This is a genomic window from Hymenobacter defluvii (assembly GCF_017589435.1).
In the GTDB taxonomy this organism is placed as follows: Bacteria; Bacteroidota; Bacteroidia; order Cytophagales; family Hymenobacteraceae; genus Hymenobacter; species Hymenobacter profundi.
The window spans coordinates 285,499-400,841 of the sequence record NZ_JAGETX010000003.1 but is presented as its reverse complement, the minus strand read 5'-3'; the positions used below and the strand labels follow the sequence as shown (position 1 = coordinate 400,841).

Here is a 115,343-nt window from a genome sequence, read left to right as displayed (position 1 = left end):
CGGCCAACGAAAACGGCAAAGAGTCGTTGTTTGAGGTGCAGTACATCAACGGCCGCAATGAGTACGACCGCAACAACGTGGGCTCGGCGCTGAACGAGTTTTTGGGGCCACGTGGTCAGAACCAGACGCCGGGTAGCGGTTACGGGTTTGATATTCCAGAACCGGATTTCGTGAACGGCTACCTAGCCGGTGACACGCGCAAGCCCGTCACCATCTGGATGCCCGGCGACACCTACCCCGATGGTACCAAGAACCCTGCTACGCTAGGCGGCTCTCCGTTTGGGTACAGCTGCAGGAAGTGGTTTGTAGGTAAGGTGAATACCAACATCTGGGACTCGCCTCTCAACGTGCCGGTACTACGCCTAGCTGAAATGTACCTGATTCTGGCTGAGGCAGTAGGGCCCACGCCGGAAGGCTTTGAGGCTATCAACAAAGTACGCCGTCGTGCACTTGGGGTAGACTATAACACGGCCAATGCTACCGCCGATCTGAATGCTAGTAATACACCTGATTTCACCGCTGCTGTTTTGCGCGAGCGTAAGTACGAGCTAGCGTTTGAGTTTGATCGGTGGTTTGATCTGAAGCGTTACGGCGGTACCCCATACGGCCTGGTAGCGGTAATGACCGCGCAGAGTGCCTACCTCAAAACACTGGGTATCAACAGAGGGGTGCCCACGGCCAACAACCTAGTGCTGCCCATCCCGCAGTCGGAGCGCGATGTGAACCCCAACCTGACCCAGAACCCCGGCTACTAAGCCGCTTTTACGGACGCTTTCAGCCTATTTGATATGAAAATTACCAGGAACAAAGCAGTGTGGGCGCTACTGGCGAGCCCACTGTTCTTCACGGCCTGCGACAAAAACGATGAAGGGCAACTGGAAGGCGCATTGCCGTCGCCCAGCTTCACCAGCACCGTCAACTCGACGCAATTTCCCGTGAAGGTTACGTTTAATAACACCAGCGAAAACGGTTTCATCAACGAGTGGGAATACGGCGACGGCACTACCGGAACCGGTTCACCTTCCACGCATACTTACAACACGCCTGGCACTTATAAAGTACGCCTGCTAGTATCGGGAAAGGGTGGTTTTGCCCAGACATCGCAAACCGATGTGGTAGTGCCTTCGGCCTGCGGCAACACCGGCTTTTCGGCGCTGGTAGCCTGCAACGGCAGCGCACCCTCAGCGCGCGTATGGACATTTTCTAGTGCAGCCGGCGCCATTAAACGGCTGGATGCCAACGACAACGTTACGTCTTCATCGGCTGCCAACGCCCTGGCTTCTTGCCAGGCCGATGACCAGTTCAGCTTTAGTGGTAGCTCTTTCACCTACACGTACACAGCGAATAATAAGTGTGGGAATGCTGAAGCCAACGCCTCGACCAGCTTCGTGTATAAGCCGGGTAGCAATGGGCTAGGCCAGCTGACTCTGGGTAGCAGCAAAGCCTTCATTGGTGAGCAAGTGGCCCTGAGAGACAGCACCTATACCATCGTAGAAGCCAGCAGCACGGTTCTACGCTTGCGTGGTACACTGGCAAATGGCACCAAAACAGAGGTAACGCTGGTACCCTTCGATGCCGTAACCCGCGTGAAGCAGTTGCTGACGGGTGGTACCCAGAAAACCTGGATGCTCGACAACTCGGTGGAAAAGACCATTACGGTAGGTACGGAGGCCAAGCCAACTGACTACTACGCGGGTGGTGCGGCTGGGGCTTTGCCCGCCTGCCAGGCCGATGACGAGTTTACGTTCTCTGCTACCGATGCGTATACCTACAATGCCAAGGACGAAACCTTTGTGGCTGGGAAAGATGGTGTGCCTGGTAGCTGCCAGGCCGCTCGCTCGGGTACTTCAGCCTACACCTTTGGCCCGGCCGATGGTGCAGGATTAGCCCAACTGGTATTTGCCAAGGCGGGTACGTTCATAGGTATCACCGATGCGCCGGATCTGACGTACCGCATCCTGTCTATTACGGATAAGAACATGGTAATACGCGCCGGTACGGGCAAAAACAACGGCACCGTATTCGACATCAAGTTGATTGCCAAATAGCTTCTTGTGCCGGATGAACTGGTTCATCCGGCATTTGCTTTTCTCTTCGTATGAAAAACCACCTGATTCCCACCCGCTCTTTCCATTTCTGCAAAGCCGGGGCCAGCGCACTGCTGGCCCTGAGCTTACTGGCCTGTACGGAAGAAAAAAAACCGGATATTCCGGCGCCTACCCCTGATCCAACCAGCACCACGGCCAATGCGGAGGCCAAGGACTACACGCAATACACCGAGTTGATTTGGAGTGATGAGTTTGACGGTGGCGGCGCCGTGGACCAGACCAAATGGACCCAAGAAACCGGTGGTAATGGTTGGGGCAACAACGAGCTACAGTATTACACCAACTCTACGGAGAACTCCTACGTGTCGAGTGGTAACCTGATCATTGAAACCAAGAAGCAGGCGATGAGTGGCCGCGACTATACCTCGGCCCGACTCATCACCAAAGGCAAGCAGAGCTTCACTTTCGGCCGCATTGATGTGCGGGCGAAGCTGCCCAAAGGGCAAGGCATCTGGCCCGCCATCTGGATGCTGGGTAGCGACATCGACCAGAACAACTGGCCGGCGTGTGGCGAGATTGACATTATGGAGCTGCGGGGGCACGAGCCAAACAAGGTACTCTCTACCATGCACTATGGTAGCAACACCGCTACCCATCAATACAAAGGTTCGGAAACCACACTCGCCAGTAGCGATTTCGCCAACGATTTCCACATTTTCAGTGTGGTGCGTAGCAGGGATAAAATCCGTTCTTACGTGGATGGACGTGAGTTCTATTCCTTTACGGCTAGCGATATTTCGCCTTATGCATATCCGTTCAATAATCCATTTTTCGTGATTCTGAACGTAGCGGTAGGAGGCAATTTCTTGGGCAATCCTACCCCAGAGACTATCAATACAACCTCTTTCCCTCAGCAGATGCTAGTGGATTACGTGCGCTTCTATCAATACAAATAAGGTGTAGGGTAGCCCACTTGATAGTAGAGGTAGGAGCGAGGTTTATTATTCTATAAAAATGTTTAGCCTGCATTGTCATATGCCATCATTAATAAACAGATTAGTAGTGACTTATGAGGTTGTGTCTGCTTGTTTAGCCTTGAAGCAGGGTGACTGTAGCAAAAATAGGCACCGTTACTACATGTAGAAATATCCGTGGTGTGGCATGTCTACACTGGGTTTCCGGGAGCCGGTTCCGCTTGTTGTTAGGGTAGCGGGCCGGCTCTTTTGAAGCTGGCTTTCCGCGTTATTCAGCGGAAATGTTGGAAAAAACCGGGTAATTGCGTCATTCTTCCAATTATTCTTTCATTCATGGCTGGTCTTCCACAATCCAATTCACCAACCCTTGCTGTTGACAACCTCCCTGATGGAGGTAAAAGTTACACCTCAGCACTAGCTTCTCTAACGGTCCTGTTTTTCATGTGGGGATTTATCACCTGCCTGAACGACATCCTGATTCCCTTTCTCAAAGTCATCTTCGGACTCAGCTACGCGCAGGCCAACCTGATCAATTTATGCTTCTTCGGGGCATACTTTCTGGTGAGCATTCCAGCCGGTAAGCTGGTAGCACGGGTAGGCTACAAAAACGGCCTATTGATTGGGCTGGTGATAGCAGCCATAGGTTGCTTCTTGTTTTATCCCGCAGCCGGCAGCAGAGCCTACGCATTGTTCTTAGGGGCCTTGTTTATTCTGGCTTCTGGCATCACTGTCTTGCAGGTAGCCGCAAATCCGTACGTAGCCATTCTGGGCAAGCCGTCGTTGGCTTCGGCCCGCCTCACGCTCACGCAGGCATTCAACTCGCTGGGCGTGTTCATCGCTCCGTACATCGGCTCCATCCTCATCCTATCGCATTTGCCCGAGCTGGACAACGTAGCCCCCGAAACGATTGACATTGGAGCGTTGCAGATTCCCTATCTGGTATTCGGTGGTATTTTGCTGTTCGTGAGTATCTTACTGAGCCGGCTTAAACTACCGGTTATCGCACACACTACGCCCGATGGCTTCTCTGCTGCCGACATGGGCCGGGCATGGCACCGCCGTCACCTAGTGCTCGGGGTGATTGGTATTTTCACCTACGTGGGTGCCGAGGTAGCCATTGGCTCGCACATCGTCAACTACCTCAACCTGCCCGATGTGATGAATATGACGCCGAAAGAGGCGGGCATTATGCTGATGTTCTACGGCGGTACGGCCATGGTAGGACGTTTCCTAGGCGCGTATCTGTTAGGTCGCTTCCCTACGGGTCGGTTGCTGGCCATCAATGCAGTAGGAGCAGTACTATTGATATTGCTCTCCGTAAGCTCGACCGGCGAGGTAGCCATGTGGACACTACTAGCTGTAGGCTTTATGAACTCCCTGATGTTCTCGGCTATTTTCACGTTGGCAGTGGCCGACTTGGGCTCACTCACAGAAGAGGCTTCGGGCTTATTGTGCACCGCCATTGTCGGTGGCGCGCTCATTCCGCCGTTGTTTGGTCTAATAGCTGACTACCAGAGCCTGCGCTTAGCTTTTATCCTACCTGCATTGTGCTACGCCTACATTGGATGGTATGGTTTGAGCGGCCACAAGCAAAAAACTGCTTAACGCTTTGCTAAAACGAATTAGCTGTACCCAAAAGAAAATCCCCGGTGCCATTGGCACCGGGGATTTTCTTTTGGGAGAAACAGCGTTACTCCGCGCTGGTAGGAGCTGGAGCCGGGGTAGACGCAGCCGAAGCATCCGGGGCCTGACCTTCTGGCCGTGGCCCACGGCCGCCGCGGTTGCGGCCGCCACGCTTCCGGCGGCGTTGTCCCTCGCGTGCCGCCTCATTAGTGCCGGTAGCGTCTGTAGTAGCTCCTTCCGGGCGGGGTGCGCGGGAAGGGCGGCTACTGGTGGCTTGTGTCGGCGTGGTGCCATCAGCAGCCGGGGTAGGGTTGGCCTGATCTTCCCGGCGCGGGCCACGGCCGCTACGGTTGCGCCGCTCTGCACCTTCGCCGCGGGGCCGGTCGCCTTCACGACGAGGACGGCCACCGTCGCGGCCGGAGCCGCCACGTCCATCGCGCCCACCTAGTTTGCCGCGCAAGCCGCTGAAGCGCTTGGGGTCAAACTCGGGCGCTTCGCCCAGGCCCAGCTCTTCCGTGATGTTCTGTTTCTCTACCTCGCGCTCCAGCAGCTTCTCAATCTTCACTACACGGTCCTGGTCTTGGTCGGAGATGAAGGTAATGGCCGTGCCAGTGGTAGCGGCGCGGGCCGTGCGGCCAATGCGGTGCACGTAGTCCTCGGCAGCGCGCGGGATGTCGTAGTTCACCACGTGGCTCAGCGAGTCGATGTCGATGCCGCGGCTGAGCACGTCGGTGGCTACCAAGATAGGGAATTGCTTGTTCTTGAACTCGCGCATGATTTGCTCGCGCTCTTCCTGCGTACAGTTCGAGGAAATGCCTTGCGCCACGTAGCCCAGCTTATTGATGCTGCGCACAATGCCGCTCACGGCCGCCTTCTGCGATGTAAACAGCACCATGCTCTGCACTTGCTGGTTCTTCAGGATATGCTCCAGCAGGTAGATCTTCTGGCGGTCGAACGCCATGTAGAACTGCTGATTGATGCCCTCCGCCGGCTTCGATACGGCCAACCGGATTTCTTCCGGCTCTTGCAGCAACTGCTTCGAGAATTCCTTGATTTTGTTGGGCATGGTGGCCGAGAACAGCAGCGTCTGCCGCTCCTTGGGCAAGTGCCGCACAATGCTCAGAATGTCATCAGAGAAACCCATGTCCATCATCTTATCGGCCTCGTCGAGCACCAGATAATTGAGCTGGTCGAACTTCACGTAGCCCATTTGCATGTGGGCAATCAGGCGGCCGGGGGTAGCAATAATGATGTCGGCGCCGCCCGTGAGGGCGCGCTTCTGCTGCTCCCAACCCTCGCTTTTGCCACCGCCGTAGATGGCAATGCTGCTGGCCTCCACAAAGTAGCCGAAGCCCGTCACCTGCTCATCAATCTGAGTAGCCAGCTCGCGGGTAGGCACCAGAATGAGGGTGCTGGTGTGCGTGTGCTTGGCGTGCGAAATCTTGTCGAGCAGCGGAATGAGGTAGGCGGCAGTTTTGCCGGTACCTGTCTGAGCGCAAGCAATCAGGTCTTTGCCTTCAATAATTTTGGGAATGGCCTGTTCCTGAATGGGCGTGGCCTGTAGGTAATTCATGGCATCCACGCCGGCCAGCAGGTCTTCGTGGAGATTGAAATCGTGAAACGTCAAGGGACAGCAAATATGAAGTGAAAAACAGGCTGACCTTGCGTTTCCGGTCAGCAAACAGCGGGTATTGTGGTAAAGGTACGGCATTTGTGCGGTTGGGCGCGTACACAAAACCAGGATGCTACGCTTGTGAAACGCGGATAGCTCCGCAGAAATTCCTCCTATTCAATACCATCGTATGGCGCCGCTCGACCGTTTCTCCGCACAAGCTGCTCAGTACGCGCAGTACCGTATCGACTACCCTCAGGAACTATATACCGAGCTGCTGGCTGGCCTGCCGTCCCGGCAGCGCGCCTGGGACTGCGCCACCGGCAACGGCCAGGTAGCCACCGAGCTTGCCGGGTATTTTGCGCACGTAGATGCCACCGATAGCAGCGCAGCTCAACTAGAAAATGCTACCCTGCGCCCCAACATTACCTACCAAGTAGCCGCCGCCGAAGCAACGCCCTTCGCCGACAATACCTTCGACCTGATAACCGTTGGGCAGGCTGTGCATTGGTTTGATTTTGAAGAGTTTAATGCCGAAGTGCAACGCGTGGCCCGGCCGGGTGCTATCCTTGCAGAGTGGGGCTACCAGCTGGCTCAACTACAGGCTGATCTGAACCCTGTACTAACGCATTTCTACGCCGATACCATGCGCCCGTATTGGGACGACAACCGCTGGCACATCGACGACCAGTACGCCCGCATTCCCTTTCCGTTTGGGCAGGTGCAGCACCGCACCTACCACGTGCGCCGGCACTGGACGGCCGCTTGGTTTTTGCAGTACTTGCGCACGTGGTCAAGCGTGGTGAAGTACGAGCAGCAACACGGCACCGACCCCGTGCTATTGATCGAAGAAGAAGTGGGGCGGCGCTGGGGCCAAGGGGAGCGAGAAGTGGTTTTTCCGGTGTTTCTGCGGCAGGGAGTGGTAGAGAAATAGAGGTGGAGAAAGGAAGAATTTACCGAGGCTTATACAGAACCGGTGCGCATAGATTGGCTTGATTTTGTATACTAGCAACTCGTGCCTACCTGTTTTTTTACCGCTGTGCGGTATTTTTCATCCTAACGCGTCGTTCGGTCGGCGCTTTCTCTTATGGACGATACGCCCCGCTCTACCCCGCCTGCTGCCTTTAGCCCCGAGCAACTGCCTACCCCTGCTGTCACCGAAAGCGCCACTGCGCCTACCCCCAACACAACGGCCGCAACGGAAGAAGAAACGCCCGACCGCCTGGGTCAGATTTTTGACGGCCTCAAGCAGAAATCCTCAGCCAAGCAGCTCATCTACCGCAATACCATTGCTACATTTGATCTGCTGCGGCAGGTATCGCAGGAGCTGGTGGTGGAGCTGAGCCGCAAGATTTCGCCCCTCGATTCGAGCGTGGTGGTGGAGTACCGGCCCATCAACGACATGGAGTTCCATATCAAGTTTTCGGGCGATTTGCTGGTGTTTGTGCTCCACTCCAACATCGTCACCTTCCCCGACGACTACGGCCCGATGAACACGGCCTACGTGGAGGCCGATTTCCGGCGGCGCTTTTTTGGGCACATCATGGCCTACAACTTCATGGCCGACAGCGTGAAGTACCAGCGCATGAACGACCCCGGCTACCTCGTTGGGCGCCTACTCGTCAACATCGACAATCATTACTTCCTGGAAGGTGTGCAGCAGCTGGAGCTACCCGACCACGACATGGCTGCGTCGCCCATCACCCCAGAAATGCTGCGCCTGTTCGTGGAAAGCGCCATGATTGCGGCCGTCAACAACGACCTCATCGCGCCTCCCATGAATGAAATCAAGAAGATTACCGTCAAGCAGAAGATTGAAAATCAACAAGTAAGCCGTGGTAGTAAAGTCGGCTTTAGCTTTTCCCACCAGCAACACCTCGGTGAGGGATTAGTGTACTAAGTAGTGAGAGAGCGAAATAGTGAAGTGGTGAAGTAGGAAAACGTCTGCATCCTGAGCACAGCGAAGGACCTTATCAAGTAAGCACGACCATTGTATTAATGACTCGTTCTAGCGTGATAAGGTCCTTCGCTGTGCTCAGGATGACAGGCGTTTTCCTACTTCACAAACTCTACACTTCACTATCTCACCTGATATCCTACCTTCTCGCGCACTTTGTTGAGGATGGTGCTGCCGTAGGCCTGCGCTTTGCGGGCGCCTTCGGCGAGGCGGGCGTCTATTTCGGGAAGGTTGTTCATGAAGTAGGTGAACTGCTCGCGCTCGGTGGCGAATCGCTCCCAAATTAGCTCGTACAGAGCCGTTTTGGCGTGGCCGTAGCCGTAGCCACCGTTCAGGTAGTTGGCGCGCATGTCGGCAACTTGCTCTGGGGTGGCCAGCAAGGAGTAGAGCTTGAAGGTGGTGTCGTTGTCGGGGTCTTTGGGGGCCTCCAGGGGCGTGCTGTCCGATACGATGCTGCGGATGGTTTTAAGCAGCGCTTTGTCATCCACAAAAATGTCGATGATGTTGCCGTAGCTCTTGCTCATCTTTTGGCCGTCGATGCCGGGAATAGTCATCAACTGCTGATCCACGCGGGCCTGGGGTAGCACGAAGGTTTCGCCGTAGCGGTTGTTGAAAGCGCTGGCAATGTCGCGGGTGATTTCCAAGTGTTGAATCTGGTCTTTGCCCACGGGTACTACTTCCGCATCGTAGAGCAGAATATCGGCCGCCATCAACACGGGGTAGGTAAACAAGCCCGCATTCACATCCGAGAGGCGGTCCGATTTGTCCTTGAAAGAGTGCGCATTGGCCAGCATAGGGTAGGGAGCAAAGCACGATAGGTACCACGTCAGCTCCGTTACCTGTGGCACGTCGGACTGCCGGTAGAACAGGTTTTTCTCCGTATCGAAGCCGCAGGCCAGCCACGCGGCCGCCACAGCGTAGGTGTTCTGGCGTAGCGTGTCGGCGTCGCGCACGGTAGTAAGCGAGTGCAGATCAGCAATAAACAGCAACGACTCGTTGGTGCTGGTTTTCGACAGCTCGACGGCCGGAAGAATGGCGCCCAGCAGGTTGCCCAAGTGCGGGCGGCCGGTGCTCTGGATGCCAGTGAGAATACGGGACATAGAGTTTAGCTATTAGCTACTAGCTGTTGGCTGTTAGCTTTTTCAGGATGATGGATGTGTTAGCTAACAGCCAACAGCTAGTAGCTAACAGCTCAAAAATTACACGCTCACGTCTGCCGCGGCTTCTTCTTGTAGCTCCTCGGTTTTTTCCTGGCCCAGGTAGCGGTCAATGAGGCCGTGGGCCAAGTAGAGCACCGGCGTGAGCAGAATGGCTGCTGCAAATTTATACCAGTAGTTGGTGTTGGCAACGCGTAGCACCTGCGCAAAGCTCCAATTACCGAACAGGTAGAACGCCACATACAGCACCACAAACGAGTCAACGAGCTGCGAAACGAGCGTGGAACCCGTAGCGCGCAGCCACACGTAGCGCCCCTTAGTAAGTCGCCGTAGCCACGCAAAAATGGTGGCGTCCAGCACCTGCCCAATTCCGAAAGCCACTATAGAGCCCGTGATGATGCCCAGGCCCTGCCGGAAAATACTCTGATAGGCAAAGTCGATATCAAATGGCCTACCCTGGGCGTCGGTGCCGTTCACCTCCAGCCAGAACTTAGCCGGTGGCAGGTAGGTGGTAGCCAGAATGATGAAGAACGCGTACAGAATCAGCCCCATCGTGAGGAAGCTCACGCGAAGCACGCCCGCCTTGCCGAAGTACTCGTTGATGATATCGGTGGTGATGAAGACCACCGGCCAGATGAGTACGCCGGCCGTGAGGTCGCCGGGCAGGGTAGGGGGTAGACCGAGTAGGGCATTGGCAGAAAATATCTTGACGCCAATAATTTCTGCCAGCAGAGCATTCACAATGAAAATGCCGCTGAGAACCAGGTAAAGCTGTTGTTTCTTCTTCGCCATAAAGGCGGGCAATAAGGTAGAAATCAGTACGGGAATTCTGTAGCGAGACTATTCGCCCGGCTACTTCGACAAAAATATCGTTTTGCCTTCTTTGGCTGATTGCCGGGCCGCATCCAGAATCTCTACCACGATGAGGTTGGTATCCAGCGACGATAATTTATCTTCCTGAATATCGCCCCGCACCACGGCGGCCAGGTAGGCAAACGGCTCATCGTACGGGGCCTTCGGGGCTGCAATAGTCAGCTCCTGCGGTGCGGCTTTTTCGGTAGGGCGCACGCGTAGCTGGCGACTGTCGAGCGCGAAGACGGCGCCGGTCTGCCCGTAAATTTCCATGTCTTTGCGGGAGTAGGGCCAGTTCCAGGATGCCTGAATGATGCCTTGCGCGTGCGGGTAGGTAACCACAATCGTGGCCTCGTCATCCACGCGCGGATATACCTGCGGCTGCAAGTGCTGGGTCACGGCCGTCACCGACTGGGGCCGCTGGCCCTGCATCAGCCAAGTCATCAAATCGGCGCCATAGCAGCCAAAGTCGATCAGCGCGCCGCCGCCGTTCTGCACTGGGTCGGTCAGCCACTCCAGAAACTCTGGGTTCACGTTGATGGCTTTTGGGCCCTGGTGGCCGTCGTGCACCACCATTTTGCGGATGTCGCCGATGGTTTTTTGCTGCGTCACTAGCTCGTAGGCCCGGTGGTTGGTGCCGTACCAGCTGGTTTCGTAGTTGGTGAGCAGGTGAATGTGGTGCTTGTTCGCCAGGGCGGCCATCTGGCGGGCGTGGTCTACGCTTACGGCCAGGGGCTTTTCTACCATCACATGCACGCCACGGGGCGCACAGGCCTGCACCACGGCTAGGTGGTCGTAGATGCTGGTGAAAGCAGTGACAGCCTGAGGCTTGGTCTTCACCAGCATCTCTTCCAGGGTAGGGTAGACCAGCTTCATACTCAAGCCATACTGCTTGGTGAGGCGCTGGGCTAAGTCGCGGTTGGGCTCCGCAATACCTACTATCTCCACATCGCCGCGTTGGGCGCGGCCCAGCAACACGTGCACGTGGGCGTGTGTGAGGCCCGCAATGCCTACGCGTACGGGTGCAGGGGCAGAGATAGTGGCATTAGCGGCGGCAATGGAGCCGAGCATCAGCAACACAACTAAAAGAATGGTTCTGGGCATGGGTGGGATAGAAAGAAGGTGCTTATGAATACATTAGAACGTCATGCTGAGCGGAGTCGAAGCATGACGTTCTTGTTCGCTTTTCAAATTTTATAAGCTCACTGTTTTGCCTTCTACACCCAATTCCGTATTCGGGAACACCGCCTGAGCCTCAGCAAGTAAAGGCGCCAAATCGCGGTAGCGCGACGAAAAGTGCCCGATAAGCAGCTGTTTTACTTGTGCCTGTTTGGCTAGCAAAGCGGCCTGATGGGCGGTAGAGTGGTAGGTAATGGCCGCTCGCTCCCGCATCTCATCCGAAAAGGTAGCCTCATGATAGAGTAAGTTCACGCCGTGCAGCAGCGGCGCCAGGCCCGGCAGGTAGAGCGTGTCGGAGCAGAAGGCGTAGCTGCGCGAGGGGGTAGGGTCGGTGGTGACGTCGGCGTTGCGGACGAGCTGAGCGTTCGTGTCCGGGTCGTACACGTCTTCGCCCTGCGTGAGGGCGGTAAGCTGAGTCGGCGTGAGGCCAGCAGGCAATTGCTCCTTGATAAGGTGGCGGCGCTTCGGCTTCTCCCGAAACAAATAGCCGCAGCACGGAATGCGGTGCTGCATGGGCAGCGTGTGCACCGTCAGTTGCTTGTCCTCAAAAATCTGCTGGTGCTGGGTGGTATCTACCGCCGTAAATAACAACTCAAAATTAAGCCGCGTGTGTGAGTAGCGAAACTGTGTGGTCAGAATCTCATCGAGGCCGGGCGGGCCGAAGAGTTGCAGCGGCTCGGTACGTCCGTGCAGGTGCATGGTGCCCAGCAGCCCGAACAATCCGAAAAAATGGTCGCCGTGCAGGTGGGAGATGAAAATCGTGTGAATGCGCGGGTGCCGGATCTTATACTCCAACAAGCGGCGCTGCGTGCCCTCACCGCAATCGATCAGGTATTGGCTAGCGCCTACCGTCAGGAGTTGCGCCGTGTGGTGGCGGTCCATCACGGGGGTGGCCGAAGCACTACCGAGTATTTTTAGTTCGAACTCCAAGGAATAGCTGGTAGCTGATAGCCGCGTTGGCAGATAGCTGCGGCCAGAGAGTTAAAAATACGAAAGCTGCTGGCCGTTAGCTGTCAGCGGAAAACTAACAGCTAGCAGCCAACAGCTATCAGCTAAAAAACGCGCTATTCTTTGTTGGTCAGGTCGCGCTCGATGGCGTGCAGGAAAATGCGGTCGATGCCTTCCTCTACCGTGGGCAGAATATGTAGTACCGATTCCAGCTTGGAAATGGTGATAAGCTTCATTACGTGGTCTTGCAGGCCGGTAAGCACCAGCAGGCCGCCCGTAGAGTTGCACAAGCGGTTGGCAATCAGAATAGAGCTGAGGCCCGACGAATCGGTGTATTTTACGTTGCTCAGGTCCAGAATCAGGTTGTTGGTGCCTTCGGCATTCAGCTTCACAAATTCCGACTTCAGATCGGGCGCAACAGTAGTGTCGAGCTTCTTCTCGTCAATCGTAATTATGGTGTAGGTGTCCTTTTTATCAATCGAGTACTTCATACCGCGTGTTTCGGTGGTTAAGGGAGTTGCGAAGGTAGGAAAAAAATGTTCGAGACGGAGAGAAGAAAGATACGGGAAAGATAGCAGAATTTTAATAACCAGTTGGACCTGCCGTACCAAATGTGAGCGAAGCCCAGGTGCTGTGCCAGTCGGCGCGGGTGTGGTCGGGGAGGGCGGCCATACGCACCGTGCTCAGCAGATAGCTGCCGGGAGTGGATAAGCGTAACAAAATCCGGCCGCTAAGGTTGCTGTAAAGACGCGAAGCTTTGGGTTTTTGTCCGGGCGGGCGCTGCCACACCTGCACCAACGCGCCGGTTACGGGCTGCCCATCTTGCACCACGCGTACCGTGAGCACGGCGCCTGGCCGCAGCAGGTAGGGGTTTTGCTCGGGTATCAGCTCCAGCGGCAAGCCCATGGGGCGGGCATAGGCGCGAGCCGTATCGCGGGAATTTACTTTGCCTACCTGTACCAATGTTTTGGCGCACCGCCGGTAAGCCTCCCGAGCGGGTTTCGTTAACTCGTTGTGTTGCTGGCGCAGTACCAACACATTATCGAGGCCTTCTTCTTTGAGGTAGGTATTGAACTGCTCGGCCGTTTGCTCCAAGTAGGCGTCGTTGGTAGCCAGCGCCACTACGTGCGTGCCGGGTTGGGCGAATGTGAGGGCCGTTTGCAGCGTGTCGGCCTGGGTGGCGCTGGTAGTAAGATCTTCGGTACCGGCCGGACCGGCGTGGATGAAACGCGTAATGCGGCTGCTTTTGCCTGCCCAGCGCTGGCCAGTGAAATTTTCGCCTACCCAGGTTTGCAGGTTGATTTTCTGACCAGCTGCCACAAAATAGTTCGGCGGCGCTAACCAAAATTCATGCGCAGCCGCCAGAAGTGCCGGCGTGCCGATAACTATAGTAAGAAAGATGCTTTTCAGCGAAGGCCGCATACGGGCAAATAGAGAGAAGTGAACACTACCGCCTAGGCAGCGCTCCGAAGAACGTGTGCCACCTAGGCGGTAGTGCATCTAAGTTTGTAAAAAATGATGTGCAGGAGATGAAGCTACCCTACTTGTTCTTTAAAGCGTCATTTCTCTCGCTGGTTGAAATGACGCTTTAGCAGTCGAAAGGACTACTCGCCTAAAACCGCTCCAAGGCCAGCGCGTAGGCGCGGTCATAATACACCCGCAGGTTTTTCCAATCGAACAGCTCCGAGGAGTTTTCTACCCGGTTGCGCTGGGCAATTCGCTCGCGGCGGTTTTGCAGCACGAAGTTCCAGAGCATATCCGTCAACTCTTCGGCGGCTTCGTGGAAAGAGCGCTCTTGGCGGTGCACCACATAGATGCCCTTGTCTTCGTGGTCGGATACGTGCTGCATCACGTAGTCGCCGAAGCCGGAGAGGTCGGAGGTAATGGCCGGCACGCCGCGCGCAATGCACTCCAGCGGCGTGTAGCCCCAGGGCTCGTAGTAGCTTGGGAACACGCCCAAGTGGCAGCCGCGCACAAACTGCCCGTACTCCATGCCAAATAATGGTGAGGTAGGCGACACAAAATCGGGGTGATACACCATCTTCACGCGGTCGTGCTGGTAGTTGAGCAGGTTGGCGCGGCGCATGAAATTCAGGATATCATCATTCTGGTCATCAATCAGGTTGTGGGTGATGATGGAGGGTAGGGCGTTGGTTTTCCAGCTTTGCAGGGTGCGGCGGTAGCGCAGACGCCAGTAGTCGTCTACCATAGCGCTGAGGTCGGGGAGGCGGTGGTCGGAGCCGGCGGCAGCGGCGTAGAACAGTCGCTCGCCTACCTGCTCCTGAATGGCCTCGCAGGTTTCGCGCACCTCGTCCAGAATAGCGCGGTTTTGCAGCACCAGCGGGTTGATGCTGGTGAAAGGTCGCTTCGTGATAAAGAACATCACCACGTTGCCCTCCAGGCCACTCTGTTGCAGGCGGTAATTAAGCCGCGCCAGCGCTTCCAGCGTCAGGTCGAAACCCTTGTTGTGGTACTCGTAGCGGCCCGAGGTGAACAGGTACAGCGTGTTGTCCAGATCAAAAGAATAGCTCTGGAAAAAGTGCGCCATCACAAACTCGTTGATCTTGTCCTTGTACTGCTTGTGCAGGTTCTGGAACTCGTGCAGGGCCACAAACCGCTCAATGTTGAGGCCGTTGGGCAGCACCGCATCGGGGAACCGGTCGAGCAAGTAGATGCACTCGCGCACCGTCAACTCGCTCACGGTGGTAAACACATGCGAGCCGTGCGCGGCGGCGCGCTCGATGCTCACAGCCGTTTCAATGTTGAAATGCCGCGCCTCGGCCAGCCAGTCTACCTGCATCAGGTGCTCGTAGAAGTTGGGGTCGTTCATGGCCAGGTAGCGGCCCAGCAGGGTAGCGTGCGTGGTAAACACGATGTGCACCGGCACCTGATCGCGGCGCAGATCGGGAATGGCCACGCCGGTCATCCACTCGTGGAAGTGCGCAATCACGCGGCGTGGCGGCACCACTTCAGCGGTCAGAATTTCAATGAAAATCTTCGCCAGATGCCCAAACGCCTCTACCTGGTGCAGGAGGTCGTCGTTGTCGGGGGTAGGGATGCCGTGGTGGTGCCACAGGTCGCTTTTGATGTTGCCCAGGTGGCCGTACACCTGAAATGGGTTGATGAGCACCGTGCGGGGCCTACCCGTCACCAGCCACACGCCGTACTGCACATCGTAGCCCCGCTGCCGCATCTGGCGCACGGCCCCGGCAAAGGGGTCGGAAAGGAGCGTCAGCTGCATATCATCGAAGGGCTCAAACTCGCTCTGGGCCTGTTGCGGAAAGTAGGGCCCCAGCAGGCAGTACCGGTCGCCCCATCCCTGCACGGCGGCGGGTACCTTGGAGCGAATTACGGTGTAGATGCCACCTACCTGGTTACAAACTTCCCAAGCAGATTCGACAAGCAGGGCGTCTAGGGCAATGGCATTGGAATTGGTACGGGTGGGGTATTGCATAAAAGGAAAGAGTAGCAGGGAGGTGTATGGTAGGAGTACGGGCAATATAGCGGGGAGAGTTGGCAGAAGCGGCAACAATTTCCCAATTCCGAACAGATTATCTACTCATTAGCAACCATTGGCGCGTTGGATTGTGGCATTCGACAGAATGTAAGCGACTCCAGTACAGGTAGAGCTACACAGGAAAAGTAGCCTGACTTTCTATCTACTTACAAAACGCAACGCAAAACGCCTACCCCAACATTGAAGCAGAGTAGGCGTGTTGCGTTGCAGAAATAAGGCTGCTGTTACTGCGGATTCTGCGAGATAATCAGCACGGAATAGGGTGCTAGGCCAAAGGTGCCGTAGTAGGGTTGGTCGTCGTAGATTCCTTCCTCTGCGTGCGTGCCAGTGCTCTGGAAGTTGCCGAATTCCTCGTCATACCCTTCCCAGTCAGAGTTGAAGCGCACGTGCCATTCGCCGTTGCGAGGTAGGCCGATGGCGTAGGCATCGTAGGCTTGGTTGGCAAAATTGGCAATGACGATGGTTGTATCGCCGGGGCCGCCTTGGTCGCGGCGTGCAAAGGCAATGACTTTGTTCTCGTTGTTGAGGTGGAACACATCCACGTACTGCCCCATCAGGCCGCGCGTGTTGCCGTGGAAGTTGCGGCGCAGCGCTGCCATGTCGCGGTAGAGCTGCACCAGGCCGCTGTGCTGCTCGGCGTGTTCCCAGTTCAGGGGGGCATCGTCGGAGAAGAAGCCGTCGGCCAGCATGGCCTGCCCCTGAAATACCATGGGAATGCCCGGCGACGTGAAAACCAGCGCGGCGCCCAGGGTAGCCCGTTTCTTCGGAAACCACGTGTGGGCGTTGCCCGGCATAATCTCCTCGGTCACGCGCGATTTGCCGTTGGCTACCTCGTCGTGCGACTCGGTGTAAATAACGCGCTGAAAAGCGTCGCCATTATACACTTTGGTAATGGCCGCGGCCACGGCGTGCATGTCGCGCTCCTCATCGGAGTAGGCCGTGATGGCGTGGCGAATGGGATACACAAAGGCCGAATCCCACTGCGTGGAGAAGCCCTGGCCGCCGTCCTCGGGCATGCGTGTGATGTAGTCGTTGCCTAGCAAGTCCTCGGCAATGGTAATCTTCCAGGGCATGCGCTGGCGGATTTCCTCGTTGATCCACTTCATCAACGACCAGCCATCGGGTAGGTCGCGGGAGGGGTCCTCGGAGCCGTCTACGTTGCGAATGTGGGAGATGGAGTCGGCCCGCAGCCCGTCTACGCGGTAGTCTTCCAGCCACATCAAAGCGTTGTCGCGGATGTAGTAGCGCACGGCGTCGCGGCCGTAGTCGGGGCGGTTGTGGCCCCAGGGCGTTTGAGCGCGCCAGTCGTTGTAGAAGTAGATGCCGCCGCCGTTGTCTTCCGACCAGCCATCAAACTGCCACAAATCCAGGTCGCCGGGGCCAAAGTGGTTGTACACCACGTCCAGAATCACGGCAATGCCGTGGCGGTGGGCCTGCTTTACCAGCTCTTTGAAGGCTTGCGGTCCGCCGTAGTCGGTTTCCAGGGCAAAGGGATGCGCGGGGTTGTAGCCCCAGGAGCGGCCGCCGGGAAACTCGGTGGCCGGCATCACCTCAATGGCGTTGATGCCCATCTCGCGCAGGTAGTCCAGCTTGTCAATCACGTCGTAGAACGTGCCTGGCTTCTCAGGGTCGGGGGCGTTGAAGGTGCCCACGTGCAACTCGTATACAATCAGCTCGTTCCAGGCGGGCATCTGGAAATTATCATCTTCCCAATCGAAATTCGGGTCGAGCACCACCGAGTTGCCGGCCGAGTGCGTTACCTGGCGGGCGTAGGGGTCGTTGCGCTGTAGCTGGCCGGTAGGCGTATCCAGCCAGAATTTGTACTCTGTGCCGGGGCCAAGGTCAGCAAAATCGGCGGCCCAATAACCGTCAGTTTCGTGGCTAAGCGGGTGCGACTCGTGGTTCCAGTCGTTGAAGGGGCCTACCAACGCAACGGCCTCCGCCGAAGGTGCCCATACGCGGAAGGTGGTGCCGTGCTCGTGCGGAATGGCGCCCATGCCGGGCTGGAGGGGGGTAGGAGTAGAGGTTGGAGCGGGAGAAAGGTCAGTTTCAGGCATAATGGTTCGAGAGAAATCCCAAAGGAAATGTGAGCCTTTAACTGTCCAATTTTCGTTTAGGTTGTGCTGACGAGGTTGGCGGCCCAGCGCGTGCGTCAGAAATGCTGCTTGCAGCCTAATAGGCGAGGGTTTGGGGCGATTCCCAAGCGCGTGCATTGTTTGAGCGACGCAGGTTTGAACGGCTGCTTTAGGAAGGGTAGGCGTGCCCGTTCTTTCCACAAAATTGGCCGGGAATGAACAAGGCCGTTTTGGTGTTGGTTTACTTTTGCCAGATCAACCCACCCGCTGCGACGTCTATCTTTGCGGCTTCACTACCTGCTTTTCTGTGCCCCGACCAAAACCTGTTGTATACGGCCTCTATGGCTGGACGCCCGCTTACGGCTACCGCTACATTCACCCCGCCAACCGTCGCACCTTTGAGTGGCTAGAACCGGTAGGCAAGCTGTTCGAGAAGATTGACGAAACCGACGAGTGGCTGCTGCTGCGCTACGACGAGCAGCAGTTCAAAGTCAGCCCCGAGCTGTTCAAGGAACTTTACAACCGCCCTACCTTCAGCTTTGGCGACTTGGTGGAGGAGGTAGACCCGCCCGCTGGCCGGGCCGCTCACCGTGGCCTCATCTCCGACGTGTTTTGGGACGAAGCCACCGACCGCGCCACCTACCAGTTGGTAGAGCGCAAGCGCAAAGTGCGGCAGGTGTTTGAAGGCGATGAACTGCGGCTGGTATAGGTATTCTGCTGTTTTTCAGTTTTGTAGCGAAGGGTGGTTTCTGTTTGACGCGCTTCGGTAGGGCGCCTTGCTGGATTCTCTTGTGGTCTATTTCTGTTCAGAATGACGATTATATACCGTGAAAGAGAGAGATTTGCCCACCGCGGCGGTGCAACTTCGCAAACGCAACCGTAGTAAATAGACAACTTGACCGTATAGTCTGATTAGCGCCGCCTCTATCACAGGGTATTAAGTATGATAAATCCGTCGGCTTTTCTACAGACTATGGTAGAGGAGATGCCGCACTTCTTCTTCATTTATCAGGTGAATACCAAGCAGGTGGTATACGCTACTCCCGCCTGCGAGCAGTTGTTGGGGGTAGTGCCCGCACAAGCCACCGAGCAACTGCCGGAGTTGCTGAGTCGCCTGCACCCCGACGACCAACCCTACCTGGCCCGGTGCTGGAACCTGTGGGTGCGCGGCCATTTGCACGACGAGCTGGAATTCCGGGCGCGCCGCACCGAGGCCCCTGACCAGTGGATGTCTCTAGTATTAAGCCCTCATCAACAGCGGCTTGCAGACGGGGAGGTGCTGATTGGTGGCTTCCTGCGCGATGTCACCACGGAGCGCGATAACCTGGAAAATGCGAATAGGTTCAATGCCAAAAAGAACGCCACACTGGAAATCCTCTCGCACGATTTGGCGGGGCCTTTGGCGCTGGTGCAGCAAATCAGCGCAGCCATGCAGGCGCAAGTGCTACCCCTGGGCAATGCTAAACTCACGGAGGCCCTGGGCATTATGCAAACCATCTGCCACGACAGCGTGAACCTGATTCGTGACTTCGTGGACAACGAGTTCATGACATCGGCCAACGTGGAGTTGAAGCTGGACCGGGTAGACTTGGTGTGGCGGGTGAACCTGACCATGGAGGAATACCAACGCGCGGCGCCGCAACTCAACAAGCAGTTTCTCTTCCTGCCTGCTTCGGCTCCCATCTACGTCAACCTCGACGAAAATAAGTTCTTGCAGGTGCTCAATAACCTGATCAGCAACTCCATTAAGTTTACGCACGAAGGCGGCCACATCACCGTGCGGATAGAACAGCAGCCGGGCCAAGTGCTCCTGACGGTGCAGGACGATGGCATTGGCATTGCGCCGGAGTTGCAGCCGGGACTGTTTGAGCGCTTTACGAAGGCACGCCGCCCTGGTCTGCGGGGCGAGAAAACCACGGGTCTGGGCATGTCCATCATCAAAACGATTGTGGAGTTGCACCGCGGGCAGATATGGCTGGAGAGTGCCGAAAACCAGGGAACTACGTTCTACATCACCCTACCCTCGCTCGATTCCTGATGGCGTAGGCTGCGCTGTTTTTGGGTCTGAATGCTGCGTTGCCACAACCGAAAACCGGGCAGCGTAGGGTGGTAGTAGGCGCGGGTTAGTAAGCTGCGCACTAGCAACTCTAGGGCTTGGGAAGCCGTTTTGAAGGTTGAATTGCGGCGTAAACCGTCGCTACTGACCTTAACAACCAAACCCTGATGGAAAACAAACCAACCTCCCTACCCCCGCAGGCCCAGGACCAACAGCCCGGCCTGGAAACCGAAATGACCCCGCAGCCAGAATACATCCGGGCCAACTACAAGGGCAGCGAAAAGCTACAAGATAAAGTGGCCCTGATTACAGGCGGCGACTCCGGCATTGGCCGGGCCGTGGCCATCCATTTTGCTCGCGAGGGTGCCGACGTAGCCATCACCTACAAGCCCGAGGAAGAGCAGGACGCCTACGACACGCGCCAGTTGGTAGAAGCCGAAGGCCGCCGCTGCCTCACGCTGGCTGGCGACCTGCGCGACAAGCAGTTCTGCGAAGACATTGTGCAGCGCACTATAGATGAGCTGGGCAAGCTGAACATTGTGATAAGCAACGCCGCCGAGCAATTCGTGAGTACAGATGTGTCGGAGTTGCCCAACGAGCAATTCGAGGATACCTTCAAAGTGAATTTCTTCCCGATGGTATATGTGGTGAAAGCCGCCTTGCCGCACTTGCACGAAGGCGATTCTATCATTGCTACCTCCTCGATCAACGCCTACAAAGGCAACGAGCAATTGGTAGACTACACCTCTACTAAAGGTGCCATCACGGCCTATATTCGCTCTATATCGCAGCAGTTGGCCGATAAGAAAATCCGCGCTAACACGGTAGCCCCCGGCCCCATCTGGACTCCGCTGATTCCGGCTAGCTTCTCACCCGATAAAGTGGCCAAGTTTGGCCAGGACACCACCATGAAGCGTCCTGGACAGCCTTCGGAAGTAGCCCCGGCCTACGTATTCCTGGCGTCGGAAGACTCCTCGTATATCACTGGTCAGGCCATTCACCCCAACGGCGGCTCAGTGCTGAATACGTAAGCCATAGCATTTATTCGACGGTAACTGGGTGCAATCAGGTAGCAGTACGCTACCTGATTGCACCCAGTTGTTTTTAGCCCAGTCCCACGGCAATGCCCACTACCACCGCCACTGTCCCTAGTGCCAGCAGCAGCAGGTAGAGCGGGAAGGCAAACCGCCACCACGCGTCAAACCGCACGCCGCAGGCAGCTACAATGGCCATTAGGGCGCCGTTGGTAGGCGTTATCAGTTCGCATAGGCCGGCGCCGTATTGGTAGGCCAGCACTGTTACCTGCCGGGGTAGACCCAGCAAATCGGAGAGGGGAGTGAGGATAGGCATGGTGAGCACCGCCTGTCCACTCACCGAGGGAACTGGCAAGTGCAGAGCGGTATGCACCCCCATCATACCCAGCGCGGAAAGCGTAACCGGCAAGTGCGCCAGCGGCGCCGACAGGCTATTGACGATGGTATCGACTACCTGCCCCTGCTCCAGCACCACGAAAATGGCTCGCGCAAACCCAATCAAGAGCGCCGAGAAAGCGAGGTCGCGGAAACCAGCGATGAACGCCTCGGCGGTGCCGTTGAGACCCAGCCCACCGATCAGCCCAGCTGCTACCCCCAGCCCAAAAAATAAGGCGCCCATTTGCTCAAACTCCCAGCCCAACCGGAGTACCCCGTAGGTGAACACGCCAAACGCTACCAGCAGCAGCGCCAGCACCAGCCCGTGTCGGCCGTGGCTGGTTTCGGCTAGGGCGGCTTCCTCGGCGGCCACTTCCACCACCGGCTCCTGGCGGTGGCGCCGGGCAAAGCGCATGGTGCCGCCAATCCAAATCAGCAGCGCGCCAGCCAGAAACGCCAACCGAAACCCTGCCCCGGAGAGCAGCGGCAGTTGCGCCAGTTTCTGCGCAATACCTACCTGAAACGGGTTCAACGGGCTGAACGCGGCCCCCACGGCGGCGGCGCCCAAACTCACCGCCGCGGCCGTAATGGTAGGGTAGCCCAGCCGGCGCATCAGCACCAGCAATACTGGCACCAGCGGAATGATTTCTTCCTGCATATTTTCCAGAGCGCCCATAGTGGCAAACAGCAGCGACACGATGGGAATAACCAGCGCTTCGCGCCCGCGCAGGCGCACCAGCAGCCAGTCTACCCCGTGGCGCAACGCCCCCGTCTGATCCACTACGGTGAAGGCGCCGCCCGTCAGGAACACAAAGAAAATAACGCTGGCCGCGTCGGCCATTCCCTTCGGAATGTCCACAATTGCGGCCAGCGGATTTACTGGTGTGGGCGGCACGTGGTGGTAGGAGCCCGGCACCACTACGTCCCGGCCGGTAGCCGGGTCGGGCAGCCGGTTGAAGACGCCAGCCGGCAACAGATAGCTTAACAATAGCGCCAAGAGAATGAAGCCAAGCAGCAGCACCAGCGGATGCGGAAAACGAAGAGTTTTTTTCATGCCTAACGGCGGTGTGGGTAAGATAAAATTCAGAAAATCAAAGGATAGTGTACTGGTAGAAGAGCCGCTATCTTGCAAGGAATTCGCTTTTCAATGCTGCTGCCTACATACGGTATGGTTTGCCGCCTACGTTGGTTGGGAACCTGTTCTGGTAGTGTCGTAGTTGCTGCTATCATCGTCCTGCTTATGCAATTTACCGCTTTCAAGCTCCTGCCTCTTCCTCAGCAAACCACCTACTTGGTGCAGCACGGTCGTTTTTTGGCTGGGCAGCAGCAGGATAGTTTTGAGCTGCAACTATTTGCCTGTCACGACTTCTACGCGGAGATGTGGCGGGTGCAAGGGGAGGAGCGAGTTCTGTTTATTCATATTTTCCAGAATCCGGATTGTCTTTTCCATTATCTGGAAAAAATCATACTGCCGGGCATATAAAATCCGAAACAACTTAGGTAGCTTTGCTCAGAAGGAAAACGAAAGGATACGATGTCAACTATAAATGAGGCGGAATACTGGAAAACGCGCAAGCAAGTGCGGGAGGATATCCTGACCATTCGCAACGAATTACTGGACATAGTAGCTAGAAAGAGCGTTATAGAGCGTCGGTTGGAGCAGATGCAGAACGAGCTGGCAGTGCTCAACAGCGCCCTGCTCAACGAAGCGTACTACCTGCGCCTTGGCTACGCAGACTACGCGCTGGATGCCCCTAATATCTACGATACGCCCCTGATTGTGCATACCGTGCCCGTGCCGTTTGGCTCATATCGGGACGCCAGTATGGAAGGTGAGCAGCCGGTTCAACTATTCGGCCACGAGCGCACCGTGGAAGGCTTCCAACGGATAGCTATGCCCGAGACAGTGCCCGAACTGACGCACCACACCGGCCGCTACATCACCGACGCCCTCGGCAAAACCCGTTACCTGCTCGACGACCGCGTGCTGGCGGCCTTGCTTCAGCAAGATCCGGAGTCCTTCCGTCGCATCACCCGCAAAGATGCCGAAGGACAAATTTTGATTCAGGGTGAGTTCGGAATAGTACCATCCTACCAGGAAGCAGCGCCCGGCCGTATCTACGCCGATGAGGCGGAATATTATGGCGCCCTGGCCCGCTATTACACCGATATGTCGAAGCTGGCCGGCCTGAAAGGCCGCGAGCAGCACACCGCCGCGTAAGCAGCAGCCGGACAACTTGTAGGTCATTCATTTCCACTTACATAAAGCCTTTAACATAACACGCCCTCCACGGCTCAGGCCTGGGGGGCGTTTTGTTTTTGCTCTATCTTCCGGCGCTGGTGTTGACAGAAGACTGGGGCTATCAACTGCTACAACCGTTACCATAGTATACCACTGGCGCAGCGCTTCAATGGCGGCTCCTTGTTCTGGTTGCCGCAGTAGCTTTCGGGGTAGCAATACGTCATCAATATCAACGACGAACCGGACGACTTAACGGCATACTTTACGAGTTACCAGCGGGTAGGGGAAGTGCTGAATCCGTACGCCCGCGAGCAGGGCACTACCATTATGGTAGGCTCTAGCCCCACAACGGCCTTGCTAACGCGGGTGAGGCAGTAGCATCAGGCGGCACTCGAAGTGTGGGAGGGCGCTTCTGCCAAATAAGGAAGTAGCCAACGGTGCGGGTAGCATGTAGTTTTAGATAAAAAGCAAACTTGTTTCAGCAGTTAGACATTGTATTTTGCTTATTTATTATTGATTGAAAGTCAAAGCAATAGCTTTTTTATTCTCTGATTTAGAAATAGTAGCGCCTCGCCTGCTCAGATTTTCGGGTGGCAGTAGAGCCTGTTAGTTTTGAGACAGTGAAGGGCAGCAACCAGCTTGCCGGCTTCGCTGCAAATTCTACTGTTGTCTCCGTCAGTTGCTCTTAATTATGTGCGTCGTTCTGGTCATTATTCAAAGCCTGTGGGGCTGCTAGAAACCGCTACTTATTGCTGCGCATAAGAAGCCTTTCTAAGCCCCGCTCAGAAAGGCTTTTTGTTGACGAACTTCTCTCTTACCCTCTGCCTGCTTATGTACTTCACCAACCAAACGCTCGTTTTTCACGACGGTCAGTTTATATCAGCCGAGCAGGCGCAGTGCAGCCTGTATTCGCCTAGCCTACACTACGGCCACGCCGTCTTTGAAGGCATTCGCGCCTACGATACCGCCAACGGTACGCGCGTTTTCAAGATAAAAGAGCACTACGAGCGTCTGGCGTATTCCTGCCGCGCCACCAGCATCCCGCTGGCCTACTCGGTGCAGGAGCTGACGGACATCACCTACCAGCTGCTCGAAAAAAACAACCTTTCCAATGCCTACGTCCGGCCGCTGGTGTACGCCCCCGACCCCATGATGAGCATCAAGGCGCCTACTGCCAGCAGCCTATTTATGGCGGCGTGGGAGTGGGGCAATTACTTTAGCAATCAGCTCACGCGGCTCACCATTTCGCCCTACCAGCGGCCCAACCCTAAGTCGGTGCCCATTGAGGCGAAGGTGAGCAGCCACTACGCCAACTCCATCATTGCCAGCCACGAAGCCAAGCAGCGCGGCTACGATGAAGCCCTACTTCTAGACATCAACGGCTACGTGGCCGAGGGTCCCGGTGCCAACTTCTTCTATGAGTGGGACGGGGCGCTGTATACTGCGCCGGCCGGCAACATCCTGCAAGGCATCACCCGCAACACCATCATCGACTTGGCCCGCAGCCTGGATATTCCGGTGTTCGAGGAGTTCTTCACGCCCGAAACCCTACACCACGCCACCGGTGCTTTCCTCACCGGCACCGCCGCCGAGGTAGTCGGCGTAGCCTCCATTGACGACCACGTGTTTACGACGCCCTACGAGGAGACGATTGGCGCCAAGCTGGCTACTGCCTATTCGGCGCTGGTGCGGGAGGAGGTAGGGGCGCGTCGCACGCGCCCAGCCGTTGAACAGTCTGCTTAAGTATTCCAACCACGAACACGGGCGCGTGCAACGCGCCCCTACCTGCAACCGGTAACAACAACCATGATTCTCAATAAATACAGCCGCATCTACACCCAAGACGACGGCCTGCCGGCCTCCCAGGCCATGCTCATCGGGGCAGGCCTTTCGGATGCGGATTTGCGCAAGCCTTTCGTGGGCATCTGCTCCACGGGTTTCGAGGGCAACACCTGCAACATGCACCTCAACGGCCTAGCCGACGAGGTGAAGCGCGGCGTGGCGGCGCAGGGTCTGGTTGGGCTGCGCTTCAACACCATTGGAGTGAGCGACGGTATTACGAACGGCAATCCGGGAATGCGCTACTCTCTGGTTTCCAGGGAGATTATTGCCGACTCGATTGAGGCCATGGCGGGCGCGCACTACTACGACGCGCTGGCTACGGTGGTAGGCTGTGATAAGAACATGCCCGGCGCGATGATAGCCATGGCGCGGCTCAACCGGCCTTCGCTGATGGTGTACGGCGGCAGCATCCGGGGCGGCGAGTTCAAGGGGCAGCAGCTCAACATCGTGTCGTGCTTCGAGGCGTACGGGAAGAAGGTAAACGGGCAGATTTCGGAGGAGGACTACCAGGGCATCATTCATAATGCCTGCCCCGGCCCCGGCGCTTGCGGCGGTATGTACACGGCCAATACCCTGGCCGCAGCCATCGAAACCCTGGGCATGTCGGTGCCCGCGTCGTCGTCGCTGCCTGCTGAGAGTCCCGCCAAGGTGCAGGAGTGCCTCGATACGGGCGCCTACCTGCGCCGCTTACTAGAGCTGGATCTGAAGCCCCGCGACATCCTGACCCGCGAGGCGTTTGAGAATGCGCTGGTAGTCGTCACGGTGCTGGGCGGCTCTACCAACGCGGTGTTGCACCTCATTGCCATTGCCCACGCGGCCGGCGTGCACCTCACCATGGACGACTTCCAGGCTGTGAGCAACCGCGTGCCGGTGCTGGCCGACCTCAAGCCCAGCGGCAAATACTTGATGGAAGATTTGTCGAAGATTGGAGGCGTGCCGGCTGTGCAGCGCACCCTGCTCGACCACGGCCTACTCAACGGCGACCTGATGACGGTAACCGGCCGCACGCTGGCCGAAAACCTGGCCGACGTGCAGCCGCTCGGCGCCGAGCAAGACTTGCTGCGTCCGTTTGACAATCCCATCAAAGCCGATGGGCACATTCAGATGCTCTACGGCAACCTCGCCACCAAGGGTAGCGTGGCCAAAATCAGCGGCAAGGAAGGACTGCGCTTTGAAGGTCCGGCCATCGTGTTCAACTCAGAAGAAGAACTAAACCAGGGTATTACGGACCACAAAATCAAAGCTGGTCAGGTGGTGGTGATTCGCTACGTGGGGCCAAAGGGCGGACCCGGCATGCCGGAAATGCTGAAGCCTACCTCCGCCATCATGGGCGCCGGCCTGGGCGACAAGGTAGCGCTGATAACCGACGGCCGCTTCTCGGGTGGTACGCACGGCTTCGTTATCGGCCACGTCTGCCCCGAAGCCTACGACGGCGGCGGCCTGGCCCTGGTGCAAGACGGCGACTGGATCATCCTCGACGCCACCGAAAACACCATCAACGTGCAGCTCTCCGACGAGGAGCTGGCCCAGCGCCGCGCCGCCTGGCAGCGCCCGCCGCTACCCGTGCGCCAGGGTGTGCTGCTCAAGTACATCCGCACCGTGAGCGACGCCAGCCACGGCTGTATCACCGATCTACTCGAAGAAGACTATGTCAACGAACCAGTCCTTAGCCCAGCCAGTCGCTAGCCCGGCCGTTGCGACGGTAGCCCCCGAAACCACGCCTACTTCCGGCGCGGTAGCCACGCTGCAAGCGTTGATAGCCGAGGGCGTGGACACGATTTTCGGCTACCCCGGCGGTGCTATCATTCCTATTTACGATGCGCTCTACGACTTCAAGGAGCAGCTGCACCACGTGCTGGTACGCCACGAGCAAGGCGGTATTCACGCGGCTCAGGGTTATGCGCGGTCGTCGGGTAGGGTAGGGGTGGTGTTTGCCACCAGCGGCCCCGGTGCTACCAATCTGGTGACGGGATTGGCTGATGCCCAGATTGATAGCACGCCGCTGGTGTGCATCACGGGACAGGTGTTTGCTAGCTTGCTGGGTACCGATGCGTTTCAGGAAACCGACATCATCAACATCACCACGCCCGTTACGAAGTGGAACTACCAGGTGACGGATGCCAACGAAATTCCGGAGGTGCTGGCCAAGGCGTTCTACATTGCTCGCAGTGGCCGGCCCGGCCCGGTGCTCATCGACATCACCAAGAACGCCCAGATTCAGCAGTTCGATTTCGCCGGGTACACGCCCTGCCAGCACATCCGCAGCTACCGGCCCAAGCCCATTGTGCGCCATGAGTACGTGGAGCAGGCGGCCGCGCTGATCAACAAGGCCAAAAAGCCGTTCATCATCTGGGGCCAGGGCGTGATGCTGGGCGGAGCCGAGCAGGAATTCAAAACGTTTGTGGAGAAAAGCGGCATTCCGGCCGCCTGGACCATCCTGGGCGTGGATGCCCTACCCACCGACCACCCGCTGAACGTGGGCATGCTGGGCATGCACGGCAACTACGGCCCAAACGTCCTCACCAACGAGTGCGACGTGCTGATTGCCATTGGGATGCGCTTTGATGACCGCGTGACCGGCCGCCTCGACAAGTACGCCAAGCAGGCCCAGATCATCCACCTCGACATCGACCCCACCGAAATCGGCAAGAACGTGCCCACGGCCGTGCCCGTGTGGGGCGACTGCAAGGAAACCCTACCCCTGCTCACGGCCTTGGTAGAAGAGAAGCAGCACACCGCCTGGCGCCAGCACTTCGACGAATTTCGGGACAAAGAAGTGGCGGCCGTTATCCAAAACGAGCTGTTTCCTACCTCCGAGGAGCTGACGATGGGCGAGGTGATTCAGCAACTGAACGAGCTGACCGGCGGCGACGCCATTGTGGTAACCGACGTGGGCCAGCACCAGATGGTGGCCTGCCGCTACACCAAGTTCAACCAGAGCCGCAGCAACATCACCTCGGGCGGTCTGGGCACCATGGGTTTCTCCCTACCCGCCGCCATCGGCGCCAAGTTTGGGGCACCCAATCGCACCGTGGTAGCCATCATCGGTGACGGCGGCGTGCAGATGACGATTCAGGAGCTGGGCACCATCATGCAAACCGGCGTCAACGTCAAAATCATCATCCTCAACAACCAGTTTTTGGGCATGGTGCGGCAGTGGCAGGAGCTGTTCAACGACCGGCGCTACTCCTTCGTCGACATTGCCAGCCCCGACTACGTGCAGGTAGCCAAGGGCTACTACATTGCTGGTCAGCGCGTTTCGGAGCGCTCAGCCCTGCGTAACGCCCTGCGCACCATGTTGGAACACGACGGTTCCTACCTCTTGGAAGTGATGGTGACCAAGGAAAACAACATCTTCCCGATGGTGCCGCAGGGGTGCAGCGTGGCGGAAATCAGACTTAAATGAAGCTGCTAGCTGCTAGCTATTAGCTGTTAGCTCTCGTGCAACAAAACGTTTCCACTCAGCTAGCGAATCGCTACTTAACTCAACGTCAACGGGCGGCTTTCCTACAACAGAATCTGTCAGAACGTCAAAGCTAACAGCTAATAGCCACCAGCTAACAGCTTAAAATTATGCGTCAAGAATATAATATCACAGCCTACACCGAAAACCAGATTGGCCTGCTCAACCGCATCGCCATCATCTTTTCGCGCCGCAAAATCAACATCGAGAGCCTGAATACCTCGCCTTCGGAGATTGAGGGCATCCACCGCTTCAACATCGTGATTGTGGAAACGGAGGAGGTAGTGCGCAAGATTGCGGGGCAGATTGAGAAACAGGTAGAGGTGCTGAAGGTGTACTACAACACCAACGAGGACGTGATTTGGCAGGAAATGGCCCTCTACAAAGTGCCTACCGATGTCATTGCCGAAAAAGCTTTGGTAGAGCGCCTGCTGCGCGAAAACGGCGCCCGTGCCGTGGTGATTCGCAAGGATTATACGGTATTCGAAACCACTGGACACCGCGAGGAAACTGACAACCTCATCAAGGTTTTGCAGCCTTATGGCTTGATCGAATTCGTGCGCTCGGCCCGCATTGCCATCATCAAGGATAGCGAAGGTTTCAACAAGAAACTGCGCGAGTTTGAGCAGCGCGAACCCGGCTCGGAAGTAGTCGAAAACGAGTACCTGAACAGCCGGGAAAAGGTCTTCACGATGTAGCGGCACAACATCTTGTGTTACTACCCCGCACCAATTGAAATTCACTAGAAATCAACACTCAACCTTTAAACACTCAACCCTTCATTATGGCAACCATCAACTTTGGCGGCGTCGACGAAACTGTAATCACCCGAGACGAATTTCCGCTGTTTAAGGCGCAGGAGTTTCTCAAAGATGAAACGATTGCCGTACTCGGCTACGGCGTGCAGGGTCCCGGCCAGGCCCTGAACCTGCGCGACAACGGTTTCAACGTCATTGTGGGCCAGCGCGAAGATTCGGCGTCGTGGCAGAAGGCGGTGGAGGACGGCTGGGTGCCCAGCGAAACGCTGTTTGGGCTGGAAGAAGCCGCCGAGCGCGGTACCATTGTGTGCTATCTGCTCTCCGATGCCGGCCAGATTGCGCTGTGGCCCACTATTAAGGAAAAGCTGACGCCCGGCAAAACGCTCTACTTCTCGCACGGTTTCGGTGTGACCTTCAACGACCAAACCGGCATCGTGCCGCCCAAGGACATCGACGTGATTCTGGTAGCGCCCAAGGGTAGCGGCACCAGCCTGCGCCGCCTGTTTGTGGCCGGCGGCGGGTTGAACTCGTCGTTTGCTATCTTCCAGGATGCCAGCGGCGAAGCTTTCACCAAAGCCACTGCCCTGGGCATTGGGGTAGGCTCGGGCTACCTGTTCCAAACTGACTTTAAGAAGGAAGTGTACTCCGATCTTACCGGCGAGCGGGGCGTGCTGATGGGTGCTTTGGCTGGCATCATCGAGGCTCAATACCAGGTGCTGCGCCAGCGCGGCCACTCGCCCTCTGAGGCCTTCAACGAAACTGTAGAAGAACTGACCCAGAGCCTAGTGCCGCTGGTAGGCGAAAACGGCATGGACTGGATGTTTGCCAACTGCTCGGTAACGGCCCAGCGCGGCGCCCTCGACTGGAAAGGCAAATTCCGCGAAGCCACCCTCCCCGTGCTCAACGACCTGTACGACAGCGTGGCCTCGGGCGCCGAAGCCAAACGCACCATCGAGCGTGGCTCCACCCCCGACTACCGTGAGAAGCTGCAAGAAGAGCTGAAGGAAGTACGCGAGTCGGAGCTGTGGCAGACCGGCGCCAAAGTGCGCGAGCTGCGCTCTAATACGACCAACGTAGAGGCGTAAGACAGGACCCCACCCCCCGGCCCCCTCCCCTCCGGGAGAGGGGGAGCCAAATGATTTAGCTGTTAGCGGATAGCTGTTGGCTGATAGCTCTTGTTCAACGAAAAGCTAACAGCTAACAGCCATCAGCTAGTAGCTCCTGTCACGGCTCCCCCTCTCCCAGAGGGGAGGGGGCTGGGGGGGCGGGGTTAAAGTCAGAACTCATGCAGTGGAACGCCGATACCTACACCCAAAAGCACGCCTTCGTCTTCCAATATGGTGCGGGGCTGATTGACTTGCTGGCCCCGCAGCCGGGCGAGTTGATCTTGGATTTGGGTTGCGGTTCCGGCGAGCTGACGCAGCAACTAGCTAATGCCGGTGCCGAAGTCGTTGGCATAGATGCCTCGGCGGAAATGATCGATAAAGCCCGCGGGCAGTTCCCTACCCTCGATTTCCGGGTAGGCGATGGAGCTAGCTTCGAGCTGCCGGAGCGTTTCGACGCTGTTTTCTCCAATGCCGCGCTGCACTGGATGCCCAACGCGGCGGCGGTAGTGCAACGCATGTACCAGCACCTACAGCCCGGCGGCCGTTTGGTAGCAGAGTTTGGTGGTCAGGGCAACGTGGGACAGATCGTACGTGCGCTGTTGCGCCACTTGCACCAGCGTGGCCACATGCATATTCAAGCCGAGTGGTGGTATTTTCCCTCACCCGGTGAATACGCAACGCTGCTGGAGCAACAGGGCTTCCGGGTGCAGCTGGTGCAGCACTACGACCGGCCTACCCCGCTTGCCGACCCTGAAACCGGCCTAACGGATTGGATTCAGCAATTCGGTGCCAACTTCTTTGCAGAGGTAGGAGCTGAAGAGCAAGCCGATATCCTGGCGGCGGTGAATGCTGAATTATGCCCCGTACTGTTTCAGGACGGGAAATGGGTAGCCGATTACAAGCGGTTGCGCGTGGTAGCTCAAGCGTAAGTGTATGATGGCGCGGGGCTGTGCCCCGTGTCAACTATTGGCAGGCCTCTGGCCTGCATCGCCAGAACAACTTGGCTCAAATACCGCTAACGGTCCGCACGGCAGCAGGCCAGAGGCCTGCTAATAGTTGACACGGGGCACAGCCCCGCGCCAGTACCACTGAATGAACTGCCGCCTTTTACATTAATTCTCCATGCAAGAACCTGCTACTTCCGTCCCTGCGGTGGCCGTCACCCTAGACCACGTACAACAAGCGGCGCGCACGCTGGAAGGCGTGATTCTGAAGACGCCGCTGCTACAAAATCTGTGGTTGTCGCGCACCTACGAGGCCGCCGTGTATCTCAAGCGGGAGGATTTGCAGATAGTGCGCTCCTACAAGATTCGGGGGGCATACAACAAGATGGCCACGCTGCCGCCCGCGCCGGGGGGTAGGGAAGTGGTGTGCGCTTCGGCGGGCAATCATGCGCAGGGTGTGGCCCACGCTTGCCAGCTGCTGGGCGTGCGTGGCTATATTTTCATGCCTGCCCAAACGCCCGCCCAGAAGGTAGATAAGGTGCGCCTGTTCGGGAAAGAGCAGGTAGAGGTAGTGCTGGTAGGCGCTACGTTTGATGATACCTACCACGAAGCCAAGGCCTTCTGCGACGCCCACGACTACACCTTCGTGCACCCGTTCGATGACCCGGCCATTGTGGCGGGCCAGGCGACGGTAGGGCTGGAGGCGCTGCAACAGGCTACCTTCAACATCGATTATTGCTTTATGCCCATTGGCGGCGGTGGACTGGCCTCCGGGGTAGGGAGCGTGTTTCGGCAACTGAGTCCGCACACCAAGCTGATTGGCGTGCAGCCGGCCGGCGCCCCTTCTATGCACAATTCCATTAAAGTGCACCAGGAGCGGCGGGCCTTGGAAACCATTGAGAGCTTTGTGGATGGCGCAGCCGTGAAGTGCCCCGGCGAGCTGACCTACCAGCTCTGCCGCGAACTGCTCGACGACGTGGTGCTGGTGCCCGAAGGCCAGGTGTGCGCCGATTTGCTGAAGATGTACAACGAGGAAGGCATTGTGCTGGAACTGGCCGGTACGCTCAGCATCTCGGCCCTACGCCAGTACGCCGATGAAATCAAAGGCAAAAACGTGGTGTGCGTCATCAGTGGCTCCAACAACGACATCACCCGCATGGAGGACATCAAGGAGCGCGCCTTGCGTTTCCAGGGCCTCAAGCACTACTTCATGGTGACGTTCAACCAGCAGCCCGGCGCCCTGCGTACTTTCGTCAACAACGTGCTGCAACCCGAGCAGGACATCATTCACTTCCAGTACATCAAGAAAAACAACAAGGAAAAAGGTCCGGTCTTCGTGGGTATTGAAGTACAGCAATCCGGTGACGAAGAACTGATTAAGGCCCGAATGGTGGAAGAAGGCTTCAGCTACGAATACCTCAACGGCAAGCCCGATTTCTTGGCCTTGCTGGTGTAGGGGCGCGTTGCACGCGCCCATCGTCAGAAGGTAGGTAACCATTTATCATAGCTGTCATCCTGAACGCAGTGAAGGACCTTCTCCCCTTAGAACGACCATCGTACCAACGACTCGTTCTAGGGGAGAAGGTCCTTCGCTCCGCTCAGGATGACAGTATGTTTGTCTACCCTAACGTCACTCTTCACCAGCCTTCCCGTACTTTCGGCGGAAACAACGCCCGCTATGCTCTCCGCGAAACACCTGCTGCTACTGCTCCCCATTTTCCCTACCCTCAGCCACGCGCAAGGGCCGGCCGTTACTACCGGTGTCTCGCATGAACTGGCGCAGCACCGGGCGCAGGTGTTGCGGCAGGTGGCGTATCGGCTGCATTTCAATGTTCCACCGCAGGTGACGGAGCCGATTCCGGCCACGGAGGAAATCACGTTCCGGCTGCTCGACAACGCGGCGCCGCTGCAACTCGATTTCAAGGAGAAGCCCGACCATGTGGGCCGCATCACCGTGAACGGTCAGCCGCAGCCGCTAACGGTGCAGCAGGAGCACTTGGTCATTCCCGCATCGGCGTTGCGGGTAGGGGAGAACCGCGTGGCCATCGATTTCACGGCCGGTGACTTGTCGCTGAACCGCAACCCGGAATACCTCTACACGCTGCTCGTGCCCGACCGCGCCCGCACGGTGTTTCCCTGCTTCGATCAGCCCGACGTGAAGGCCGTGTTTCACCTCACGCTCACGGTGCCCGCTGATTGGCAGGCCGTGGCCAACGGTCCGGTGGCCGATTCGAGTAGGGTAGGGGCACGGCAGACCTACCGCTATCAGCCCTCCGATACCATCAGTACCTACCTGTTTGCCTTCGTGGCGGGCAAGTTCCGGCGCACGGCGCGCCAGCCGGAGGGGCGGCCCATGCACCTGTACTACCGCGAAACCGATGAGGACAAAATCAGCCGCAGCCTGGGGCCGATTTTCGATATTCAGGCTGGGGCACTGCGGTTTCTGACTGAGTACACCCAGATTCCCTACCCCTTCCGCAAGTTCGACTTCGCGGCGCTGCCCGACTTTCAGTACGGCGGCATGGAGCACGCGGGCGCCATCGACTACAAAGCCAGCACGCTGTTTCTGGACGAGGGCGCGACTCGCGACCAACTCAACGCCCGCGCCAACCTGCTGGCCCACGAAACGGCCCACATGTGGTTTGGCGATTTGGTGACCATGCGGTGGTTCAATGATGTGTGGACCAAGGAGGTGTTTGCCAACTTCATGGCCGACAAAATCAGCGAGGTGACCCAGCCCGATGGCAATTTCGACCTAAAGTTTCTCACCGACCACTACCCCGCCGCCTACGCCGTAGACCGCACCGCCGGGGCCAATCCCATCCGGCAGCCGCTGGATAACTTGCAGGACGCGGGCTCGCTCTACGGCAACATCATCTACCACAAAGCGCCCATCATGATGCGCCAGTTGGAACGGCTGATGGGCCCTGAGGCCTTCCGCGACGGCCTGCGCACCTACCTCAAACGCTACGCCTACCGCAACGCCACCTGGCCCAACCTCATCCAGATCCTCGACGAGCGCACGCCCACCGACCTGCAAGCCTGGAATAAAGTATGGGTGAACGAGCCCGGCCGCCCGCAGTTCGATTACTGGCTACGCGTACAAAATGGCAAAATCAAGCGCTTCAACATCGACCAAAAAGGCGAAGACGGCAGCCGCCGCGTGTGGCCGCAGCAGTTTGAGGTAGCGCTGGTCTACGCCGACCACGTGGAGGAACTAACCGTGGACATGCGAGCCGAAAAGGTGCGTGTGCGCGAAGCCGAGGGCAAACCCGCGCCGCGGTTTGTGCTGTTCAACTCGTCGGGGCAGGGCTATGGGCTGTTCCCGGTGGACGAGCAAAGCCTGCCCTACCTGGGGCAGCTGCAAAGCCCGGTGATGCGGGCTGCCGCGTATATCAATCTCACGGAGAATATGTTGGCTGGTCGGCGGGCTGTGTCGCCCGCGCAACTGCTGACGCTGGTGCGGCCGCTGTTGGCGCAGGAGTCGGAAGAGCTGAATCTGAACCTGTTGCTCGACCAGCTCACGACCGTGTTCTGGCGTTTTACGCCGCCCACCCAGCGCCCGGCGCTGGCCGCTACCCTGGAGCCGGAGCTGTGGCAGGCCATGCAGCAGGTGGAAGCCCCAAACAAGAAAAAGCAGCTGTTCAAGACCTACACCAGCATTGCCCTAAGCCAGGCCGCGCAGGACCGACTGCACACTATCTGGCAAACCAAGCAGCCGCCCGTCGGCGTGAAACTCTCCGAAGACGACTACACTGATCTGGCCGCTGCGCTGGCCCTGCGCGCCTACCCCGGCCATCAGCAAATCCTGCAAACCCAGCTCCAGCGCATTCAAAACCCCGACCGACGTCTGCGCTTGCAGTACCTGCTACCGGCGCTGTCGGATGACGTAGCCACGCGGGACGGCTTTTTTACGGGCCTAGCTGAGGAGAAAAACCGCGAGAAGGAAGCCTGGGTGCTCTCGGCGCTGGGCTACCTGCACCACCCGTTGCGCGCCGCCACATCCGAAAAATACCTGCCGCAGAGCCTGGCGCTACTCGAAACCATTCAGCGCACCGGCGATATTTTTTTCCCGCAGAGTTGGTTGCAGGCCACGTTTCGGTGGTACCAAACGCCCACTGCCGCTGCTATCATTCGCGACTTTTTGCGGGCAAACCCTACCTACAATCCGAAGCTGAAAGCGAAGGTATTGCAGGCGGCTGATAACGTGTTTCGGGCAGAGAAATTGGTAGGCGAAAAGGGCACTACTGCGGCTGGTCAGTAACAGCCTTTTATGGATTGCTGATTTAGGGTTGTTTACGCACGGACGAGGTGCGTTTGCGCGCACATTTTTGATTTTAGCAATACTTTGTTGCAATGCTTTGCTATATTGGAAGCAAGTAGGCGAAATCTATAGGTTTCGCTTCACCACTTTTTGCCCGCAATTCAACCGCCCTTCCCTATGAATCTGTTTACTCGTACGCTGGCTTTGGCCTCTCTTTCTGTGCTCTGTGCCCGTGCCGGGCAAGCACAGGAGCAAGGCATTCACCAGCAGTCAACGCTGTACGAAGCGCCTACCGACCCGCTGGTAAAGAAGAAGCTGGACAAGTGGCAGGACCAGAAGTTTGGGCTGATTCTGCACTGGGGCTTGTACGCGGTGCCGGGTATTATTGAGTCGTGGCAACTTTGCTCCGAGGACTGGGTGGAGCGCGACAGCACCGTGGCCTACAACGACTACAAAAAGTGGTACTGGGGCCTGAATAAGGAGTTTGACCCGGTGAATTTCAACCCCGAGGAGTGGGCCAGCGTGGCCAAAAAAGCCGGAATGCGCTACCTGGTGTTCACCACCAAGCATCACGACGGCTTCAACATGTTCGACACCAAGCAGTCGGACTTCAAGATTACCAACGGCCCGTTCAAGGACAATCCCAAGGCCAACGTGGCCAAGTATATCTTCGACGCCTTCCGGAAGCAGGACTTCATGATTGGCGCCTACTTCTCGAAGCCCGACTGGCACTCCCAGGACTTCTGGTGGTCGAAATACGCCACACCCAACCGCAACGTAAACTACGACATCAAGAAGTACCCGTGGCGCTGGAAGAACTATCAGGACTTCACCTACAATCAGATCAGTGAGCTGATGCACGACTACGGCTCGATGGACATTCTGTGGCTCGACGGTGGCTGGGTGCGCCCCCGCGAAACCGTGACCGACGAAGTGCGCGCCTGGGGTGCCCCCATTCCCGAGTTCAGCCAGGAGGTGAACATGCCCCGCATTGCCAATATGGCCCGCCAGGCCCAACCCGGCCTGCTGATGGTAGACCGCACCGTGCATGGCCCCTACGAGAACTACCAGACGCCCGAGCAGCGCGTGCCTGACCATAAAATCGACAACCCCTGGGAAAGCTGCCTCACGCTGGCCAACAACTGGGGTTACGTGCCGAACGACACCTATAAGTCGCCCACCAAAGTCATTCACTCTCTGGTAGAGGTGGTTGCCAAAGGCGGCAGCCTGCTGCTAGGGGTAGGCCCCAAGCCCGACGGCACCCTGGCCGACGAGGCCGTGACGCGCCTTACGGCCATTGGCAAGTGGTTGGATGTGAACGGCGACGCCATCTACAGCACCCGCGCCACCACGCGCTACCAAGATGGCAGCACTTACTTCACGCAGGGAAAAAAAGGCACGCGCTACGCCATTGCGCTTTTGCCCGAAGACAAAACTGCCCCCACCACGGTAGCCTGGACCGGTAATGCCCCAAAGAAGGGTAGCAAAATGACCCTGCTGCAAACCGGCAAGTCGGTGAAATGGACCCGCACCGGCGACAAGGTGCAGGTGACGCTACCTACCTCGCTTGCCAAGCAAGCGGGCACCTACCCAGCGCTGGCGTTTGCCTACGCGGCGGAGTAAACAACGATTCACCCCACCCCCAGCCCCCTCCCCTCCGGGAGAGGGGGAGCCGTTACCGGAGCTATTAGCTGATATCTGTTAGCCGTTGGCCTCGTTCAACAGAAGCTAACAGCCATCAGCAACAGCCTAGTCATCTGGCTCCCCCTCTCCCGGAGGGGAGGGGGCCGGGGGGTGGGGTCCCACACTAGAACAATCGCCATGACCATCCTCACCCGCTCCCTGCTCGCCCTGCTGCTGCTTGCCAGCCTACCCACCCAGGCGCAGAAGAAACACACGTTTGTTATCAAAGACGGGCAGTTTCTCTACGACGGCAAGCCTACCCAAATTCACTCGGGGGAGATGCACTACGCCCGCGTGCCGCAGCCGTACTGGCGGCACCGGTTGAAGATGATGAAGGCGCTGGGCCTGAATACGGTAGCCACGTATGTGTTCTGGAATTACCACAACACGGCACCCGGCATGTGGGATTTCAAAACCGGCAACCACAACGTGGCGCAGTTCGTCAAAACGGCGCAGGAAGAGGGGCTGTTTGTGATACTGCGGCCGGGGCCGTACGCCTGCGCTGAGTGGGAGTTTGGCGGCTACCCGTGGTGGTTGCAGAAAAACAAGGACCTGGTGATTCGGGCCAACAACCAGCCGTTTCTGGATTCCTGCAAGGTCTACATCAACAAGCTGGCTGGGCAGGTGAAGGGCTTGCAAGTGAGCAAGGGCGGCCCCATCATCATGACGCAGGTGGAGAATGAGTTTGGCTCTTATGTGGATCAGCGCAAGGATATTCCGCTGGAAGAGCACCGCAAGTACAACGCCGCTATCAAGCAGCAGCTCACCGAAGCTGGGTTCGAAGGGCCGTTTTTTACTTCCGATGCGGCAGGACTGTTTGAGGGCGGCGCTACACCGGGCGCCCTACCCACTGCCAACGGCGAGGGCAACGTGGACGCCCTAAAAACGGCCGTGAACCAGTACCACGGCGGCCAAGGCCCCTACATGGTGGCCGAGTACTACCCCGGCTGGCTCGACCATTGGGGCGAGCCGTTTGTGCGCGTGCCCACCGAGCAAGTGACCCAGCAGGTGGAAACCTATCTGAAAAACGGCATCAATTTCAACTTCTACATGGTGCACGGCGGCACCAACTTCGGCTTCACCTCGGGGGCCAACTACAGCAAGGAGCACGACATTCAGCCCGACATCACCAGCTACGATTATGACGCGCTGATCAGCGAGCCGGGCTGGGCTACGCCCAAGTACACGGCCGTGCGGGCCCTGATGCAGAAATACGTGAAGTACGCCGTACCGGCTGTGCCCGCCCAACTTCCCGTGGTGACGATACCCGACATCATTCTGGAAAAATCAGTGGATGTGTTTGATCTGAAAAACGACATTCAGCCGGTGGTAAGCACCCGGCCGCTGTCGTTTGAGGAGCTGAACCAGGGGTCTGGGTACGTGCTCTATAGTCGGCGGTTTGGGCCGGCGGCGCAGGGCCAGCTGGCGGTGCCGGGCCTGCGCGATTACGCCACCGTGTACGTGAACGGCCAACTGGTAGGGGAGCTGAACCGCCAGGACAACCGCTACACGCTACCCGTGCAAATTCCCGCCAACGGCACCCTGGAGTTGCTGGTCGAAAACATGGGCCGCATCAACTACGGCGCTGAAATTGTGCATAATATGAAGGGCATCATTGAGCCCGTAACCCTCGACGGCACGGCCGTTGCCGGCGACTGGCAGATGTACAAAATGCCCTTCGACAAGGTGCCCGACCTGACCCGCTACATCTCCAAAAACAAGGAAGGACGCCCTGCCCTCTACACGGCTAGCTTCGACGTGATGCAGCCCGGCGACACGTTTCTGGACATGCGCGACTGGGGCAAGGGTATTGTCTTCGTGAACGGCCACAACCTGGGCCGCTACTGGAAAATTGGCCCCCAGCAAACGCTCTACGTGCCCGGCTGCTGGCTGACGAAAGGCAAGAACGAAGTAGTGGTGTTTGAACAGCAAAACAAGAAGCTGCAACAAGCCCTGAAAACCGTTGACAAGCCGATTCTGGACGAGTTGCTATCTGCGAAACCAGCAAAAACTGCCACTCCGTAGCGAATGCCCGACATAGGTTTCGGGGGCTGTAGAGACGCCTACTTGCGTCTCGTCGTTGAACGTCCACCGCCTGAATTATTCAACGACGAGACGCAAGTAGGCGTCTCTACAGCGACCCGGCAGAATATTTCTTCTCATTTCTACCCTAACATGCTAAAACCCCTTCTCTTCAGCCTTAGCCTACTCAGCATAACCCCGGCAGTTGCGCAAAAACCGCTCTACAAAGACCGCAACGCCGCCACCGAAGCGCGGGTGAAAGACCTACTGGGACGCATGACGACGGAGGAGAAGGTAGGCCAGCTGGGCACGCTGCTGGGCTGGGAGATGTACGAGAAGAACGGCCAGCGCGTGGGCACCAGCGCCGCCTACCGCAAGGCCATAGACGAGCGCCACATCGGTGCCCTGTGGGCCACCCTGCGCGCCGACCCCTGGACGCAGAAAACCCTGAAAACCGGCCTGAACCCAGCCCTGGCCGCCGAGGCCACCAACGCCCTGCAAAAGTACGCCGTGGAGCGCACCCGGCTGGGCATTCCGCTGCTGCTGGCTGAGGAGTGCCCGCACGGCCACATGGCCATTGGCACCACCGTGTTTCCTACCTCCATCGGGCAGAGCAGCACCTGGGACCCCGCCCTGATTCGGCAGATGGCGACGGCCATTGCCACCGAGGCGCGGGCGCAGGGCGCCCACATTGGCTACGGCCCGGTGCTGGATTTGGCGCGGGAGCCGCGCTGGTCGCGGGTGGAGGAAACCTATGGGGAAGACCCTGTGCTCAACGGCCAAATGGGCGTGGCCATGGTGCAGGGCTTTCAGGGCGATAATCTGAAAAGCGGTGCCAACATCGTGTCCACGCTTAAGCACTTCACGGCCTACGGTGTGCCCGAGGGCGGCCACAACGGCGGCAGCATCAGCACCGGGCAGCGCGAGCTGTACCAGAGTTTCCTACCCCCGTTTCGGGCGGCGGTAGGGGCGGGGGCTTTGTCGGTGATGGCAGCCTACAACTCCATCGACGGTGTGCCGTGTTCGGCCAATGAGTGGTTGCTGACCGATTTGCTGCGGGCGAAGTGGGGTTTTCAGGGCTTCGTGGTGTCGGATTTGAACAGCGTGGTGGGGGTGATGAGCAACCACCACGTGGCGGCCACGCCTGCCGCTGCCACTGCTTTGGCCCTCAACGCCGGCCTAGACAGCGACTTGAGCAGTTACGGTTACGATAAGGCCCTGCTCGCGGCCATCGACCAAAAGCTGGTGAACCCCGAGGTGCTGGACCGGGCCGTGGGCCGGGTGCTGCGCCTCAAGTTTGACATGGGCCTGTTTGAGAATCCGTACGTCGATGCTAAGAAGGCAGCCCGGCAGGTGAAGACAGCAGCGCACGTGGCCTTGGCCCGGCAGGTAGCCCGCGAGTCGGTGGTGCTGCTGAAAAACGAGAACAACGCCCTACCCCTGTCGAAGTCGTTGCAACGCATTGCCGTTATCGGCCCTAATGCCGACAACATCTACAACCAGCTGGGCGACTACACCGCGCCCCAGCCCGACGAAAACATTGTGACGGTGCTGGAAGGCATCAAGGCCAAAGTAGCCAAGGGCACGCAGGTAACCTACGTGCAGGGCTGCGCCATTCGGGACACCACCACAGCCGACATTGCGGCGGCGGTAGCAGCGGCCAAGCAGGCCCAGGTGGCGGTGGTGGTAGTAGGCGGCTCCAGCTCCCGCGACTTCAAAACCGAGTACCAGAGCACCGGTGCCGCCACCGTGACGGCGGCCAAGGGCAACCAGCCCATTAGCGACATGGAAAGCGGCGAGGGCTACGACCGCGCTACCCTCGATTTGTTGGGTAAGCAGCTAGCGTTGGTGCAAGCCGTGGCTGCTACCGGCACGCCGGTAGTAGTGGTGCTCATCAAAGGTAGGCCGCTGAACCTGAATTGGTTGTCGGAACACGTGCCAGCTATGGTGGATGCGTGGTACCCCGGTCAGGAAGGCGGCAACGCCGTGGCCGATGTGCTGTTCGGCGACTATAACCCCGCCGGCCGCCTACCCATCTCGGTGCCGAAAAGTGTGGGCCAACTGCCGGTGTACTACAACTTCAAAAGCCCCAACAAGCACGATTACGTGGAAATGGACGCCAAGCCGCTCTACAGCTTCGGTCACGGCCTGAGCTACAGCACGTTTGCGTATGCTGGCTTGCAGGTGAGCCCCGCGGAAAGCAACGGCGCCGTGCGTGTGCAAGTGCGCTGCACTATACAAAACACCAGCGCCCGCCCCGGCGACGAAGTGGTACAGCTCTACCTCAATGATAAAATAAGCTCCACCGTAACGCCTGCCAAGCAGCTCAAGAAATTTCAACGCCTCACCCTGAAAGCCGGGGAGCAGCGGGAAGTGACATTTGAGCTAACTGCCGAAGACCTGAAGCTGCTCAACCCAAAGATGGAATGGGTAGTAGAGCCTGGCGCCTTCACCGCAATGGTAGGGGCTTCGTCGGAGGATATCCGATTGAAGGCTGATTTTGAAGTGAAGCATCCTATTAGGCTGTCGGCGGCGCAGTAAGGTTCTTGTTCTTGCTGTTTGAACGTCATTTCGACCAGCGGGAGAAATCTCGCGTGCTGACAAAAGGACGTCATGCTGACGCAGGAAGCATCTCTACTGATAGTAATTTCTATCTGCTGTCAGCACGCGAGATTTCTCCCGCTGGTCGAAATGACGTTCAAACGAAAAACGCTCTATGAAACTCCCCCTTCTTCTCGTTGCCATCCTTCTACCCTTGTCCGTTGCGGCCCAGTCCAATTGGGTGAAGATGAAGGAAGAGGTGCTGTTCCCGAATCCCCCGTTTCGGCAGTGCCATGCTTCTACGTTGGTAGAGGTAGGGGACGGCCGCCTGTTGGTGGCGTGCTTCGGAGGCTCGGGCGAGGGGCAGAAGGACGTGGCTATCTGGCTAGCTTCCATCGACAAACGAGGGCAGGTGTCGAAACCGGAAAGCGTGGCGACGGGGGTAGTAAACGACACGCTACGCTACCCAACCTGGAATCCGGTGCTGTTCAAGGAGCGCGGCGGCAAGGTATTCTTATTCTATAAGGTAGGCCCTAACCCACGCGAATGGTGGGGTATGGTCAAAACCTCAACGGACGAGGGTAGGACGTGGACCACGGCGCGCCGCCTGCCGCCGGGTATTCTGGGGCCCATCAAGAACAAGCCCATCCAGCTCGCCAACGGCACTATCCTAGCTCCCTCCAGCGTGGAAGAAAGCACGGAGCGCTGGAAAGTGCACCTCGAAAAATCCACCGACCGCGGCCAGACGTGGCAGCGCATCCCCGTAGATACGGCATCGGCCTTCGACGTAATTCAGCCCAGCATTCTGCGCTACCCCAGTGGCCGGTTGCAGCTGTTGTGCCGCAGCAAGCAGGGGAGCGTGGTACAGGCCTGGTCGACGGACAATGGGAACACCTGGGGCCAGCTGTCGAAGACCGCCCTACTCAACCCCAACTCCGGTACCGACGCCGTGACGCTGCGCGACGGCTCCCAACTCATCGTCTACAACCCCGATGTGCCTGGCAAAGACTGGTTCAACGGCCGCGGCAAGCTGCGCGTGGCCCAGTCGGCAGACGGACAGAAGTGGAACGACATAGCCGTGCTCGAAAACGGCGATAAAGAGGAATACAGCTACCCTGCCATCATCCAGACCCGCGACGGCCGCGTGCACATTACCTACACCTACGACCGCAAAAACATCAAGCATGTGGTGTTGCAGGGAGGCGGGAAGTAGGTAGCAGCGTTGAAGTAGTAGTACTTCAATTTGAAGCGGAGAAAAGAGTGCTGTGTTCTATTATTATTTATCTCTATTAGATAATCTTTTATTAAAATTTTATAAAAGTGTTTTGACTTGTTGAAAAAAGTGGGCTTCTTGAGACATTATTCAGAGAAAACCCGCTGCCATGAGTTCATTATTAGCCTTGGAGGATACGTTTCTGGCCGGGCTGAATAATGTTGAACGGCGCAAATACGTACAGAAGATAAAGATTGTCAAGCACTTATATGTAAAGGGTGCCAAGACAAACGCCGATATCTGTGGCCGTTTTAAAATTAGCGCGCCTACCTCCACAGCTATGTTGAACGAGCTGATTGCCGAGGGCTTGGTGGAGAAGCAGGGTAGGGGCAAATCCATTGGCGGGCGCAAGCCGGAGCTGTATGGACTGAAGGATAAGTCGCTGTTTGTCTTGAGTATCCACATGGAGAAGTACAAGGCGCGCCTGGCTATTTTCGATAACAACAACAGCCCCGTAACCGGCGTGCAGACCTTCCAAATTGAGGTGACGCAGGACCTACAGGCCGTGGACCAGGTGCACGAACAGGCCATGCGCTTGATTGAGGCGGCAGGCATCGACCCGCAGAAGCTGATAGGGGTAGGGATTAATATGCCGGGCCTGGTGGCGTCCAAGGAAGGAAACAACCACACCTACCTGCGTGTGCCTGGCGGCGCGGAGTCGTTGCAGCAACTGTTGGAGCACAAGTTCGGCAAGCCCGTGTACATCCAGAACGACGTGAAAAGCGCCACCCTGGCCGAGTACCGCTTCGGGCTGGCCCACGGCCGCCGCGACGTGCTGGTGCTATCCATGGACTGGGGCGTGGGCCTGGGCATGATCCTAGACGGCAAGCTGCGCAGCGGCACCTCGGGCTTTGCCGGCGAGTTTGGGCACATTCCGCTGGTGGAAGATGGCCGCCTGTGCCACTGCGGCAAGCGCGGCTGCTTGGAAACCGTGGCCTCGGGCAGCGCCCTGGTGCGCAATGCCCAGGAAGGCATCCGGGCTGGCGAGAACACCCTGCTGCAAGCCCTGTCGGAGCCTGAGATTGAACAGTTAGAGGTGGAGCAGGTCATCCGCGCCGCCCACGACGGCGACCAGTTTGCCATCAACATTCTGGCCGAGGTAGGGCTGAATCTGGGCAAAGGTATTGCCATCCTGATTCAGCTATTCAACCCCGAGCTGATTATTCTGGGCGGCGAAATTGCACAGGCAAAGCCGTTTGTGCTGCCCGCCATTCAGCAAGCCATTACCATCTACTGCATGAAACAGCTGCGCGAAAACACCCGCATTGTAGTGTCGGAACTGGGCCGCGATGCCATGATTCTGGGCTCGGTAGCCACAGTAATGGAGAATGTATTTGAAACGCCACTGGACAGTTTTAATTAAGAATTAAAGATGATGAACTGGGAATGTAGTTGAAGTAGCTATTGCACTGATTTTCAATAGTTACATACCTGCTTACATACCCATCTACCTGTTTTCTACTGCCGATTTCTTTCAAGATTTCACCGCTCTGTCCTACAATCATCAACCGCCTAACAACCCTTCTAACCCTCACCTACACCGCTTATGGCACGATTAAACCTACTCGAAGAAACTCGTTTTGAGAAGCTACCGGTAACCGTTTACCCCGATAAGCAGATTGCCTCCGTGAAGGTGGCCGAGCGCATTGCGCGCCTGATCCAGCGCAAGCAGGAAGCTGGCGAACAGGCGGTACTGGGCCTAGCCACCGGCGCTACCCCGGTGGGCGTGTACGAGGAGCTGGTGCGCCTGCACCAGGAGGAGGGCCTAAGCTTCCAGAACGTGGTGACGTTCAACCTGGACGAGTACTACCCGATGTTGCCCGACGCGCCGCAGAGCTACGTCACGTTCATGAACGAAAACCTGTTCGACCACATCGACATCAAGCGGGAGAACATTCACATTCCCGACGGCACCCTGGCGCCGGAAGAGGTAGCAGCGTTTTGCTTGAACTACGAGCGGCAGATTGAGGAAGTAGGCGGGTTGGATTTGCAAATTCTGGGCATTGGCCGGACGGGCCATGTGGGCTTCAACGAGCCGGGCTCAGCGCCCAATTCGGGCACTCGCCTGGTGACCCTGGACGACCTCACGCGCCGCGACGCTTCCCGCGACTTCGGCGGCAAGGAAAACGTGCCCACCAAGGCCATTACCATGGGCATCGGCACCATCTTCAAAGCCCGCGAAATTGTGCTGATGGCCTGGAGCGGCAAGAAAGCGCCCATCATCAAGAAAGCTGTGGAAGGTGAAGTGTCGGGCGAGGTGCCGGCTACCTACCTGCAACTGGCCGACAACGTGGAGTTTGTGCTGGACGCCGACGCCGCTTCGGAGCTGACGCGCTTTGATACGCCGTGGCTGGTGAAGGACTGCGTGTGGGACGAAATGCTGATCAAGAAGGCTGTGATTTGGCTGTCGAATACCCTGTGCAAGCCCATTTTGAAGCTCACTGAGGAAGACTACAACAACAATGGCATGGCCCAGCTGGCCACCGAGCGCGGCCCGGCCTACAACATCAACATTCAGATTTTCAACAAGCTCCAGCACACCATCACGGGGTGGCCCGGTGGCAAGCCCGGCGCCGACGACTCGCAGCGCCCCGAGCGCGCCCTGCCGGCCAAAAAGCGCGTTATCGTGTTCTCGCCCCACCCCGACGACGACGTGATTTCGATGGGTGGCACCTTTATTCGCCTCATCGACCAGGGCCACGATGTGCACGTAGCGTACCAGACCTCGGGCAATACAGCGGTGTGGGACGACGACGTGCTGCGCTACATGGAGTTTGCCATTGACCTGGAAAACAGCCTGGGCCGCGACAGCAGCGAACTGCAAACGGTGTATGACAACATGCGCGAGTTTATCGAGCAGAAGCAACCCAACCAGGTAGACACGCAGGAAATCCGGAACGTGAAGAGCTACATTCGGAAAAGTGAAGCCATTGCGGGCGCCCGTTATGCCGGCCTACCCGACAGCCATATTCACTTCCAGGCCCTACCGTTCTACGAGTCGGGCAAAACCTCGAAGTACCCCGTAACGGACGCCGATATTGAGCTGACCATGGAACTCCTGCAAGAGGTGAAGCCCCAGCAGGTGTTCGTGGCCGGCGACTTTGCCGACCCCAACGGCACGCACATCGTGTGCTTCAACATTATTGCTGAGTCGTTGCGCCGCCTGAAGCAGACCGAGGAATGGGTGAAGGACTGCTGGGTGTGGATGTACCGTGGCGCGTGGCACGAGTTTAAGCCCTACGAGATTGAAATGGCCGTGCCGCTGTCGCCGTTGGAGGTGATTCGCAAGCGCAACGCTATCTTCAAGCACCAAAGCCAGAAGGACACGCCCGTGTTCCCCGGCGACGACTCCCGCGAGTTCTGGGTGCGCGCCGAGCAGCGCAACCGTGAAACCGCCCTGCAATACGACAACCTGGGCCTAGCCGACTACGAAGCCATGGAGGCCTTCGTGCGCTGGCACTTTTAGGAGATGCCCGTTGGCCGGTCCGACGCCGCAGGCATCCGACCGGTATCGTTGCTGATGGCTGCGGACATTTGCAGCCATCAGCACGGAGCCTGTTCAACTTCAGCAACGATACCGGTCGGACGCCTGCGGCGTCGGACCGGTGTTATCGGCAGACGATTCAGTTAGCATGACCCAAACCAATTACATCGGCATTGACATCGGGGGCACCAAGGTGCACATCGGCGTGGTGCAGGATGGGCAAATTATAAACGAAGTTCGCTTCGAAACTTCGGCACAGGCGCCGCAGGAACAGATTCTGGGTGAACTGGTACGGCATATTCAGCTGATGCTGGATACCGCCGACGTGGCCGGTATTGGAATTGGTGTGCCAGGGCTGGTGGATGAGCAGCAGGGCGTGGTGCACAACGTGCAGAATATCCCGTCGTGGCGGGAAGTGCGGCTGAAAGAACACCTGTCTGGCCACTTCGCGCAGCCCATGTACATGACCAACGACGCCAATGCCTTTGCCGTGGGAGAGAAAATATTCGGCCAGGGTCAGCCCTACGCCAACCTGGTGGGCATTACGCTGGGTACGGGGCTGGGTGCGGGCATCATCATCAACCACGACCTGCACGCGGGCGTGCTTTCCAGCGCCGGTGAGTTCGGCTGCATTCCCTACCTTGACAAGACCGTGGAGGACTATTGCAGCGGCAAATTCTTTGCGCAGCAGTACCAGCAGGAGGGGGGCGCCCTGCACGCCCTGGCCCGTACCGGCGATGCGCGCGCCCTAGAAGCGCTGGCCAGCTACGGCCGCCACCTGGGCAATGTCATCAAGATGATCCTGCACACGCTGGCGCCCGAAGCCATTTTCCTGGGCGGGTCGGTGAGCCACTGCTACGAGTTTTTCCGGGAGGCCATGGAAGCCAGCATCCGCGAGTTTCCCTTCCGTCTGGTAACCGACCGCTTAGTGGTAGCGCCCTCCGAACTGCGCAATGCGGCCGTGCTGGGCGCCGCCGCGCTGTGCAAAATGAAGCAGGAACTCAGCCCCGCTACTCCCCAAACATTGCCCCTCTAACTGCCTATTTCAGCCTCCTTCTCAAACCCGTACACCATGACGAAAGCAGCTACCACGTCTCCGGCGACCGTGCCCACGGCTAACACGCAGCAAACCAGGTCCATTGTCATCATTGGAGCGCTGTTCTTCATTTTCGGCTTCGTGACGTGGCTGAACTCGGTGCTGGTTCCCTACCTGCGGATTGCCTGCGAGCTGAGCAACTTTCAGGCGTACTTAGTCACCTCCGCTTTCTATATTTCCTACCTCGTGATGGCCATACCATCAGCGTGGGTATTGGAAGCCACGGGTTTCAAGAAAGGCATGTCGGTGGGGTTGCTAGTGATGGCCGTGGGGGCACTGGTTTTTATTCCGGCGGCCTACACACGTACCTATGGGCTATTTCTGCTAGGCCTGTTTATTCTGGGCTCGGGACTAGCATTGCTGCAAACAGCTTCTAACCCTTACATCACCATTCTGGGGCCGCGCGAAAGCGCCGCCAAGCGTATTAGCGTGATGGGCATTTGCAACAAGGTAGCTGGTGCGCTAGCTCCCGTTGCCCTTGGTGCGGTGGTACTAAAAGACGCCGATTCCTTGGTAGCGCGCCTCAAAACGATGAATCTGGCCACCAAAGCCGCCGAGCTTGACGCACTAGCCGCCCGCGTGGTGACCCCCTACCTATTGATAACGGCCGTACTGGTGCTCCTGGCTGTGCTCATCTACTTCTCTTCCCTACCCGAAATCGACACCGACCACGAGGACGAAACCGTAGCGGCTGCCAATACCAACAAAACCAGCGTGTTGCAATTTCCGCACCTGCTACTGGGGGCGCTAGCTATGTTTTTCTACGTGGGCGTGGAGGTTATTGCTGGCGATACCATCATCAGCTATGGTAACGCACAGGGTATTGCGCTGGAAACGGCCAAATTTTTCACCACGTTTACGATGGGTGCCATGATTGTGGGTTACCTCATCGGTATTGTGGCTATTCCGAAGTTCATCTCTCAGGAAAAGGCGCTGCAGCTGTTTGCTGTGATAGGAGTGGCGTTTGCTTTGGGGGCGCTGTCTACCAGCGGCATCACGTCGGTACTGTTCATTGCGTTGCTCGGGCTGGCTAACTCGCTCATCTTCCCAGCCATCTGGCCGCTGGCTATTGCGGGCCTGGGCCGCTTCACCAAGATTGGCTCGTCTTTCCTGATTATGGCCATTGCCGGCGGGGCCGTGTTGCCGCCCCTCTACGGTGGTCTGGCCGATGCGTTCAGCCCCCAACAAGCGTACTGGCTGGTGATTCCCTGCTATTTGTTCATTCTCTATTACGGCCTGGCCGGGCACAAAGTCCGCCGGTAAAACCTCACCCCCGGCCCCCGCTTCCGCTTACCAACACCTACGTCTGCATCGTTCTCGCATGTCACCACACAAACTCCTACTCCCGCTTCTACTGCTTGCTACCCCGCTGCTTGCGCAGCAGCGCTACGAGCTGAACACCGGCTGGCAGGCCACGCCCAAAGGTAAAGTGAGCGTAGAAGGAACCGCGCTTTCGCAGCCTACCTACACCCTGAGCGGCTGGCAGCCCGCCGTGGTGCCCGGCACGGTGCTTACTACCCAGCTGGTTAACAAGCAAGTGCCCGACCCGTTTTACGGGATGAACAACAAGCAGATTCCTGACATCTACCGCACAGGTAGGGACTACTACACCTATTGGTTTGCCAAGGATTTCACGGAAAAAGCTACCGGCGACGAGCAAGTGTGGCTGCACCTGCGCGGCGTGAACTACAGCTGCGACGTGTTTTTGAACGGGCAGAAGCTGAACGCGCAGACCCACCACGGTATGTTTCTGCGCCAGACATACAACGTGACGCCCTACCTAGCCAAGGACGGCAAGAACCGCCTAGCCGTCATCGTGTACCCGCCCGACCCCGTGGGCAACCCCAACGGCGGCCAGGGCGGCGACGGCACCATTGCCCGCAACAACACCACGCAATACACTGCCGGCTGGGACTGGATTCAGCCCATTAGGGACCGGAATACCGGCATTTGGGATAAGGTGACGATTGAGAAGACCCAGCAGATCAACGTTAAAAATCCGCACATTATCACCCGCGTACCGGGCAAGCGCAAGCCTACCGGTCCGCAGGCGCCGGCTACCGTGCAGGTGTCGGCCGAGCTGGACAACCCTACCGCTAAAGCCGTGGCAGGCGTGCTGCGCTACACCATTGATGGCCGCACGGTAGACCAGAAAGTCACCATTCCAGCCCGCACTACCCAGCAGGTGAGCCTCAAAGATCTCAGCCTACCCAACCCCAAGCTGTGGTGGCCCAACGGCTACGGCGACCAGCCGCTTTACGAGTCGAAGCTGCAATTTCTGGTGAAGGGCAAAACCGTGTCGGATGAGGAAACGGTATCGGTGGGTGTGCGCGAGATTCAGCGGGAGTGGAACACCACCACCCAGAGCATGGAGGTGCACCTGAACGGGCAAAAAATCTTCATCAAGGGCGGCAACTGGATTATTTCTGACGCCATGCTGCGCTTCACGGACGCCCGCTACGACGCGGAAATCCGCTTTCACCGCGACATGAACCTGAACCTGATTCGGGTGTGGGGCGGTGCGCTGGTGGAGCGCCCCGAGTTCTACCAGGCCTGCGACAAGTACGGCATGCTGGTGATGCAGGACTTCTGGATGTCGGGCGACGCCAACGGCCGCTGGGTGGACCCCATGAAACTGGAGGACCAGTGGACCCGACGCAAATACCCCAACGACCACCAATTGTTCATCAAGTCGGCCGCCGACCAGGTGAAGATGGTGCGCAACCACGCCTCGCTGGCTATCTGGTGCGGCGGCAACGAAATCACTCTGCCCAAGGACATTCTTACTGCCTTGGAGGATTCTATCCTACCTAAACTGGACGGCACGCGCTGGTTTGTGCCCTACTCCAACTCGGATAGCATGTCGTACAACAACCAGGGCGGCAACGGCGACGGGCCTTATGGTATTCAGAACCTGCGCAGCTTCTGGGAGCACCGCACCTACCCCTTCAACTCGGAAGTGGGCTCGGTGGGGGTAGGCGATGAGGAGTCGCTGGCGCGGTTCGTTCCGCCGGCCAACATGGTGCCCCCGCGCTACCTCGGCGCCGATAAAAAACCCACGGAGGCCGTGGATTCGGTGTGGCAATACCACCTCTACATTGGCTACGAAGACCATCTGCTACCCTACGGCGCGCCCAAAAACGTGCGCGACTTCGGCCTGAAAGCCCAGCTGGTAAACTACGACCAGTACCGCGCTCTGATGGAGGGCTTTAGCTCGCACATGTGGGAGTGGTACACGGGCAGCATCATCTGGAAAACCCAAAACCCTTGGACTGCCCTGCGCGGCCAGATGTACGACTACTACCTCGACCCCAACGCCTGTCTCTACGGCCTGCGCTCCGGCAGCGAGCCGCTACACGTGATGTACAACCCCGTGGATAGCGCCGTGGTATTGGTGAACAACACCTTCGAAACCAAGCGCGACCTGATGCTGGTGGTAGACGCCTACGACATGGCCGGTAAGAAAACCAGCCTGACGCAGGTAATCGTGGAAATCAACCCCTCGCAGGCTAAAAAATACCTGCCCATTGCCGGCACGATGCGCAAGCTGGCGCGGGAGAAAGGCACGTTCCTGATGCTGCAATTACAGGATCTGAACAAGCAGCCGGTGAGCCAGAACTTCTACTGGATACCCGATGCCAAAGGACAGTACTCGGGCCTACAAACCATGAATAAGGCGCCTCTAGGCCTCTCGGCCCGCCAGACTGCGCCCGGTAAGGTAGAAGTAACCCTCACGAACCCCGCCAACCAACCCGTGGCCTTCTTCAACCGCGTGTCGCTGGTAAACCAGCAGACCCAGAAGCGCGTGCTGCCTACCTTCTACAGCGACAACTATGTGTCGGTGCTGCCAGGCGAGCGCAAGACCGTGACGTTGGACTACACGCCCGGCGCGGAAGTCGGCACGCCGGCTGTGTCGGTGGAGGGCTGGAACGTGGCGAAGCAGGTGGTGCCGGTGGCACAGTAGGGGAGACCCCACCCCCCGGCCCCCTCCCCTCCGGGAGAGGGGGAGCCGTGACAGGAACTGTTAGCTAATGGCTATTAGCCATCAGCATTATTCAAACTAGAAAGCTGTTAGCCAAATCGTCCGGCTCCCCCTCTCCCGGAGGGGAGGGGGCCGGGGGGTGGGGTGAATCGTTGAACTACACCTATGACTAGATTTCTGTGGTTGATCTTCCTACTCCTCATCACCGGTACAGCGACTGCCCAAACCGCCCCCGAGCGCTACCCGCTGATTCCCTACCCCGCCTCTTTGACACCAGCAACGGGCACCTTCACCATTACCAAAGCCACCCAACTGGCCCTACCCAAAGAGGGCAAACATTTCGAAAAGGAAGCCGAGCAACTACAAGCGTTATTGCGCAATGGGGTAGGGGCGCCGCTGAAAACCACAAAGAAACTAGTCGCTAACGGCATTGAGCTACGCTACGATGCCTCGATAATGGCCCCAGAGGGCTACCGCCTGACCATCACACCGCAGCAGATGACGCTGGCGGCCAAGGAGCCAGCGGGTATGTTCCGGGCGGTGCAGACGGTGCGGCAGTTGCTGCCGGCTACTATCGAAAAGGCCGGTAAGAGTGCCGCGCCGATGACGCTGCCCGCCGTGCAGATTGAAGACCAGCCGGCCTACGCCTGGCGCGGTATGCACCTGGACGTGTCCCGCCATTTCTTCGATGTCGCTTACATCAAGAAATACATGGACTTGCTGGCGCTCTACAAGTTCAACAAGCTGCACCTGCACCTCACCGACGACCAGGGCTGGCGCCTGGAAATCAAGAAGTACCCCAAGCTGACGGAGGTAGGCGCCTGGCGCACCTTCAACAACCAGGATTCGGCGTGCATCAAGAAGTCAAAGGATAACCCCGATTTTGCCCTGGAGCCCAAGCACCTACGCCAGCGCAACGGCCAAACAGAATATGGAGGCTTTTACACTCAGGATGAGATGCGCGGCATCATTGCTTATGCTACGGCGCGTCACATCGAGGTCATCCCCGAAATCGACATGCCCGGCCACATGATGGCTGCCATTCGGGCCTACCCCTTTCTTACCTGCAACGGCAAAAACGACTGGGGTAAGCTGTTTTCGACCCCCATCTGCCCCTGCAACGAAAGCACCTACGAGTTCGTGGAAAACGTGCTGAAGGAGGTGGCGGCCTTGTTCCCGAGCCCCTACGTGCACATTGGCGCCGACGAGGTAGACAAAGCTAGCTGGAACACGACAGCCTGCACCGAGCTGATGCAGAAGGAAGGCATCAAGGACGTGAACGGCTTGCAGAGCTACTTTGTGCGGCGCGTCGAGCGGTTTTTGCAGAGCAAAGGCAAGAAAATGATTGGCTGGGACGACATGCTGGAAGGTGGCATCGACCCCTCGGCTACTGTCATGTATTGGCGTAGCTGGGTGAAGGACGCCCCCGCTAAAGCCATCCGCAACGGCAATCCGCTGATTATGACGCCCGTGAGCACGCTCTACTTCGACAACCTCCCGGATAAGAACTCCCTGGGCAAGGTGTACGACTTCGACGTGGTTCCCGCCGGCGTAGATGCTGCCCAGTCCCAAAAGGCCCTTCTGGGTGCCCAGGCCAACCTCTGGACCGAACAAGTGCCCTCCGAAAACCGCGCCGACTATATGGTGATGCCCCGCATGACGGCCCTGGCCGAAGTGGTGTGGACCAACAAAAAGCAGTACGCTTCCTACCTCACCCGCCTGCGCCAGCACTACCCCCGCCTGGCCCTGCTGAACGTGCACTACCGCGTGCCCGACCTGGCGGGCTTCTCCGAGGAAAGCGTCTTCACCGACAAAACGTCTTTGCAGGTCGAGAAGCCGCTCGATAATCTGATCATCCGTTACACCACCGATGGTAGCATCCCCACGGACGCTTCGCCTGTGCTGCCGGCTGCCCTACCCATCACCCAGCCCACTACGGTGAAGTTGGTGGCTTTCACGCCGGAGGGGCTGCGGGGCGATACATACGCCATCCGGTACAAGCAGCAAGCCTACGCCGCACCCGTATCGGCAAAGGCGCCGGCGCCGGGCCTTACGGCTACGTACTTCACTGGTTACTTCAAAAAATCGGCGCTGATGCAGCAGGCTAAGGCCAATGGTAGCACCACCGTAACCAGCGTGCAGGTACCCAAGCAGGCAGAGGCCGACCAGTTCGGGGTGCAGTTTCGGGGCTACCTCGACGTACCGGAAACCGGCATCTACACGTTCTACCTCACCTGCGACGACGGGGGCACCCTGCGCCTCGCCGACCGCATAGTAGTCGACAACGACGGCCTGCACTCGGCCATTGAGAAAACCGGACAGGTAGCCCTCACGAAAGGGTTGCACCCTATCGCCCTCGATTTTGTAGAAGGTGGAGGCGGCTACATGCTGCTCCTCAAATACAGCAAAGACGGCAGCGAGCCGCAGCAAGTGCCAGCCAATTGGCTGAAGCACTGAAAGCACACGACAATTCTAACCTCTGTAGTTTAATGAAGATACAACCCACCCGCTCTATCTGGTCTATTGTGGCGCTGGCCGGCAGCGTTGCCGTGTTTAACGCCTGTTCTGGTACTACCAAGGTAGCCAGCGGATCTACTGCTCCCGCTGCCATTCCGGCCCCCACAGGCCTCACTCGGTTCGTAGACCCCTACATTGGTACGGGCTTCCACGGGCACGTATTCATGGGGGCCAACGTGCCCTTCGGAGCGGTGCAGCTGGGGCCGGTGAACATCTCCGAGGGCTGGGATTGGTGCTCGGGCTACCACTATTCCGATTCCACCATCATTGGCTTTTCCCACACCCACCTCAGCGGCACCGGCATCGGCGACCTGGGCGACGTGGCGGTGATGCCCACTACAGGAGAGGTGCAGGTGATGCGCGGCTCGGTGAAAAACAAGAGCCGTAGCTACGTATCGGCGTTTTCGCACGAGGACGAAACCGCCCGCCCCGGCTACTACGCCGTGCAGCTGAAGCGCTACGGCATCCGGGCCGAGCTGACGGCATCCGAGCGGGTAGGCTTTCATCAGTACACCTTCCCTCAGGCGAAAGATTCGCACCTGATTATCGACTTGCAGCAGGGCATCGGCTGGGACCAGGCCACCGATACGCACCTGGAAAAGCTCAACGATAGCACCCTGGTGGGCTACCGCTTCTCGAAAGGCTGGGCCAAGGATCAGCGCCTGTACTTCGCGGCGGTTCTCTCGAAGCCTATGCGCGAGTTTGCCAGCGTGCAGGTTGTGGATTCGTTGGGTAATACCACGCCGGCCACCAAGGGCACCCGCCTGAAAGGGGTAGTCACGTTTGCCACCAAGGCCGGCGAGCAGGTGAAACTGAAGGTAGGGATTTCGCCCGTCAGCACTGAGAATGCGCTGGCCAACATCCGGGCTGAGATTCCGCACTGGAATTTCCAGAAGACCGTGGCCGCCGCCGATGCCGCCTGGAACCAGGAGCTGGGCAAGGTGCAGATCAAAACCGAAAACCAAGACCAGCAAAAGGTTTTCTACACGGCGCTTTACCACACCATGATTGCGCCCTCGACCTTCAACGACCACAACGGCGACTACTGGGGCACCGACAAGCAGGTGCATAAAAACGCGTCCTTCACCAACCTCACTACCTTCTCGCTGTGGGATACCTACCGGGCGGCGCACCCGCTGTTTACCATCCTGCAAACCAGCCGGGTAAACGACATGGTGAACACCATGCTGGCCATCTACCAGCAGCAGGGTAAGCTGCCCGTGTGGCACCTGATGGCCAACGAAACCAACACGATGGTAGGCTACAGCGCCGTGCCAGTGGTAGTAGACGCCTACCTCAAAGGCTTCGACGGCTTCGACGCCAATCTGGCCTATGAGGCTATCAAGACCACCGCCATGCGCGACGAAAGTGGCCTGAAAGCCGTGAAAGAGCTGGGCTTCATCCCCGCCAACAGCGAGGTAGAGAACGTGTCGAAAGGCTTGGAATACGCCGTGGATGACTGGTGCATTGCCCAGATGGCCAAGAAGATGGGCAAGCAGGAAGACTATGCCTACTTCAGCAAGCGCGCCAAAAACTACCAGAACTACTTCGATAAAAGCGTGGGCTTCATGCGGGGTCGCGTGTCGAAAACGGAGTGGCGCACGCCGTTTAGCCCCTTCCAGTCGGTACACATGAAGAGCGACTTCACAGAGGGCAACGCCTGGCAATACACCTGGCTGGTGCCGCAGGATGTGGAAGGCCTAGTTGGCCTGCTGGGCGGCGAGAAGCGCTTCACGCAGAAGCTCGATTCGCTGTTTACGGTGCAGGGCAACATGGGCGAAGAAGCATCTCCCGACATTTCGGGTCTCATTGGGATGTATGCCCACGGCAACGAGCCCGGCCACCATATCACCTACCTCTACAGCTACGTGGGCCAGCCCTGGAAAACCGCCGAGAAGGTGCGCTATATCATGGACCAGTTCTACACCACCAAGCCCGATGGCATCATCGGCAACGAGGACGTGGGGCAGATGTCGGCGTGGTACGTGCTGTCGGCTATGGGCTTCTATCCGCTCAACCCCGCTAATGGTGCCTTTGTGTTTGGCAGCCCCATGGTGCAGCAGGCCACGCTGGCTCTCCCCAATGGCAAGTCGCTTTCCATTGAGGCCAAGAATAATAGCGCCACCCATAAATACATCCAGTCCGTGACCCGCAACGGCCAGCCCTACCTCAAGTCCTACATCACCCACCAAGATCTGATGCAGGGCGGCACATTGGTGCTGGAAATGGGACCTAAGCCTAGCCCTACCTGGGGCGTAGCGCCGGAAAACCGGCCGCGCTCCGTAATGCAGTAAGCCGACCTACCTCACCCTAACTTGGTGCATGCGTCTACACCTCGCGTGCCGTTCGCAAAGCCGGCTGCCTCAGGCAGCCGGCTTTCTTTTTGGGTGGTGTAGTAGGCAATAAACTGCCCGCTCATGCCCATCGCATGGGTAAGGGCCGACTATTTTTCTACGTAGTAGTGTAAATTTTCTTTTGCGATAATATCCAGCGGTAAGTACTTGAAGGGAGATACTTCCTTTTTGAAAACAAGCTGATCGGCTAGGGCATACAAGCCATAATATCCCTGTTCCTTGGGGTTCTGATTGATCAGGAAGTCAATGGTCCCTTCCTGCAGATACTGAATGTTTTCTTCCAGCAAATCGTAGCCTACCAAGCGAATACGGTGGGCATAGGGTTGGAGATAGGGCGCAATAGCATACGCCCTGGATGTACTGACGAAGATGCCCCGCAACTGCTGATCCTGCGCCAACAGCTCGGTGAGTTGGCAGGCAAAGGTAGACTCGGTGGGGTAGGGGAGGTCGATGCTGCGAATGGTGTTGCCGGCTGCCTGCGGGGCGGGCAGTTGGGCAAAGTAGTCGCGGAAGCCCTGCTCTTTCTGCGTTACGTGCACGGAGTTGGCAATGTCCTCGGCAATGTGGGCAATGAGGTAGGTGCCCGGCTGCATTTGCCCAAACTGAAGCAGCTTGCCAGCCAAGTAGCCACTCTGATAAGAGTCCTGCCCCACGTAGCTCAGCGGATTGATTTCCGTGATGTAGGTATTGAATAGCACGTACGGAATCTTGGCGTGCTGCCACCGCTCAAAAAACGGCAACGACTCGCGGTAGAATAGTGGCGCAATCACAATGCCATCGGGCTGGGCCTGCGTAGCCAGCTCCATCTGCTCCAGAAAAGACTCTACCCGCGACATATCGTAGGGGTACACCGTGAGCACCACACCGTACTGCTGCAACTCCCGGGCTGCCTTGTTGATGCCCTCCCACGGGGCCTGCCAGTAGGGGTCCAGCGTGTGGCTGGGCTGAATGGCTGCTAGCCGGTACGTGCGGTTGGAGCCCAGCGTACGCGCAATCATGTTGGGCTCGTATTCCAGCTCCTCCATCATCAGCAGCACCTTTTGGCGCACGTCCTCGGCCACCCGGCCGCGGTTATGCAGCACCCGGTCTACCGTGCCCACCGAAACGTTTGCCTTCGCTGCTATATCCTTAATGCGTACCGCATTCTTACTCATAACTATACTTTTATATGTAAGTGAAACCTGATGATCTGCATCATGTGAAAAAACGGCTGACAATACGAGGTGATACCGAAGTGGCCATCATGCGTGCCTACAGCTGAAACCAGCGAAGCCAGGTCTGTACGTTTGCCAGAGTGCATGGCCGTAGCCACAAAGCATGCCACCACACGAAGTAGCTGCTGTTAGAAAGGTCGGTTAAATCCAAGCGCCGTTGCAATGCCGCGTTGGTAAATAGTGGGTAACTCTCTACGAAGGGCAGAAAATGCAGCGTAGTACGGCTGATTCTGCCAAAAATAGGGGGCACTGTTAAGAGCAAAAGGGCTAGATCAAGTGCTATTTATCTACCATCAAGCTTCTACAGTCAGCTGAGACTCGTAATAGTGCAGATTTACTAGGTTTTGTCCTGAAAACAAGTCTAAAATACAACAATAATACATAGAAGAAATATCTTTTTGCGTGTGCGCACACTTGCTATATTTAGCTCTGCGTGTGCCCACACATTTTTATTTTATATTATTTGCTTTATAATTAAGCGATGATTACGTTTGAGTTAAGCCAACGAATTCAGCTTCTTAAAATGCAGTTCGGTATAGCTTGCCGTGTTCAGTTGGGAATCTGACTGGTAGCACAACTGCAACAACATCTGTAAACCCTCCAGCTTGTACCGGGCAAGGGAGTTGGATGAGTATGCCGAAAAATTGAAAAAGTTACATTTCAAGGCTGCAGTATAGTGACTCGCGCTATTGTGTGATACAAGTAAAAAATAGCACAGAAAGCGAAACAGTTTTCGCGTGTACGCACACATTTCTTTTCTTTGGTTTTGATTTAGTTGATGTGGTTTAGTATGTTTGAAAGGAACTAAATACTTCCTGTTGGGAAAATCTTATTTCTCAACAGGCTAAAAAGCACCTTTACTAATACGCTTTCCACTCGTTGCTGCTACACTGCCACGAAGTACAACCGATTGTGTAAGGTCCGTCTGCTGCCGTCCTTTCCCGCCCTTTCCACCAATTTTCTTTCGCTGCTATGCTGCATTACCTGATAAGGTAGGGTAGGAAGCAGCTAGTGCATTTTAGCGGGTCCGATTCGCGGGCTGCTCAACGCAAGTAACTCATCTTCATTCCTCTCACTCCATACACCATGATAAGAAAAACTCTACAATTATTTGTACTGCTCTTGCTGCTGTGTCAGGCCCAGGCCTGGGCACAGGGGACGAAGGTCTCGGGCAAGATAACCGACAACTCCAATGAGCCGCTCATTGGGGTGAGTGTAGTGGTAAGCGGTACCACGCAAGGCGCCACTTCTGATGTAGACGGCAACTACACCGTAACGGCCCCTGACGGCGCCAGCCTGGTGTTCTCCTACATTGGCTACATCAGCCAAACGGTGCCCGTGAATGGCCGTTCGTCCATCAACATCATTCTGGCCAACGACACCAAGCAGCTGGGCGAGGTAGTGGTAACAGCCCTGGGTATCAAGAAAGACGAGCGCAAGCTGGGCTACGCTGTGACGACGGTAGACGGTGAAAAGCTGAACGTAGCCCGCGAAACCAACGTGGCCAACTCCCTACAGGGCCGCGTGGCGGGCCTGAACGTGGGTGGCACCAGCGGCGGCCCCGGCTCCTCGGCTCGCCTCAACATTCGCGGCGTAACGTCCTTCTCGGGTGCTTCGCAGCCGCTGATTGTTATCAACGGTGTGCCTATGGACAACTCTGTGCGCGGTAGCTCCGGTGAGTGGGGCGGCGCCGACCTGGGCGATGGTATCAGCAACATCAACCCCGACGATATTGAGTCGATGACGGTGCTGAAAGGCTCGACTGCCTCGGCCCTGTACGGTGCCCGCGCCGCTAACGGCGTGATTCAGATTGTGACGAAAAGCGGTAACCGCGGCAAAACCACCATTGAGTACAACACCAACCTGCAATTCAGCCAGGCAGTAGACAACACCGACTTCCAGACGGTGTACGGCCAGGGCAGCCAGGGCGTGCGTCCTTCTGACCGGGCCTCGGCCATCAACTCGGGCAACACGGCCTGGGGTGAGCGGCTGGACGGTCAGCCCACCATCGGCATCGACGGTCAGGAGCATCCTTACTCGCTACAGAAGAACAACATCAGAGACTTCTACCGCGTTGCCCCGTCCTGGACCAACACGCTGGCCGTGTCGGGTGGGGGCGAAAAAGGCACCTACCGCCTGTCGGTATCGAACCTGGACGCCAAGTCGATTCTGCGCAACAGCGGCCTGGACCGCCGCACGGTGAACTTCAACACCCAGTACGACCTGACCAAGAAGCTGAGCTTCAACCTGACGGCCAACTACATCGACCAGAAGGACAACAACCGTCCGCAGCTGAGCGACTCGCCGCTGAACGCCAACAACATCACCTTCCTGGCACCCAACATCGATCAGGCTACCCTGCGCCCCGGCTACGACCCCAGTAACAACGGCCTGGAAACAGCCTGGAACAACGATAGCTACGCCTCCAACCCATGGTTTGTGGTGAACCAGTTCAAAAATGACCTCTCGCGCAAGCGTCTGATTAGCGCCCTGTCGGCCCGCTACGCTTTCACCGACTACCTGTTCCTGCAAGGCCGGGTAGGCTACGACTACTCCAGCGACCGGCGCTTCAACGTGACGCCCTACGGCACGCTGTACTCGTCTAACGGTGAGGGCGGACTGGAGAACCTAACCCTAGGCTCGCGCCTGGAATTAAACACGGACGCACTGCTGTCGTTCAGCAAAGACCTAAACCAGGATATTTCCGTGAGTGCCAGCGTAGGCAGCAACTTCCGCCGCAACAACTTTGAAGCTACGCGTTTGTATGGCGGGCAATTCATCGTGCCCTACCTGTACACGCCTTCCAACCTGCGCACTCCTTCGCAGGAGTATCAGTACAGCCTCCTAGAAACGTTCTCAGCCTACTACACCGCAGATGTTACTTATAAGTATCTGACGCTGAGCACGACAGGTCGTTACGACCAGTTCTCTACCCTACCGCGCAACGACCGTAGCATCTTCACGCCTTCGGTAGCTGCCAGCTTCATCTTCTCGGATCTGCTGCAATCCTCGGTGCTGAGCTACGGTAAGCTGCGTGCTTCCTACGCCGAAACCAGCGGCGAGCCGGCTCAGCCCTACCAGACGGGCTTCTACTACAACATCAACCGCTCCATCAACGGCATTCCGCGCGCCTCGTTTGATTCGCGTCAGCCCAACGCCAACCTGAAACCCTACAGCCTCAACGAGTATGAGGTGGGCACGGAGTTGAAGTTCTTCCAGAATCGCATTGGCTTAGACGTGGCGTACTTCCGCCGCAAAACCGATGGTGAGATTGTAGGCGCCAGCTTGTCACCGGCCACCGGTTTCAATAGCCGATCGGTGAACCTGGGCTCTACCCTGAACCGTGGCGTGGAAGCCGCCCTGACCGTGACGCCGGTGAAAACGGGTGCCTTCACCTGGACGTCGTCGTTCAACATCACCAAGCTGAAAAACGAAGTATTGGACATTGACAACGGTGCCAACAACCCGTTGCAAACGGGTACCTACCGCCCTGGTGCCAACGGTGGTGCCAACATTGCCATTGTGAAGGGGCTGCCGATTGCCCAGATCCGGGCGTACGACTTTATGCGCGATGCCAACGGCAACGTGGTGATTGGAACCGATGGCGTACCAGTACGGGGCGAGTTGAAGCCGATGGGCTCGGGCATTGCTAACCTATTCGGCGGCTGGAACAACGATTTCAACTACCACAACTTCAGCCTGTCGTTCCTGATCGACTACAAGTTCAACAACAAGGTGCTGTCGGCTACGGAATACTACTCCTACACGCGTGGTCTGAACAAAGCCACCTTGGAAGGTCGCGAAACCGGCATTGTAGCAGAAGGGGTGAAAATGAACAGTGACGGAGATGTAACAAATGAAGTCAACGACATTGTGGTGCCGGCTTATGTGTACTACCCCAAGCTGATCAACAACGTGGATGCCCTGGCTGTGCTGGATGGCAGCTTCATCAAGTTCCGTCAGCTCACGCTGGGCTATACCCTCAACCAAGCCGTACTGGCAAAAACACCTTTCCAGGCTGTGACGCTGTCGTTGGTAGGTCGTAACTTGTTCACGATTATGAAGCGCACGGATAACATAGATCCGGAAAATACAATTTCTCCTCTGGTGGCGTACGCTGGGGTAGAAGGCGGTTCCCTGCCATTTGCCCGCACATACGGCTTCACGCTCAACGTAAAATTCAAGTAATACAGGAATATGAAAAAGCCATTCCTATTTATAGCACTCACTGCGGCGCTGTGGAGCAGTTCCTGTTCCGAAGACCGCTTCGACGACGTCAATACCAATCCCAACGCGGCTTCAGCCGAAAACCTCAACCCCAACTACCTGCTCACCGACGGCCAGTTGGGCTACGCCAATACGGGCTATGCGCAGTTGCTGTACCAAGCTCCGGCCATTCAGGCGCTGGCCAGCACGTTCAACTACTACGGCAACGGGGATAAGTACGTCAACGCGGGTGGTTTTGGGGGCTATCAGGCCCTGACCTTCAATAACTGCTACACGGCGCTGAGCCGCTTAGAGCAGGCCATTAGGGTAGCCAACACGCAGAGCCCTGAGCGCTTTGCCAACGTCATTGCCATCAGCAATATCATGAAGGTGATGATCTATCAGCGCCTCACTGATACCTACGGGGATATTCCGTATTCGGAAGCGCTGATGGCGCAGGAGGGTATTACGGCCCCCGCCTACGACAAGCAGGAGAACATTTACCCGGCTTTGCTGACGCAGTTGGAAGCAGGCATCAATAGCTTGAACACCACGGCCCCATTGGCTACCGGCGACCTGCTGTACGGCGGTAATGTAGCGCAGTGGAAAAAGCTGGGCTACTCCCTGATGGTGCGCGTGGCCATGCGCATGACCAAGGTGAACCCTACCCTGGCAAAAACCTGGACCGAGAAAGCCGTGGCGGGCGGCACCATGACAGCTACTAGCGACAACGCCATTGCCCAAACCGACGCCTCACAGGGCGACATACAGAATGCGACGTCGGGCGCCCTGCTCACAACCGACGACTTCCGGGAAGTGAAGTGGAGCAAAACCCTGATTGACTACCTGCGCACCAATGATGACCCACGCCTGGGCGCTATTGCCGAGATTCCGCAGGCGGGTGCTACCAACAACGCTAACCAGGGCCTGACTGGCAACACCGACCCCGCTGTGCAGCGTGGTCTGCCGAATGGCTACGACCTGGCTGGTGGAGATTTTGATATTCGGAAGCGTGCCGACTATCCGGGGCCTACGGGCGCCGCTGGCAATATTGCCCCGTTGGGTAATTATTCCCGCCCCCGCGTGAACGTGTACATCAAGCGCAACGCTCCTAACTTCCTGTTGACCTACGCCGAAACGGAGTTCCTGCTGGCCGAAGCCGCTACCCGCGGCTGGAGCGTGGGCGCTACGGCTGCCACGCACTACGCCAATGGCCTGCGCAGCGCCATGGAATCTCTGACGCAGATGGACGCGGCGGCTACCATTCCGGCCGCTACTATCACCGCCTATGTAGCTGCTCACCCGCTGACCACAACATCGGCAACGGACGCCTACCAGCAGATCAACAACCAGTACTGGCTGGAAACGTCCACTACCTTCAACTTTATTGAAGGCTGGTTTAACTGGCGTCGTTCGGGCTATCCGATGCTGACGCCCGTGAACTACCCTGGCAACGTGACTAACGGAACCATTCCGCGTCGTCTGCCATATCCGGCCGCTGAAATCTCTAACAATCCCGCCGGGTACCGGTCTGGGGTAGCCAGCCTGAACGGCGGCGACCTGCTGACCTCGCGGGTATGGTGGGATAAGTAATAGTGTATTTTTTGCACAGGTAAAAGAGAGGCTTTATCCCGGACGATGGGGTAAAGCCTCTCTTTTTATAGAACACGGTAAATCAGTTTCTTCGGAATAATCATACGCATGCAGCATCTTTTCAATTTCAAAACTCTCGCAACCATAACGCTCCTGCTCGGCGGGGTAGGGCTATCGGCTTCGGCACAGGACCAAAAGGTATTTCAGGGGATGGAGCACCTCTTTACCCTGCCCAAAGGCTACGTAGTGCAGTACACTGCGCAGCCCCTAACCATGGACGGTAACCTACGGGAAAGCGCCTGGCAGCAAGCTCCCTGGACCTCGGATTTCGTGGATATTGAAGGCGCCGCCAAGCCGCTGCCCACCTACCAAACGCGGGTGAAGATGCTTTGGAACGACTCCACGCTGTTCATTGCCGCTACCTTGCAGGAGCCGCACATCTGGGCCTACCAAACCCACCACGACGATATCATCTACAAGGACAACGACTTTGAGGTGTTTATCGACCCCGACGACAATACGCACCAGTATTTCGAGGTGGAGGTGAATGCCCTCAATAAGATTTTCGACCTGTTCCTACCCAAGCCCTACCGCAACCACGGCGACGCCCTCATCAGCTGGGACGTGGCCGGCCTACGCTCCGGCGTAAGCATCAACGGCACGCTCAACCAACCCAAGGACCAGGATAAAAGCTGGACCGTGGAAATGGCTATTCCGCTGAAAGCCGTGCGCATGGGCTTCCCATTTAATGCCCCCACGGAGGGCACTTTGTGGCGCATCAATTTCTCCAGGGTGGAGTGGGACACGCGGGCGGCCAACGGCAACTACGTAAAGCAGCAGGACGCCGCCGGCAAAGACCTGCCCGAGCACAACTGGGTGTGGTCGCCGCAGGGCGTGATTAACATGCACTACCCCGAGCGCTGGGGATACTTGCAGTTCACGCGCCAGGCTAAGGCGCCGGCTTTCGAGCTGCCTACCTCCGAGCTGCGCCGCCGCTACCTGTGGCTGGTGTACTACCGCCAACAGCAGTACCGCGAGAAGAACGGCCGCTACGCCGCCTCGCTGGCCGAGCTGAACATCGCGCCGCAGGTAGACGTGGCCGGGAAATCCAATCAGTTGGCGCTACTGGCCACGCCCGAGCAGTTCACGGCTACCCTTGCGGCGTCGGGCGCTGCTACGCTGCGTATCAACAATGAGGGGTTGGTGGAAACGGTGAAGTAGTAAGGGTAATAGAAAAACATATTGAAGATTTTCCGCTTTTCTGTCATCCTGAGCGGAGCGAAGGACCTTCTCACGTGGGAACGGCAGGCGTAACAACGACTCGTTCCCACGTGAGAAGGTCCTTCGCTCCGCTCAGGATGACAGAGGAGTAACGTTCCGGTTTCCTACCTACTCGCCAGCGGCTTTACGCCGGCGTTGCGGAGCTTGGCTACCAGGTAGCGGCCTATTTGCCTGCCCTGTTCGTTGCCGTTGTTGACGCTCTCCATGTAGTGAATGCCGCCGTAGAAGCGCGACACGGAAGCTTCGCCGGCGGCCTGTCGGAACGAGGTGAAGGCCCGCTCGCCGCTGCCGAAGGGAATTTCGGTGTTGTCGAGGTAGGCAATGTTGTCACCGAGCAGGTAGGTGAGCATTTCGGCCACGGCGTTGGACACGACGGCGTGGCCGCTGGTGTACTCCGGGAAGGGCGGCGTTTGCAGAATCGGCTGCCACTTCACGTCGATGAAGCGGTTGATGTAGGTTTCGGGACGGATGCGGTTGGTGGCGTACTTGGCTTCCCAGCAGCTGATAAAGGCGTCCATCAGCGTTACGCCCTCCATGGCCAGTACCAGCACCGTGCGGTCAAAGCCTACCTTCTGCTGCTGCGCCACCAGCGCCCCAATGTTCATCCAGTGTCCGCCGGGACTGATCTTTTTGAAGCCGATGGACATGTGCCCTGCGGTATTGACCGCAAACGGGTTGCAGTCCCAGAACTGGGCAATTTGTAGCTGCTCGTCGGTGAGGTGCTTCGAGACATTGTAAACGGCCAGCACCTGCTTATGAAAGGCCGAAGCCGTGTCCTTGCTGAACGGCACCATCGGGGCCGGGCGGAACTGCGCAGCCGAGTCTATCATCAGCGGCCGAATCGTTTTCCAGTTGGGCTCCACCGCTTCCATGTAAGCAGGTGGGGTAGGGTACCAGGCGCCTTCCGCCTTCACGGGAGTGTAGCGCTTCAGGGCGCTCAGGCGGTTATAGCGGTCGGCTTTGGAAAACGCTACGACCGCCTTGGCCGCCAGCTTCCCTACCCGCACCGACTGCGCCAGCACGGCCGGCTTCACGCCTTGTTTTTCCAGGCCGCGCACAAACTCCTCTTCCTCTGCGGCCAGATTTTCGCCGGAAGGAAGCAGCAGGCGCGCCGCTTCCAGCATGCTGTAATAGGCCGCTATCTGGTAGTCGTATTTGCCCTTCACCGTATCCAGCCGCAGGTCGGTGGTGTAGCCCGTGATAAAGCGGGTAGGGGCGGGCAGGCTCTTGTTGTGGGCTGATACAATGGCATAAGCGCCCAGTGTGGTGTACGCGTAGTAGCGCGCTGCCACTGGAGGGGCCACTACATCGTGCACCAGCGTCATGTTGATGGCATCCAGGGCCTTGCCGGGGTTCAGGGGGGTAGGAGGCGCGGTAGCGTAGACCGATGCGTGGCCGCCCAGCACCAAGCTCATCAGGAAGAGAACCTGCTTTTTCATTTTTGCTTCTTGTAAAACTGTACGGCGCCGTTGCTCACGCCCACCACCAGGTAGGGCTGCTTATTCACCGTTATTTCACTCACTGATTTCACGTCGCCCAGCACGCACAGGCCGGCTTGGGGCTGGGTTACGTACCGGAACCCCCCTTTGCCATTGCCTTGCAGCAGGCAGCCATAGTTGGCATCCAAGCTGCCTAGCTTCAGGCGGTTGTCGGAGTGGTTGCCCAGCAGGAGCAAGTCGGGGTGGCCGTCGTGGTTGTAGTCGCCGCTGGCAATGTGGGTCACGGCCGAGAACTGCGCCTCGGTGGGTAGGGGGGCGGCTGCAAATTTACCGTTTTGGTTGAGGTAGAGCATGGTGCGCATCTCGTTGGCCTCCAACTTCTTCGCCTTACTAAGATCCTCAGCCGGAAAAATGTCCTGCATGGTCGCATCAGCGTAGGCCTTGTAGGAGGTGAAGCGGCGGCGCATCGGGTAGATTTCATCGTTTAGCTCGTCGCGACTCACAAAGGGGTAGCTTTTGCCGTTGAGGTAGAAGTTGAAGAAGGGGTCGATGGAGCCATTGTTGTCGAAATCAGCATAGTACAACTCGGCTGGCTGCTGAGCTGTGGCGCGTATCTGCGTGTTCAGCCCCAGGTTGCCGGCCACAATGTCGGGCTGACCATCCTGGTTCACGTCGGCCACGTGCAGGCTGAACCAGAAACCCTGCTGCGGGGTAGCAAAGTAGTCGGCTGTCTGGTCCTGGAAGCCCTGCGGCGTGTTGATCCAGACGGTGAGGGGCATCATCTCGCCGCACAGCACCAAGTCGGGGCGCTTGTCCTTGTTCAGGTCCACCCACTGCGCATCCGTCACCATGCCGGCGCGGGCAAACGGCGCGTCGCCCACGGCCGCAAACTTGCCTTTGCCGTCGTTCAGCAGCAGGTAGCTGGGCGGCGCCAGTGGGTACTGGCCGGGTATTACCCTACCCCCCACAAACAAATCCAGGTCGCCGTCGCCGTCTACATCGGCGGCGCGCACGCAGCCTTTGCTGCTACCGTGCAGTGCGGGTAGGGCGTTGGGAGCCAGCACCAAGCTGCCTTTGCCATCATTCAGGTACAGTTCATCCTGTAAATCGGGGGTGTCGGCTTCGTACAAGGCATAGCCGCCTTTGGCAAGGTAGAGGTCGGGGTAGGAGTCGCCGTTGGCATCGAGAAAGGTAGCCGCGGCCACGGTGCCCGCGGCCGGACTGGCACCACCCGCCAGCGCCTGTTCCTGGAAGGTGCCGCCCGGCTGTTGCACATACAGCCTACCCAGTTCGCCGGGTGCACCGCTCACAAACAGGTCGTCCAAGCCGTCCTTATTCACATCGGCCTGTGTGAGCACTGGGGCCGTTTTGGAGTACATAAACAGCATCAACAACTGGCGCTTGAAGTCGTTAAGGGCTACCTCCTCGGGCTGAAACGCAAACAGCGTCGTGGCCGGCTGAAACAAGGTTTTGGGGGTAGGGGCCGAGCGAGCCGCCAGGTTTTTGCCGGCAGCCGGCGCGGTCAGTTTCAGCAATTGGTTGGCCTTTACTTTGGTCAGCAACTGCCGGGTCTGGTTGGGCCACACAATTCGCACCGAATCCACTACCGAGCTGCTACCCAACCCGAAATGCAGGGTGGTAGGCACGCAGGAGAGGTAGCCGCGGTTGGGGTTCACCTCCTGGTACTGCGCATTGCCCGCCGCATACACATACACTTTCGCGCCCACGGCCTGGGTGTTCTGGCCTGCGCCCGTGAGCTTGAACGCCAGGTAGGCCGTGTGCTGGTCCTCTACGCTGCGGTTGCGGTAGATGCTGGCCGGCTGGTTTATCGTGTTTACAATCAGCTCCAAATCCCCGTCATTGTCGAGGTCGGCGTACACGGCGCCGTTCGACATATTGGTCTGGTTCAGGCCCCAGTCGGTTTGCTTGTTGGTGAACGTGAGGTCGTGGTTGTTGCGGAAGATGTAGTCGGGCACGGCCGTGGAGGGCATGGCCGTCACCAGGTCCATCAATAAGAACGGCTCCCGCGCCATGGCCTTTTTGATCTTGTAATCACCCCAATAGCGCAGAAAATCCTTGTTGGTGTAGTCGCGCAGGTAGCCGTTGCTGATGAAGATATCCTTGTAGCCGTCGTTGTCGAAATCGGCTAGGAGGGGGCACCAGCTCCAGTCGGTGTTCGACACACCGGCCAGTTGCCCAATCTCGCTGAACGTGCCGTCGCCGTTGTTGAGGTGCAGCATGTTGCGCATGTACTGGTGGTACAAATCCTGTTGCAGCATCAACGCAAACGACTCGTAGTTTTCCTGCAACTGCAAAGACTTTTGCCGGTGGTTGTCGGCCGGCATCATGTCCAGGGTCAGGATGTCGGGGCGGGCGTCGTTGTTGAAATCGGCAATGTCCACGCCCATCGAGAAGTGGGAGTGATGGCGCAGCACCTGCTTTGACTGGTCGGTGAACGTGCCGTCGTGGTTATTGTGGTAGAGGTAGTCGGGCTCGTTGTAGTCGTTGGTGACGTACACATCCGCCCAGCCATCTTTGTCGATATCGGCCACGGCAATGCCCAACCCAAACGTGAGCGGGTTTTGCACGATGCCCGCAGTTTTCGATACGTCCGTAAAATGGCCCTTATCGTTGCGAAACAGCTTGTTGCTCGACAGCACGTCGGCCTGCCCTTTTAGGCTGGCAAAGGCCATGTTGTCGATTTTCTTGATGCTGTGGTTGAGCAGAAACATGTCCAGGTCGCCGTCGTTGTCGAAGTCGAAAAAGGCGGCCTGGGTGCTGTAGCCGGGGTCGTCGAGCCCATAGGCCTGGGCTTCCTCCTTGAAGGTAGCGTTGCCCTGGTTGATAAAGAGTTGATTGCGGCGCGTGGCTTCGTCCTTCTTGCCCGAATAGCAGATGTAGAGGTCTAGCAGGCCGTCGCCGTTCACATCGGCTATAGTCACGCCGGTTTTCCAGCTGTCTTTGCGGCCTTCCAGCAGCGGGGAGGCCTGGCGGGTGATATCCTTGAACTTGAAATTGCCCTGGTTGAGGTAGAGCCGGTTGGACCGCATGTTGCCGGTGAACAGCAAATCGGGTAGGCCGTCGTTGTTGATGTCGCCCACGGCCACGCCGCCGCCGTTGTAGAAATACTCATACGACAGCACGTTCAGCGCTTCCGTTTCGCTGACGTCGTTTTGGAAGGTGATGCCAGTTTCTTTGGGGCTAAGTAAGCTGAACAGTGGCTGTTGGGCGTTGGCAGAAGAAACAATACTTAAAAGCAACAATAGTACAGTCGTACAAGTGGTGCTAGTAAAGCAGTTACACATGATGCGAAGAAATAGGAGGCAGGACGTAGCAATCGACTAAGTTAAGATACTGTTGTGATTATCAGATATTTTTTTGGGTTAAATAGTAAAAAAGAAAGGGTAGCATGCATCGCAGACACACGCTAGCCCAGTAGTGTAGCCAGCTGAACTACTACTTTGGCTGCACTTTTTGTAGACGCTCCTTGGGCAGTGGCGCAATAAGACCCTTGGCGGCGGAAGTAGAAGGGCGTGCACGGGTAAGAGCATCTTTTGTTGAGTCTGGAACCAGAATGCGCAGCGCATGAGGCTTGCTTTGATAAACACCTGGGGCAGGCAATTTACCGGCGCGCTGATGTGCAGTAGCCTCTGGCCGAATGACAGTCTGTACTGAAATGATTGTCTCAGCAGGGCCTTTGTCAGCGGGCTTCGTTTTATCAACGGCCCGAGACTGCGCCCATAAAGTGCAAGGCGCTAAACAGGCGAATAGGAGGAGGGTAGCTTTCATATAGCTTTAGGATTAGTTAGTAATAGCTCTAACTTATAGAAAATAATAAAAACGTAACTACGTAAATAATTGAAATTCAAAAAAATAACACATTTTCTATTGATGTATACGGTAGCTAAGTGGTAGTAGAATAGCGTAAAAAAGATCGAGTTAGCTCCCTTTTCTCCTAACTTCCCCGCTTCAACGCCCCTTCCTGAAGCTGATGAAACGCCTGACCCTCACGACTCTTCTTCTCGCTGCCCTACCTTCTTTCGCTCAGAAAGCCTCTACCGAAAACCTCGTGCAATACGCCCACCCGCTGGTGGGCACGGCCAAGATGGGGCACACCTACCCCGGCGCCACGGTGCCCTTCGGCATGGTGCAGCTCTCGCCCGATACGGATACCATTCCCTATGAGCTGAACGGCAAGTACAACCCCAAGGTATACGAGTATTGCGCTGGGTATCAATACGCTGATAAAACCATTGTCGGTTTCTCGCACACCCACTTCAGCGGTACGGGCCATTCTGATCTGGGCGATTTTCAGGTGATGCCTACCACCGGCCCGCTCCAGCTCAACCCCGGCACCGCCGACCAGCCGGAGAAGGGCTTCCGCTCCCGGTTTTCGCACCAGAACGAGGTAGCCGAGCCCGCCTACTACCGCGTGAAGCTCGACGACCACAACATCCTGGCCGAGCTAACCGCCTCCAACCGGGTAGGGATGCACCAGTACACCTTCCCGCAGTCCGACCAGGCGCACATCATCCTCGACCTCACGGCCGGCATTTACAACTACCCCGATAAGAACGTCTGGACCTTCGTGCGGGTGGAAAACGACTCGCTCATAACCGGTTACCGCCAAACCAACGGCTGGGCGCGCACCCGCGTGGAGTACTTCGCTATGGCCTTTTCGAAGCCATTCGCCAGCTACGGCAGCCGCAACTACTCCAAGAAACAGGTGTACCGCGGCTTCTGGGGCCGCTTCGACCAGGCTCACAACTTTCCTGAATTGGCCGGTGAACAGCTGCGCCTGTATTTCGATTTCAAGACGGCGGCCAACGAAAAAATCAAGGTGAAGATGGCCTTGTCGGGCGTGAGTACCGAAGGGGCACTGCGCAACCTGCGGGCCGAAATACCCGGCTGGGACTTTGAGGCGGTGAAACGCCAGGGGCAGGCGCAGTGGCAGGAGCAGCTAGGTAAAGTGGCCATTGAGTCGCCCAAAAAGGTAGACAAGGAGAACTTCTACACGGCTATGTACCACGCCGCCCTCAGCCCTACCACCTACATGGACGTAGACGGCCAGTACCGCGGCCTCGACCAGAACATTCACCAGACCAAGGGATTCACCAACTACACTACCTTCTCGCTCTGGGATACCTACCGCGCCTTGCACCCGCTGTTTAACCTGCTGGAACCCCAGCGCAACGCCGATATGGTGCAGTCGATGCTCGCGCACTACGACCAAAGTACCCTGCACATGCTACCCATCTGGAGCCACTACGCCAACGAAAACTGGTGCATGATTGGCTACCACTCAGTGCCCGTCATTGCCGATGCCGTGCTGAAAGGTGTGGTGCCCGCCGACCAGGCCCAGCGCGCCCTCGACGCCTGCGTAACCACCGCCCACCAAAAGCGCTACGACGGCATTGGCTACTACGAGCAACTAGGCTATGTACCCGAAGATAAAAGCGGCGCTTCTGTCTCGAAAACACTGGAATACGCCTTCGATGACTGGTGCATTGCGCAGCTAGCTAAGAAGTTAGGTAACAAGGAAGTAGAAGCCGAGTTCAGCAAGCGCGCCCAGAACTGGCAGAACGTCTACGACCAGCGCATTGGCTTCATGCGCCCTCGCCTCGCCGACGGCAGCTTCCGTCAGCGCTTCGACGTGCTGAGCACCAACGACCAGGGCTTCATCGAGGGTAACGCTTGGAACTATAGCCTCTACGTGCCGCAAGACCCGGCTGCGCTCATCGCCAAAATGGGCGGTGAGAAGAAGTTCATCCCCCACCTGGATTCGCTGTTTACCATGCACCTGCCCGACGAGTTTTTCGCCGAAACCGAGGATATCACCCGCGACGGCATCATCGGCAACTACGTGCATGGCAACGAGCCCGCCCACCACGCCGCCTACCTCTACAACTGGACCAGCCAGCCCTACAAAACCCAGGCCCGCGTGCGCATGATCCTGCCCAAAATGTACCGCCCTACCCCCGATGGCCTCGGCGGCAACGACGACTGCGGGCAGATGTCGGCCTGGTACATTTTCTCCTCCCTGGGTTTCTACCCCGTGGCCCCCGGCTCGCCGGACTACGCCCTCGGTAGCCCGGCCGTGCACGGCGCCACCATCAACCTGGAGAATGGCAAAACTTTCCGCATCAAAGTCAAAAACCAGAGCGACAAGAACGTGTATGTGAAGGAAGCGCGGCTAAATGGCCAGAAGCTCACGCGGCCATTCCTGGCGTATGCGGATGTGGTGAAGGGTGGGGAGTTGGTATTTACGATGGCGTCGAAGCCGGGAAAGTATACTCAGATGTAGAGTAGAGATGAAGAGTTAATAATGAAAGAAATGTCATTTCAGGTTCTTCAGACGGCTATTGCCACATTTGTAAATCCGGTAGTGGCTGGTCTTGACTATAGAATCAAAACACGTGAGCTAATCATCTACTACCATAGTAATGGTGATGAAGATGTTGATTATCACATTGTATTTAAAAACCCCAGAGGTTTTAAGCTCTTAGATGAGGGTGATATGATAAATTACTGGGAGGTTCTCTGGAAAATGAAACTACTTCCAGTAAATGCCCTTTTCGAAGTGCAAAGTGGAGGGTGGCTGGATATGGAAGATGATGCCGGTGGATTTACTTCTAAGATACTTGATTGTCAAGAGTTTCTGATTACCGGGCAAGATGACTGTGTATCGGTTCTTAGCTTTGATGTGCCGACGATCAAGAGAATAGATAATCGGAAAAATAGCTAAGCCCAAACCAGCCTCCCCCACGCTAGTGCGCGTCTCCGACGCGTGCTTTCCGGCCTCGCGTCTGTGACGCGAATCGTCCGCGCCGTTTGGTGGTATTGCGCAAGCGTGCGCGTCAGAGACGCGAGACCAACAGGCACGCGTTGAAAACGCGCGCCAGTAGAGAGACGCCCAATTTCGTTGCACGAACATGCGCGTCAGAGACGCGGCACCGACAAACACGCGTTGGAAACGCACGCCAACAAACAACGAAAAGAATAGAATTTTAGCAATTCATCTATTTTTCATGTTTTTGTGTTAAGTAACTGATAAACAATAAATTATATAATAAAAATCATTAATTATTCTTATTCGGGTAGTTGCAAAAGCGCGTAAAAGAGGGGCAATTCTTTCCTCCACCAAACCCACTTTTTTCATGCACCTCTCCGGTATCTTTATCCCGACGGCGGCCAACGTAGGCGTTCTTTCGATGGTCGTGTATTTCTTTATGCTGGTGGCCATGTACGCTTTTCTGGCCAACCTCATTTTCACGCTGACCACCCACAACAGCATCGTGCCCGAGCACCGCATCAAGCGGGTGATGGGCGCCATTATTGCGGCCGTGGCGGGCCTGTCGTACTACTTCATTCAGGACTACTACCGGCACATGCTGGCCGATTTGTCGGCGCTGGGCACGGAGGCGGAGCGGCAGGAGCTAATTCGCACCAGCTATAACGCCATCGGGCAGTACCGCTACATGGACTGGGCTGTGACCACGCCGCTATTGCTGCTGAAAATGGTGTCGATGCTGCGCGTAGAGTCTTCTAAGGCCAAAGGTGTCATCACAGCCCTGCTGCTGGCCGACTTCTTTATGGTGCTCACGGGTTACATTGGCGAGCAGCAACTGGATGCTGCCGGGCATATCTTGGTAGGGCCGAAGCTGTTTTGGGGCGCCGTATCTACGGTGGGCTACCTAGTGGTGCCGTTTGTGCTGTACCGTCTCTGGAACCGCTTCAAGGACCAAGCCAAGCCCATCGAGCGCAAGTCGTTCAAAATCATTGCACTGTCTACGGTTACCACCTGGGGCGTGTACCCGCTGGGCTACGTGCTGTCGGTGCTCGACACTGATATGAACTGGATTCACCTGTCGTTTTCTGTGGCCGACATCATCAATAAGGTAGGACTATCGGTGGTCGTGTACCTGGCCGGCAAAACGCTTCTCGACGAGCGGGTGCCCAAGGAGGCCACGCAACCAGCGTATCAAATCAACTAGCTACCCAGCACGACAGTATAGAGAAGAGCGCCATGTTGCTGATTGAGCAACATGGCGCTTTTGGCTTTTGGCGCATCTATGGTGTAACGTCAGCACCAGCATCTACAGCCAAGCTCGCTGCGCCCACAATGCGCCGCGATGCAGTTTCCTGCACCAGCACAACGGCACGCACCTCCGCAGCTTGCCACTGCGCTGCCAACTGTAGTGGCACCGTAGCGGCGAAACTGCCCGCGCCGTCTACCGTTCCCACGGTGCGCAAAGCCCGCACGACGGGCGCGTGGCGCAGCAAACGCCCGGCATTTTCGCCCCGCCCTACCTGCGACGACAGCCCCCTTTCGGTAAGGGCCAGCAGTACCTGGCTTTGCTTTGCGCCGGTGGGTAGGGAGGACACTTGCACGTGTATGCTGGTCGGGTTGGGGCGCGTGAGGCGAATGGTGGCGCGTGGGGCCGTAGCGGCCTGCGCTATAGCCGCCGTGAGCTTCTGCCGCTGGCTGCCCACCAGCTCCGTTTGGCCATTCACCACGGCCTGCGGGGTGTAGGAACCGGTGCCAAACCGGGCGGCATACTGCCGTTGCCGCTCCGTGAACTGCGCCGATGAGTAAGCGTCTTTCCACCCCAGGCGGTTCCAATAATCCACGTGTTCCCCCAGCGCCACTATCTCCACACCGGGCACCGGCTGCGTGGCAGCTAACTCGCGCAACGTGGCGTCGGCGGCGGGGCAGCTAGAGCATCCTTCTGAGGTGAACAGCTCCACAACCACGGGCACGCGAGCAGCGGCTGGCAGGGTAGGAGCACTGGTTTTAGGAGCTAACTTGCTGGCATAGGGTAGGGCCACGCTGGCCAACACACCCGCGCTGAGCAGCGAAAGGAAAACGGTTTTCATAGACTATACACTGCTGAGAAGTATACGGAAGACAGCCATTCACGGCGGGTAGTTCATTGCTGCTTTCTGGCGCCAATGGGCTTACGTGGAGAGTAGTATGGAGGCGTTTTCCTACGAACTGTGCTGATCAACGTAGACGAGAAACGGTAAGGCCGTATCCGGAGTACGAACGATACTACTCCTACTCAACGGGCCGTTTCTTCACTTCACTCTGCTTCTATGAAACATCGTCTGCTTTTTCTGCTTGGTTCTTCTTTGGTCTTGCTCTCGTGTTCAGATGAGAAACAACAGGTTACCGACCCGGTTACGCCTAGCCCTACCACAGAGCCTGTGGAAACCAAGGCCCCCAACACCACTTACAAGCCAGCTTTTGCCGGGCAAACCAGGGTAGGGGGCGTGACTACCACCGCCAGCTACCGTGCGGATGTCATCACGTCTTCTCTGACCAGTCCGTGGGGCATCACCGGGTTACCCGATGGGCGTGTGCTAGTGACCGAGAAGGCCGGGCGCATGCGCATCGTTACGGCTTCCGGTACAGTCAGTGAGCCGATTACGGGAATACCGGCGGTGAACCCAGCCGGGCAGGGCGGACTGATGGGCGTATGCCTCGACCCTGCTTTCGCCACGAACCGGATGGTGTACTGGTCTTTTTCGGAAGCCCGCCCCGGCGGCAACGTAACGGCCATTGCCAAAGGCAAGCTGGCTACCGATGAACGAACGATTGAAGGGGCCACCGTTATTTACCGGGCCGAGCCGGCCTATGCCGGCACGCTGCACTACGGGGGTAGGGTGGTGTTCGACCGCACCGGCAACCTGCTGGTGAGCACCGGCGAACGGTCAGATTTGGTGACCCGGCCCCAGGCCCAGTTGGTCACGTCGGCTCTGGGCAAGATTATCCGCATCACCAAAGACGGACAGCCCGCACCCGGCAACCCGGTGTTTGCGCAGGCCGGCGCCCTACCCGAGCTGTACTCCATCGGACATCGGAACCCGCAGGGACTGGCTGTCCATCCCGTTACCGGTGAGGTATGGCAGAGTGAGCACGGCCCTCGCGGCGGCGACGAAATAAACCGCTTGCAAGCGGGTGCCAATTACGGCTGGCCTACCATCACCTACGGTATCGAATACAGTGGGCAGCCCATTGGCAGCAGCATTCAGCAACAGGAAGGATTGCAACAGCCCGTGTATTACTGGGACCCGGTGGTATCGCCCAGCGGCATGACCTTTTACAGCGGGAATCGAATAGCGGAGTGGCAGAACAATCTGTTCATCGGCTCGCTCAGCGGTATGCACATTGTTCGCCTGGTTATCGACAACAACCGGGTAGTAGGCGAAGAACGGTTGCTAGCAAGCGAGGAGCAGCGATTCCGCGCCATCACCCAGGGTAGCGACGGCGCCTTGTATGCCATTACCGATCAGGGCCGGTTGTACCGGATTGATAGATCGTAGCACTCTTCTTCCAGGCTTCGCGCCGCAACGCAGTAAGCGCAGGGTAGGGGCGCTTTAATAATCGACTACCCGCTTCCTATCTCCACCAAAAAACCTGCTCTTGATAAACGGAATCTTCCGTTCGTCAGGAGCAGGTTTTTTTGGTGGCAATGGGTAGGGAAGGCTAGCGTACGTCTGCGCCGCTGCCCCATCCGAAACGTTCGGCTTGGTTGCGCGACCGTGCGCGTTCACAGATGCGGAACCGGTAAGTGCGTGCGCCAGGGACACACGCCAGCAGAGCAGTAGGCACCCTGTGATGGTATGCGAAAATGACGGCTTCAAATAGCTGTTAGATGCACTCAGGACCTAAAATACCCCCGCCTTTTCACGAGAATACCCCCGCCCGTAGACAGCAGGAGACCGTAGTTTTGCCTCTGAAAACGCCTTGGTACCGTGTGTTTTGCAAACGATTGCGAACGGTAGGGCACGTCTTATAAGCTGCTCTAAAGCGGCATGCTGCTTCTCTAGGGTAGGCGAATAAATGGAAAGTGGTAGACAGGATTCACTTGCCGAAGAGTCGCCGCCGCGCCGCCTATAGTTGCATTCAATCTTCTCCTAAATCCACCAACTCACCTGTATGAAAAACTTCTTCCCCCCGCGATGGTACGCCGCGTACCTACTGCTTTTCTGCTTGTCGATTACGGCAGCCTTTGCCCAATCTGCCACGGTGCGGGGCACCGTGCGCGATGAAACGGGCACCGGCCTACCCGGCGTAACGGTGCTGCTAAAAGGCACCACCACTGGCACCGCTACTGGCTCCGATGGCAACTTCTCCTTGGATGTGCCCGATGCCAACGCGGGAGTATTGCAATTCTCCTTTGTGGGCTACAAGCAGCAGGAGGTAGCCATTGGCGGCCGCACTACCCTCAATGTGTCGCTGGGTACGGATAACCAGGTGATGTCGGAAGTAGTGGTGGTGGGCTACGGCAGCCAGGAAAAGCGCACCCTCACCAACGCCGTGACTACGGTGCAAGGCGAGGAACTGAGCAAGCTGACGGTAGCCGACGTAGGCAGCGCCCTGCAAGGCAAGGCCGCCGGCGTGACGGTAGTAGGCGCGGGCTCAGAACCCGGCTCGGCCCCGCAAATCCTGATTCGCGGTATTTCGACCATCAACGGCAACAGCCCGCTCTACGTGGTAGACGGCCTCCCGGTGGCCAACATCGACTACCTCAACCCCAAGGATATTGCTACCCTGAGCGTACTGAAAGATGCGGCTTCGGCGGCTATTTACGGCTCGCGGGCGGCCAATGGCGTGGTGCTCATCACCACGAAAGCCGGTGTAAAAGGCGAGCCGCGCATTACAGTAGACGGCACCTTCGGCGTATCGAACCCAACCAATGTGCCCAACATGGCCTCAGCCAGCGAGTACGCCCGCATCATGAACCTAGCGGCTACCAACTCGGGCAACGCCGCCGTGTACCCCAACCCCGAGCAGTACACCCAGACCACCGACTGGTGGAAGCAAATTGCCCGGCGTGGCATCACGCAGAACTACTCGGTGGGCCTCTCCGGCGGCAGCGACAAGGTGGTGTACTCCACCGGCCTGAGCTATTTCAAGGAGCGCGGCTTGGTACAAGGCTCTGATTTCGATCGACTAGCGTTGCGCATGAAATCGGAATACCAGGCCACCAAGCGCCTGAAAATAGGGGAGGACTTCAACATCTCGATGACCTCGCGCAACTACCTCAACAGCGGCTCGCTGTTCCGCGACGCCTTCAACGACGACCCCATCACGCCGGCCCGCGTACCCGGTACTTCCGGCAACCCCTACGACTACTACGGCGCCTCGCCTACCGACGTGGGTAACCCCCTGGCTACCGTGGAGCGCAATGACGACAAGCGCAAGCAATACTTCCTGGTGGGCACGGTGTACGCCAACTACGAGTTCATTCCGGGCCTGATTGCTGAAACACGCTTCGGTACCAACAACAACGTGTACCGCCGCAACAACTTCAACCCGTTTTACACCATCGACGCCAACGAGCGCAACCAGGTGAACTCGGTGGTGCGGGAACACAACATCGAAATCAACTGGAACAACACCAACACGCTGAACTACACCCACGCGTTCGGCGACCACAACGTGTCGGCACTGGCGGCCGTGACGCTGGAGCGCTTCCAGACCACGACCAACTCCACCTCGGGCCAGGGGATTCCCAGCAACGACCCCAGCCTGCGCTACCCCGCCGCGGCCACCACGGGCTTCGCCATTGGCGGCAACACCTACACCAATACCATTGCCTCGCTGATTGGGCGTGTGAACTACGACTACCGCGGCAAGTACCTGCTGGGCGCCAGCATCCGCCGCGACGGCGCCTCGGTATTCCCGACGGACAACCGCTGGGGCACGTTCCCGTCGGTGTCGGTGGGCTGGCTGGTGTCGGAGGAGAGCTTCCTGAAAAACCAGAACGCTCTGAACTTCGCCAAGCTGCGCGCCAGCTGGGGCCGGGTAGGCAACCAGAACATTGCCAGCCTGACCAACAGCGCCTACACCGGCACCATTGGCCGCACCTACTACGTAACTGGCCCCGACCGCACCCTGCAATTGGGCGCCGTGCAAGGCAACGTGCCCAACCCCAACGTGAAGTGGGAAACCGTGGAGGACTACGACATTGGCGTGGACCTGGGCCTGTTGCAGAACCGCCTGACCCTGACCGCCGACGTGTTCCGCCGCAACACCTACGACATGCTCATGTTCCAGTCGATTCCGGGCCACGCGGGCTACGGCTACAACAGCCCCGTGACCAACGTAGGCAGCATGAATACTAATGGCTTGGACTTCACAGTGGGCTACGCCGAAACCAAAGGTGATTTCACCTACGGTCTGAGCGTGAATGCCACCCGCGCCATCAGCAAGATTGACAAGCTGGCTAACGGGCAGGCCATCTATTCGGGCAACACGCCCATCTTCGGGCGACCTTCTAAGACTGAGGAAGGTGGCTACGTAGGCGCGTTCTACGGCTACCAGAACACGGGTATTTTCCAGAATCAGGGTGAGGTAGACGCCTACCGTTCGGCCGGCGGCACGCTCATTCAGCCCAACGCCAAGCCCGGCGACTTCCGCTTTGCCGACCTGAACGGCGACGGCGTGATTGACGAGAAAGACCAGAAGTACATCGGCAACCCTACCCCCGACCTGACCTTTGGTGTGAACCTGACCATGGGCTATAAGGGCTTCGACATGCAAGCCTCGCTCATCGGCAGCCTCGGCAACGACATTGTGAATGCCAACAAGGGCTGGTGGTACTCGGGCAGCTACAACTATAATAAGATTGCTGGCCTCGAAAACATGGCGTGGAGCGGCGAAGGCACTTCGAACACGGTGCCCCGCATTGTCGCCAACGACAACAACCAGAATCTCACGCGTTTCTCCAACTTCTACGTGGAGAATGGCTCCTACGCTCGTCTGCGCAATTTGCAGCTGGGCTACACCTTCACCAAAGGCGTGAATACCATGCTACACACCAGCAGCCTGCGCCTCTACGTGAGCGCTCAGAACCTGCTGACTTTCACCAACTACAGCGGCGTGGACCCCGAAATTGGGTACGGCCGCTCCTACACCGACGGCGCCTCGGCCCTGAACCGCGGCGTGGACCTGGGCAACTACCCCACGGCCCGCACCTTCCTGGTGGGCGCTAACATCGGCTTTTAATATTCGAGCTGTTAGCTATTAGCTGATAGCTACTAGCTTCTTACTTGCTGATAAACAGAGTTTTGTCTTATAGGTCGAAAAAAGCTAATAGCTAACAGCCATCAGCTAACAGCTAAAAAAACTCCCGCACTGTATCATGAAAAATATCCGCTTTACTCTCACCCTGATGCTCGGGCTTGGCCTGGGCCTGCAAGGCTGCGAATCGTTCCTGGACAAGCCCCCGCAGGGCCAGCAGAACGTGAACAACTACTACTCCAATGCCGAGGAGTGCAAGGCGGCCGTGATGGGCTGCTACGCCACCGCTGACCAGGACGACTGGTGGAAGATTGACCGCACCCGCATGTTCGGCGACGCCGGCTCGGACGACGCCTGGAAAGGCAACGCCATTGCCGGCGACCAGCGCGAGTTTGGCGACTTCGCCCGCTTTTTCTGGCTGCCCAACAACGAGTGGTTCGACAACCGTTACACCCACATCTACCAGTCCATCGGCAACTGCAACGCGGCGCTGGTGGGCATCGAGTCGGCCCCCATTGATAACACGCTCAAGCAGCAGCTCATTGGCGAGGTGAAGTTTATTAGGGCCTACAATTACTTTGAGCTGGTGAAGGGCTACGGCGGCGTGCCGCTGGTGCTCACGCCGGTGTCGCCGAGCGAGTCGATAACACTGACGCGCGCTACCGCCGCTGAGGTGTACGCGCAGATTATCAAAGATTTGCAGGAAGCTGCTGCTGCCCTACCCCTCAAGAGCGCCCGCACCACCGGCGACTTAGGCCGCGCCACTAAAGGCGCCGCCAACGGCTACCTGGCCAAAGCCTACCTCTACACCGAGCAGTGGGCCCAGGCCCAGCAGGCGGCCGAAACGGTGATGGCCTCCAACGAGTACAATCTGAGCACGGACTTCAGCAACATCTGGACGGTGGGCAACGTGAACGGCCCGGAGTCGCTGTTTGAGCTGAACTACAGCCCCAACCAGACGTTCAACCTGGGCACGTCGATGACGGTGATTATGCGCAGCCGTGCCGATGGTGGCTGGGGCTTTAACACGCCCAGCAGCAACCTGGAGCAGGCCTTCATCCGCGAAAACGACCCGCGCCGGCAGTGGACCATCATCCGGCAGGGCGACAACGTAGGACCGAAAACCGCCAACTTCGACTACTCCAACTACGACACCAAGCCCTCGGAAAACGAGTCGGGCCGCATGAGCCGCAAGATTTTCCTACCCCTGGCCGACCGCCCCGCCAACGAACGGGAGCACGCCCCCCTCAACCGTATTGAGCTGCGCTATGCCGATTTGCTGCTGATGCACGCTGAGGCTTCGTTCCGGCTGGGCCAGGAGGCCAAAGCGCTGTCGTCGCTGAACCTAGTGCGGGCCCGCGCCAACCGCTTGCAGCCCGGCACGGTGCTGCCGCGCACCTCCACGGGCACGGACCTGCTCAACCACATCTGGTTGGAGCGCCGCCTGGAGTTGGCCATGGAAGGCCACCGCTACTACGACCTGGTGCGCCAAAAGCGCCTGGTAGCCGTGATACAAGCCTTCAACGCCGCCCAGCTCACCAGCACCGACCCCTACGACAAGGGCAAAGTGAAAGACCAGATTTCGGAAAAGAACAACCTGTTCCCCATTCCTACCCCCCAGATTCAGCTCTCGGGAGGCAACGTGGTGCAGAACCCCGGGTACTAAAGGGCACTCGACAAACGACACACTGTTTTGTGTCTCGTTTGTCGGACCGGCACCCAGCCGCGACTATTCAGTTCACCCCAGTGGGTCACGCTTGTCGTGGTTCTACTGGGGTGATAAGCGTTTCAGGATGCAGCCGCCACTCCGGTCGCCTTACCACAATACTTAGCGGAAGTATATGAAAAACAACGTAATATGGCCTTTTCGACTAGTGCCTGCCTACTGCTCGGGCGCTTGGGTAGCAGCCCTCCTGCTAAGAGCTGCCACCGCACACGGCCAGTCCTCGACGGCAACAACTGTCGCCATCGACCCGGCTAAAACCTACCAGACTATCGACAACTTCAGCGCTTCTGATGCGTGGTCGTGTCAGTTTGTGGGGCAGTGGCCCGAGGCCAAAAAGAACGCCATGGCCGACTGGCTATTCAGCACGGAGGTAGGGCCCGGCGGGCAACCCAAGGGCATTGGCCTGTCGATGTGGCGCTTTAATATCGGCGCGGGAAGCGCGCAGCAGGGCGAGCAAAGCGGCATCAAGGACGAATGGCGCCGTGCCGAATCATTTCTGAGAGCGGACAATATTTACGACTGGACCAAGCAAGCTGGCCAAGTGTGGTTTCTGAAAGCGGCGCAGCAGCGCGGCGTGCGGCAGTTTTTGGGCTTTCTGAATAGTCCGCCCGTGCAATACACCGTCAATGGCAAAGCCTACGCCACCGATGCCAAGACCAACCTGGCACCCGAACACTACGCCGATGCGGCCACCTACATGGCCAAGGTAGTAGAAGGCGTGAAGCAGACCGCCGGCATCACCTTCGACTACCTGAGCCCCGTAAACGAGCCCCAATGGGACTGGAGCGACGGCGGCCAGGAAGGCACGCCCTTCCGCAACGCAGAAATTGCGGGTCTTACGAAGGCGCTGAACGCACAACTGGTGCAACAAAACCTGCCTACCAAGATTCTGTTGACGGAAGCGGGCAAGCTGAATTACCTGCTGGCAACGGAAGACAAACCCGAGCGCGGCGACCAAATCGACGCCTTTTTCAAGCCCGGCTCGCCTACCTACGTGGGCAACCTGCCGCGCGTGGCCGGCGTCATAGCCGGGCATAGCTACTTCACTACCTCGCCCTACCCCCAGGCCGTGGCCGTGCGGCAGCAGCTAGCCGATAAGGTGCAGCAGATGCAGGGTCTTCGTTACTGGCAATCGGAGTACTGCATTTTGGGTGATAACGCGGGCGAAATCAACGGCAATAAGCGCGACCTGGGCATCGGGCCGGCGCTGTATTTGGCGCGCACCATCCACAATGATTTGGTGGTAGCCAACGCCGCAGCTTGGCAGTGGTGGGTAGCCATTTCGCCCTACGACTACAAAGACGGCCTCATCTACATCGACCACAACAAAACCGACGGCGCCTACCACGACAGCAAAATGCTGTGGGCCTTGGGTAACTACAGCCGGTTTGTGCGCCCCGGCGCGGTGCGCGTAGCGGCACAACTAGCCCAGAAAGCCACGCCGGAACAGCAACTATTAGTATCGGCGTACCGCGATGCGGCCAGCAAGCAGCTCGTGGTAGTAGTGGTCAACTCGGGCAACGAGGCAGCGGCGCTGAACCTCCAGCTTGGCAAGAAACCTTGGCTTCCGGAACGCACCTACATTACCTCCGCCACCGCCAATTTGGCGCCTACCCCCGCGCCGCGCGCCAAACAGCCGGTGCGGGTCGCGCCGCAGTCTATCACTACCCTCGTCGGCAACCTACGCTAAGCACTACCTCCACCTAGCTACTCTTCCTTTCCCATGACCCGTACATTCCTACTTACACTGCTTCTGCTAGGGGGCTGGCTCGCCGCTACCAGCGCCCACGCGCAGGAGCGCCACACGCTCTTGTTCAACGACGATTGGCGCTTTCACAAAGGCGACGTAGCCGCAGGCGAAACCGCTGGCCTCGATGACCACGCCTGGCGCACTGTGCTGCTCCCTCACGATTGGAGCATCGAAGGGCCATTCAGTCAGGAGTGGGCCAGCGCCACGGCATTTTTGCCCGGCGGGGTAGGCTGGTACCGCAAGTCGTTTGAGGTGCCTGCTGAGATGCGCGGCAAGAAGGTATTCGTGTATTTCGATGGGGTGTACAAGAACAGCGAGGTGTGGCTCAACGGCCACTCACTGGGCAAGCGCCCCAGCGGCTTTGCCTCCTTCGAATACGAGCTGACGCCCTACCTGAACGCTACCGGCCGTAACCTGCTGGCCGTGAAAGTCGACCACAGCCAGGTAGCCGATTCGCGCTGGTACACCGGCTCGGGCATCTACCGCAACGTATACTTGGTAGGCACCGCGCCCGTGCACGTGGCGCGGTGGGGGGTAGGTTTCACCACACCCGAGGTAACGGCGGCCGCGGCCACGGGCCAAGTAACGGTAGCCGTCACCAATGCCAATTCCGCCGTTGCGCCGGTGTTGGTAAAAGCTTCGCTGGCAGATGCCAAGGGGAAGGTAATCGCCACGGCGCAGCAGCAAGTACAGGCACAGCCCGGCACCGATACGCCGGCTGCTCTCACGCTGAAAATCAACAAGCCTACTCTGTGGTCGGTAGAGAATCCGAACCTGTACAAGTTGCGCGTGGCGCTATCGGTGCAAGGGAAACCCCTTGATGCAGTGGAGGAGGAGGTAGGCGTGCGCACCATTCGGTTTGATGCTGCGCAGGGTTTCTTTCTGAATGGCAAGAACCTCAAGCTCAAAGGTGTGTGCCTACACGACGATGCCGGCGCGCTGGGCGTGGCCGTGCCGTTGGAAGTGTGGGAGCGGCGCCTGAAAGCACTAAAAGAGGTAGGCTGCAACTCCATCCGCATGAGCCACAACCCCCACGCCGACTACTTCTACACGCTCTGCGACCGGATGGGCTTCCTAGTGATGGACGAGGCCTTCGATGAATGGGAGGTAGGCAAAAACAAATGGGTAGAGGGCTGGAACGTGGGCACGCCCGCCAAGTTCGGCTCACACGAGCACTTCCAGGAGTGGGCCGACCGCGACCTGCGCGACATGATTCTGCGCAACCGCAACCGGCCGTCCATTAGTATGTGGAGCATCGGCAACGAAATTGACTACCCCAACGACCCCTACTCCCACGAGGTGCTGAACACCGGCCGTAATCCGCAGATCTACGGCAAAGGCTACCTGCCCGACCACCCGCCGGCTAGTCGGCTGGGGGTGCTGGCCCGGCACTTGGTGGAGGTAGCCAAACAGTACGATACGTCGCGGCCCATTACGGCGGCGCTAGCGGGCGTGGTCATGTCCAACTTCACCGACTACCCCGATGTGCTGGACGTGGTGGGCTACAATTACCAGGAGTTTCGCTACCCCGAAGACCACCAGAAGTACCCCAACCGCATCATCTACGGCAGCGAAAACGGCATGGGCCGCGACGCCTGGGCGGCAGTGGATTCCAACGCCTACATCTCAGCCCAGTACCTCTGGACGGGCATCGATTACCTGGGCGAGGCCGGCAAGTGGCCCCAGCGCAGCAACGGCGCGGGCCTGCTGGATATGGCCGGTTTCCCGAAACCCGAATACTACTTCCGCCAAAGCCTCTGGACTACCAAGCCGATGACGTACGTGGCCGTTGCGCCCGCGCCCAAAGCCGGCGACTCGCCCAACGTAAACCACCGCCGCCTTCAGCCTACCTGGAACTGGCCTGCCGGCGAGCAGGTGCGGGTGGTAGGCTTCACGAACTGCGAGGCCGCGGAGTTGGTGCTGAATGGAAAATCGCTGGGCCACAAAACCGGCCGCGAAGTGTATTGGGACGTGCCCTACCAGCCGGGTACCCTCTTACTCAAAGGATATAACCTAGGCAAGGAAGTCAGCCGCACCGAGCTACACACTGCCACCGCGCCGCACGCGCTGCAAGCCACGGCCTATCAAACCAAGCTCGCAGCCAGCACCCACGAGCTGGCGCAGATGGAGGTGCGCGTGGTAGACCAAAGCGGCAACCTAGTGCAAGATGCCACCCACGAAATTAGCGTGTCGGTGCAGGGTCCCGGCAGGGTAGTGGGCATCGAAAGCGGCGACTTGGCCAGCCATGAGGACTACCAAGCACCCAAGCACCGTGCTTACCACGGCAAGCTATTGGTGTTTGTGCAGCCCACTGGCGCGGGGCGTATCAGTGTGCAGATGCAGGCGCCAGGGCTGCAAAGCCAGCAGGTAACGCTGCAAGCGAAATAACGGCAGAAGCTGCCGCGTTTACGCTAAAAGGCCCGGCGGGTAGCAATACCGGCCGGGCCTTTAATATGCAGCAAGTGACGGGAAGCCTGATTACTTCGTGGGCATCAGCACCGCATCAATGGACTGTACAATGCCGTTGGAAGCCACAATATCGGTGTTGACCACGTTGGCAGTGTTGCCTTTGGCGTCTTTAATCATAATGGACTGGCCCTGGCGCATCACCGTGAGCGTTTCGCCCTGTACCGTGGTAAGCGTCTGACCGTCTTTCAGATTGGCCGCCAGATAGCTGCCGGGCACCACATGGTAGGAAATCAGCATTGCTAACTGCTGCTTGTTGGCGGGTTTCAGCAGCTCATCTAGCTTGCCGCTGGGCAGCTTGTTGAAGGCTGCGTCGGTAGGCGCAAAAACGGTGTATTTGGTGGTGCCGCGGGCCTTATCGTCGAGGCCAGCCGCTTTCACGGCTTTCATCAGGGTGTTATGGTTGGACGAAAGCCGCGACATATTGAGCAGATTGCCGTTGGCCTGATTGGTAACCGGGGCGCCGGTTTGCGCGAGGGCCGTGGTATCAAGACCGGCAACCAGCAGGCCGCAGCAAAGAGCAGAAGTGAAAAGCAGATTTTTCATAGGTGTTTGAGGTATTTGTAAAGAGCTTATAGATATATACTTACGGGGGTAGTAGGATAGGGTTCGTATAGTGACGCGTTCATCTGACCTAGCCGGCAAGACTACTGTTTAGTTTTCTTGGGTAATCAGATCTACCACCAGCGTTGCCATCATGACCTTATCCTTGGGCTTGCTTTCGGCGATGAGTAGGGTAAGGGCACTAAGCCATTATCGGCGAGAACCGTCGGGCGTATGTCAGTGAGAATTTCTTATTGATTGCCTTTTCTAACAATCTATTTTTCCTGTAACTACGCCTGCCCATCGGGCTATTGATAGAACAAAACGTCTTGGGTAGTAGACATAGGATAGGGAAGCAAAATACGGTTAAATTTAGGCACCCTGACCTCACCCTTTTCCTACCCCATGAAGCCCTATCTCACGCTTACTCTTCTTGCCCTAACCACGGTCACGTATGCCCAAACCAAACCCGTGAAAGTAGAAGTCAAACAAACTAATGGCCGTTACGAACTGATGCGCGGCGGCCAGCCCTACTTCATCAAGGGGGCCGGCGGCGGACAGTTTCCCGAGCGTGTGAAGGCCTACGGGGGCAACTCCATTCGTACCTGGACCACCCAGGGCGGGGAGCAGGTGCTGGCCGAGGCCAACAAGAACGGCCTCACCGTGATGATGGGTCTCGATGTGGTGCGCGAGCGGCATGGCTTCGACTACAACGACTCGACAGCCGTAGCTGAGCAATTGCAGCGTCTGCGCGCCGACGTAATGAAATACAAAGACGACCCGGCCCTGCTATTCTGGGGCATCGGGAACGAGCTGAACCTGGAGTACAAGAATCCCAAGGTGTGGGACGCTGTGCAGCAGATTGCCCAGATGATTCACGAGGTAGACCCAAACCACCCCACCAGCACGGTACTGGCCGGCCTCAACCAAGCCGAGGTAGACTACATCAAGGCCAGGTGCCCGGCGGTGGACATCCTCAGCATCAACACCTACGCCGGGCTGGCCGCCATTCCGCAGCAGGTGCGCACCACCGGCTGGACGGGCCCCTACGTAGTGGCCGAGTGGGGGCCCACTGGCCACTGGGAAAGCCCTGTCACGCCTTGGAAAGCTTCAGTAGAAGAAACCAGTAGCCAAAAAGCCGCCGTGTACAAGAGCCGCTACGAGGCCTCGGTGGCGAAGGATAAAACTCAGTGCCTGGGCACCTACGTGTTCTTGTGGGGCCAAAAGCAGGAGCGCACGCCTACCTGGTACGGGCTGTTTACGGAAGACGGGAAGGAGTCGGAGGTAGTAGATGTGATGCAGTACCTGTGGAGCGGCAAGTGGCCGAAGAACCGTGCCCCACACTTGGACTCGTTCCGCTTGGATGGTAAGCTGGCTACCGATTCGGTCTACCTCGAACCCAACCGTTCCTACACAGCCCTTGTGACCGTAAAGGACCCCAACAAAGACCCGCTGACCTACCGCTGGGAGCTGCTGCCGGAAAGTACTGACCTCAAATCGGGCGGCGACCGGGAAAGCCGCCCCGCCGCTATTCCTGGCTTGATTCCGGCCAACGCCAAAAACCAGACTACCCTTAAAGCGCCTGCCCAGGAAGGCGCCTACCGCCTGTTCATCTACGCTTATGATGGGCATGACAACGTAGCCACAGCCAACATTCCGTTTTATGTGAAAGGAAAATAAGCAGGTAGCCAGCGGGTTGTTAGGCTAGACAGGATAGCAGCTTCGCAAACAACTGGTTTTTTAAGAATCTATTTGAGTTGAATCGGCTGATCGTCTAAAGGGATGTAGAGACGCATACTTGCGTCTTATCGTTGAACGATTTCGGCCACCTGACGCGGACGACGAGACGCAAGTAGGCGTCTCTACATCGTACAACTTCTAAGGCGCTTCTTTTGCCAGTTCCACCCGTAAGGGCTCTTCGTTCGTGATTTCCTCATTGCCGGCTTTCAGCACCACGTCGCCTATCTTCAAAGGGCCGAATACCTGAATCTGGCCCATGGTTTCGTCGCCTTTTTGCACGTCTACCAGTTCGGCGCGGCCATCTTTCACCCGGATAACGTAGGTGCGCTCGGCCGTGCTGACTACCGCCGAACGGGGCACAAACAGACTGCTTTTGGCGGCATCTACGGGTACAGTAGCCGTGGCAAACATGCCCGGACGCAGCCGGTTCTTGGGGTTCGGAATGTCGATTTCGATTTGCTCGGAGCGGGTTTCGGGCCGCACGCTGTTTGCTACGCGGTTGATGGTGCCCATGAAGGTTTCGCTCGGGAACGTGCGGACCATGAAGCGCACCGTGTCGTGCACGTGGATGCTGCCCACGTAGGCCTCGGGTACGGCCAGGCGTAGGCGCAAGCGGCTGAGCTGACGGATTTTAAAGATGGGCAAGTTGGTCTGGCCGCCCGGCCCCACGAACGCGCCGGGTGCCAGATTACGCTCCGTGACCATACCCGAGAAGGGGGCCGTGATGCGCAGGTAGCCGGCCATCTGGCTGGCGGCCTCGTAGTGCGCCCGCCCAGCCGTCACCAACAAACTGTCTGATAGAGCCTTGGCATGCGCCTGTTCCAGGTTCAGCGGCGATACGGCGCCGGCCGTGCGGCTCGTAACCAGCAGGCGGTGGTAGGCGGCGCGGCTGGAGCTGTAGCTGGCCTGCGAGGCTTTCAGCTGCGACAAGGCCTCACTGAGGGCTGCCGTTAGCTCCGGCGCTTCCAGCTCGGCCAGCAGTTGGCCCGGCCGCACCGCGTCGCCAATATCGGCGTGCAGGCGCTTAAGGTAGCTGTTTACGCGCGGGTAGATGTCGGTTTGGTAGTAGCTGTCCAGCTCGCCGGGTAGGTTGAGGGAGCGGGTGGGCTGCGCGGCCGTCACCTGCACCGCATCGTAAGGCAGGTCGGCGGGCTCTTCGGTCACCACTTCCTTGGTGTCGCCGTTGGAGCAGCCACCAAGCAGGCCGGCAGCCAGGCAGAGTGTTAAGAAAGAGCGAACAATAGTCATGGATTGAGGCAGAAGTAGGAATTTCGGTGAAGGAGAAGCCCCGCTAGGCGGAGCAGTGGCCTAGGCGTGCACGGGCTCGGCCAGCGCCGGGCGCGACGCGGGGACGTCGGCGGCATCGTAGGTGTTGCTGTCCGGGTCGTCGGGGTCGAGCGAAACGGAATCGAAGGAAGTCTTGCGCTGCACGGCGGCAAAGGCCACGGGCAGAATGAACAGGGCCGCTACGGTAGAAGCCAGCAGGCCCCCAATCACGGCCCTACCCAGCGGGGCGGTTTGCTCGCCCGCGTCGCCTAGTCCCGAGGCCATCGGAATCATGCCAAACACCATGGCAATGGAAGTCATCAGGATAGGCCGCAGGCGGGCAGCGCCGGCGTCGCGGGCGGCCGATACGGCGTCGCGGTAGCGCAGGCGCAGGCCCTCGGCATTGGTCACCACCAGCACCGCATTCGCCACCGACACGCCCACCGACATAATCAAGCCCATGTAAGATTGTAGGTTCAGGGTCTGGTTCGTAGCCAGCAGCAGCAGGAGCGCCCCGGCCAGCACGGCCGGCACAGTCACAAGGACTACCCCCGCCACTTTAAACGACTGATAGTTAGCCGCCAGCAGCAGGAAAATCACCACCACGGCCAAACCAAGACCAGTTTGCAGGCTACCCATGGTTTCCTGAAGCAACTGCGAGAGGCCGCGCAGCTCCACCACCGAACCCTTGGGCGGGTCGCCCACGTCGTCGATGGCCGCCTGCACGGCGCGGGTGGCCGTGCCCAGGTCCTGCTGGTTGATATTGGCCGAAACCGTCACGATGCGGCGTGGACCAATGCGGTCGTACTGACCAGGCTGGGTGGCGGGGCGCAGTGTCGCCACATCGGCCAGGGTAGGGCGCAGCTGGCCGGGCACCAGCGGAATGTTCTGCATATCGGCCTTGGAGCGCATCTGCTGGGCTTCCATCTGCACCTGCACTTGGTAGGCAAAGCCCTTGCTGCGGTCGAGCCACAGGTTCTTGGCCGTGAAGCGGCTACTGGAGGTAGCCGCCACCAGCGAGCGGGCAATCTGATCGGGGGTGAGGCCGAACTGCGCCGCCCGCTCCCGGTCGATATCTACCTGCATGGTCGGGTAGCTCAAGGGTTGGTTGATGCGCACGTCGCGCAGGAAGGGCACCTTTTGCAGGCGGCGCACCAGCTTTTCGGCGTACTGCTCGCCCTCGCCCAGGTCTTTGCCCCCCACCAGAATCTCAATGGGCGTTTGGGCGCCCTGGCTCATGATTTTGTCGGTGAGGCTGATGGGCTCAAACGTAATCGTAACGTCGAGTAAGTGCTTCTTTACGGCGGCCCGGATTTGCTCTTTCAGGGCGTCCATCGACTCCACCTCGTAGTTCTCGGCTAGGCTTACCTGCAAAACGGCCTCGTTGGGACCAGAGTTGAACACGTACAGGGCGCTGGTGCCGTAGCTGGAAGGCGTCATGCCCACAAAAGCCGAGCTGATGGCGATATTTTTGGGGCCTACGATCTGCTCAATCAGCTGAATCACTTCCTTGGTGCGCTGCTCCGTGCGCTCAATGCGCAGGCCTTGGGGCGCCAAAATGCGCATTTGGAATTGCCGCGAGTGCGTGATCTGGGGCATCATGTCCTGACCAATCGATAGAAAACCCCAGCCGATCAGGGCCACGCAGGCCACTGCGTAAATCGTCAGGGTAAGGGCGCGGTGAGCCAGCAGGCCGTCGAGCAGGCGCAGGTAGCGCACCTTTACCCGCTCAAAACCGCTTACTTTCTCGGGCTGCCCTGCATCGTGGTGCGTTGGGTTGGGCGCTTCCGCTGGTTTGCCGGGGGCATGTACCGGGGCATCCTCGTGCGGGTGGTCTTTCAGCCACCAGTTGGCCACCACCGGCACAAACACCTGCGACAAGAGGTAGGACACGATAATGGAAAAGCCTACCGACAGCGACAGCGGAATAAACATGCCGCGCGGCACACCCGACATCAAAAAGGCGGGCGCAAACACGGCCAGGATGCTGAGCGTGATGAGCAGCAATGGAAACGATACTTCCTTCGACGCATCCAAGATGGCCCTCGCCTTGGGCTTGCCCATTTCCAGGTGCTGGTGAATGTTCTCAATCACTACCGTTCCCTGGTCAACCAAGATACCAATGGCCAGCGCCAACCCGCTCAGGGTCATGATGTTGATAGTCTGACCCGTGAGCTGGAGCATGAGCACGGCCGCCAGCAGCGAAAACGGGATGGTCAGAATCACGATGATGGAGCTGCGGAAGTCACCCAGGAACAGTAGTACCACCAGGCCCGTGAGCAGGGCCCCAATGCCGCCTTCCACCAACAGGCTGTGCACGGCCTGCTCCACGTAGATGGACTGGTCGAATTCGTAGCTCAGGCGGATGTTGTCGGGCAGCAGGCTCTGCATCTCGGGCAGCTTGGCCTTCAAGTCGTTTACCACGCTCATAGTGGAGGCGTCGGCCGATTTGGTAACGGGGATGTACACCGAGCGTTTGCCGTTGATGAGGGCGTAGCCCACGGGCACGTCGGTGGCGTCTTCCACCGTGGCTATGTCGCGGATGAACACGGTTGGCCCTACCCCTTGCCGCAGCGGCACGTCGAGGAAGTCGCCCACCTTGTCCATCACCGAGTTGCTGGGCGTCATAATCATGTAGTCGCCAATGCCCACCGAGCCGGCCGGCGAAATCCGGTTGTTCTTCACCACAGCCTCCACAATCTCGTCGGGCGTCAGCTCGTAGCTTTTCATGCGCTCGGGATTCACCCGAATCACAATGGTGCGCTCGTTGCCGCCAAACGGCGACGGCGCCGACGCCCCCGGAATCTGCGAAAACAGCGGCCGGATGCGCGTGGAGGCCAAATCCTGCATCTGCCCCAGCGTGGCCGAGCGGCTACTGAACACCAGCTGCCCCACCGGCAGGCTGGAGGCGTCAAAACGCACTACCGTGGGCGGTACCGAGCCGGGCGGCAGGTAATTCACCACGCGGTTTACCTGGCTGGCTACCTCACCTGCGGCCTGGGCCATGTTGGTATCTTCGTAAAACGTACACTTAATCAGGCACAAGCCCTGGATGTTCTTCACCTCCACGTCTTTGATACCCGACACGTACAGCATCTGGTTTTGGTAGCGCGTCGAGATGAAACCTTCCATCTGGCCGGGCGTCATGCCCCCGTAGGGCTGCGCAATGTAGATGGTGGGCAGGTTGAGGCGCGGAAAAATATCAATGGGGATGCGCCCCAGGGACAGCCCCGCAAACACGAGGATGCCCAACAGCGCCACTATCACGGCAATCGGTTTGGATAAGGCAGCTTTTATCATGAGGAAAAGAGGGATAATGCGAGGGACGGGGGTGGGGTGGCCGAGGGTAAGATTCTACAGCTGTTCTAGCAGCACGCCCAGGTCGCCGTTGGTGGCGGCGCGCAGGAGTAGGGCGCGCCATAGGTTGTTCACAGCTAGAGCCTGATCGGTTTCGGCGCGGTTGAGGGTAAGGGCGGCTTGCGTAAGCACCACCAGATTGTCGAGGCCGGCGTCGTAGCGAGCTTTGGCCTGCACGAAGGCGCGGCTGGCCGCGTCGAGCTGGCGTGGGGCCTCCTGGGCCGTTTGGTTGGCCAACTCCAGTTGCAGCACCGCGTTTTGCCGCTCGGTTTTCAGCAGCAGCACTTGTTGGCTGTACTCGGCCTGGGCCTGGTTCACGCGCTGCTGCTGGGCGTTGGTGGCGTATTTGGTACGCCACAGCTCGGTGATGTTCCACGACAACGCACCGCCCAACACATAGTTATAGGCCTTGAAGGGTAGGCCGGCCCCCAGCGACGCATCAATGGGGTAGGTGCCGTCGGCGCCGGTGCGGTTGCCGATGCCCGAGCCGCGCCCCCACGTGGCCCCCACCAGCGATAGGGTAGGGCGCTTGTTCATGAGCAGCAGGGTGTTTTGGGCCTCGCTGGCCCGCACGCGCTGCTGAGCGGCCCGCAGAATGGGCGGCTGGTGCGTGGTGTCGGAGTATACGGCCGGAGCAATGTTGGGCAGCTTGGTATAGAACTCCATCGAGTCGAGCTGGATGGCCTGCATGGGCGTACCCAGTAGGCTGGCTAGCTGCACGCGTTGCTGCAAGGCCTGCTGCTGGCTGGTTAGAAATTGGAGCTGCGCCCGCGAGTACTCAGCATTCGTGGTCGAGCTGTCGATGCCCGGCCGGATGCCCGACATGGTGCCGGCCCGTATCACCCGCCGCAACGACTGCGTGCGTTGCAGGTTGGCCCGTTGCAGCGCCACCGACTTTTGGGCTACCAGCGCCAGCATAAAGGCATCGGCCACGCGCACCTGGTGCGCAAACAGCTCCTGCTCGTAGTCTGCCTGGGCCTGGTTGGTGGCGGCGTTGGCGCGTTCTAGGGTAGCGCGGTAGCGCCCAAATGTGAGCACCGGCCACTCCACCACCAAGCCGCCCTGGCTGGTCCAGGTGGTTTGGCTGCTGAAATCGGGCCGCACCCCGGCAATACCGAGGGCGCCGCCTGGCAGCACCGCACCGCGCACTTGGTTGGCGGTACCGTGCGCGGCCTGCACCTGGGCCGTAATCTGGGGTAGGAAGTTGGCCCGATTCGTCCGTACATCGGCGGCGGCGGCCTCCACGGCGGCCTGCCGCGCCCGCAGCGCCGGGTAGTTGGCGCGGGCCAGCTCCAGCGCCTGGGGCAGTGTGAGCGGCGACGAAGGCACGGCCTGCGCCTGGGCCACGGCAGGCTTAGAAATGGCTATACCTAGAAAGCCAACCGCCAGTAGCACCAGGAAGCGGCAGCGGTCAGATGGTAGTAAATACAGGGAGGAAAGCGTTGCTAGCATGATGCCAGTAAAGCTAGAGCCGCGGTATTAGACTGATGTTAGTGTTAGATTAGAAGTTATTAGAGTGTCTTTTAATAAGGCTTCTGGGCTCACGCTGCCAACAAATGAAAAGTACGCTTGAGTGAGAAATCAAGCGAAGAGACCAGCATGCTTCAACTCCACGCCGCATCACGCCTAAAGGGTAGCCACTGCTTCCAAGGCAGCCACAGGTCTATCTGCTACCCTTTCAGTAGGGGTAGGCTGACTTCGGCAATGGTGCCACCACCTGGCCGGGGTAGCAGCTGAAGCACGCCTTGGTGCAGCTGCAAAATCTCGTGGGCCAGCGTCAGCCCAATGCCGAAGCCCTGAATATGTTGCGTGTTGCTCCCGCGAATCAGCGGCTGAAAAATAAATTGCATATCGGCGGGCGCTATGCCAACGCCCTGGTCTTCAATATACAACCGAATGCCTTGGTCGGTGTTCATGGTCAGGCGCAGGGCCACTGGCTGCTCCGCCGAGTATTTGCAGGCGTTGTCTACTAGATTCACCAGGGCCGTGCGCAGCAGGTGGCGGTTGCCGAATACCGTAGGCGGCACCGCTTGCCGCTCCACGCCCTCGCCCACGTCCAGCGACAGGCGCTGTTGGGGGCGCTGGTGCTGCACAGTGTCAATCACATCCAGCAGAATGTCCATCACTTCCAACGGCTGGCGGTCGAGGTGGGGCGTGATGCCCCCGAGGCGCGCCAGGTGCAGCAGGCCGTTGGTCAGCTCCGTGAGCTTGTCCAGCTCGTGGGCGGCGTGGCTGATGCCTTCCTTTAAGCTGGTCACGTCCGAATCGTAATCCAAGGAAGTTTCCAGCCAACCTTTGATAGTGGTGAGGGGCGTGCGCAGCTCGTGCGAGGCCTGCGCAATAAACGCCTGCTGACTGGCGGCCAGGGCTTCTTGCCGCGTCAGCAGGTCGTTGAAGGCCGTTGCCAGCACGCCTACCTCGTCGTGGGGGTTGGAGGCCTGCAGGCGAAAACTAGCCGCCTGGGAGCCGGGTGCCCGCAGCTGGCGAATCAGGAAATTCAAGGGGGCCAGCGCCCGGCTGGCGAAAAGCAGCCCCAGCCCGGCTACCAGCACAACGGCCATCAGGTTGCCGTAGAGCAGCGAATTCAGCAGGGTGTATTGGCGGGTGTAGCCGTTGCTGTCGTAGGCCGTCACAATAGCCACGTACTCACCGGGGGCATCTGGAGAGTGATAGGTGATGGCCACGCCATCTTTGGGATACTGATGGCTGGGGCTGCTGAACGAAAAAGCATACTCCTTTTCCTGCCGCACCTGCGCCAGGAATTCCGGGGTAGGCTGAAAGTCCTGCCCGTGCAGGCTGCTGTAGAGCGGCGTATTGTCGGGGGCGTAGAGGTACTCGGCCTGCTCGGGTAGGGAAGCCAGCACATGGCTGACAATGGTGTCGCCAAGCACCTGGTGGGCCACGTTGGCCTTGCGCGTGAGGCGGGTAGTGAAAGAATCCTGGCGAAAATCAACGTAGCTCAGGTACACGTAGGTCGAAAACGCCAGCAAAATCAGGCCCACCAAACCGCTGAACCACAGTAGAAGCTTATGTTTGATTTGAAGCCGTGCCGCCATCAGCCCTGCATCAAATAGCCCATGCCTACCACCGTGTGCAGCAGCTTTTGCCCGAAGTTCTTATCAATTTTCTTGCGCAAGTAGTTGATGTACACGTCAATCACGTTGGTATTCGTGTCGAAGTGCAGGTCCCACACTTTCTCGGCAATTTCCACCCGGCTCACGGTTTTACCTTTGTTCACCATCAGAAATTCCAGCAGCGCATACTCGCGGGTAGTCAGCTCGATGCGCTGCCCGGCCCGGCGCACCATGCGGGCGTCCACGTCCATTTCCAGGTCGGCTACCTGCAACAGGGCGTGCTGGCCGGCGTAGGACACGCTGCGGCGGGCCAGCGCCCGAATACGCAACAGCAGCTCCCGAAACACGAAGGGCTTCACGAGGTAGTCGTCGGCGCCCGCCCCGAAGCCGCTTTCCTTGTCCTGCATGCCATCGAGGGCCGTGAGCATAAGTACCGCTTGGCGCGGCGAGTGCTGCTTGATGTAGCGGCACAGCTCGAAACCGTTGATATGCGGCAGGTTTACGTCCAGAATCACCACGTCGTAGGGGCGCTGCTCGAACATGCGCTGGCCCATTAGGCCGTCGTAGGCCACGTCCAGCTCATAGTTTTCGCTCTCGATACCCTTGCGGATAAACGAGGCCAGACTTACTTCATCTTCGACGAGGAGAATTCTCAAGACAACGAATTTTCAGATGTAAAGAAGGATGCCGGCACCTGAATGAACAGGAAAGCCAGCAAGTATATAAGGAGTGAGTTGCGGGTAAATGGCTGATTATATTGACATTAAAACATTGTCTCGTCCGTACCAGATCAGCCTAAAAAACAGGTAGCACATTCAGTGACTGGCGGCTGGTAGCGCAGCGCCTCCACTGATTTTGAATACGTACGCTAGCGGCGAAGGGATCTGCGCCGGGCTTAGGGTAGGGGGCTGAATGGTAAGCTGGCCGCCTTTGGTGGTAGCTTTTACCGGGACCGGGCTACCCAACAGCGTCACCTGGGGCGGCTTGCGGGTAGGGCGCACGCCGGCTACCACAAAGGGAGCGGCAGGCCAGGCTGTGGCCAGCACGTACAGGTCGTTGCCCTTGGCGGTGTAGTAGAGCGTTTTGTTCGGCTCGCTTTGGGTACCGCCCGGCGCCCAGGTAGTAGTGCCGTAGATAGCCTCACCGTTGATAGCCAACCACTTGCCAATGTCCACCAACCGTTCCTGCATCAGCACCGGAATGGTGCCATCGGCCGCCGGACCAATGTTAAGCAGCAGGTTGCCGCCCCGGCTCACAATGTCGATGAGCTGGTGCACGAGTTGGGCCGAGGAGAGGTAGTCGTCGATGTTTTCGGCGCGGTTGAAGCCGTAGGACTGGCCCATGCCGCGGCTCTCCTCCCAGGGGTGTTGCGCGCCTACCTTGTCGTTGTCGCTGGCGTACTCGCTGGTGTAGTAGCCGCCGTGCTGGCTGCGGGTGTCGCGGCCCCACCGGTCATTCACGACCACCTCCGTTTTATTGGGGGCGTTGTTGTAAAGCCACGCCAGAAACTCGCGGCTTTTCCAGTACTCGGCGGGCCGGTCCCATTCGCCATCGGCAAAGAGTAGGGCCGGCTGGTAGCGCGTGACCAGTTCCTTGAGTTGCCACAGGGAGTTCTGGTCTACGTACTGCGCGTCGGGTATCTGGTACTTCGCAATGTCGGCTGGCGGGAGGTAGTAGCCGCCGGGCCGGCTGGTGGTAGGGGTGCTTTCCCACTCCATCAGCGAGTAGTACAGGCCCATTTTCAGGCCGCGGGCGCGCACAGCCTGGGTCAGGTCGCCTACCAAATCGCGCTTTGGACCCACGGCGCCGCTGTTCCACTGCTGCTTGTAGGGGGCGGTAGTGGGCCACAGAGAGTAGCCATCGTGGTGCTTCGAGGTGAGTACCACGTAGCGGGCGCCGGCGCGCACAAACAAATCGGCCCATCGGGCGGGGTCGAACAGCTCAGCCCGAAACAGCGGCCCGAAGTCGCGGTAGGTGAAGGTGGGGCCGTAATTTTTGTTGTGAAAGCTCTCACGCAGCGCCGCATTGCCGTATACATCGGCCCCGTACCACTCAGCGTAGGTTTCGTAGGGGCGGGGACTCACGGGCCGGTAGGCCGGCACCGAGTACACGCCCCAATGAATGAAAATGCCAAACTTTGCATCCGTAAACCACTGCGGCACCGGGCGCTGATCCAACGAAGCCCAGGTAGGCTGGTAGGTGGTTTGGGCCTGCGCCTGGGTTGCGGCGCCTAGACCTGCCAATAGCAGCCAGGGTGCGTAATGGAGAAACGGCATAGGAGGCGTGGTTTAGGAGGAGTTGCTAGGTTCTCAGCGGAGTGTATATGGTAGAAACACAATACGTTGTGTCTCGCCGTTGAATAACTCGCATCAGTAGACGATGAAGATACTCGGAAGCTGTTTGAGTTAAATAGTGAACGGTGTAGAGACGCATACTTGCGTCTCGTCGGTTGCGCCGTGTGGGCGAAATCGTTCAACAATGAGACGCAACTATGCGTCTCTACACCGTTCTAGCAACATCCAATGGATAAACTTCAACCTCAGCAACAAGGAGACACCACCTACTGCGTGGGGCCATTGTCTACTCGCGCCTCTATGGTGGCTTGCACGGCGGTGGAAACCGCCGAGAGCAAATCCAGCCCCGTGGCCTGCTCAATGGCGTCTACGGAGGTGCGGTAGCCGGCCCAATCCGAGTTCAGGTCATTTCGGTTGGGGGTGTTGATGGCAATAACGCGGGTATCGGCGGAGACGCGGCGGGCGTCGTCGGTGCCTACTGGTAGCACCACCACTACCTTCCAGCAGCGGGCAGGCACGGTCACGCGGCCGTCGTCGAGGGTGGTGGCGTAGCCGTTGCTGCCGGTGCCACCCCGGCCGTAGCTACCGCAGATGATGTACAGCTCATTGCCCTGGTCAACTAGCGTGCGGCAGTAGTTTTCCAGCCCTACCCATGTGCGCTGGTTATTATTGGGCGCCTGGGGCATGATGTTGGTCATTAGGAAGGTAGCCGAGTTGTCGTCCAGCGTGCGGGTGCGGTCGGCGGAGGGGCAGTTGTGGCCCCGGTCGAAGCCCGAGCCGGTGTAGCTGCCGGTCGTGACCTGGTACCAGCCGCGGGGTAGGGCCGCGTCGGTGCGGAAGTCGTCCTGGCGTGGGGCCGAGCCCAGCCAGGCGCTGCTCAGGTGCCAGCTCACCCAGTTCGGAATGCCCCGGTCGCGGTGGTAGCTGAGCGCAAATTGGGGCTTGCTTAGCAAGTAGTTGGTGGGCTGCTTCTCGTCGGTCGTGGCGCCGCTGGGGTTGCCCAGAGCCAGATTATCGTCGCGGGTAGGGGCAGTGGGATCTGGCTCATCGGTGCAAGCGCTGGCACTCACCAGGCCGGCCAGTAGCAGAAAGCGCAGCGTCCGGCGAAGGGAAAGAGTAGTGCAAAAGGGTAGGAACATCATAGCGCAAAGCTACGCGCTGGCCCGCGGAACCTGCGAAGCAGCCCGTAGCGCTAGCATGTTCTGATGTAGCTAGCAGGTCGATTCACATCAGTTGTCGGTTGCAATTACTAGAAAGGTCGCTGGAACAGTGTAGAGACGCATACTTACGTCTCATCGTTGAACTCGTGTTAGCACTGTTCTAGCAAACTACATCAGCAACGACGAGACGCAAGTATGCGTCTCTACACCATCTTCCGAAACGTCCTACTGCAATGATCAAAATTATTTCTTCCCAAACCGCGTCCCGAAAAAGTCGCCCTGGTTCCAGGTAGGGCGTTGCGGGTCCTGGGCCACCTGGTAGCCGATCAGGAAGTTGAGCTGGGCGTACCGGCGGCCGGCCTCAAAATCGAAGGTGCCGGATGTGTCGTCCTGGGGCTTGTGGTAGGTGGCGGCGCGCCACACCTGCACCTGCTCGCTGAGGTTATTCTTTCCATCGGCAGTTTTGTTGCCGTATTTCATGTGCAGGGCCGGAATACCCTGCATCACGAAGCTGTATTGGTCGGAGCGGATGAAGCGGTTTTGCTCCGGCTCGGGGTCCTGCTCCAGCCCGATGCCCAGGTAGGCCGTGGCCCGCTCCACCAGCCCCATCAGCGACGAGTGCTGCGCCCCCAGTGCCACCACCGACAGCAGCGGCGCAATAATCGTGGGCATGTCGGTATTGATGTCGGCCACGATATTTTCCTTAGGCACAGTAGGGTGGCTAGCGAAATACGCGGAGCCTAATAGGCCCAATTCTTCGCCCGTTTGCAGCACAAACAGCACCGAGCGTTTCGGCTGGTCCCTGCCCTTCAGCTTGCTGTAGATCTTGGCGATTTCCAGCACCGAGGCCACGCCCGAGGCGTTGTCGTGGGCGCCGTTGTAGATGGAGTCGCCGCGCACGGACGCGCCTACCCCCAGGTGGTCGAGGTGGGCGCTGTGCACCACGTACTGGTCGCGCAATTGCGGGTCGGCACCGGTCAGCTTGGCCACCACGTTGTAGCTCTCAAAATCATGGTAACCCGATTGATACGTAGCTTGCAAGGTGCCTGCAAGGGCTTTGGAGGCCGGCTTGCCACTCTGCAAAGCCGGCAGTATCTGCGTGGTGTCCAACTGCGATGCAACCAACAACGCCTGAAAAGCAGGCGTGCTCAGATTGCCTACCACTTGCATCCCCTTCAAAAACGTGCGCGAGTTGGCTACTTGGCCCTGCGCATCCAACACATTGTAGGTCTGGCGCTTCACAGTGGATGGGGTAGCAGGCGCCTTCGGGTTGGTACTACCCACCAGCACACCCACGGCACCGTGTTGCAAGGCCGTTTGCATCACCACCAGCAAATCCTGGCTGGCCGAAGCCACCGTGCTGGGAAAACTGCGGGGTGCCCCGCGCACCACTACTACTACCTTGCCCTTCACGTCGAGGCCGGCGTAGTCGTCATAGCCCAGTTCGGGGGCGCTGATGCCGTAGCCAGCAAAGGCCAGCGGGGCGGTTACGGAGCTACTGGGCGCGCCAGGGTTGGGGTTCAGGGTGAAATCGGGGCCGTAGGTAAGGGGACGGCCATTAATGCTGAGGGTAGCGCCGGGTAGGGTAGTGGCCCGGCGCAGGCGCACGGTTTGAGTGTAGGTACCGTTGTCGCCAGCAGGCTGCATGCCGAGGGCTTTGAGCTGCCCTACCACGTAGTCTACGGCCATCTGGTAGCCGGGTGTGCCGGGCTGGCGGCCACGCAGCTTGTCGTCGGCCAGATACCAGATATGTTTTTTAACGTCAGTGGGTTGCACGGAACGTAACGCCCGGGCCACTGGCTTGTCAACAGTGAAAGACTGCGCCGAAGCAGCCGGCGCGGCAAGCAACAAGCCGCCGAAAGCGGTGAGAAAAGAACGGAAAAGCATACGCAAAAAAGCAACCCCGAATCACGTGATTCGGGGCGCACAAGTTGCAAAAAAGACGGCGGTGCTTACGCGGCAGCGCGGGTACTTTGTTCCAGCTTGAGCAAGAGCGTCTCAATCTGAGCCGCGTACTGCTCCACTTTTTCCAGGCCGGCGCGGGCCTGCTCAATCTGGTCGCGCTGGTATTGGCGCACTAGGTCGCGGCCCGTATCGAGCATGGTTTGCATCGTTTGCTCAATGGCGCGCACCTCAGGAAAGTCGTTGTATTTCGGCTTTACCACCGTGTAAAGCCACTGTCCCAACGGATTTTCGCGCAGCACAAACAGGGTGTCTTCGGGCTCGCGCACGCCGTAGAGCACGGAGCGTAAGCGCGATTTGAAGAGCACCAGTTTGATGCGTGCCTGTTGAAAATCCAGTGTGCTTATATCCATGCAAGGGGAGAGGCGGCAAAAATGCTACCGGGAGAGTCGGCTTTAAAAAAGAACAGCCGCGGGCGGCGTGGCATCTTTCTACTACTTGCGGGCACTCACTAAGTCCGTTACGTCATACGCAAATACGGTGATGCCCGCTTTCTGGCCATTTTCCTTGAAGAGTTGATACGTGAAGTTGAAGTAATGCTTACGCAGCTCGCTGGAGCCTTCCTGGGCCAGCAATATCTCGATTTCGTTGCCAATAAACGGCTCACCGGTTTCGTATACCTGGTCCAGCAACTGCTGAATGCCCTGGTCGGCTAGCTCGGGTAGGGCTTCCAGCACGGTATTGCCTACCAGCTGCCGATTCGGAAACAGGCGCTGATATTCCGGGTTCACAAACTCGTACCGGTGCTCGGCTCCCCGCAAGATGCAGATAACGGCCGGGGCCGTCATGAGTAGATTGTTGAGGGTGAGGCGCTGACTTTCAGCCAACTGATATGCCTGGTAGGCTTGGTCCGAAAGAGTAGCCTGTTGCTCGTTGGTCACCAGGAGTTCTTCTACCAGCTGCTTTTGGGCCTGAATGTCGATGCCGCAGCCAATCCACATGCTCACTTCCCCTTCTGGCGTGAAGCGGGGTAGGGCCTGCACCAGCAGCCAGCGGTACTGCCCGTCGTGGCGGCGCAAGCGGTATTCAATCTGAAACAGCGCCGGCTTAGCTACGGCCTGTTTCCATTGCTGCGCCACACGCGGCGCATCCTCGGGGTGTAGCAGGGCCAGCCAACCTTTGCCTGCTACTTCCTGCTGCGAAGCGCCCGTAAACTCCATCCAGCGAGCGTTGAAACTTTCCGGGGTGCCATCGGGGCGCGTAGTCCAGATCATCACCGGCAACGACTCCACAATGAAGCGCGTGCGCTCCTGCTGCTCCGCCAACTCGCGCTGCATCTGCTGGTTGCGCAAGAAGGTTTGGTGCTGCTCGGTTACGTCTTCTGTCTTTTGCAGAACGTACAGCAAGCTGCCCTGCTCATCCAGAATGGGGTAGTGCGTGGCCTGCCAGTAGCGCTCCTCAAAACCGCCGCCTTGCTCAGCCGGACGCTCCAGATCGTACCGAATTAGGGGCATGGTGTGCGGGGTGCGGTGCTGGCGTACGTGGGCGTGGGAGCCAGCCAGAATATCGACTTCATTCTGATCTGCCACCGGGTAAGCCTCGAACAACGGCTTGCCTACCACCTGGCTCCGGCTTTTCAACGACACAGCCACGTGGCTATCGGTGTTGTCCAGCACGGTGGCCTCCTCGTTGGGGGCCATCAGCAGGAAGTTATCGGGTAGGGCGTGAAAAAGCTTCTGGTAATCGATGGGCAGGGTGGGAGTAGGCATGAAGCTGGAGCGCAGAATGACGGATACAGCGCGAATACGTAGGAATATCAGTAAAGATACACCTACACCGCAATGCGCGCCAGCGTTGGGAGTCGCACAAAAACCAAGAGTATGTCAGCTGCCGCCCGCGGGTAGTAGAGGCTACTTATTTACGTGGTCGAGAATCTGCACTATGTCTTTGGTTGATACGGCTTTGCCAGTATCGGCGGCGCGGTAAATGGCTTCCAGGAGCTGCACATCGCGCAGGCCCATTTCGCCAGGCACGCGGGTGGGTTTGTTTTGCAGGATGCAGGTAGCAAAATCGTCCATCTGCCGGGCCTGTTGGTTCACGTTCTGCTTGTCCATCTTGCCCTTGCTGGTTTCGCCCTTCAGGCCGCCATAGCCGAAAGCTGGTTGCAGCTCAAACCAGCCGTTGGCTGCTTCAGCGCGCAAGCGGCTCATGCTTTCAGTATAGCTGGTGCGGCAGTCAGCCGTAGAGCCATCGGCAAACTTGAATTGCCAGTTGATGGATTCCTCTACCTCGTTGAACTGCTCAGGGCGCGTTTCCTTAGGGTAGTTGGCCGTTACGGACACGGGTAGCGCACCTTTTGTATAAATCACGCCTTGCACCGAGTAGATGCCCATATCCATGAGCGGCCCGCCGCCCGAGAGCTTCTTCTGAATGCGCCACGGCCGCTCGTTCTTGCCCATCGTGAAACCGTTGTCTGATTCCAGCTTTTTAACCGGACCAAATACCTTCTGCTGACCCAAGCGCATCATTTCCAAGTTGTGCGGGTCGAAGTGCAGGCGGTAGCCGATGCTGAGCTTTTTGCCAGCCGTGCGGCACGCCTCAATCATGCGGCGGCAGTCGGCGGCGGAGGTTGCCATGGGCTTTTCGCAGATAACGTGCTTACCGGCCTTGGCCGCCCGCACCACGTACTCGGCGTGTAGGGCGTTGGGCAGCACTACGTACACAATATCAATGGCCGGGTTGTTCTTGATCTGGTCGAAGGTCTCGTAAGAGTAGACGTTTTTCTCCGGGATGTTGTATTTCTGGCGCCATTCGGGCACCTTCTCTGGCGAGCCCGTCACGATGCCGGCCAGGTAGCAATTCTTAGTTTCCTGTAAAGCGGGCGCCAGCTGCCCTTTGCTGTAGCCGCCCAGTCCTACCAGCGCGATACCTAGCTTGCGCCCCTGCGGCCGGGCTTCCGATAGCAAGGGTAGCCCCAAGAAAGCAGCACCCAGACCCAGCGACAAACGTTGCACAAACTGGCGGCGGCGGGTAAGAAAGTCAGTGGTTTTCATCGGCGGAAAAGATAGCGAGTTGGAAAGAATAGCGGGGTGGAGTAAAGACACACAGTTGTGTCTCGTTGTTGCTAAGGTTGGGTGTGTTAGATAGGCTTTACGTAACGAGCGTCTGTCGGTCCGACACCGCAGGCGCCCAACCGGTTGCCGGCTACTAACGCCCGCGCCGTATGCGCAACGCGTAGGCAGCCATCAGCACGAGGCTCGTTCCGACCGGCAGGTGCCCACCTGCGAGTCGTGCAGCTTGCGTGAGTAGTTACTGTCTTCATGGCAGGAAGGTTATGGTGCAGCGGACCCACTGCGGAGCTGCACCAGTGGGCCGGACCACGTTCTTTGCTTACTATTGTGAACCTCCTTTGGTCTTTTATATATGAAGCTTTCCTACCCTACTTACTTGCTGCCTGCGCTGGCACTGCTGGCCGCTTGCAATAGCCAGCCCACTGCCACGGCCAGCACCGCCGCCAAAACCACCGCCGCGGGCGCCGACAGCATCACGGCAGCCACCATCGGCGGCTACCTTCGCGAAGTGTCGTCGGATGAGATGATGGGCCGCAAACCCTTCACGCAGGGCGAGGAAAAAGCCACTGCCTACCTGGCCGCGCAGTTCAAAGAGCTGGGTCTACAGCCAGCCCTATCAGGCAACTATTTTCAGCCCGTGCCGATGGTGGAAATCAGCGTGAAACCCGCGCCCACGGCCCAAATTGCCGGCAACGGCAAAAAGCTGACGTTGAACTACAAAGACGATTACGTGGTGTTCAGCCAGCGCGAGCAGCCTACAGTATCGGTGCAGAACTCGCCGCTGGTATTTGCCGGCTACGGCGTAGTAGCGCCCGAGTATGGCTGGGACGACTACGCAGGCCTCGACGTGAAGGGTAAAACCGTGGTAGTTTTGGTGAACGACCCCGGCAACGCTGGCAACGACACTACATTCTTCAAGGGCAAGGCCATGACCTACTACGGCCGCTGGACCTATAAATACGAGGAAGCCGCTCGCCACGGCGCTGCTGGCCTGCTCATCGTGCACGACACCAAGCCGGCCGCCTACCCCTGGTCGGTGGTGCTGAGTGGGGCGGTAGGGCCCAAGCTGCGCCCCCAAACCGAGGACAAAGGTGCCAGCAAGTGCGCCATCGAAGGCTGGCTGACGCTCGACGCGGCCAAACGCCTCTTCACGGCCGCCGGCCAGAACTACGACCAGCTCTATACCGCCGCCAATACCAAGGGCTTCCGCGCCCGGCCGCTGGGCGGGCTCACCTTCAGCACCAGCCTGCAAAACCAGCTGCGTCGCCAGACCAGCAAGAACGTGCTGGCCGTGTTACCCGGCACCACCCGCCCCGACGAGTACATCATCTACTCGGCCCACTGGGACCATTTTGGGGTAGGCAAAGCCATTGCCAACGATTCCATCTACAACGGCGCCGTGGACGACGGCACCGGCTTGGCGGCGCTACTCAGCATTGCCAAGGCCTTCACCGAGGCCCCGCAGAAGCCCGCCCGCAGCATCGTGTTTCTGGCCGTGACGGGGGAGGAGCAGGGTCTACTCGGCTCGGCCTACTACGCCCAGCACCCACCGTTTCCGCTCAACAAAACCGTAGCCGACCTGAACATGGACATGCTCTGGCCCTTCGGCAAAATGAAGGACTTAACGATTATCGGCTACGGCCAATCGGAGCTGGAAAGCTACGCGCAAGCGGCCGCCCAGGCGCAAGGTCGCTACATCCTACCCGACCAGCAGCCCGAAACCGGCATGTTCTACCGCTCCGACCACTTCAGCTTTGCCCACGTGGGCGTGCCCTCGCTCTACGCCAGCGGCGGCTACGAAAGCCGCGCCCACGGCAAAGACTACATCGCCCAGAAACGCCAAGAGTACACCACCAACTACTACCACAAGCCCGCCGACCAGTTCGACCCTACCTGGGACCTGTCCGGCATTGCCCAGGACGCGCAACTCTACTTCGAGGTAGGCAAGAAACTCGCCAGCGAAACCACGTTTCCGCAGTGGAAAGAAGGATCAGAGTTTAAAAGTGTGAAGCGGTAAGCTGTACTACTGGCGCGGGGCTGTGCCCCGTGCCGACTATGCGTAGGCCTCTGGCCTACCCGTTAGAACGACTCGCCCGAACGTCCTTAATGGCGCGGATGACAGCAGGACAGAGGCCTGCGCATAGTCGGCACGGGGCACAGCCCCGCGCCAGTATCACTTCACAAACTCACTTCATCGCCCGGAACTTCCGCTGCATAATCTCCTGCACCGGCACATTTTCAATCTTGCTTTCCAGCCAGGAAATAATGTCGAGGTAGAGGAAAGGCCGGCGCTCCAGTGGGTTCACGGCAATGGCGATGAGTTGGTTTTTGAGGTTGGTGAACGCGCCTTTCAGTTCGCCGGGCGTGAGGTCGCCCACAGTGCGTAGGAAGCGGAAGATGGCGACCTGCATCTGCTGCTGCTCGTTCATCTTGCCCAGGAAGCGGTACACCGACTTAATCTGATAGTCCAGGGCCTCATCTTGGCCGGCTTCGTAGTGGGCAATCAGGTTCAGGATGCGGGCAAAGCATTGGATATCCTCGCGCAAACTCACCTCCTTGAATTGGATGATTTTGGTGAGGTATTCGATGGCCTTCTCGTTGTCGCCACTGCCGAAGTAGAGGCTGGCAATCTTGTAGTAGAACACCAGGCGGCGGTGCATGTCGAGTTGCAGCCGGTACTCGTCTAGCTGCCCCAACAAGCCCGGAATCAGTGCCAACCCCTCCGTGAAGCGGCCCTCCAGGAAGTGCAGGTTGATTTCGTTGGTGGCAATGTATTGAAACAGCAGCGCCTCAATGTTGGGGGTAGAGCGCCGGTTAGGGTCGGCGGCAAACGCTTTCAACGTAGCCAGTACTTCCCGAAAACGACTATAGTATAAGGTGTTGAACAGATACGCCAGCAGGTTGTGCACGCCCTTGATGTAGAGCATGGTCTGCTGGTTTTTCATATCCGGCGTGTGCTCAAACAACTCTACCCACTTGTAGGCGTAGCGGTAGCCAGCTCTGAAATCCTGCACAATGGTGTAGTACCATACGTGCGCCTGGTAGTAGTATAGCTGCTCAAAGAAGCCACCCCGCTGCACGTTGGTAGGAGGTAGGGTGGTCCGGAAAAACGCCGTTACCTGCTCGTAGTCCTGCTGGTTGCGGGCATGGCCGGTTTTCAGGTAGAGCCCATACATCTGCAACGCCGCATTCGACAGTGTGTGCAGCTGGCTCACCTGCCCCGCCGTACCGGCCGACTCACTCGCCAATTCCTCAGCCCTACCCTCTAGGCTACGCGTGATGAACTGCGATTCAATCAGCTTCTCGAAATCCAAGGCCAGCAGGGCAATGTGGGAGAGTTGTTGCTGGTAGGCAATATTCTTCACCTTGTCCAGCATTTTTAGGCTCTGTTGATAGAAGCCTTTGTTGTAGAGCACGCGGGCGTAGCCCAACTGCTCGTGCAACTGAATATCCACGTTCTGGCCCGCGTGATAAAGGCGCAAATCGGACAATAATTGCCGGTAAAGATTAGCCTTGAGGTTGGCGAGTTGCACCTTTTTTATGGCTGGTGCCAGTGTCAGAATTCGTTCTTCGTCGTAGTGTGGGAGCTGATCGAGAGCGTCGAACAACTGCAAAAACTTCAAATCTTCGGCCGCGCCAGGGCGGTCGGCCGATAGTCGGAAATGCCGTTTTTCGGAGCGCGTCAGCGACTTGATGAGCTGAAATACCGATTCGCCTGCTTCGTTTGGCATTGTAAGAATGCGGAAGTTAATAGTATGGTAATCAAATGCTTTTGGAAATGTTCAAGGGATTAGAAATAGTAGCAATTTCCAATGTCCTTTTCCGAAGCCCAACTTTCCCGCCGTAGTTAGTAGACTGAAATCTGCTCACAATTTTCGCATCTACTATGGGAGCGCACAACATCCAGATATTTGATACCACGCTGCGCGACGGCGAGCAAGTGCCGGGCTGCAAGCTAAACAAGGAAGAGAAACTTGTAATTGCCCGGCAGCTGGAACTACTCGGCGTGGATGTTATTGAGGCGGGCTTTCCGGTGTCGAGTCCTGGCGATTTTGCCGCCGTGGAGGCCATTGCCGCCCAAACCCGCGAAGCCACCGTGTGCGGTTTGACCCGCGCCGTGGAAAACGATATTCGCGTGGCCGCCGATGCCCTGCGCAAGGCCCGTTACCCCCGCATTCATACCGGCATTGGCACCTCCGAGCTGCACGTGCTGCACAAGCTACGCACCACCCAACAGGACGTAGTGGAGCGCGCCGTAGCCGCCGTGAAACTGGCTAAATCTTTTGTGGAGGACGTGGAGTTCTACGCCGAAGACGCTGGCCGCACCGACAACGAGTTTCTGGCCCGTGTGTGCGAAGCCGCTATCAAAGCCGGCGCCACCGTCCTCAACATCCCCGACACCACCGGCTACTGCCTACCCTCCGAGTACGGTGCCAAGATTAAGTACCTCGCTGATAACGTGCGCGGTATCGAAAACGTCACGCTTTCCACCCACTGCCACAACGACCTGGGCATGGCTACGGCCAACTCCATTGCGGGCGTCATCAACGGGGCTCGGCAGATTGAGTGCACCATCAACGGGGTAGGGGAGCGGGCCGGCAACACGGCCCTGGAAGAAGTGGTGATGGTACTGCGCCAGCACGCCGACCTGGGCCTGACTACAGGCGTGAACACCAAGCTGCTCACCGAAACCTCGGCTATGGTATCGCACCTGATGCAGATGCCGGTGCAGGCCAACAAGGCCATTGTGGGTGCCAACGCCTTCGCGCACTCCAGCGGCATCCATCAAGATGGCGTGATTAAGCACCGCGCCACCTACGAAATCATCGACCCCCAGGAGGTAGGCGCCCCCGATTCGGCTATTGTGCTCACCGCCCGCTCAGGCCGCGCCGCGCTGGCCTACCGTTTGCAGAAGCTCGGCTACGCCTTCGGCGGCCAGTCGCTCAACAAAGCTTACGCCTCGTTCCTGGTGCTGGCCGACTGCCAAAAGGAAGTGCAAGACCACGATTTGCACGCGCTGGTAGAGCAGGAGAAGTTGGTGGCCGTTGAGTAAGTTTTTGAAGTGAAGTAAGAAATAAAGCAGAGCAAAGCAGCCCGTCATGCTGAGCGAAGCGGAGCGTAGTCGAAGCATCTCTACCGTGAGTAATCCTAATCGACTACAACGAAGCGGTAGAGATGCTTCGACTACGCTCCGCTTCGCTCAGCATGACGGTCTAAATGATTAGTCCGCCCCACCCCATGCCCAAGTCCTTATTTGATAAAATCTGGGAGGCCCACGTAGTCAAAACCGTGGGCGATTTGTCGGTGTTCTACATCGACCGCCACCTGATACATGAAGTAACCAGCCCGCAGGCTTTCGACGAAATCGAAGCGCGCGGGCTGCCACTTTTCCGGCAGCAGCAGATTGTAGCCACCGCCGACCACAACGTGCCTACCCTCAATCAGCACCTACCCATTCAGGAGCCGCTCAGCCGCTCGCAGGTAGATAAGCTGACCGAAAACTGTGCTAAATACGGCGTAGAGCTGTACGGCCTAGGTCACGAGCGCCAAGGCATTGTGCACGTGATTGGGCCAGAGCTAGGCCTCACGCAGCCGGGCATGACCATCGTGTGCGGCGACAGCCACACGTCTACCCACGGCGCGTTTGGCGCTATTGCCTTCGGAATTGGTACCAGTCAGGTGGCGCAGGTGATGGCCTCGCAGTGCCTGCTCATCGACCGGCCCAAGCGCATGCGCATCTCTGTAGACGGCGACCTGCGCCCGGGGGTAGGCGCCAAAGACCTAATTCTCTACGTGATTTCGCAGCTGGGCACCGGCGGCGGCACGGGCTACTTTGTGGAGTATGCCGGCAGCGCCGTGCGCAGCCTGAGCATGGAAGGCCGCATGACGGTCTGCAACATGAGCATCGAAATGGGTGCCCGCGGCGGCATGATTGCCCCCGACCAGACTACCTTCGACTACCTGCAAGGCCGCCCCTACGCGCCTCAGGGCGAGCGGTGGGAGCAGGCTGTGGCCTACTGGCAGACGCTCTACTCCGAAGACGGCGCCGAGTTTGAGGCCGAGCACCACTTCGACGCCGCCAACATCACGCCCATGATTACCTACGGCACCAACCCCGGCATGGGCATTCCGCTCGGCGGCACCATTCCGCTGAATGTGGTGCCGAGCGAAGCCGCCGGCTTCAGCAAGTCGCTGGAGTATATGGGCCTGGCGCCGGGCGAGTCGTTGCTGGGCAAGCCCATTGACTACGTGTTTATTGGCAGCTGCACCAACTCCCGCATCGAGGACCTGCGCACCGTGGCAGCCTACGTGCAGGGCAAGCACAAAGCGCCCCACGTGGAGGCCATCATCGTGCCCGGCTCCAAGCAGGTAGAAAAGCAGGCGAAAGAGGAAGGCTTAGATAAAATTCTGGCCGCAGCCGGTTTCGAGTTGCGTGAGCCAGGGTGCAGCGCCTGCTTGGCCATGAACGAAGACAAGATTCCGGCCGGCGCCTATTGCGTGTCTACCTCCAACCGCAACTTCGAAGGCCGCCAGGGTCCCGGCGCCCGCACGCTACTGGCCTCGCCGCTGGTAGCGGCCATTGCAGCCGTGGAAGGCAAAATCAGTGCTGTGCCTGCTTACGCGGAGCTAGAGTTGGCCGGCGGGTAAGTTGCTTATCCACACTATCTGTCATCCTGAGCTTGCGAAGGACCTGCTCAAGTCAGCACGATGCGCTTAACAACAACTCGTTCTCGCTTGATAAGGTCCTTCGTAAGCTCAGGATGACAGGCGGGCAGACAAGCAGATTCTTTGTACCTCCAAATTTTGGCCTGATCTCAGGCTACTCAATACATGGAAAAATTTCAAGTCCTACGTTCCACCGCGGTGCCTCTACCCAACGAAAACGTGGACACTGACCAGATCATACCAGCACGCTTTCTAAAGGCCACCACCCGCGAGGGATTCGGTCAGAACCTGTTCCGCGACTGGCGCTACACGGCCGACGGCCAGCCCAAGCCCGACTTCGTGCTCAACAACCCGCGCTATTCTGGCCGGATTTTGGTGGCAGGTCAGAACTTTGGGTGTGGTTCCAGCCGGGAGCACGCCGCCTGGGCCATTTTCGATGCGGGTTTTAAGGTGGTTATTTCCAGCTACTTTGCTGACATATTTCGGGGCAATGCGCTGAACAACGGCTTGCTACCCCTGCAAGTATCGGAGGAGGTGCTGCAACGCCTGCTGGCGCAGATCGAGCAGGACCCGCAGATGGAGTTAGTGGTAGATCTGGCCGCGCAGACACTGAGCGTGCCCGTGTGGGAGGAGAGCATTCCGTTTGCCATCGACCCCTACAAAAAAGAGTGCCTGCTGAACGGGTACGACGATATTGATTTCTTAGTAAGCCAAAAAGAGGCCATTGCCGCCTACGAAACCTCCCGACCATGGACGTATTAAAAAAGAAAATAGCAGTGCTGGCCGGTGATGGTATCGGCCCAGAAGTGTGCCGCGAGGCCATTAAGGTGCTAGAGGCCGTAGCCGAGCGCTTTGGCCACCAATTTACCTTCGATCAGCAGCTGATGGGGGCCTGCGCCATCGACGCCACCGGCGACCCGCTACCCGCGCAAACCCTGGATGCCTGCTTCGCAGCCGATGCTGTGCTGCTGGGTGCCATCGGCGACCCAAAGTACGATAACAACCCAGCCGCCAAGGTGCGCCCCGAGCAGGGCCTGCTGCGCCTGCGCAAGTCGCTGGGCCTGTACGCCAACATCCGGCCCGTGACGGCTTACGACGCGCTGCTGGCACATTCGCCGCTGAAACCGGAGCGCATCAGCGGCACCGATATGCTAATTTTTCGGGAGCTGACGGGCGGCATCTACTTCGGCGACAAGGGCCGCACGGCCGATGGGCAGGGCGCCTACGACCACTGCACCTACTCCCGCGAGGAGGTAGCGCGCATTGCCCACCGCGCTTTTCAGGCTGCCGAAACGCGCCGTGGCAAGCTCACGCTGGTAGACAAGGCCAACGTGCTGGAAACCTCGCGCCTGTGGCGCGAAGTGGTGCAGCAGATTGCCTCGCAGTACCCCGAGGTGCGCGTCGATTATCTGTTTGTGGACAACGCGGCCATGCAGGTAATTTTGAATCCCAAGCAGTTCGATGTGATTCTGACCGAGAATATGTTCGGCGACATCATCTCTGACGAAGCCTCCGTCATTGCCGGCTCGCTGGGTTTGCTACCCTCCGCTTCGGTGGGCGACCAGGTGGCGCTGTTTGAGCCCATCCACGGCTCGTTTCCGCAGGCCAAGGGTAGGGGCATTGCCAACCCCATCGCCACGATTCTGTCGGGCGCGATGATGCTGGAACACTTTGGGTTGCAGGAAGAAGCCGATGCGGTGAAAGCCGCCGTGCAAGCCGCCCTCGACACCAACATCCTGACACCGGAGCTGAATGCCCTTACCCCATGTAGCACCGAGCAGGTAGGCAACTTTATTGCCTATCAGGTAGCGGGTGGCATCGATTGCCAGATGTACAAAGAAAATATTGCTGTGGGCATGAGCACTATTATTTAGTACTTGTGCTACCGCTTTCCGGAAAGCAACAACAAAAAAGTCTGCTAGCAATCAGCTAGCAGACTTTTTTGCGTTAAGATCACGCATGTTTGCCGGGTACAAGCGGAGTGGTTTACCGGGCATGTAGGGCTTGTTATTTCAATAGTGGAAAGCAAGCAGGAAACTCATACCTAGAAAATAACCTTATCCTCTGAACCTGCGTCAGAGAAAGCAACTATAGCCGGCGCCCAACGTCTCCTATCGGTAACCTCACCGAACGGTTTCTACCCAATAACCTTATGTGGATTGTTTTTTCTTTGTTGGCAGCCTTGTCGGCGGCGGCGGTAGTAACGTTGTCAAAAATCGGGATTAAGAATATCGAGTCGAGTGTGGGGTTTGCTGTTCAGTCGGTGCTGATTGTGATAGTAGCCTGGAGCTTCGTGTTTTTTCAGGGACATTTCAGCGAGGTGCAGCGCATTGACCGCCGCTCCTGGATGTTTCTGGTAACAGCCGGCATTATTACGTGTATGTCCTCGCTGTTTTCGTTTCAGGCGCTCAAGATGGGCGAGGCCTCCCGCACCAGCTCGTTCGACAAAGTTTCGCTGGTGTTCTCCGTTATTCTGGCTATTGTATTCTTGAAAGAAAAGCTGAACTGGCAACTGGCAGTAGGCGTCACGCTGATGGGAGCCGGCGCCATCTTCATCGCGTACTCCGGCGACACGAAGTAGGTAGTACCTACGGCTGCATGGGCCGCTGCCGCACCAGCGCCTTCCACTGCCGATGATACCACCAGAAGACCAACCCGCCGGGCAGGAATACCAGCCCTACCGACCAGCTAGCAACGGTTAGGAAAGAGAAGTGAGGCTGGTGCGAAAGCACTTCGGCTACCAGCCCCACGTACAGCTCCATTACCGACCAGTACATGCCATAGTAATGCCACGTGAGCCACGCGGAAGCGGGTTTCCTGATGATTACCGGCATCATACCGGCCAGCAGGGTAGCCAGTGTGAGCAGCGCGGCGTAGTGAAAAACGCCGAAAGCGTGGTATACACGGTACACGCCGAAGGCCGTAACCAGCATCACCACCATGCTGCCGAGGTAGGCATACCCCAACCGTTTGTGCGAATAGGTGCCCCACCGGCCAGCCAGCAAAACGGATGGCCCCAGCAGCAAAGCTGAAACAGCAGCTACGAGATGCAGAAAGCCCGGAAAGCTGTAAAAAAGCGTTGGCATGTCCAACCAACTAGTAACAGAGAGAATAGTTGGGTTTTCAGGCTCCTAGCTGTGCCGCTAACTCATGCAGGTCGTGGGCTATGTAGGTGAAGGCGTGCGCCGGGTGCAGATCTGCGGTTTGGCCGGGGCCGTGTTCCAACGGGCGCGCAACGAAAGCCGTTTGCAGGCCCTGAGCTCCGGCAGCCACCAAATCCTCGTTGTGGGCTGCTACCATCAATACCTCGTGTGGCGTGAGGCCCAGCGCCGCAACGCTACGAAGGTAGGCTTCGGGCTGCGGCTTGTAGTGCTGCGCCACCTCGGCGCCCAGAATGACGTCCCACGGCAGGTTGGCAAACTTGGCCATGTGTACCGCCAGCGCAATATCAGCGTTGGAGTTGGGGGCAAGGATGAAGCGTGTTTTCAGGCGGTGCAGGCCGGCTACGGTATCGGGCCAGGGTAGGAGGTGGCGCCAGGCCAGGTTGAACGCATCGCGCTCGGTTGCGGGCACCTGTTGCAAGCC

General features: G+C 58.2%; 79 protein-coding genes (2 of these 79 only partly in view). 48 read left to right on the top strand and 31 right to left on the bottom strand.

The annotated features are described in order from the left end of the window. The 4 genes from J4D97_RS08590 to J4D97_RS08575 form a co-directional block, all read left to right on the top strand. Window positions 1-755: the 3' end of a RagB/SusD family nutrient uptake outer membrane protein gene (locus J4D97_RS08590; protein WP_185280733.1), read on the top strand. The gene continues 778 nt to the left of window position 1, outside the view; the window shows 755 of its 1,533 coding nt (coding positions 779-1,533); its start codon lies off the left edge, out of view; its stop codon occupies window positions 753-755. A 33-nt stretch (window positions 756-788) separates the two neighbouring features. Then, on the top strand, window positions 789-2,048 hold the full coding sequence (locus tag J4D97_RS08585) for a PKD domain-containing protein (protein WP_185280732.1): 1,260 nt from the start codon (window positions 789-791) through the stop codon (window positions 2,046-2,048). Between the two features lie 50 nt (window positions 2,049-2,098). Then, entirely contained in the window at window positions 2,099-3,004 is a 906-nt protein-coding gene (locus J4D97_RS08580; protein WP_208307208.1) for a glycoside hydrolase family 16 protein, read from the top strand. A gap of 459 nt (window positions 3,005-3,463) precedes the next feature. Next, window positions 3,464-4,627, top strand: coding sequence for a sugar MFS transporter (locus tag J4D97_RS08575; protein WP_243900212.1), 1,164 nt, complete (start codon window positions 3,464-3,466; stop codon window positions 4,625-4,627). 85 nt (window positions 4,628-4,712) lie between these two features. On the opposite strand, the gene J4D97_RS08570 is transcribed toward J4D97_RS08575, so the two are convergent. Continuing rightward, the gene (locus tag J4D97_RS08570) at window positions 4,713-6,218 is read right to left on the bottom strand and encodes a DEAD/DEAH box helicase (protein WP_208307245.1); all 1,506 of its coding nucleotides are present in this window, start codon (window positions 6,216-6,218) and stop codon (window positions 4,713-4,715) included. Window positions 6,219-6,447: 229 nt separating this feature from the next. On the opposite strand from J4D97_RS08570, the gene J4D97_RS08565 reads away from it, so the two are divergent. Then, a complete protein-coding gene (locus tag J4D97_RS08565; RefSeq protein ID WP_208307206.1) occupies window positions 6,448-7,191 on the top strand; it encodes a class I SAM-dependent methyltransferase in 744 nt (247 codons plus the stop codon). Between the two features lie 153 nt (window positions 7,192-7,344). Continuing rightward, complete coding sequence (locus tag J4D97_RS08560) at window positions 7,345-8,157, top strand: hypothetical protein (RefSeq protein WP_243900211.1); 813 nt, start codon at window positions 7,345-7,347, stop codon at window positions 8,155-8,157. Window positions 8,158-8,336: 179 nt separating this feature from the next. Here J4D97_RS08560 and trpS read toward each other — a convergent pair whose 3' ends face one another. The 8 genes from trpS to J4D97_RS08520 form a co-directional block, all read right to left on the bottom strand. Next, entirely contained in the window at window positions 8,337-9,314 is a 978-nt protein-coding gene (gene trpS, locus J4D97_RS08555) for a tryptophan--tRNA ligase (protein ID WP_208307205.1), read from the bottom strand. A 99-nt stretch (window positions 9,315-9,413) separates the two neighbouring features. Further along, entirely contained in the window at window positions 9,414-10,163 is a 750-nt protein-coding gene (locus J4D97_RS08550; protein WP_208307204.1) for a queuosine precursor transporter, read from the bottom strand. Between the two features lie 60 nt (window positions 10,164-10,223). Next, complete coding sequence (locus tag J4D97_RS08545) at window positions 10,224-11,327, bottom strand: Gfo/Idh/MocA family protein (RefSeq protein WP_208307203.1); 1,104 nt, start codon at window positions 11,325-11,327, stop codon at window positions 10,224-10,226. Between the two features lie 90 nt (window positions 11,328-11,417). Beyond that, window positions 11,418-12,332, bottom strand: coding sequence for a ribonuclease Z (locus J4D97_RS08540; protein ID WP_208307202.1), 915 nt, complete (start codon window positions 12,330-12,332; stop codon window positions 11,418-11,420). Window positions 12,333-12,466: 134 nt separating this feature from the next. Further along, window positions 12,467-12,841: an STAS domain-containing protein gene (locus J4D97_RS08535; RefSeq protein WP_208307201.1), complete on the bottom strand. Its 375-nt coding sequence runs from the start codon at window positions 12,839-12,841 to the stop codon at window positions 12,467-12,469. A 91-nt stretch (window positions 12,842-12,932) separates the two neighbouring features. Next, on the bottom strand, window positions 12,933-13,772 hold the full coding sequence (locus tag J4D97_RS08530; RefSeq protein WP_208307200.1) for a DUF4198 domain-containing protein: 840 nt from the start codon (window positions 13,770-13,772) through the stop codon (window positions 12,933-12,935). A 190-nt stretch (window positions 13,773-13,962) separates the two neighbouring features. Beyond that, on the bottom strand, window positions 13,963-15,804 hold the full coding sequence (locus J4D97_RS08525) for a glycosyltransferase (RefSeq protein ID WP_208307199.1): 1,842 nt from the start codon (window positions 15,802-15,804) through the stop codon (window positions 13,963-13,965). A gap of 287 nt (window positions 15,805-16,091) precedes the next feature. Then, window positions 16,092-17,924 (bottom strand): alpha-amylase family glycosyl hydrolase, encoded by a 1,833-nt coding sequence (locus tag J4D97_RS08520; protein ID WP_243900210.1) that lies wholly within the window; start codon window positions 17,922-17,924, stop codon window positions 16,092-16,094. A 325-nt stretch (window positions 17,925-18,249) separates the two neighbouring features. Here J4D97_RS08520 and J4D97_RS08515 point away from each other — a divergent pair, with 325 nt between their 5' ends. Next, window positions 18,250-18,651, top strand: coding sequence for a DUF6960 family protein (locus J4D97_RS08515; protein ID WP_208307198.1), 402 nt, complete (start codon window positions 18,250-18,252; stop codon window positions 18,649-18,651). Window positions 18,652-18,915: 264 nt separating this feature from the next. After that, complete coding sequence (locus J4D97_RS08510; RefSeq protein WP_208307197.1) at window positions 18,916-19,980, top strand: PAS domain-containing sensor histidine kinase; 1,065 nt, start codon at window positions 18,916-18,918, stop codon at window positions 19,978-19,980. On the opposite strand, the gene J4D97_RS23730 is transcribed toward J4D97_RS08510, so the two are convergent. Further along, the gene (locus J4D97_RS23730) at window positions 19,950-20,081 is read right to left on the bottom strand and encodes a hypothetical protein (RefSeq protein WP_279592427.1); all 132 of its coding nucleotides are present in this window, start codon (window positions 20,079-20,081) and stop codon (window positions 19,950-19,952) included. The two genes, J4D97_RS08510 and J4D97_RS23730, sit on opposite strands and share 31 nt — an antisense overlap. A gap of 84 nt (window positions 20,082-20,165) precedes the next feature. On the opposite strand from J4D97_RS23730, the gene J4D97_RS08505 reads away from it, so the two are divergent. Continuing rightward, on the top strand, window positions 20,166-21,029 hold the full coding sequence (locus J4D97_RS08505; RefSeq protein ID WP_185280718.1) for an SDR family oxidoreductase: 864 nt from the start codon (window positions 20,166-20,168) through the stop codon (window positions 21,027-21,029). A gap of 73 nt (window positions 21,030-21,102) precedes the next feature. Here the strand turns inward: J4D97_RS08505 and J4D97_RS08500 are convergent, their stop codons facing one another. Beyond that, complete coding sequence (locus tag J4D97_RS08500) at window positions 21,103-22,461, bottom strand: YfcC family protein (protein ID WP_208307196.1); 1,359 nt, start codon at window positions 22,459-22,461, stop codon at window positions 21,103-21,105. A 186-nt stretch (window positions 22,462-22,647) separates the two neighbouring features. Between J4D97_RS08500 and J4D97_RS08495 the strand changes: the two genes are divergently transcribed. From J4D97_RS08495 to J4D97_RS08395, 21 genes are all read left to right on the top strand, one after another. After that, window positions 22,648-22,890, top strand: a complete 243-nt coding sequence (locus J4D97_RS08495) for a hypothetical protein (RefSeq protein WP_208307195.1) — start codon at window positions 22,648-22,650, stop codon at window positions 22,888-22,890. Window positions 22,891-22,941: 51 nt separating this feature from the next. Continuing rightward, window positions 22,942-23,628 carry a hypothetical protein gene (locus J4D97_RS08490; RefSeq protein WP_208307194.1) on the top strand — a complete coding sequence of 229 codons (687 nt, stop codon included), beginning with the start codon at window positions 22,942-22,944 and terminating at the stop codon, window positions 23,626-23,628. Between the two features lie 852 nt (window positions 23,629-24,480). Beyond that, window positions 24,481-25,392, top strand: a complete 912-nt coding sequence (locus J4D97_RS08485; protein WP_208307193.1) for a branched-chain amino acid transaminase — start codon at window positions 24,481-24,483, stop codon at window positions 25,390-25,392. A 63-nt stretch (window positions 25,393-25,455) separates the two neighbouring features. After that, the gene (ilvD, locus tag J4D97_RS08480) at window positions 25,456-27,177 is read left to right on the top strand and encodes a dihydroxy-acid dehydratase (protein WP_208307192.1); all 1,722 of its coding nucleotides are present in this window, start codon (window positions 25,456-25,458) and stop codon (window positions 27,175-27,177) included. Continuing rightward, complete coding sequence (gene ilvB / locus J4D97_RS08475; protein ID WP_208307191.1) at window positions 27,140-28,897, top strand: biosynthetic-type acetolactate synthase large subunit; 1,758 nt, start codon at window positions 27,140-27,142, stop codon at window positions 28,895-28,897. The genes ilvD and ilvB overlap by 38 nt, the downstream gene beginning before the upstream one ends. Window positions 28,898-29,064: 167 nt before the next feature. Then, a complete protein-coding gene (gene ilvN / locus J4D97_RS08470) occupies window positions 29,065-29,652 on the top strand; it encodes an acetolactate synthase small subunit (protein WP_208307190.1) in 588 nt (195 codons plus the stop codon). 86 nt (window positions 29,653-29,738) lie between these two features. After that, window positions 29,739-30,797: a ketol-acid reductoisomerase gene (ilvC, locus tag J4D97_RS08465; RefSeq protein ID WP_208307189.1), complete on the top strand. Its 1,059-nt coding sequence runs from the start codon at window positions 29,739-29,741 to the stop codon at window positions 30,795-30,797. Between the two features lie 200 nt (window positions 30,798-30,997). After that, the gene (locus tag J4D97_RS08460; RefSeq protein WP_208307188.1) at window positions 30,998-31,747 is read left to right on the top strand and encodes a methyltransferase domain-containing protein; all 750 of its coding nucleotides are present in this window, start codon (window positions 30,998-31,000) and stop codon (window positions 31,745-31,747) included. A gap of 193 nt (window positions 31,748-31,940) precedes the next feature. Beyond that, window positions 31,941-33,218 (top strand): threonine ammonia-lyase IlvA, encoded by a 1,278-nt coding sequence (gene ilvA / locus J4D97_RS08455; protein WP_208307187.1) that lies wholly within the window; start codon window positions 31,941-31,943, stop codon window positions 33,216-33,218. Window positions 33,219-33,440: 222 nt separating this feature from the next. Continuing rightward, a complete protein-coding gene (locus J4D97_RS08450) occupies window positions 33,441-36,026 on the top strand; it encodes a M1 family metallopeptidase (protein ID WP_208307186.1) in 2,586 nt (861 codons plus the stop codon). A 177-nt stretch (window positions 36,027-36,203) separates the two neighbouring features. Further along, window positions 36,204-37,649, top strand: a complete 1,446-nt coding sequence (locus J4D97_RS08445) for an alpha-L-fucosidase (protein ID WP_208307185.1) — start codon at window positions 36,204-36,206, stop codon at window positions 37,647-37,649. Window positions 37,650-37,847: 198 nt separating this feature from the next. Further along, window positions 37,848-39,734, top strand: a complete 1,887-nt coding sequence (locus J4D97_RS08440) for a beta-galactosidase (protein WP_208307184.1) — start codon at window positions 37,848-37,850, stop codon at window positions 39,732-39,734. A 150-nt stretch (window positions 39,735-39,884) separates the two neighbouring features. Next, window positions 39,885-42,272 (top strand): glycoside hydrolase family 3 N-terminal domain-containing protein, encoded by a 2,388-nt coding sequence (locus J4D97_RS08435; protein WP_208307183.1) that lies wholly within the window; start codon window positions 39,885-39,887, stop codon window positions 42,270-42,272. Between the two features lie 175 nt (window positions 42,273-42,447). After that, the gene (locus J4D97_RS08430) at window positions 42,448-43,485 is read left to right on the top strand and encodes a sialidase family protein (protein WP_208307182.1); all 1,038 of its coding nucleotides are present in this window, start codon (window positions 42,448-42,450) and stop codon (window positions 43,483-43,485) included. A gap of 169 nt (window positions 43,486-43,654) precedes the next feature. Beyond that, entirely contained in the window at window positions 43,655-44,908 is a 1,254-nt protein-coding gene (locus J4D97_RS08425) for an ROK family protein (RefSeq protein ID WP_208307181.1), read from the top strand. A 183-nt stretch (window positions 44,909-45,091) separates the two neighbouring features. Further along, complete coding sequence (gene nagB / locus J4D97_RS08420) at window positions 45,092-47,011, top strand: glucosamine-6-phosphate deaminase (protein WP_208307180.1); 1,920 nt, start codon at window positions 45,092-45,094, stop codon at window positions 47,009-47,011. A gap of 166 nt (window positions 47,012-47,177) precedes the next feature. Next, window positions 47,178-48,065 carry an ROK family protein gene (locus J4D97_RS08415; protein ID WP_208307179.1) on the top strand — a complete coding sequence of 296 codons (888 nt, stop codon included), beginning with the start codon at window positions 47,178-47,180 and terminating at the stop codon, window positions 48,063-48,065. A 36-nt stretch (window positions 48,066-48,101) separates the two neighbouring features. After that, window positions 48,102-49,388, top strand: a complete 1,287-nt coding sequence (locus tag J4D97_RS08410) for a sugar MFS transporter (protein ID WP_185280696.1) — start codon at window positions 48,102-48,104, stop codon at window positions 49,386-49,388. 58 nt (window positions 49,389-49,446) lie between these two features. After that, the gene (locus J4D97_RS08405; RefSeq protein WP_208307178.1) at window positions 49,447-52,089 is read left to right on the top strand and encodes a glycoside hydrolase family 2 protein; all 2,643 of its coding nucleotides are present in this window, start codon (window positions 49,447-49,449) and stop codon (window positions 52,087-52,089) included. A 183-nt stretch (window positions 52,090-52,272) separates the two neighbouring features. Next, on the top strand, window positions 52,273-54,564 hold the full coding sequence (locus tag J4D97_RS08400) for a family 20 glycosylhydrolase (protein ID WP_208307177.1): 2,292 nt from the start codon (window positions 52,273-52,275) through the stop codon (window positions 54,562-54,564). A 32-nt stretch (window positions 54,565-54,596) separates the two neighbouring features. Further along, the gene (locus J4D97_RS08395) at window positions 54,597-56,918 is read left to right on the top strand and encodes a GH92 family glycosyl hydrolase (protein WP_208307176.1); all 2,322 of its coding nucleotides are present in this window, start codon (window positions 54,597-54,599) and stop codon (window positions 56,916-56,918) included. A 149-nt stretch (window positions 56,919-57,067) separates the two neighbouring features. Here J4D97_RS08395 and J4D97_RS08390 read toward each other — a convergent pair whose 3' ends face one another. After that, complete coding sequence (locus J4D97_RS08390) at window positions 57,068-58,132, bottom strand: LacI family DNA-binding transcriptional regulator (RefSeq protein ID WP_208307175.1); 1,065 nt, start codon at window positions 58,130-58,132, stop codon at window positions 57,068-57,070. Between the two features lie 1,146 nt (window positions 58,133-59,278). Between J4D97_RS08390 and J4D97_RS08385 the strand changes: the two genes are divergently transcribed. From J4D97_RS08385 to J4D97_RS08375, 3 genes are all read left to right on the top strand, one after another. Then, complete coding sequence (locus tag J4D97_RS08385) at window positions 59,279-62,380, top strand: SusC/RagA family TonB-linked outer membrane protein (protein ID WP_185280690.1); 3,102 nt, start codon at window positions 59,279-59,281, stop codon at window positions 62,378-62,380. Between the two features lie 9 nt (window positions 62,381-62,389). Further along, window positions 62,390-63,991 (top strand): SusD/RagB family nutrient-binding outer membrane lipoprotein, encoded by a 1,602-nt coding sequence (locus J4D97_RS08380; protein ID WP_185280689.1) that lies wholly within the window; start codon window positions 62,390-62,392, stop codon window positions 63,989-63,991. Between the two features lie 108 nt (window positions 63,992-64,099). Beyond that, a complete protein-coding gene (locus J4D97_RS08375; protein WP_243900209.1) occupies window positions 64,100-65,212 on the top strand; it encodes a carbohydrate-binding family 9-like protein in 1,113 nt (370 codons plus the stop codon). 164 nt (window positions 65,213-65,376) lie between these two features. Here J4D97_RS08375 and J4D97_RS08370 read toward each other — a convergent pair whose 3' ends face one another. The 3 genes from J4D97_RS08370 to J4D97_RS08360 all read right to left on the bottom strand — a co-directional run bounded on the left by J4D97_RS08370 (window position 65,377) and on the right by J4D97_RS08360 (window position 70,500). Continuing rightward, on the bottom strand, window positions 65,377-66,711 hold the full coding sequence (locus J4D97_RS08370) for a vanadium-dependent haloperoxidase (protein ID WP_208307174.1): 1,335 nt from the start codon (window positions 66,709-66,711) through the stop codon (window positions 65,377-65,379). Continuing rightward, window positions 66,708-69,974, bottom strand: coding sequence for a VCBS repeat-containing protein (locus J4D97_RS08365; RefSeq protein WP_243900208.1), 3,267 nt, complete (start codon window positions 69,972-69,974; stop codon window positions 66,708-66,710). Before J4D97_RS08365 ends, J4D97_RS08370 begins: the two co-directional genes overlap by 4 nt. A 193-nt stretch (window positions 69,975-70,167) precedes the next feature. After that, window positions 70,168-70,500 carry a hypothetical protein gene (locus tag J4D97_RS08360; RefSeq protein WP_208307172.1) on the bottom strand — a complete coding sequence of 111 codons (333 nt, stop codon included), beginning with the start codon at window positions 70,498-70,500 and terminating at the stop codon, window positions 70,168-70,170. 202 nt (window positions 70,501-70,702) lie between these two features. Between J4D97_RS08360 and J4D97_RS08355 the strand changes: the two genes are divergently transcribed. The 3 genes from J4D97_RS08355 (at window position 70,703) to J4D97_RS08345 (ending at window position 74,705) form a co-directional block, all read left to right on the top strand. After that, entirely contained in the window at window positions 70,703-73,015 is a 2,313-nt protein-coding gene (locus J4D97_RS08355) for a GH92 family glycosyl hydrolase (protein WP_208307171.1), read from the top strand. 21 nt (window positions 73,016-73,036) lie between these two features. Beyond that, window positions 73,037-73,456: a hypothetical protein gene (locus J4D97_RS08350; RefSeq protein WP_208307170.1), complete on the top strand. Its 420-nt coding sequence runs from the start codon at window positions 73,037-73,039 to the stop codon at window positions 73,454-73,456. A 412-nt stretch (window positions 73,457-73,868) separates the two neighbouring features. Further along, window positions 73,869-74,705 carry a bacteriorhodopsin gene (locus tag J4D97_RS08345; protein ID WP_208307169.1) on the top strand — a complete coding sequence of 279 codons (837 nt, stop codon included), beginning with the start codon at window positions 73,869-73,871 and terminating at the stop codon, window positions 74,703-74,705. Between the two features lie 76 nt (window positions 74,706-74,781). Here the strand turns inward: J4D97_RS08345 and J4D97_RS08340 are convergent, their stop codons facing one another. Beyond that, a complete protein-coding gene (locus J4D97_RS08340; protein ID WP_208307168.1) occupies window positions 74,782-75,588 on the bottom strand; it encodes a DUF1223 domain-containing protein in 807 nt (268 codons plus the stop codon). Window positions 75,589-75,807: 219 nt separating this feature from the next. Between J4D97_RS08340 and J4D97_RS08335 the strand changes: the two genes are divergently transcribed. The 5 genes from J4D97_RS08335 to J4D97_RS08315 all read left to right on the top strand — a co-directional run bounded on the left by J4D97_RS08335 (window position 75,808) and on the right by J4D97_RS08315 (window position 86,607). Next, window positions 75,808-77,037, top strand: coding sequence for a PQQ-dependent sugar dehydrogenase (locus J4D97_RS08335; RefSeq protein ID WP_208307167.1), 1,230 nt, complete (start codon window positions 75,808-75,810; stop codon window positions 77,035-77,037). Between the two features lie 616 nt (window positions 77,038-77,653). Beyond that, on the top strand, window positions 77,654-80,728 hold the full coding sequence (locus J4D97_RS08330; RefSeq protein WP_208307166.1) for a SusC/RagA family TonB-linked outer membrane protein: 3,075 nt from the start codon (window positions 77,654-77,656) through the stop codon (window positions 80,726-80,728). A 136-nt stretch (window positions 80,729-80,864) separates the two neighbouring features. Next, window positions 80,865-82,409, top strand: coding sequence for a RagB/SusD family nutrient uptake outer membrane protein (locus tag J4D97_RS08325; RefSeq protein ID WP_208307165.1), 1,545 nt, complete (start codon window positions 80,865-80,867; stop codon window positions 82,407-82,409). A 175-nt stretch (window positions 82,410-82,584) separates the two neighbouring features. Next, window positions 82,585-84,159, top strand: coding sequence for a glycoside hydrolase (locus J4D97_RS08320; RefSeq protein WP_208307164.1), 1,575 nt, complete (start codon window positions 82,585-82,587; stop codon window positions 84,157-84,159). Between the two features lie 33 nt (window positions 84,160-84,192). Then, entirely contained in the window at window positions 84,193-86,607 is a 2,415-nt protein-coding gene (locus J4D97_RS08315) for a sugar-binding domain-containing protein (RefSeq protein WP_208307163.1), read from the top strand. A 90-nt stretch (window positions 86,608-86,697) separates the two neighbouring features. Here the strand turns inward: J4D97_RS08315 and J4D97_RS08310 are convergent, their stop codons facing one another. Continuing rightward, window positions 86,698-87,231 carry a fasciclin domain-containing protein gene (locus J4D97_RS08310; RefSeq protein ID WP_208307162.1) on the bottom strand — a complete coding sequence of 178 codons (534 nt, stop codon included), beginning with the start codon at window positions 87,229-87,231 and terminating at the stop codon, window positions 86,698-86,700. Window positions 87,232-87,633: 402 nt separating this feature from the next. On the opposite strand from J4D97_RS08310, the gene J4D97_RS08305 reads away from it, so the two are divergent. Further along, a complete protein-coding gene (locus J4D97_RS08305) occupies window positions 87,634-88,908 on the top strand; it encodes a glycoside hydrolase family 2 TIM barrel-domain containing protein (protein ID WP_243900207.1) in 1,275 nt (424 codons plus the stop codon). Window positions 88,909-89,106: 198 nt separating this feature from the next. On the opposite strand, the gene J4D97_RS08300 is transcribed toward J4D97_RS08305, so the two are convergent. The 11 genes from J4D97_RS08300 to J4D97_RS08250 all read right to left on the bottom strand — a co-directional run bounded on the left by J4D97_RS08300 (window position 89,107) and on the right by J4D97_RS08250 (window position 105,074). Further along, a complete protein-coding gene (locus tag J4D97_RS08300) occupies window positions 89,107-90,216 on the bottom strand; it encodes an efflux RND transporter periplasmic adaptor subunit (protein ID WP_208307161.1) in 1,110 nt (369 codons plus the stop codon). A 60-nt stretch (window positions 90,217-90,276) separates the two neighbouring features. Then, on the bottom strand, window positions 90,277-93,534 hold the full coding sequence (locus tag J4D97_RS08295) for an efflux RND transporter permease subunit (RefSeq protein WP_208307160.1): 3,258 nt from the start codon (window positions 93,532-93,534) through the stop codon (window positions 90,277-90,279). 54 nt (window positions 93,535-93,588) lie between these two features. Then, entirely contained in the window at window positions 93,589-95,043 is a 1,455-nt protein-coding gene (locus J4D97_RS08290) for a TolC family protein (protein ID WP_208307159.1), read from the bottom strand. 218 nt (window positions 95,044-95,261) lie between these two features. Beyond that, complete coding sequence (locus J4D97_RS08285) at window positions 95,262-96,647, bottom strand: sensor histidine kinase (protein ID WP_208307158.1); 1,386 nt, start codon at window positions 96,645-96,647, stop codon at window positions 95,262-95,264. Further along, window positions 96,647-97,321, bottom strand: a complete 675-nt coding sequence (locus J4D97_RS08280; RefSeq protein ID WP_208307157.1) for a response regulator transcription factor — start codon at window positions 97,319-97,321, stop codon at window positions 96,647-96,649. The genes J4D97_RS08285 and J4D97_RS08280 overlap by 1 nt, the downstream gene beginning before the upstream one ends. 159 nt (window positions 97,322-97,480) lie before the next feature. Continuing rightward, window positions 97,481-98,941 carry an alpha-L-fucosidase gene (locus J4D97_RS08275; RefSeq protein ID WP_208307156.1) on the bottom strand — a complete coding sequence of 487 codons (1,461 nt, stop codon included), beginning with the start codon at window positions 98,939-98,941 and terminating at the stop codon, window positions 97,481-97,483. Window positions 98,942-99,225: 284 nt separating this feature from the next. Next, entirely contained in the window at window positions 99,226-100,101 is an 876-nt protein-coding gene (locus J4D97_RS08270) for a DNA/RNA non-specific endonuclease (protein WP_243900206.1), read from the bottom strand. 261 nt (window positions 100,102-100,362) lie between these two features. After that, entirely contained in the window at window positions 100,363-102,006 is a 1,644-nt protein-coding gene (locus tag J4D97_RS08265; RefSeq protein WP_208307155.1) for a M28 family peptidase, read from the bottom strand. 65 nt (window positions 102,007-102,071) lie between these two features. Next, on the bottom strand, window positions 102,072-102,434 hold the full coding sequence (locus J4D97_RS08260; protein WP_185280661.1) for a hypothetical protein: 363 nt from the start codon (window positions 102,432-102,434) through the stop codon (window positions 102,072-102,074). 81 nt (window positions 102,435-102,515) lie between these two features. After that, window positions 102,516-103,790: a PAS domain-containing protein gene (locus tag J4D97_RS08255; RefSeq protein ID WP_208307154.1), complete on the bottom strand. Its 1,275-nt coding sequence runs from the start codon at window positions 103,788-103,790 to the stop codon at window positions 102,516-102,518. A 141-nt stretch (window positions 103,791-103,931) separates the two neighbouring features. Further along, window positions 103,932-105,074 carry a Gfo/Idh/MocA family protein gene (locus tag J4D97_RS08250; protein ID WP_208307153.1) on the bottom strand — a complete coding sequence of 381 codons (1,143 nt, stop codon included), beginning with the start codon at window positions 105,072-105,074 and terminating at the stop codon, window positions 103,932-103,934. Between the two features lie 370 nt (window positions 105,075-105,444). On the opposite strand from J4D97_RS08250, the gene J4D97_RS08245 reads away from it, so the two are divergent. Next, window positions 105,445-107,109, top strand: a complete 1,665-nt coding sequence (locus tag J4D97_RS08245; RefSeq protein WP_208307152.1) for a M28 family metallopeptidase — start codon at window positions 105,445-105,447, stop codon at window positions 107,107-107,109. A gap of 169 nt (window positions 107,110-107,278) precedes the next feature. On the opposite strand, the gene J4D97_RS08240 is transcribed toward J4D97_RS08245, so the two are convergent. Then, window positions 107,279-108,823: a hypothetical protein gene (locus tag J4D97_RS08240; protein ID WP_208307151.1), complete on the bottom strand. Its 1,545-nt coding sequence runs from the start codon at window positions 108,821-108,823 to the stop codon at window positions 107,279-107,281. 155 nt (window positions 108,824-108,978) lie between these two features. Between J4D97_RS08240 and J4D97_RS08235 the strand changes: the two genes are divergently transcribed. The 5 genes from J4D97_RS08235 (at window position 108,979) to J4D97_RS08215 (ending at window position 114,339) form a co-directional block, all read left to right on the top strand. Continuing rightward, a complete protein-coding gene (locus J4D97_RS08235; RefSeq protein ID WP_208307150.1) occupies window positions 108,979-110,145 on the top strand; it encodes a 2-isopropylmalate synthase in 1,167 nt (388 codons plus the stop codon). A 185-nt stretch (window positions 110,146-110,330) separates the two neighbouring features. Further along, entirely contained in the window at window positions 110,331-111,740 is a 1,410-nt protein-coding gene (gene leuC / locus J4D97_RS08230) for a 3-isopropylmalate dehydratase large subunit (protein WP_208307149.1), read from the top strand. A 183-nt stretch (window positions 111,741-111,923) separates the two neighbouring features. After that, window positions 111,924-112,520: a 3-isopropylmalate dehydratase small subunit gene (leuD, locus tag J4D97_RS08225; protein ID WP_185280654.1), complete on the top strand. Its 597-nt coding sequence runs from the start codon at window positions 111,924-111,926 to the stop codon at window positions 112,518-112,520. Further along, complete coding sequence (leuB, locus tag J4D97_RS08220; RefSeq protein WP_208307148.1) at window positions 112,508-113,632, top strand: 3-isopropylmalate dehydrogenase; 1,125 nt, start codon at window positions 112,508-112,510, stop codon at window positions 113,630-113,632. The genes leuD and leuB overlap by 13 nt, the downstream gene beginning before the upstream one ends. A gap of 278 nt (window positions 113,633-113,910) precedes the next feature. Next, on the top strand, window positions 113,911-114,339 hold the full coding sequence (locus J4D97_RS08215) for an EamA family transporter (RefSeq protein WP_185280652.1): 429 nt from the start codon (window positions 113,911-113,913) through the stop codon (window positions 114,337-114,339). Window positions 114,340-114,346: 7 nt separating this feature from the next. On the opposite strand, the gene J4D97_RS08210 is transcribed toward J4D97_RS08215, so the two are convergent. After that, window positions 114,347-114,844: a hypothetical protein gene (locus J4D97_RS08210; RefSeq protein WP_208307147.1), complete on the bottom strand. Its 498-nt coding sequence runs from the start codon at window positions 114,842-114,844 to the stop codon at window positions 114,347-114,349. Between the two features lie 37 nt (window positions 114,845-114,881). Continuing rightward, a protein-coding gene (locus J4D97_RS08205) for a haloacid dehalogenase type II (protein WP_208307146.1) crosses the window boundary here: on the bottom strand, window positions 114,882-115,343 show its 3' portion. 261 nt of this gene lie beyond the right edge of the window; 462 of the gene's 723 nt are visible here — the last part of the coding sequence; its start codon lies off the right edge, out of view; the stop codon is at window positions 114,882-114,884.

Coding starts and splice junctions, on each gene's coding strand:
- J4D97_RS08585 (WP_185280732.1), top strand. CDS start 789: ATGAAAATTACCAGGAACAAAGCAGTGTGGGCGCTACTGGCGAGCCCA.
- J4D97_RS08580 (WP_208307208.1), top strand. CDS start 2,099: ATGAAAAACCACCTGATTCCCACCCGCTCTTTCCATTTCTGCAAAGCC.
- J4D97_RS08575 (WP_243900212.1), top strand. CDS start 3,464: ATGTGGGGATTTATCACCTGCCTGAACGACATCCTGATTCCCTTTCTC.
- J4D97_RS08570 (WP_208307245.1), bottom strand. CDS start 6,218: ATGAATTACCTACAGGCCACGCCCATTCAGGAACAGGCCATTCCCAAA.
- J4D97_RS08565 (WP_208307206.1), top strand. CDS start 6,448: ATGGCGCCGCTCGACCGTTTCTCCGCACAAGCTGCTCAGTACGCGCAG.
- J4D97_RS08560 (WP_243900211.1), top strand. CDS start 7,345: ATGGACGATACGCCCCGCTCTACCCCGCCTGCTGCCTTTAGCCCCGAG.
- trpS (WP_208307205.1), bottom strand. CDS start 9,314: ATGTCCCGTATTCTCACTGGCATCCAGAGCACCGGCCGCCCGCACTTG.
- J4D97_RS08550 (WP_208307204.1), bottom strand. CDS start 10,163: ATGGCGAAGAAGAAACAACAGCTTTACCTGGTTCTCAGCGGCATTTTC.
- J4D97_RS08545 (WP_208307203.1), bottom strand. CDS start 11,327: ATGCCCAGAACCATTCTTTTAGTTGTGTTGCTGATGCTCGGCTCCATT.
- J4D97_RS08535 (WP_208307201.1), bottom strand. CDS start 12,841: ATGAAGTACTCGATTGATAAAAAGGACACCTACACCATAATTACGATT.
- J4D97_RS08530 (WP_208307200.1), bottom strand. CDS start 13,772: ATGCGGCCTTCGCTGAAAAGCATCTTTCTTACTATAGTTATCGGCACG.
- J4D97_RS08525 (WP_208307199.1), bottom strand. CDS start 15,804: ATGCAATACCCCACCCGTACCAATTCCAATGCCATTGCCCTAGACGCC.
- J4D97_RS08520 (WP_243900210.1), bottom strand. CDS start 17,924: ATGCCTGAAACTGACCTTTCTCCCGCTCCAACCTCTACTCCTACCCCC.
- J4D97_RS08510 (WP_208307197.1), top strand. CDS start 18,916: ATGGTAGAGGAGATGCCGCACTTCTTCTTCATTTATCAGGTGAATACC.
- J4D97_RS08505 (WP_185280718.1), top strand. CDS start 20,166: ATGGAAAACAAACCAACCTCCCTACCCCCGCAGGCCCAGGACCAACAG.
- J4D97_RS08500 (WP_208307196.1), bottom strand. CDS start 22,461: ATGAAAAAAACTCTTCGTTTTCCGCATCCGCTGGTGCTGCTGCTTGGC.
- J4D97_RS08495 (WP_208307195.1), top strand. CDS start 22,648: ATGCAATTTACCGCTTTCAAGCTCCTGCCTCTTCCTCAGCAAACCACC.
- J4D97_RS08490 (WP_208307194.1), top strand. CDS start 22,942: ATGTCAACTATAAATGAGGCGGAATACTGGAAAACGCGCAAGCAAGTG.
- J4D97_RS08485 (WP_208307193.1), top strand. CDS start 24,481: ATGTACTTCACCAACCAAACGCTCGTTTTTCACGACGGTCAGTTTATA.
- ilvD (WP_208307192.1), top strand. CDS start 25,456: ATGATTCTCAATAAATACAGCCGCATCTACACCCAAGACGACGGCCTG.
- ilvB (WP_208307191.1), top strand. CDS start 27,140: ATGTCAACGAACCAGTCCTTAGCCCAGCCAGTCGCTAGCCCGGCCGTT.
- ilvN (WP_208307190.1), top strand. CDS start 29,065: ATGCGTCAAGAATATAATATCACAGCCTACACCGAAAACCAGATTGGC.
- ilvC (WP_208307189.1), top strand. CDS start 29,739: ATGGCAACCATCAACTTTGGCGGCGTCGACGAAACTGTAATCACCCGA.
- J4D97_RS08460 (WP_208307188.1), top strand. CDS start 30,998: ATGCAGTGGAACGCCGATACCTACACCCAAAAGCACGCCTTCGTCTTC.
- ilvA (WP_208307187.1), top strand. CDS start 31,941: ATGCAAGAACCTGCTACTTCCGTCCCTGCGGTGGCCGTCACCCTAGAC.
- J4D97_RS08450 (WP_208307186.1), top strand. CDS start 33,441: ATGCTCTCCGCGAAACACCTGCTGCTACTGCTCCCCATTTTCCCTACC.
- J4D97_RS08445 (WP_208307185.1), top strand. CDS start 36,204: ATGAATCTGTTTACTCGTACGCTGGCTTTGGCCTCTCTTTCTGTGCTC.
- J4D97_RS08440 (WP_208307184.1), top strand. CDS start 37,848: ATGACCATCCTCACCCGCTCCCTGCTCGCCCTGCTGCTGCTTGCCAGC.
- J4D97_RS08435 (WP_208307183.1), top strand. CDS start 39,885: ATGCTAAAACCCCTTCTCTTCAGCCTTAGCCTACTCAGCATAACCCCG.
- J4D97_RS08430 (WP_208307182.1), top strand. CDS start 42,448: ATGAAACTCCCCCTTCTTCTCGTTGCCATCCTTCTACCCTTGTCCGTT.
- J4D97_RS08425 (WP_208307181.1), top strand. CDS start 43,655: ATGAGTTCATTATTAGCCTTGGAGGATACGTTTCTGGCCGGGCTGAAT.
- nagB (WP_208307180.1), top strand. CDS start 45,092: ATGGCACGATTAAACCTACTCGAAGAAACTCGTTTTGAGAAGCTACCG.
- J4D97_RS08415 (WP_208307179.1), top strand. CDS start 47,178: ATGACCCAAACCAATTACATCGGCATTGACATCGGGGGCACCAAGGTG.
- J4D97_RS08410 (WP_185280696.1), top strand. CDS start 48,102: ATGACGAAAGCAGCTACCACGTCTCCGGCGACCGTGCCCACGGCTAAC.
- J4D97_RS08405 (WP_208307178.1), top strand. CDS start 49,447: ATGTCACCACACAAACTCCTACTCCCGCTTCTACTGCTTGCTACCCCG.
- J4D97_RS08400 (WP_208307177.1), top strand. CDS start 52,273: ATGACTAGATTTCTGTGGTTGATCTTCCTACTCCTCATCACCGGTACA.
- J4D97_RS08395 (WP_208307176.1), top strand. CDS start 54,597: ATGAAGATACAACCCACCCGCTCTATCTGGTCTATTGTGGCGCTGGCC.
- J4D97_RS08390 (WP_208307175.1), bottom strand. CDS start 58,132: ATGAGTAAGAATGCGGTACGCATTAAGGATATAGCAGCGAAGGCAAAC.
- J4D97_RS08385 (WP_185280690.1), top strand. CDS start 59,279: ATGATAAGAAAAACTCTACAATTATTTGTACTGCTCTTGCTGCTGTGT.
- J4D97_RS08380 (WP_185280689.1), top strand. CDS start 62,390: ATGAAAAAGCCATTCCTATTTATAGCACTCACTGCGGCGCTGTGGAGC.
- J4D97_RS08375 (WP_243900209.1), top strand. CDS start 64,100: ATGCAGCATCTTTTCAATTTCAAAACTCTCGCAACCATAACGCTCCTG.
- J4D97_RS08370 (WP_208307174.1), bottom strand. CDS start 66,711: ATGAAAAAGCAGGTTCTCTTCCTGATGAGCTTGGTGCTGGGCGGCCAC.
- J4D97_RS08360 (WP_208307172.1), bottom strand. CDS start 70,500: ATGAAAGCTACCCTCCTCCTATTCGCCTGTTTAGCGCCTTGCACTTTA.
- J4D97_RS08355 (WP_208307171.1), top strand. CDS start 70,703: ATGAAACGCCTGACCCTCACGACTCTTCTTCTCGCTGCCCTACCTTCT.
- J4D97_RS08350 (WP_208307170.1), top strand. CDS start 73,037: ATGAAAGAAATGTCATTTCAGGTTCTTCAGACGGCTATTGCCACATTT.
- J4D97_RS08345 (WP_208307169.1), top strand. CDS start 73,869: ATGCACCTCTCCGGTATCTTTATCCCGACGGCGGCCAACGTAGGCGTT.
- J4D97_RS08340 (WP_208307168.1), bottom strand. CDS start 75,588: ATGAAAACCGTTTTCCTTTCGCTGCTCAGCGCGGGTGTGTTGGCCAGC.
- J4D97_RS08335 (WP_208307167.1), top strand. CDS start 75,808: ATGAAACATCGTCTGCTTTTTCTGCTTGGTTCTTCTTTGGTCTTGCTC.
- J4D97_RS08330 (WP_208307166.1), top strand. CDS start 77,654: ATGAAAAACTTCTTCCCCCCGCGATGGTACGCCGCGTACCTACTGCTT.
- J4D97_RS08325 (WP_208307165.1), top strand. CDS start 80,865: ATGAAAAATATCCGCTTTACTCTCACCCTGATGCTCGGGCTTGGCCTG.
- J4D97_RS08320 (WP_208307164.1), top strand. CDS start 82,585: ATGAAAAACAACGTAATATGGCCTTTTCGACTAGTGCCTGCCTACTGC.
- J4D97_RS08315 (WP_208307163.1), top strand. CDS start 84,193: ATGACCCGTACATTCCTACTTACACTGCTTCTGCTAGGGGGCTGGCTC.
- J4D97_RS08310 (WP_208307162.1), bottom strand. CDS start 87,231: ATGAAAAATCTGCTTTTCACTTCTGCTCTTTGCTGCGGCCTGCTGGTT.
- J4D97_RS08305 (WP_243900207.1), top strand. CDS start 87,634: ATGAAGCCCTATCTCACGCTTACTCTTCTTGCCCTAACCACGGTCACG.
- J4D97_RS08300 (WP_208307161.1), bottom strand. CDS start 90,216: ATGACTATTGTTCGCTCTTTCTTAACACTCTGCCTGGCTGCCGGCCTG.
- J4D97_RS08295 (WP_208307160.1), bottom strand. CDS start 93,534: ATGATAAAAGCTGCCTTATCCAAACCGATTGCCGTGATAGTGGCGCTG.
- J4D97_RS08290 (WP_208307159.1), bottom strand. CDS start 95,043: ATGCTAGCAACGCTTTCCTCCCTGTATTTACTACCATCTGACCGCTGC.
- J4D97_RS08285 (WP_208307158.1), bottom strand. CDS start 96,647: ATGGCGGCACGGCTTCAAATCAAACATAAGCTTCTACTGTGGTTCAGC.
- J4D97_RS08275 (WP_208307156.1), bottom strand. CDS start 98,941: ATGCCGTTTCTCCATTACGCACCCTGGCTGCTATTGGCAGGTCTAGGC.
- J4D97_RS08270 (WP_243900206.1), bottom strand. CDS start 100,101: ATGATGTTCCTACCCTTTTGCACTACTCTTTCCCTTCGCCGGACGCTG.
- J4D97_RS08265 (WP_208307155.1), bottom strand. CDS start 102,006: ATGCTTTTCCGTTCTTTTCTCACCGCTTTCGGCGGCTTGTTGCTTGCC.
- J4D97_RS08260 (WP_185280661.1), bottom strand. CDS start 102,434: ATGGATATAAGCACACTGGATTTTCAACAGGCACGCATCAAACTGGTG.
- J4D97_RS08255 (WP_208307154.1), bottom strand. CDS start 103,790: ATGCCTACTCCCACCCTGCCCATCGATTACCAGAAGCTTTTTCACGCC.
- J4D97_RS08250 (WP_208307153.1), bottom strand. CDS start 105,074: ATGAAAACCACTGACTTTCTTACCCGCCGCCGCCAGTTTGTGCAACGT.
- J4D97_RS08245 (WP_208307152.1), top strand. CDS start 105,445: ATGAAGCTTTCCTACCCTACTTACTTGCTGCCTGCGCTGGCACTGCTG.
- J4D97_RS08240 (WP_208307151.1), bottom strand. CDS start 108,823: ATGCCAAACGAAGCAGGCGAATCGGTATTTCAGCTCATCAAGTCGCTG.
- J4D97_RS08235 (WP_208307150.1), top strand. CDS start 108,979: ATGGGAGCGCACAACATCCAGATATTTGATACCACGCTGCGCGACGGC.
- leuC (WP_208307149.1), top strand. CDS start 110,331: ATGCCCAAGTCCTTATTTGATAAAATCTGGGAGGCCCACGTAGTCAAA.
- leuD (WP_185280654.1), top strand. CDS start 111,924: ATGGAAAAATTTCAAGTCCTACGTTCCACCGCGGTGCCTCTACCCAAC.
- leuB (WP_208307148.1), top strand. CDS start 112,508: ATGGACGTATTAAAAAAGAAAATAGCAGTGCTGGCCGGTGATGGTATC.
- J4D97_RS08215 (WP_185280652.1), top strand. CDS start 113,911: ATGTGGATTGTTTTTTCTTTGTTGGCAGCCTTGTCGGCGGCGGCGGTA.
- J4D97_RS08210 (WP_208307147.1), bottom strand. CDS start 114,844: ATGCCAACGCTTTTTTACAGCTTTCCGGGCTTTCTGCATCTCGTAGCT.